Source organism: Bradyrhizobium sp. TM239, from assembly GCF_036247985.1.
In the GTDB taxonomy this organism is placed as follows: domain Bacteria; phylum Pseudomonadota; class Alphaproteobacteria; order Rhizobiales; family Xanthobacteraceae; genus Bradyrhizobium; species Bradyrhizobium ottawaense.
This window is the reverse complement of the sequence record NZ_BTIR01000029.1, coordinates 1-90639: the sequence shown is the minus strand read 5'-3', so window position 1 is coordinate 90639 and position 90639 is coordinate 1. Positions and strand designations below refer to the sequence as shown.

The 90639-nt window shown below is 65.1% G+C and carries 96 protein-coding genes, 1 tRNA gene and 4 pseudogenes; 50 read left to right on the top strand and 51 right to left on the bottom strand.

Annotation, left to right across the window (positions count from 1 at the left end; translation table 11 throughout):
• Window positions 1-181: 181 nt before the first annotated feature.
• A complete protein-coding gene (locus AABA84_RS34180) occupies window positions 182-1042 on the bottom strand; it encodes a cell envelope integrity EipB family protein (RefSeq protein WP_338307773.1) in 861 nt (286 codons plus the stop codon).
• Window positions 1043-1291: 249 nt separating this feature from the next.
• Between AABA84_RS34180 and AABA84_RS34175 the strand changes: the two genes are divergently transcribed.
• The 4 genes from AABA84_RS34175 (at window position 1292) to AABA84_RS34160 (ending at window position 4452) form a co-directional block, all read left to right on the top strand.
• Window positions 1292-1759 carry a RidA family protein gene (locus tag AABA84_RS34175; RefSeq protein ID WP_024341067.1) on the top strand — a complete coding sequence of 156 codons (468 nt, stop codon included), beginning with the start codon at window positions 1292-1294 and terminating at the stop codon, window positions 1757-1759.
• 5 nt (window positions 1760-1764) lie between these two features.
• Window positions 1765-2547: a glycerophosphodiester phosphodiesterase gene (locus AABA84_RS34170; protein WP_338314311.1), complete on the top strand. Its 783-nt coding sequence runs from the start codon at window positions 1765-1767 to the stop codon at window positions 2545-2547.
• Window positions 2548-2705: 158 nt separating this feature from the next.
• Window positions 2706-3962 carry a GNAT family N-acetyltransferase gene (locus tag AABA84_RS34165; RefSeq protein WP_338314310.1) on the top strand — a complete coding sequence of 419 codons (1257 nt, stop codon included), beginning with the start codon at window positions 2706-2708 and terminating at the stop codon, window positions 3960-3962.
• Between the two features lie 64 nt (window positions 3963-4026).
• Window positions 4027-4452 carry an HIT family protein gene (locus tag AABA84_RS34160; RefSeq protein ID WP_338307769.1) on the top strand — a complete coding sequence of 142 codons (426 nt, stop codon included), beginning with the start codon at window positions 4027-4029 and terminating at the stop codon, window positions 4450-4452.
• Between the two features lie 133 nt (window positions 4453-4585).
• Here the strand turns inward: AABA84_RS34160 and tsaA are convergent, their stop codons facing one another.
• The 4 genes from tsaA to AABA84_RS34140 form a co-directional block, all read right to left on the bottom strand.
• Window positions 4586-5077 (bottom strand): tRNA (N6-threonylcarbamoyladenosine(37)-N6)-methyltransferase TrmO, encoded by a 492-nt coding sequence (gene tsaA / locus AABA84_RS34155; RefSeq protein ID WP_338307767.1) that lies wholly within the window; start codon window positions 5075-5077, stop codon window positions 4586-4588.
• A 32-nt stretch (window positions 5078-5109) separates the two neighbouring features.
• On the bottom strand, window positions 5110-5460 hold the full coding sequence (locus tag AABA84_RS34150; RefSeq protein ID WP_028143964.1) for an AzlD domain-containing protein: 351 nt from the start codon (window positions 5458-5460) through the stop codon (window positions 5110-5112).
• Complete coding sequence (locus AABA84_RS34145; protein ID WP_212245150.1) at window positions 5457-6197, bottom strand: AzlC family ABC transporter permease; 741 nt, start codon at window positions 6195-6197, stop codon at window positions 5457-5459. Before AABA84_RS34145 ends, AABA84_RS34150 begins: the two co-directional genes overlap by 4 nt.
• Window positions 6198-6396: 199 nt before the next feature.
• Window positions 6397-7449, bottom strand: a complete 1053-nt coding sequence (locus AABA84_RS34140; protein WP_246550005.1) for a lytic transglycosylase domain-containing protein — start codon at window positions 7447-7449, stop codon at window positions 6397-6399.
• A 19-nt stretch (window positions 7450-7468) separates the two neighbouring features.
• Here AABA84_RS34140 and AABA84_RS34135 point away from each other — a divergent pair, with 19 nt between their 5' ends.
• A complete protein-coding gene (locus tag AABA84_RS34135) occupies window positions 7469-8533 on the top strand; it encodes a TRAP transporter substrate-binding protein (RefSeq protein WP_338314309.1) in 1065 nt (354 codons plus the stop codon).
• 62 nt (window positions 8534-8595) lie between these two features.
• Here the strand turns inward: AABA84_RS34135 and AABA84_RS34130 are convergent, their stop codons facing one another.
• The 6 genes from AABA84_RS34130 to AABA84_RS34105 all read right to left on the bottom strand — a co-directional run bounded on the left by AABA84_RS34130 (window position 8596) and on the right by AABA84_RS34105 (window position 13368).
• On the bottom strand, window positions 8596-8790 hold the full coding sequence (locus tag AABA84_RS34130) for a hypothetical protein (protein WP_338314308.1): 195 nt from the start codon (window positions 8788-8790) through the stop codon (window positions 8596-8598).
• 42 nt (window positions 8791-8832) lie between these two features.
• Window positions 8833-9075 carry a hypothetical protein gene (locus AABA84_RS34125; RefSeq protein ID WP_212245159.1) on the bottom strand — a complete coding sequence of 81 codons (243 nt, stop codon included), beginning with the start codon at window positions 9073-9075 and terminating at the stop codon, window positions 8833-8835.
• Between the two features lie 59 nt (window positions 9076-9134).
• A complete protein-coding gene (locus tag AABA84_RS34120) occupies window positions 9135-10433 on the bottom strand; it encodes a glycoside hydrolase family 130 protein (protein WP_212245161.1) in 1299 nt (432 codons plus the stop codon).
• A gap of 34 nt (window positions 10434-10467) precedes the next feature.
• The gene (locus AABA84_RS34115) at window positions 10468-12753 is read right to left on the bottom strand and encodes a glycosyltransferase family 4 protein (protein WP_338314307.1); all 2286 of its coding nucleotides are present in this window, start codon (window positions 12751-12753) and stop codon (window positions 10468-10470) included.
• Window positions 12754-12868: 115 nt separating this feature from the next.
• Window positions 12869-13117 (bottom strand): type VI secretion system-associated protein TagO, encoded by a 249-nt coding sequence (locus AABA84_RS34110; protein ID WP_212245165.1) that lies wholly within the window; start codon window positions 13115-13117, stop codon window positions 12869-12871.
• 56 nt (window positions 13118-13173) lie between these two features.
• The gene (locus AABA84_RS34105) at window positions 13174-13368 is read right to left on the bottom strand and encodes a hypothetical protein (protein WP_097658906.1); all 195 of its coding nucleotides are present in this window, start codon (window positions 13366-13368) and stop codon (window positions 13174-13176) included.
• A gap of 302 nt (window positions 13369-13670) precedes the next feature.
• Here AABA84_RS34105 and AABA84_RS34100 point away from each other — a divergent pair, with 302 nt between their 5' ends.
• Window positions 13671-14309 (top strand): HAD family hydrolase, encoded by a 639-nt coding sequence (locus AABA84_RS34100; RefSeq protein WP_338314313.1) that lies wholly within the window; start codon window positions 13671-13673, stop codon window positions 14307-14309.
• On the opposite strand, the gene AABA84_RS34095 is transcribed toward AABA84_RS34100, so the two are convergent.
• Both AABA84_RS34095 and AABA84_RS34090 read right to left on the bottom strand, forming a co-directional pair.
• Window positions 14306-15349, bottom strand: coding sequence for a phenylacetaldoxime dehydratase family protein (locus AABA84_RS34095; RefSeq protein WP_338314306.1), 1044 nt, complete (start codon window positions 15347-15349; stop codon window positions 14306-14308). The two genes, AABA84_RS34100 and AABA84_RS34095, sit on opposite strands and share 4 nt — an antisense overlap.
• Before the next feature lie 25 nt (window positions 15350-15374).
• Window positions 15375-16391 carry a carbon-nitrogen hydrolase family protein gene (locus AABA84_RS34090; protein WP_338314305.1) on the bottom strand — a complete coding sequence of 339 codons (1017 nt, stop codon included), beginning with the start codon at window positions 16389-16391 and terminating at the stop codon, window positions 15375-15377.
• Between the two features lie 196 nt (window positions 16392-16587).
• Between AABA84_RS34090 and AABA84_RS34085 the strand changes: the two genes are divergently transcribed.
• The 6 genes from AABA84_RS34085 (at window position 16588) to AABA84_RS34060 (ending at window position 21391) form a co-directional block, all read left to right on the top strand.
• Window positions 16588-17544, top strand: a complete 957-nt coding sequence (locus AABA84_RS34085) for an AraC-like ligand-binding domain-containing protein (protein ID WP_338314304.1) — start codon at window positions 16588-16590, stop codon at window positions 17542-17544.
• A gap of 128 nt (window positions 17545-17672) precedes the next feature.
• Window positions 17673-17873: a hypothetical protein gene (locus tag AABA84_RS34080; protein WP_338307753.1), complete on the top strand. Its 201-nt coding sequence runs from the start codon at window positions 17673-17675 to the stop codon at window positions 17871-17873.
• 115 nt (window positions 17874-17988) lie between these two features.
• Window positions 17989-19014, top strand: coding sequence for an aldo/keto reductase (locus tag AABA84_RS34075; RefSeq protein ID WP_338314303.1), 1026 nt, complete (start codon window positions 17989-17991; stop codon window positions 19012-19014).
• Window positions 19015-19082: 68 nt separating this feature from the next.
• Window positions 19083-19244: a hypothetical protein gene (locus tag AABA84_RS34070; RefSeq protein WP_338314302.1), complete on the top strand. Its 162-nt coding sequence runs from the start codon at window positions 19083-19085 to the stop codon at window positions 19242-19244.
• A 141-nt stretch (window positions 19245-19385) separates the two neighbouring features.
• The gene (locus AABA84_RS34065) at window positions 19386-20807 is read left to right on the top strand and encodes an MFS transporter (protein WP_338314301.1); all 1422 of its coding nucleotides are present in this window, start codon (window positions 19386-19388) and stop codon (window positions 20805-20807) included.
• Window positions 20808-20935: 128 nt separating this feature from the next.
• Window positions 20936-21391, top strand: coding sequence for a PEGA domain-containing protein (locus tag AABA84_RS34060; protein WP_212245186.1), 456 nt, complete (start codon window positions 20936-20938; stop codon window positions 21389-21391).
• A 71-nt stretch (window positions 21392-21462) separates the two neighbouring features.
• Here the strand turns inward: AABA84_RS34060 and clpA are convergent, their stop codons facing one another.
• A complete protein-coding gene (gene clpA, locus AABA84_RS34055) occupies window positions 21463-23871 on the bottom strand; it encodes an ATP-dependent Clp protease ATP-binding subunit ClpA (RefSeq protein ID WP_338307748.1) in 2409 nt (802 codons plus the stop codon).
• A 287-nt stretch (window positions 23872-24158) separates the two neighbouring features.
• Window positions 24159-24491 (bottom strand): ATP-dependent Clp protease adapter ClpS, encoded by a 333-nt coding sequence (gene clpS / locus AABA84_RS34050; RefSeq protein ID WP_026202494.1) that lies wholly within the window; start codon window positions 24489-24491, stop codon window positions 24159-24161.
• Between the two features lie 483 nt (window positions 24492-24974).
• Between clpS and AABA84_RS34045 the strand changes: the two genes are divergently transcribed.
• Window positions 24975-26327, top strand: a complete 1353-nt coding sequence (locus AABA84_RS34045; RefSeq protein ID WP_338314300.1) for a TadE/TadG family type IV pilus assembly protein — start codon at window positions 24975-24977, stop codon at window positions 26325-26327.
• Window positions 26328-26401: 74 nt separating this feature from the next.
• Here the strand turns inward: AABA84_RS34045 and AABA84_RS34040 are convergent, their stop codons facing one another.
• Window positions 26402-26740, bottom strand: coding sequence for a phasin family protein (locus tag AABA84_RS34040; RefSeq protein WP_097658894.1), 339 nt, complete (start codon window positions 26738-26740; stop codon window positions 26402-26404).
• 388 nt (window positions 26741-27128) lie between these two features.
• Here AABA84_RS34040 and AABA84_RS34035 point away from each other — a divergent pair, with 388 nt between their 5' ends.
• Window positions 27129-28979 (top strand): serine hydrolase, encoded by a 1851-nt coding sequence (locus tag AABA84_RS34035; RefSeq protein WP_338314299.1) that lies wholly within the window; start codon window positions 27129-27131, stop codon window positions 28977-28979.
• Between the two features lie 240 nt (window positions 28980-29219).
• Here AABA84_RS34035 and AABA84_RS34030 read toward each other — a convergent pair whose 3' ends face one another.
• The gene (locus AABA84_RS34030; RefSeq protein WP_212245199.1) at window positions 29220-29948 is read right to left on the bottom strand and encodes a DnaJ domain-containing protein; all 729 of its coding nucleotides are present in this window, start codon (window positions 29946-29948) and stop codon (window positions 29220-29222) included.
• Window positions 29949-30128: 180 nt separating this feature from the next.
• On the opposite strand from AABA84_RS34030, the gene tehA reads away from it, so the two are divergent.
• On the top strand, window positions 30129-31124 hold the full coding sequence (gene tehA / locus AABA84_RS34025) for a dicarboxylate transporter/tellurite-resistance protein TehA (RefSeq protein ID WP_338314298.1): 996 nt from the start codon (window positions 30129-30131) through the stop codon (window positions 31122-31124).
• A gap of 4 nt (window positions 31125-31128) precedes the next feature.
• On the opposite strand, the gene AABA84_RS34020 is transcribed toward tehA, so the two are convergent.
• The 3 genes from AABA84_RS34020 to AABA84_RS34010 all read right to left on the bottom strand — a co-directional run bounded on the left by AABA84_RS34020 (window position 31129) and on the right by AABA84_RS34010 (window position 34140).
• Window positions 31129-31878: a VWA domain-containing protein gene (locus AABA84_RS34020; protein WP_212245203.1), complete on the bottom strand. Its 750-nt coding sequence runs from the start codon at window positions 31876-31878 to the stop codon at window positions 31129-31131.
• 136 nt (window positions 31879-32014) lie between these two features.
• The gene (locus AABA84_RS34015; protein ID WP_212245205.1) at window positions 32015-32875 is read right to left on the bottom strand and encodes an alpha/beta fold hydrolase; all 861 of its coding nucleotides are present in this window, start codon (window positions 32873-32875) and stop codon (window positions 32015-32017) included.
• Window positions 32876-33216: 341 nt separating this feature from the next.
• Entirely contained in the window at window positions 33217-34140 is a 924-nt protein-coding gene (locus AABA84_RS34010) for a division plane positioning ATPase MipZ (RefSeq protein ID WP_338314297.1), read from the bottom strand.
• Between the two features lie 283 nt (window positions 34141-34423).
• Here AABA84_RS34010 and panC point away from each other — a divergent pair, with 283 nt between their 5' ends.
• Window positions 34424-35275, top strand: a complete 852-nt coding sequence (gene panC, locus AABA84_RS34005) for a pantoate--beta-alanine ligase (protein WP_212245209.1) — start codon at window positions 34424-34426, stop codon at window positions 35273-35275.
• Here the strand turns inward: panC and AABA84_RS34000 are convergent.
• The 4 genes from AABA84_RS34000 to AABA84_RS33985 form a co-directional block, all read right to left on the bottom strand.
• Window positions 35272-35712: a DUF1489 family protein gene (locus AABA84_RS34000; RefSeq protein WP_212245211.1), complete on the bottom strand. Its 441-nt coding sequence runs from the start codon at window positions 35710-35712 to the stop codon at window positions 35272-35274. The genes panC and AABA84_RS34000 overlap by 4 nt on opposite strands.
• Before the next feature lie 42 nt (window positions 35713-35754).
• Window positions 35755-36747, bottom strand: a complete 993-nt coding sequence (locus tag AABA84_RS33995; RefSeq protein ID WP_212245213.1) for a hypothetical protein — start codon at window positions 36745-36747, stop codon at window positions 35755-35757.
• Window positions 36748-36906: 159 nt separating this feature from the next.
• Window positions 36907-37110 carry a hypothetical protein gene (locus AABA84_RS33990; RefSeq protein WP_018321158.1) on the bottom strand — a complete coding sequence of 68 codons (204 nt, stop codon included), beginning with the start codon at window positions 37108-37110 and terminating at the stop codon, window positions 36907-36909.
• A 306-nt stretch (window positions 37111-37416) separates the two neighbouring features.
• A complete protein-coding gene (locus AABA84_RS33985) occupies window positions 37417-38079 on the bottom strand; it encodes a glutathione S-transferase family protein (RefSeq protein WP_212245215.1) in 663 nt (220 codons plus the stop codon).
• Between the two features lie 146 nt (window positions 38080-38225).
• Here AABA84_RS33985 and AABA84_RS33980 point away from each other — a divergent pair, with 146 nt between their 5' ends.
• Complete coding sequence (locus AABA84_RS33980; protein ID WP_212245217.1) at window positions 38226-38942, top strand: DUF599 domain-containing protein; 717 nt, start codon at window positions 38226-38228, stop codon at window positions 38940-38942.
• 948 nt (window positions 38943-39890) lie between these two features.
• Here AABA84_RS33980 and AABA84_RS33975 read toward each other — a convergent pair.
• The 4 genes from AABA84_RS33975 to mgtE all read right to left on the bottom strand — a co-directional run bounded on the left by AABA84_RS33975 (window position 39891) and on the right by mgtE (window position 43886).
• Window positions 39891-40874 (bottom strand): hypothetical protein, encoded by a 984-nt coding sequence (locus tag AABA84_RS33975; protein WP_212253652.1) that lies wholly within the window; start codon window positions 40872-40874, stop codon window positions 39891-39893.
• Window positions 40875-40923: 49 nt separating this feature from the next.
• Window positions 40924-41742 (bottom strand): aldo/keto reductase, encoded by an 819-nt coding sequence (locus tag AABA84_RS33970; RefSeq protein ID WP_212253654.1) that lies wholly within the window; start codon window positions 41740-41742, stop codon window positions 40924-40926.
• Window positions 41743-41908: 166 nt separating this feature from the next.
• Window positions 41909-42226 carry a helix-turn-helix domain-containing protein gene (locus AABA84_RS33965; RefSeq protein ID WP_212253723.1) on the bottom strand — a complete coding sequence of 106 codons (318 nt, stop codon included), beginning with the start codon at window positions 42224-42226 and terminating at the stop codon, window positions 41909-41911.
• A gap of 238 nt (window positions 42227-42464) precedes the next feature.
• The gene (gene mgtE / locus AABA84_RS33960; protein ID WP_212253657.1) at window positions 42465-43886 is read right to left on the bottom strand and encodes a magnesium transporter; all 1422 of its coding nucleotides are present in this window, start codon (window positions 43884-43886) and stop codon (window positions 42465-42467) included.
• A gap of 115 nt (window positions 43887-44001) precedes the next feature.
• Between mgtE and AABA84_RS33955 the strand changes: the two genes are divergently transcribed.
• Both AABA84_RS33955 and AABA84_RS33950 read left to right on the top strand, forming a co-directional pair.
• Window positions 44002-44775, top strand: a complete 774-nt coding sequence (locus tag AABA84_RS33955; RefSeq protein ID WP_212253659.1) for a polysaccharide deacetylase family protein — start codon at window positions 44002-44004, stop codon at window positions 44773-44775.
• 190 nt (window positions 44776-44965) lie between these two features.
• Window positions 44966-46243 carry a polysaccharide deacetylase family protein gene (locus tag AABA84_RS33950; RefSeq protein WP_212253661.1) on the top strand — a complete coding sequence of 426 codons (1278 nt, stop codon included), beginning with the start codon at window positions 44966-44968 and terminating at the stop codon, window positions 46241-46243.
• 7 nt (window positions 46244-46250) lie between these two features.
• Here the strand turns inward: AABA84_RS33950 and AABA84_RS33945 are convergent, their stop codons facing one another.
• The gene (locus AABA84_RS33945; RefSeq protein WP_018320591.1) at window positions 46251-46625 is read right to left on the bottom strand and encodes a hypothetical protein; all 375 of its coding nucleotides are present in this window, start codon (window positions 46623-46625) and stop codon (window positions 46251-46253) included.
• A gap of 274 nt (window positions 46626-46899) precedes the next feature.
• On the opposite strand from AABA84_RS33945, the gene AABA84_RS33940 reads away from it, so the two are divergent.
• The gene (locus AABA84_RS33940; RefSeq protein WP_063194972.1) at window positions 46900-47157 is read left to right on the top strand and encodes a hypothetical protein; all 258 of its coding nucleotides are present in this window, start codon (window positions 46900-46902) and stop codon (window positions 47155-47157) included.
• Between the two features lie 49 nt (window positions 47158-47206).
• Here the strand turns inward: AABA84_RS33940 and AABA84_RS33935 are convergent, their stop codons facing one another.
• Both AABA84_RS33935 and AABA84_RS33930 read right to left on the bottom strand, forming a co-directional pair.
• Entirely contained in the window at window positions 47207-48421 is a 1215-nt protein-coding gene (locus tag AABA84_RS33935) for an ABC transporter substrate-binding protein (protein ID WP_338314296.1), read from the bottom strand.
• 170 nt (window positions 48422-48591) lie between these two features.
• On the bottom strand, window positions 48592-49278 hold the full coding sequence (locus AABA84_RS33930) for a DJ-1/PfpI family protein (RefSeq protein ID WP_338314295.1): 687 nt from the start codon (window positions 49276-49278) through the stop codon (window positions 48592-48594).
• A 91-nt stretch (window positions 49279-49369) separates the two neighbouring features.
• Between AABA84_RS33930 and AABA84_RS33925 the strand changes: the two genes are divergently transcribed.
• Window positions 49370-50308 carry a GlxA family transcriptional regulator gene (locus AABA84_RS33925; protein ID WP_338309681.1) on the top strand — a complete coding sequence of 313 codons (939 nt, stop codon included), beginning with the start codon at window positions 49370-49372 and terminating at the stop codon, window positions 50306-50308.
• A gap of 81 nt (window positions 50309-50389) precedes the next feature.
• Here AABA84_RS33925 and AABA84_RS33920 read toward each other — a convergent pair.
• The 4 genes and pseudogenes from AABA84_RS33920 to AABA84_RS33905 all read right to left on the bottom strand — a co-directional run bounded on the left by AABA84_RS33920 (window position 50390) and on the right by AABA84_RS33905 (window position 52632).
• Window positions 50390-51290, bottom strand: a pseudogene (locus tag AABA84_RS33920) (NAD(P)/FAD-dependent oxidoreductase).
• Window positions 51287-52129: a flavodoxin family protein gene (locus tag AABA84_RS33915; protein ID WP_338314294.1), complete on the bottom strand. Its 843-nt coding sequence runs from the start codon at window positions 52127-52129 to the stop codon at window positions 51287-51289. Before AABA84_RS33915 ends, AABA84_RS33920 begins: the two are co-directional and overlap by 4 nt.
• 93 nt (window positions 52130-52222) lie before the next feature.
• The gene (locus AABA84_RS33910; protein ID WP_338314293.1) at window positions 52223-52423 is read right to left on the bottom strand and encodes a hypothetical protein; all 201 of its coding nucleotides are present in this window, start codon (window positions 52421-52423) and stop codon (window positions 52223-52225) included.
• Window positions 52424-52425: 2 nt separating this feature from the next.
• Window positions 52426-52632, bottom strand: coding sequence for a hypothetical protein (locus AABA84_RS33905; RefSeq protein WP_212253675.1), 207 nt, complete (start codon window positions 52630-52632; stop codon window positions 52426-52428).
• Window positions 52633-52726: 94 nt separating this feature from the next.
• On the opposite strand from AABA84_RS33905, the gene AABA84_RS33900 reads away from it, so the two are divergent.
• Entirely contained in the window at window positions 52727-53212 is a 486-nt protein-coding gene (locus AABA84_RS33900) for a hypothetical protein (RefSeq protein ID WP_338314292.1), read from the top strand.
• Window positions 53213-53643: 431 nt separating this feature from the next.
• The gene (locus tag AABA84_RS33895; protein WP_338314291.1) at window positions 53644-53847 is read left to right on the top strand and encodes a hypothetical protein; all 204 of its coding nucleotides are present in this window, start codon (window positions 53644-53646) and stop codon (window positions 53845-53847) included.
• Here the strand turns inward: AABA84_RS33895 and AABA84_RS33890 are convergent.
• Both AABA84_RS33890 and AABA84_RS33885 read right to left on the bottom strand, forming a co-directional pair.
• Window positions 53840-54586, bottom strand: coding sequence for a Crp/Fnr family transcriptional regulator (locus AABA84_RS33890; protein WP_212253688.1), 747 nt, complete (start codon window positions 54584-54586; stop codon window positions 53840-53842). The genes AABA84_RS33895 and AABA84_RS33890 overlap by 8 nt on opposite strands.
• Window positions 54586-55803: pseudogene (locus AABA84_RS33885) on the bottom strand (sensor histidine kinase); the annotation flags it as partial. The pseudogene AABA84_RS33885 and the gene AABA84_RS33890, both read right to left, overlap by 1 nt.
• Before the next feature lie 162 nt (window positions 55804-55965).
• Here AABA84_RS33885 and AABA84_RS33880 point away from each other — a divergent pair.
• A pseudogene (locus AABA84_RS33880) lies at window positions 55966-56355 on the top strand (response regulator); the annotation flags it as partial.
• Between the two features lie 407 nt (window positions 56356-56762).
• On the opposite strand, the pseudogene AABA84_RS33875 reads toward AABA84_RS33880, so the two are convergent.
• Window positions 56763-57544, bottom strand: a pseudogene (locus tag AABA84_RS33875) (SDR family NAD(P)-dependent oxidoreductase).
• 173 nt (window positions 57545-57717) lie between these two features.
• Here AABA84_RS33875 and AABA84_RS33870 point away from each other — a divergent pair.
• The 4 genes from AABA84_RS33870 to AABA84_RS33855 all read left to right on the top strand — a co-directional run bounded on the left by AABA84_RS33870 (window position 57718) and on the right by AABA84_RS33855 (window position 60952).
• Window positions 57718-58893, top strand: coding sequence for a zinc-dependent alcohol dehydrogenase (locus tag AABA84_RS33870; RefSeq protein ID WP_338314290.1), 1176 nt, complete (start codon window positions 57718-57720; stop codon window positions 58891-58893).
• 11 nt (window positions 58894-58904) lie between these two features.
• Window positions 58905-59438, top strand: coding sequence for a hypothetical protein (locus tag AABA84_RS33865; protein WP_338309687.1), 534 nt, complete (start codon window positions 58905-58907; stop codon window positions 59436-59438).
• 219 nt (window positions 59439-59657) lie between these two features.
• Window positions 59658-59783, top strand: coding sequence for a hypothetical protein (locus AABA84_RS33860; RefSeq protein ID WP_338309688.1), 126 nt, complete (start codon window positions 59658-59660; stop codon window positions 59781-59783).
• Window positions 59780-60952, top strand: a complete 1173-nt coding sequence (locus AABA84_RS33855; protein ID WP_338314289.1) for a DUF305 domain-containing protein — start codon at window positions 59780-59782, stop codon at window positions 60950-60952. Before AABA84_RS33860 ends, AABA84_RS33855 begins: the two co-directional genes overlap by 4 nt.
• Window positions 60953-60961: 9 nt before the next feature.
• Here the strand turns inward: AABA84_RS33855 and AABA84_RS33850 are convergent, their stop codons facing one another.
• The 4 genes from AABA84_RS33850 to AABA84_RS33835 all read right to left on the bottom strand — a co-directional run bounded on the left by AABA84_RS33850 (window position 60962) and on the right by AABA84_RS33835 (window position 64265).
• Window positions 60962-61570, bottom strand: coding sequence for a cysteine hydrolase family protein (locus tag AABA84_RS33850; protein WP_212253698.1), 609 nt, complete (start codon window positions 61568-61570; stop codon window positions 60962-60964).
• 109 nt (window positions 61571-61679) lie between these two features.
• Complete coding sequence (locus AABA84_RS33845) at window positions 61680-62486, bottom strand: N-acyl homoserine lactonase family protein (RefSeq protein ID WP_212253700.1); 807 nt, start codon at window positions 62484-62486, stop codon at window positions 61680-61682.
• An 8-nt stretch (window positions 62487-62494) separates the two neighbouring features.
• On the bottom strand, window positions 62495-62884 hold the full coding sequence (locus tag AABA84_RS33840) for a carboxymuconolactone decarboxylase family protein (RefSeq protein ID WP_212253701.1): 390 nt from the start codon (window positions 62882-62884) through the stop codon (window positions 62495-62497).
• A gap of 43 nt (window positions 62885-62927) precedes the next feature.
• Window positions 62928-64265, bottom strand: coding sequence for an MmgE/PrpD family protein (locus AABA84_RS33835; RefSeq protein WP_338314288.1), 1338 nt, complete (start codon window positions 64263-64265; stop codon window positions 62928-62930).
• Between the two features lie 188 nt (window positions 64266-64453).
• Between AABA84_RS33835 and AABA84_RS33830 the strand changes: the two genes are divergently transcribed.
• The 19 genes from AABA84_RS33830 (at window position 64454) to AABA84_RS33740 (ending at window position 81410) form a co-directional block, all read left to right on the top strand.
• Window positions 64454-65413: an NAD(P)-dependent oxidoreductase gene (locus tag AABA84_RS33830; RefSeq protein ID WP_283814299.1), complete on the top strand. Its 960-nt coding sequence runs from the start codon at window positions 64454-64456 to the stop codon at window positions 65411-65413.
• Between the two features lie 32 nt (window positions 65414-65445).
• Window positions 65446-66840 carry an MmgE/PrpD family protein gene (locus AABA84_RS33825; protein WP_338314287.1) on the top strand — a complete coding sequence of 465 codons (1395 nt, stop codon included), beginning with the start codon at window positions 65446-65448 and terminating at the stop codon, window positions 66838-66840.
• An 80-nt stretch (window positions 66841-66920) separates the two neighbouring features.
• Window positions 66921-67856 (top strand): branched-chain amino acid ABC transporter permease, encoded by a 936-nt coding sequence (locus AABA84_RS33820; RefSeq protein ID WP_338309695.1) that lies wholly within the window; start codon window positions 66921-66923, stop codon window positions 67854-67856.
• A 2-nt stretch (window positions 67857-67858) separates the two neighbouring features.
• Complete coding sequence (locus AABA84_RS33815) at window positions 67859-69631, top strand: branched-chain amino acid ABC transporter ATP-binding protein/permease (RefSeq protein WP_338314286.1); 1773 nt, start codon at window positions 67859-67861, stop codon at window positions 69629-69631.
• Window positions 69618-70325 carry an ABC transporter ATP-binding protein gene (locus AABA84_RS33810; RefSeq protein WP_338314285.1) on the top strand — a complete coding sequence of 236 codons (708 nt, stop codon included), beginning with the start codon at window positions 69618-69620 and terminating at the stop codon, window positions 70323-70325. The genes AABA84_RS33815 and AABA84_RS33810 overlap by 14 nt, the downstream gene beginning before the upstream one ends.
• A 34-nt stretch (window positions 70326-70359) precedes the next feature.
• A complete protein-coding gene (locus AABA84_RS33805) occupies window positions 70360-71595 on the top strand; it encodes an ABC transporter substrate-binding protein (RefSeq protein ID WP_338314284.1) in 1236 nt (411 codons plus the stop codon).
• Between the two features lie 33 nt (window positions 71596-71628).
• Window positions 71629-72867, top strand: coding sequence for an ABC transporter substrate-binding protein (locus tag AABA84_RS33800; protein WP_338314283.1), 1239 nt, complete (start codon window positions 71629-71631; stop codon window positions 72865-72867).
• 41 nt (window positions 72868-72908) lie between these two features.
• On the top strand, window positions 72909-73289 hold the full coding sequence (locus tag AABA84_RS33795; protein WP_028137140.1) for a carboxymuconolactone decarboxylase family protein: 381 nt from the start codon (window positions 72909-72911) through the stop codon (window positions 73287-73289).
• A gap of 15 nt (window positions 73290-73304) precedes the next feature.
• On the top strand, window positions 73305-74075 hold the full coding sequence (locus AABA84_RS33790) for an SDR family oxidoreductase (RefSeq protein ID WP_338314312.1): 771 nt from the start codon (window positions 73305-73307) through the stop codon (window positions 74073-74075).
• 22 nt (window positions 74076-74097) lie between these two features.
• Complete coding sequence (locus tag AABA84_RS33785) at window positions 74098-74838, top strand: SDR family oxidoreductase (RefSeq protein ID WP_212253709.1); 741 nt, start codon at window positions 74098-74100, stop codon at window positions 74836-74838.
• Window positions 74839-74861: 23 nt separating this feature from the next.
• On the top strand, window positions 74862-75578 hold the full coding sequence (locus tag AABA84_RS33780) for a GntR family transcriptional regulator (protein ID WP_212253710.1): 717 nt from the start codon (window positions 74862-74864) through the stop codon (window positions 75576-75578).
• Between the two features lie 24 nt (window positions 75579-75602).
• Complete coding sequence (locus tag AABA84_RS33775) at window positions 75603-76577, top strand: tripartite tricarboxylate transporter substrate-binding protein (protein ID WP_212253711.1); 975 nt, start codon at window positions 75603-75605, stop codon at window positions 76575-76577.
• A 231-nt stretch (window positions 76578-76808) separates the two neighbouring features.
• Window positions 76809-77438 (top strand): DUF1326 domain-containing protein, encoded by a 630-nt coding sequence (locus tag AABA84_RS33770; protein WP_338314282.1) that lies wholly within the window; start codon window positions 76809-76811, stop codon window positions 77436-77438.
• Window positions 77439-77488: 50 nt separating this feature from the next.
• On the top strand, window positions 77489-78310 hold the full coding sequence (locus AABA84_RS33765; RefSeq protein ID WP_338314281.1) for a DUF2182 domain-containing protein: 822 nt from the start codon (window positions 77489-77491) through the stop codon (window positions 78308-78310).
• 258 nt (window positions 78311-78568) lie between these two features.
• Window positions 78569-79783 carry a zinc metallochaperone GTPase ZigA gene (zigA, locus tag AABA84_RS33760; protein ID WP_338314280.1) on the top strand — a complete coding sequence of 405 codons (1215 nt, stop codon included), beginning with the start codon at window positions 78569-78571 and terminating at the stop codon, window positions 79781-79783.
• On the top strand, window positions 79780-79965 hold the full coding sequence (locus tag AABA84_RS33755; protein ID WP_212253725.1) for a hypothetical protein: 186 nt from the start codon (window positions 79780-79782) through the stop codon (window positions 79963-79965). The genes zigA and AABA84_RS33755 overlap by 4 nt, the downstream gene beginning before the upstream one ends.
• A 202-nt stretch (window positions 79966-80167) precedes the next feature.
• The gene (locus AABA84_RS33750; protein WP_338309702.1) at window positions 80168-80482 is read left to right on the top strand and encodes a type II toxin-antitoxin system RelE/ParE family toxin; all 315 of its coding nucleotides are present in this window, start codon (window positions 80168-80170) and stop codon (window positions 80480-80482) included.
• A 2-nt stretch (window positions 80483-80484) separates the two neighbouring features.
• Window positions 80485-80754: a helix-turn-helix domain-containing protein gene (locus tag AABA84_RS33745; RefSeq protein WP_338309708.1), complete on the top strand. Its 270-nt coding sequence runs from the start codon at window positions 80485-80487 to the stop codon at window positions 80752-80754.
• A 29-nt stretch (window positions 80755-80783) separates the two neighbouring features.
• On the top strand, window positions 80784-81410 hold the full coding sequence (locus AABA84_RS33740) for a hypothetical protein (RefSeq protein WP_338309703.1): 627 nt from the start codon (window positions 80784-80786) through the stop codon (window positions 81408-81410).
• Window positions 81411-81497: 87 nt separating this feature from the next.
• Here the strand turns inward: AABA84_RS33740 and AABA84_RS33735 are convergent.
• A tRNA-Leu gene (locus tag AABA84_RS33735) sits at window positions 81498-81582 on the bottom strand.
• Between the two features lie 199 nt (window positions 81583-81781).
• The gene (locus tag AABA84_RS33730) at window positions 81782-82024 is read right to left on the bottom strand and encodes a FliM/FliN family flagellar motor switch protein (RefSeq protein WP_011088012.1); all 243 of its coding nucleotides are present in this window, start codon (window positions 82022-82024) and stop codon (window positions 81782-81784) included.
• Window positions 82025-82119: 95 nt separating this feature from the next.
• On the opposite strand from AABA84_RS33730, the gene lipB reads away from it, so the two are divergent.
• Entirely contained in the window at window positions 82120-82857 is a 738-nt protein-coding gene (lipB, locus tag AABA84_RS33725) for a lipoyl(octanoyl) transferase LipB (protein WP_212253714.1), read from the top strand.
• Here the strand turns inward: lipB and AABA84_RS33720 are convergent.
• Window positions 82854-83285: a tautomerase family protein gene (locus AABA84_RS33720; protein ID WP_212253715.1), complete on the bottom strand. Its 432-nt coding sequence runs from the start codon at window positions 83283-83285 to the stop codon at window positions 82854-82856. The genes lipB and AABA84_RS33720 overlap by 4 nt on opposite strands.
• A gap of 113 nt (window positions 83286-83398) precedes the next feature.
• Here AABA84_RS33720 and AABA84_RS33715 point away from each other — a divergent pair, with 113 nt between their 5' ends.
• The gene (locus AABA84_RS33715) at window positions 83399-84253 is read left to right on the top strand and encodes a LysR family transcriptional regulator (RefSeq protein WP_212253716.1); all 855 of its coding nucleotides are present in this window, start codon (window positions 83399-83401) and stop codon (window positions 84251-84253) included.
• Between the two features lie 4 nt (window positions 84254-84257).
• Here AABA84_RS33715 and AABA84_RS33710 read toward each other — a convergent pair whose 3' ends face one another.
• Genes AABA84_RS33710 through AABA84_RS33700 form a run of 3 tightly spaced genes read right to left on the bottom strand, consistent with a single transcriptional unit; the run spans window position 84258 to window position 86930 of the window.
• Window positions 84258-85694 carry a TIGR01777 family oxidoreductase gene (locus tag AABA84_RS33710; RefSeq protein WP_212253717.1) on the bottom strand — a complete coding sequence of 479 codons (1437 nt, stop codon included), beginning with the start codon at window positions 85692-85694 and terminating at the stop codon, window positions 84258-84260.
• On the bottom strand, window positions 85691-86356 hold the full coding sequence (locus AABA84_RS33705) for a DUF4166 domain-containing protein (RefSeq protein ID WP_212253718.1): 666 nt from the start codon (window positions 86354-86356) through the stop codon (window positions 85691-85693). The genes AABA84_RS33710 and AABA84_RS33705 overlap by 4 nt, the downstream gene beginning before the upstream one ends.
• 16 nt (window positions 86357-86372) lie before the next feature.
• Window positions 86373-86930: a GbsR/MarR family transcriptional regulator gene (locus tag AABA84_RS33700; protein WP_212253719.1), complete on the bottom strand. Its 558-nt coding sequence runs from the start codon at window positions 86928-86930 to the stop codon at window positions 86373-86375.
• A gap of 143 nt (window positions 86931-87073) precedes the next feature.
• Here AABA84_RS33700 and AABA84_RS33695 point away from each other — a divergent pair, with 143 nt between their 5' ends.
• Window positions 87074-88594, top strand: coding sequence for a PAS domain-containing sensor histidine kinase (locus tag AABA84_RS33695; RefSeq protein WP_212253720.1), 1521 nt, complete (start codon window positions 87074-87076; stop codon window positions 88592-88594).
• A gap of 174 nt (window positions 88595-88768) precedes the next feature.
• On the opposite strand, the gene AABA84_RS33690 is transcribed toward AABA84_RS33695, so the two are convergent.
• From AABA84_RS33690 to AABA84_RS33680, 3 genes are all read right to left on the bottom strand, one after another.
• The gene (locus AABA84_RS33690; RefSeq protein ID WP_212253721.1) at window positions 88769-89068 is read right to left on the bottom strand and encodes an acylphosphatase; all 300 of its coding nucleotides are present in this window, start codon (window positions 89066-89068) and stop codon (window positions 88769-88771) included.
• Window positions 89065-89931: an isocitrate lyase/PEP mutase family protein gene (locus AABA84_RS33685; RefSeq protein ID WP_212253722.1), complete on the bottom strand. Its 867-nt coding sequence runs from the start codon at window positions 89929-89931 to the stop codon at window positions 89065-89067. Before AABA84_RS33685 ends, AABA84_RS33690 begins: the two co-directional genes overlap by 4 nt.
• A gap of 148 nt (window positions 89932-90079) precedes the next feature.
• Window positions 90080-90639 (bottom strand): biotin/lipoyl-containing protein (locus AABA84_RS33680; RefSeq protein WP_338314279.1); only part of this gene is annotated, 560 nt, incomplete at its 5' end.

Genomic DNA, 90639 nt, shown 5'->3' with positions numbered 1-90639 from the left:
GATTCACAGCCTCTGAGGTGTGAGCTGCGCGGCGCGAAGCTCCGCGTGGCGAGCCTCGAAGGATGCACGGCCCCGCTGCCGCAGCCGGGCCGTCGCCCTTCGAGGGCCGCTGAAGAAGCGGCCACCTCAGGGTGACGGTGATGGCGTGGAGTGTGCTGTAACCCGGAAAGAGCTTAGCCCCTCAATTACAGGGCTTGCTGTCCTTGACGTCGAACTTACCCATCGCGCCGGAAATGACGAAGTCGTTGTAGTCGAGCACGAGCTGGCGCGAGACGCCGTTTTCGTAGAGCTCGAACGCCATCGCATAGACCGGCGTCTGCTCGCCCTCTTTCTGCTGGGCCTCGCGGTCGAAATAGCTGACCGTGACCGGCCAGCGCTTGAGCGATTTCATGTGCTCGTCGGAGGTCGACGGATCCGGCGCGGCGGCGCGGTCGGCGGGGATCGGCTGGCCGATCACGGTCAGCGTGTTGTAGACCTTCTGGCCGTCGTCGGAGCCGTCATAGACGGAGAGCTCGAGCAGCGGCTTGCCGTCCTTGGCGGCGGCGATGATGCGCTGGATCTGCTCGGTCGGGAATACGATCTTGCCGTCGAGCGTGAAGCTCTTGGGCGACGGCAGCTTCAGCTTGACGTTGATGTGGTCGCCGTCGCGCTCGGCCGAGCCGTCGACGCGGCCGGCATCGGCCTCGTTCATGCGGGTCTCGATCTTGAAGCGGTAGCTTTTGCCCGCGGCGTCTTCCCAGGAGTTGGAGCGGAGGTCGCTGAGCGTGACCTTGCCCTCGCCGCTGTCGAGCTCGGACACCTGGCGGAATTCGGAGGTGTAGCCCTCGCACGAGCTTCCGGTGAAGTTGTAGAGGATGCGCCCGCGTGCGCTATTCACCGAATTGGAGCGCGATTTCACCAGGCTCAGGTCGTAAAGCGCCTGGTGCGCGAGGAACGGACCATTGGCGGCCTGCGCGGCGTCGCCAAGGCCTAAACCGGCAGGTCCGAAACTGGCCGCCGCGAGCGCCATTACACCGAGCGAAGTCCGGAAAAGGTGCACCATGTCTGTTCCTTGGGGACGCGTCCTTGGGATGCGCAGATTCGGCATTTTAATGACCGTTCCATTGCGTCGCAACTGAGGCCGTTTCACGTAAAGTTGCGGCCCTGCCGTTGAACCAGCGGCCTCGCCTCGGCCAAAGGCAGCCTCCTGCGGGTTGCTTGCATGTGGCGGCACGATGGGCGAAACAGGGCGCGGCCGGCCTTTCTGCGGATGCGCCGGAGCGAATGGAATTCCTGGACAACGAGGTCGAACATGGCGGGCACGGTCGAGCAAAAGCTGGCGGAACAGGGCATCAAGCTGCACGAGGCCCCCACCCCCGTGGCCAATTACGTCCCGTTCGTCCGCACCGGCAATCTGCTGTTCGTTTCGGGCCAGGTCTGCTTCGATCCGACCGGCAAGCTGATCGCCAAGGGCAAGCTGGGCGCCGGCGTCTCGATCGAAGACGGCGCGGCGGCGGCCCGCGGCTGCGCGGTCAATCTGCTGGCCCAGGTCAAGGCGGCGCTCGGCGACCTCGACAAGGTGGTGCGCGTGGTGCGCCTCGGCGGCTTCATCAACTCGGCGCCCGACTTCCTCGACGGGCCGAAGGTGCTCAACGGCGCATCCGACTTGATGGTCGCCGCCTTCGGTGACAAGGGCCGCCACGCCCGCACCACCGTCGGCGTCGCCTCGCTGCCGGCGGACGCGGCGGTCGAGGTCGAAGGCGTGTTCGAGGTCGCCTGACGCGAATGCGCGCTCCTGATTGGCTGACAGCCCGGCCGGTCGCCCATCGCGGCCTGCATGACATTTCCCGCGGCGTTGTCGAGAACATGCCGGGCGCGGTGCAGGCTGCGATCGCTGGCCATTTCTCGATCGAGGTCGACATCCAGCTCTCGTCCGATGGCGAGGCCATGGTGCATCACGACCATGTGCTGGGCCGCCTCACCGAGGCGACCGGCGAGGTCGTGTCGAAGACCGCCGCGGAGCTGAAGGCCGTCAAATTCAAGGCCACGGACGAGCGGATGATGTCGCTGTCCGACCTCTGCTCCTTGGTCGCCGGCCGCGTGCCCCTGGTGATCGAGGTGAAGAGCCATTTTGGCGGCGATCGCAAGCTGGTGAAGCGGATGGCCGAGGTGCTGGCGTCCTACGACGGCCCCGCCGTCGGCATGTCGTTCGATCCCGACCAGGTGCTGGCGCTGCGCGAGCTGTTGCCCTCCCGTCCGCGCGGCATCGTCGCGCAGCGGACCTATGAGGACGACTATTGGGCGAAGCTGACCCAGCCGCAGCGCGACAGCATGCTGTACCTGCGCCACGGCTTCCAGACCCAGCCCCACTTCGTCGCCTTCAGGGTCGACGACCTCCCGGCCCCCGCCCCCTGGATCGCCCGCAACGTCTTCGGCTGCGCCCTGCTCGGCTGGACCGTCCGCACCCCGGAGCAGCGGGCGCGGGTGGGGCAATATGCCGACCAGATGATCTTCGAGGGGTTTGTGCCGCAGGGCACGCTCGTGTCCTGGACAAGCTGCAACGCATAGCGTTGCTGCGCAGAGCCGCCCATCTGTCCGCGAGCGCGCTGCCACATGGGCCCCGGCTCAGCAGCGCACCACTGCGTGCTGCGCTGCGTCCGGGGCACGAGAGCCGTGCTCCCCCACCCTCTTGAAGTCGCTGCTGCAATGCACGATCTTGGGCAACGATGGCATCATCCGAAATCACGCTCGAGGCCGTACCTTCGATTGGCGAGGTATCACCGGAGGATTGGGACGCCTGCGCCAATCCCGGCAAGGCCCTTAACGAAAAGGCATGCAACGGGCTTGGCGCGGGAACCTCATCCGGACTTCCAGGCGATTCCCTCGGCCTCTCAAAACCTGCCTATAACCCATTCGTCTCGCACGCCTTTCTGTCTGCCGTCGAGAAATCGGGTTCGGCGACCATTCGCACCGGCTGGGGCCCGCGGCATCTCGTGGCCAAGGTCGACGGCCGTGTCGCTGGCGTCGTGCCCTGCTATCTGAAATCACACAGCCAAGGCGAGTACGTCTTCGACCGCGGCTGGGCGGACGCCTATGAGCGCGCGGGTGGGCGCTACTATCCGAAGCTCCAGGTCTCGGTTCCCTTCACACCGGCGACGGGGCCGCGCCTGCTGGTCCGCGACGGCGTCGATCGCGAGCGCATCATGGATGCGCTGGCGAGCGGGTTGGTGGCGCTGTGCGGCGTCAGCAAGGCCTCCTCCGTCCACGTCACCTTCGCGCGCGAGGAAGAATGGAAGCTGCTCGCCGAGCACGGCTTCCTGCAGCGCACCGACCAGCAGTTCCACTGGCACAATGAGGGCTTTGCGAGCTTCGACGACTTCCTCAGCACCCTGAACTCGCGCCACCGCAAATCGATCAAGCGCGAGCGGCGCGATGCGCTCCCGGCCGGAATCACCATTCATTGGCTGACGGGAAAAGACATCACCGAGGACGCCTGGGACGCCTTCTTCGCATTCTACATGGAGACCGGCTCGCGCAAATGGGGCCGTCCCTATCTGACGCGAGAGTTCTTCTCGCTGATCGGCGAGACCATGAGCGACGACGTGCTGCTCGTGATGGTCCGCCGCAACAATCGCTGGATCGCGGGCGCGATCAACTTCATCGGCTCGGACACGCTGTTCGGCCGCAACTGGGGCGCGGTCGAGCATCATCCGTTCCTGCATTTCGAGGTCTGCTATTACCAGGCGATCGACTTCGCGATCAAACGCGGCCTCACCCATGTCGAGGCCGGCGCGCAAGGCGAGCACAAGATCGCGCGCGGCTACCTGCCGCGCACCACCCATTCCGCCCACTTCATCGCCGATCCCGGGCTACGCCGCGCCATCGACGATTACCTCAAGCGCGAGCGCGCCTATGTCGCCGAGGCCGGACGCGAGCTCGCCGAGCTCGGCCCGTTCCGCAAAGGGATAGACGAGGCGCCTTGACGCCTCGCCGCGGCTGGTGACAGTAAGCGCAAAATTCTAAGCGCGGATTTCTCGGGGAGCCGTCATGACCGTCTACGACACCAACAACATCTTCGCAAAGATCCTGCGCGGCGAGCTACCCTGCAGCAAGGTCTACGAGGACGAGCACGTCTTCGCCTTCCTCGACATCATGCCGCGCGTCCCCGGCCACACGCTGGTGATCCCGAAGGCCCCTGCCCGCAACATCCTCGACATCAAGCCCGACGATTACGCCCATGTCGCCCGCGGCGCGCACAAGATCGCCGCAGCCGCGATGCAGGCCTTCAAGGCCGACGGCATCACCATCCAGCAGTTCAACGAGCCCGCCGGCGGACAAGTGGTGTTTCACCTGCACATGCACGTGATGCCGCGCCACGACGGCGTGGCGATGCTGCCACCCGCGAGCCGCAAGGAAGACGCCAAGGTGCTGGAAGAGCACGCTGCGAAGCTGATCGCGGCGCTGAAGGGTTGATCGTCATCCCGGGGCGCGCCCCCTTGGCGCGAGCTATGGTGCGCAATTGCGCACCTGAGAATCCATTTCCCCACCGACTCTGACGCCTGATGGATTCCGGGCTCGACGCTTCGCGTCGCCCCGGAATGACAGACTACTCCGTCTCGAAATCGCCCTTCTGCGGCGCCGCCAGCGGCGTGAACTCGCAGCGATCCGGTTTAATGTCGATCAGCGGCGTGTTGTCGAGGCAGTCGAGCCCGCGCACCAGGATCGCATTGCCCTCGATGCCGACCAGCTTCACGATCGACGTGCCGATCGGATTTGGCCGCACCGGCGAGCGCAACGAAAAGGTGCCGCGGGTCTTCTCGTTGTTCTTCGGGCTTTGCAGGATGATGTCGCGGCGCGACTGGTCGAGCCAGTAGAGCACTTCGAGATTGCTGTAGAAATCGACGCCCTTGATGGCCGGCACGAACGGCTCGAAGATCTCGAGGCGGCAGATCGGGCCGTCCTGACGTCCCTGCCGCGGCGTCTCCAGCCGCGACGTCCAGGGCGTGCGGATGCGGCCGATGAAAACGAGACCGGCATCCTGTGTCGGTGGCAGCTCGATGGCGACCTCGCCCTCGCGGAGCTCCTGTTCGCGAACCATATTTCCTGTTCCTTGGCTGTTCGCCGGCGGTTTTAGCCCAACCACCACTTGCCGGCCAGCATGAAGACCTCGCCGGTCACGACGCCCGCAAAGATCGAGCGGCGGGTCAGCAGGAACACGACGAGGCCGGCGGCCACCGCGCCATAACGCAAGGTATCAGGCACGCTCGCCAGCGCACCCGGCGGCTCGACCACGATCTGGGCGATGACGCCGGCGAGGATGGCGGTGGCGACCGCCCTCACCCAGACCAGCAGCTCGGAGCCTTCGTCGATGCCGCCGCCGAACCACAGGCCCAGCATGCGCCAGATCTGGTTGGGAACGACGCCGGCGACGAACAGCACCGCCAGCGCGTGCCAGTCGCCGATCGCTTGCGCAAAACTCACGCGCGCACCTCCCGCCACCAATGCACACCATAGGCGATCGTGCCGGCCACCACCCCACTGACCAGGATATCGACACCGGAGTTCATCTTCGCGGCCAGCGGATACAGCAAGATGCCCAGCACGAGCGCGACGACATCGGCGACCTCGCGGCTGTTGCGCGCGGTCGAGAACAGGAACGACAGCGGCGTCAGCAGCAGGATCGCCGCTCCAAGCGTCTGCGTCAGATTGGCGGCGAGGAAATAGCCGACCGTGTTGGCGACGAGGCACACCGAGACGAGACCAACGCCGAGCCCGTGAACGAAGGCGATGCGCCGTTCACGCGGCACCTGCGGCAGGAAGCGGTGGCACTCGACCCACAATGTCACAGCGGTCAAATGCGCGGCGAAGATCAGCTCGCGCCGCTTGGTCGTCGGCGTGCGCATCAAGGGCAGCACCGAGACCACCATCGGGAACAGCCTGATGGCGCTGACGGTGACCGCGATCGCCGACTGGATGACGGTCGCGCCCGAGCCGAGCGTGGTGATCAGGATGATCTGCGCCGGCCCCGCCCAGACGAACAGCGTCGAGCAAAGCGCCCAGAGCAGGCTGAAATGCGTGTCATGGGCCAGCGCGCCGATGCCGAGATAGGTCACGAACAGCACGATGGTGAGGATCGTCTGCGTGATCGAGCGCAGGCCCCAGCCGAAGGCAAGCCACGGGCTATTCCATTGCGGTGAATCGAGCGGAGGGAGCGCCACGGGAGTTTTGGCCGGGTTGCGGAATCGTGCCCGCATAACGGGCAATGCGGCGCCTTGCGTCAAGGAAGCGCGCGGCGATGCTGGCATGCGTGACACACCCAGCGCCGTCATTCCGGGGCGCGCCAAGCGCGAGCCCGGAATCCATCGGGCCGCAGAGACAGCCTCGCGATGGATTCCGGGTTCGCCCCGGAATGACAGCCTACCCCGCGACACCCCTGTTCTTCAGCACGAAGCAGGCCCCGCCCGCCTTGCGGATGCGATTGCACAGATCATCCGCCTCGCTGCGTGTGTCGGCGCCGATGCGCACCTGGTAGAACGCGCGCGTGCCGCGGCTGCGCATCACGGAGGACAGCAGGCTCGGATCGCGGTCGCCGATCGCGGCGCCGAGCCGCGTGACAGCGCGGGAGTACATCGCCAGTGCCCTGTTGCGGTCGAAACCGGCGGCGAGCTGCACGCCCCAGGCCTTTGCCGCCGCAAGCTCCACGTGCTGCTCGAGCTCGGCGACGAACGCATTCGGCGCGCGCTTGAGCAGCGCCATCAGATCGCGGCAGCTGGTCGGCGGCGAGCTCGGCGGGCCCTTGCCGGTCGCGCCTGCCTTGGCCCAGGCATCGACGCTCGTGCCGGTGATGGCGAAGACGTAGTTGCGGGTCTGCTCCGGCATGCCGCCGGTGCCGGCGAGCCATTCCTGCACGCGCCGCGGCCCGGCATTGTAGGCGGCGGCCGCGAGGCCGAGATTGCCGAACTGGTTGCGCAGCTCGTTGAGGAATTCCGCCGACTTCGGCAATGCCTGCACCGGATTGAACGGATTGAGCAGCCCGCGCTCGCTGGCGGTGCCCGGCATGAATTGCGCGATCCCCTGTGCGTGCTCGCCGCTGCGTGTCGTGGGACCTACCGCATCGGCCTGGAAGCGGCTTTCCTGCCAGATCACCCGGGCGAAGAATTCCAGCGGCAGATTGGCATCGCGCGCGGCGGCCTCGATGATCAGGCAGATCGACTCCCGCGTGTCGCTCTCGCGCGCGTCCGGGGATTTCTCCTGGGGCTTCTCCGGCGGCTTCGCGGGCTCCTCGACGCTCGGCGCCGCGGTGTCAGGCTTTGCGGGCGGATCATCCGCCGCCGGTGCCGGCGTCGCCGAGACGAGCAGTGCGGCGATCACGGGCAATGCAATCCGCCTCAACCATAGGCAGGCACCGCTGTGGCGCGCCCCGGTGCGGCATGCAACAAGGTGATCTGCCCGGTTGTGGCATCCTGCCATGGTTCGATGAGTTGCCAATATGCTGCCTGACCTGTCTCTCCCAATGCGTGACCCCGCCAAACGGATCCGCGTCATCTCCGCGCTTGTCGCGCTCGTGCTGGGCCTCGCGCCAGCCGCCGCGGAGGAGAACCCGCGCGTCACCTCTCAAGCCGCGTCTCAAGTCACTTCTCAAGTCACTTGGCAGATGACCACGGAATATCCCGAGAATAACATCTCCGGGATCGGCCTCACCACCCTCGCCGGTCGCGTGGCCGAGCGCACAAACGGTTTCGTGACTGTGACGAGCGCATTCGACAACAGCCTCAAGATCAATTCGGGCGAGATGCCGCGCGCTGCGCTCGACGGCCGGATCGCCGGCGGCGATGCCTTCGCAGGTGCGCTCTCCGGCATCGACCCGGTGCTCGGATTGTCCACCCTGCCCTTCCTCATGCAGTCGGCCGAGCTCGCCCGCGCCACCAATCTGCGAGCGCGCCCGCTCTATGAGAAGGCGCTGGCGGCGCGCGGCCTCAAGCTGCTTTATCTGACGATCTGGCCCGCCACGGGCCTGTGGTCGGAACGTGCGCTCGAAGGCGCGGACGATTTGCCGAAACTGAATTTGCGGGCCTATGATGCCAATTCCAGCGAGGTCATGCGCGCGGCCGGCGCCAATGCGCAGTTCCTGCCGATGGACGCCGCGCTCGCCGGACTGAAGGAGCATCGGCTGAACGCGTTCCTCACCTCCGGCGACGGCGGCGCGGGGCGCAAGCTCTGGGACTTCCTGCCGCACTTCACCGCCATCAACTATGCGATGCCGGTCTCGATCGCCTTCGTCCGCAGCGAGGTCTTTGCCGCGCTGCCAGAGCCGATGCAGCGCGAGGTGCTGGCGGCGGCCGCCGAGACCGAGCAAAGCCAGTTCGCGCTTTTGGCCCATCGCACCACCGAAAATTATGCGCGCATGCGGGGTAACGGCGTCGCCATCGCCGAGCCGGCGCCCGCCTCTCTTGTCGCGGCGCTCCGGAAAGCGGCGACGCCCGCGATCACCACCTGGGAGGGACAGGCCGGCGCGGATGCCGCCGCGATCGTCGCATGGGCGAGACAGCAATGAAATGAACGGCGGCGGTCCTGCAATCGAATCTCTGCAAGGCCCGCCTTTCGCTCGTGTCGGCCTTATGCCGAGATGGGATTCTCTGCCCTGATCGCGCGGTCCAGGGCATCGATCAACGTTTGCAGCTCGACGAATTTGTTCCGCGCTCGCTCGGCCTTGTCGCGATCAAAGGGAGCGGCCAGCACCTTCGCATGCGTGTCTCTGTCCTCGATCATGCGATCGCGGGCCTTCTTCAATGTCTCAAGTCGCTCGTTCATCTGCGCTCCTCTGCGAATATCTGCTCGACCGCGATCAGGGCCTCAGTCGAAGCCAGTAGGAAGCTCGCCCTTTCGGAAGAACACCGTCGGCTCATCGTCATAATCTCCCATCTCAGGATCGCCGCTGGACGAGAACGCGACCACGCCGAGCTTGCTCAAGGCCAGTCTCTCCGCCGTCCGCAGCGCACCGCTTTCCGACTTGCACACGATGGGAGAGTCGGCCTTCAGATTTCCACCCTTGCCGGCGTTGAACGCCTGCACGACGTACGTTGTTTCGCGGACCATGACGGCTCCCCTGACCTGTTAACAAACGGAATTGACGTCAACGACAGTGAAAGCCGCGCTCAGCGGCGCATCGCCTCGATGAGCGCCGAAATCCTCATCGTTGCAAAACTGGAGAAGGTGTCCGACACGGCATATGGCAGGATGATCTGGTCATTGTGCCTCATCGCGCCGCAGGTATAGACGACGTTGGGGACGTATCCTTCGCGCTCGGACGGTTCAGGCCGCAACAGCGGCTCGGCCGAACGTGCCAGCACCCTGGACGGGTCGCGCTTGTCGAGCAGCGCCGCTCCGATCGAGTATTTCCGGACCGGGCCGACACCGTGCGTCAGCAGCAGCCAACCTTCATCAAGTTCGATGGGAGCCCCACAATTGCCGATCTGGACGAACTCCCAGGGAAACTGCGGTTTCAGGAGGACCCGGCCGCTCTCCCATGTGTAGAGGTCGTCCGAATAGACCAGATACAGGTTCTCATTGTCCTGTCGCGCGATCATGGCATAGCTGCCGCCGATCTTGCGGGGGAACAGCGCCATGCCCTTGTTGTGTGCGGCGGCCCCTCGCAAAGGTGTCATTCGAAACGACATGAAATCGCTGGTCTCGATCAACTCGGACCGGATCGCCCGTCCGCTATAGGCCGTATAGGTCGCATAGTAGGTCTCTCGACCGCCGTCGCTGAATTTGACAAAGCGCGCATCCTCGATGCCGTTAGATTGGGAATCGGTCACGGGAAAGATGACGCGTTCGCTGAGGTCCTCCTCCGGCCCGAACATCAATTCCACACGATCGCCGTCCGGCTGGGATGCGCGATGGCTGATGCGGGGAACCGAGGCAAGGCGCGCCGTCGGATCGACGGCCAGGCTTCCGTCAGCCGCAATCGTTCCGGTTCGAAACGTCAGCGACGACACATGGCCCTCCCCGATGGCCCGGAGACTGATGATGAAGCGCGCGCCTCCTTTCGGTGCTGCCGATTGATCGGGGTGCGGGACGATGCTGGGGTTAAACAAGGCAGAGGCTTCGAACGAATACTCATTGAGAAAATAGGCGCCGACCAGCTGACGCTGCGTCTTCGAGAAGAGGCCATGCGTCGCGAAAGCATCCTCCATTTCATCCGCGCGGGTCTCGAACCGCTCCAGGAGGTTACGATGTCGCCCCTGGAAATTGTCCAGGACGTCCGCGAGCTGATCCGCAACCGCTTCCGGACTGAGCGCAAGAACCCGGTCGACGATATGATTTGCCCGTATCTTGTCGGTCGGGTTCAGGTCGCGGGGTTCGGTCGCCGGCTTGAACGGCCGCACGATAACTCGCGCTGGATCGGGGCGCAGATAAAGCCCCTGCCGATTCAGGAAAGAAACTTGTGACACGGTATCCTCGCCTCGCTGAATGAGAGGATCAGGTTCAGGCGCTCACCGCGCGTAACGCCTTAGGCCTTGTCAGGCTCGGATTGACGCGCGCAAGCTGGCGCATCTCCGCAAGCCCGAGGAGATAGCAAACAACCGACTCGCCCCCGCGGTTTTCGTTGGCGCGATCGGGGTGCAAGCCGTCCCGGCAACTGCCCGTGAGCGGATCGACCAGCGCCACTGAGAGATCGTTGCTGCCGAGGAACCAGGCGAAGGCCCGCGTTGCCCTGGCCTTCCATTCCGCATCGCCGTCGGCACGCCACGCGGCGAGGCAGGCAGCGATCGTTGCCGTTGCCTCCACGGGCTGCTGATCGAAGGCACGGGGATGTTGCCGCCGCTCGCCGAATCCGGCGGTGCCGACCGGGCGGAAATGCCCTGCCGCGGTCGTCTGTTGCGTCATGAGCCAGCGCAGAGACCTCAACCCGGCGTCGAGATATTGAGGCGCCTGCGTCGCCATGCCTGTGAGTATCAGCGCTTGCGGCAGTCGCGCGTTGTCGTAGGCCAGCCCTTCCTCGAACCACACCCAGTCCGGCGTCTCGACCGACGCCAGACAAGCCATCAACCGGTCGGCAAGGGACTGCCGAACTTCCCTGGCATGGAGATCGTCCGGAGTAACCGCGCAATAGGCGTCCAGGCCCAGCGACATGAACGCCCACGCGCGGGGGGAACGAAAGCTCGCCGCGATCGACAATGCCTCGGCGAACAAGGCAGCGGCCCACAGGCGCCGGGCCGGGCTCGCGTCTCGGCGTGCAGCCTCGCCCAAAGCCCATAACGTCCGCCCGTGACTGTCCTCGGACCCTCTGTCTTCGAGCCAGGTTCGATTGAAGCCCATGAAGTTGCGAAATTGCCTGGTGTCAGGGTTCCAGGCGTGCTGCACGAATGCTGCAAACCGGCTCGTCAAGACCTCCGACAGCGGCTGTTCGCCTGGGCCATTGAGGACGCAGGCCAGCAGCAGTGCTCGGGCATTGTCGTCGACGCAATAACCGTGCGCGCGATCCGGCACCGAATGGACCGCGTGCTGGAACAGGCCGACATCATCGCACATCGACAGGAAATGGCCGATCTGCATGTCGGGCGGCGCGGGGCTGCGAGGCTCCGGCGTGGTCGTATCGGAGCGCGCGAAAACCTTCAACCGATGACCTTGCCGCGCATTCTCGAAGACGGACACGTAGCGCTCGGCCACCCGCTCCCAAATCATCATCCGGCTCGCCGCATAGGCGCGCCGGGACATCGCGTGCCGGCGAGCGTCGTCGGTCAGCAAGTCTGCGATCTCGTTGCCAATCGCCGCGGCGTCGCTGAAAGGCACCAGGACGCCGCACCCGTCGGCAAGCAGCTCGCGGGCATGCCAGTAAGGCGTCGAGACGACCGGCTTCCCCAGTCCGAAGCTGTAGGCCAGGGTTCCCGACGTCATCTGAGCCTCGTTGAGATAGGGCGTGACATAGACGTCGCACATCGAGATGAATTCGAGCAGCGTCGCCAGATCGGCGAACCGGTCGACGAACACCACGTGGTCGTCAATTCCGAGTTCGCCCACCCGAGCCATCAGGCTCTCACGATAGGCTTCGCCCTGGTTTCGGACCAGGTTCGGATGCGTTGCGCCGAGCACGACGTACACCGCATTCTCGCAGCGCTTCAGGATCGACGGCATGGCGTCGATCATGATTTCGATGCCCTTGTTCGGTGACAACAGGCCGAATGTCAGGATGACCGATTTCTGCTCAAATCCAAGCTTGGCTTTCGCTGCATCGGGCTCGACGAAGGCGACATCGGGGATGCCGTGGGCGATGACCTCGATCTTGTCGTCGGGCACAAGGTAGACCTCGCGCAGCAGTTCGCGGCCCTTGTTGGCCATTACCACGACCTTCGACGACGCCGCGACGATGCGCTCCACGACCGTCCGTTGCGCAGATGTCGGATCGGCCAGCACGGTATGGAACGTCGTCACCACCGGCATGGCAAGGCGAGACAACAACACGAGGATATGGGCCCCGGCTTCACCACCGAAAATCCCGAACTCGTGCTGCAGACACACGGCGTCGAACCGGCCAGCATTGAGGAAATCCGCGGCCCGCATGTAGTCTTCGATATCGTCATCCTTGATCTGGAACGCGACCGCTGGGGGATAATCATAGGCTTGACCGCGATCGGTCATTGCCACGACGCAAGTCTCGAGATCCTGGCGTGAAATCGATATCGCGTTCTTCAGGTCGGTCGTATAGGTCGCAATTCCGCACCGGCGAGGCAGCGAGTTGCCGATGACGGCGATACGGCGGAGTGGCGTCATGTCGGCACCTCGATGATTTCGCTTGATGTCGGAGCTTGCACGGGGCGGGCAGCCGCGCCGGCGTATTCTGTCGTCCGTCAACCCTCTGCCCGCCCGCTGTGCTTGATTGCAGACATCAACAGCCGCGGCAGATGTTCTTCAGCTTCGCCGCAGTTCGCGCCTCTTCCGCGACGAACGGGTCCTTGTAGGCAGCCCGCGTTGCTTCTCTTTCGGCGGCAGTGGTTTGCTTCGCTTTCGGCGGAAACGCAGCATCGTAGCAGGCGAGCCGTCCGCTCGTGCTCTCGATCGCACGGCAGTCCGGCTCCCTGGCGGCAGCACTTTGCGCGAATGTGCCAAGTGCCAGGGCGACAATAAGCATTTTCATGAAGTCATCTTTCCTCGCGAAGAATCCGGGCGCGCCATTTGGCGCCCCCGCGCTCCTCATGCCTCGAACTGGTCGAACTCGTCAGACAGCAGAATCCGGCCTTGCGGCGTGCATATCCGCACGTCGATATAGCCTTCCTGCAATAGCTCTCTCGCCTTCTTCAACGCTGCGGCGGTCGTGGCGCGCGCCAAGCTGACGTAGCCGCTCTGATCGCGTCCGCTCACCAGATATTGGAGCGGCGTCCTATCCATTCAGAAAAGCCGCAGCAGCCACCAGGAACAACGGAAACAGCGGGACGACCACCGGCGGCACGATCAAATCGGCCGGTCGAAATCGAGGCATACACGCCCCTCCTCGTTCGGCGGGAGCGCTAGTGACCCTCAGTCACCGATGGATGCCATGGAAAGGGCGGTGATCGGATGACACTACGCTCACGCGCCGCCAATAGCGAGCTTTAAAACGGTACGTGGAATCGACCGGGCGGCGTTGCCTTGGCCTTCGGCCTCGTTTAGGTCAAGCAATCGGCGGCAATATCAACATGGGCACGGCCAGCATGGCGGCAATCTTCTTTGATCTCGACGGCACACTCACCAACCCCAAGCCGGGGATCACGCGCTCGATTCAGTACGCGCTGGAGCGGCTGGACGTCGCGGTGCCGAGCGAGGACGAGCTGACCTGGTGCATCGGCCCGCCGCTGCATGCCAGCCTGAAGAAGCTCACTGGAACCGACGAACTCGCCGACCGCGCACTGCTGCTCTATCGCGAGCGCTTCAGCGATATCGGCCTGTTCGAGAACGAGGCCTATGCCGGCATCGTGGACACGCTGACGACGCTCGCCGCGAGCAGCCAGCGCATGTTCGTCGCCACCAGCAAGCCCGCGGTCTACGCCACCCGCATCGTCGATCATTTCGGCCTAAAACCCTATTTCGAGCGGGTGTTCGGCTCCGAGCTCGACGGCACCCGCGTCGACAAGCGCGATCTGCTGCGCTACGCGCTCGACGAGGCCAAAATTGATGCCAGCAGCGCGATCATGATCGGCGACCGCAGCCACGATGTGGTCGGCGCCCGCACCAACGGCATGACCGCGATCGGCGTGCTCTATGGCTATGGCAGCGAGACCGAGCTCAGGGACGCCGGCGCACATCACATCTGTGCCGCGCATCCCGAGCTGCTCGGCCATTGCGTCGTCTAGGCGCTGACGACCTCCACCGCCGCCAGCATGCCGGTTCTGGGATGGCAGTTCAGATATTCGAAGAACTGCTCGTCCGCGGCCGCCACCGTGACCTCGTGATAGAGCCGCAGCTTGGCTGACGGCCCGAGCGTCGACAGATATTTCATCGCCGCTCCGAAGATCCTGACGTGGGTCGGATGCGACTCCGCCCAGCGTTCGAGCGCCGCCAGGCTCTTCCACCAGCTCTGGCCGTAGGACTTTTCGCTCACCCTGCCGTCGGCCTGGAGCACCTGCATGTAGCGGTTGGCATAGCAGCCGATCGCAAGACCATCGTCGCGCAGGAAATCCATGCCTTCTCGCAGCACCGGCTCGACGTCGTCGAGATAGAGCTTTCGCTCGGACGCCTCGGTATCGCTCCAATCCTGGCCGGACCTGATCAGGCAGAGATTGTCGTGCGCCGTCACGCGTAGCCGCGCGCCGTCGCGGATCAATTCCGGGGCGCCGCCGGGCGCCATCGCGTCGGTTTGCGACAGCGGAATGCGGTCGCGCATGCCTCCCCAATAAGCGTGCTCCTGCACCTCGCCGCTCATGCCGCCGGCGATCGAGGCGACGCCCTCAGTCCGGTCGGGCGAGGAGAACAGCGTCTCATGCCGCGCTACAATGGGACGCAGCACTTCGATGAAGGTGCCGATGCCCTCGCGCTGCCGTCCGGTCCAGGCCTCGCGCGCCGGTTCGAACCAGGCATCGAAGCGTGCGATGTCGTCCCAATAGCCCACCGAGACGATGGTCTCGTATCCGGCTTGATCGACATAGTGCGCGCGATCCCAATGCGACGGCCCGCCCTCCGCAGCGAAATGCCGCGCGATGTCGGCGAGCACCTCCGTCGCGACCACCGGCGCCGTGCCGCGATATTGCACGCCGAAATAGGCCATCACGACGCGGCTCACGCCGGGCCTGTAGCGCGCCACAAAGGACGGATATGGCGGCTGGTAATCATCCGGCACGCGCTTGTGGCGCGTGCGCGGGGTTTCGAGATGTAGAGGAATTGCAGATTCCGTCATTGGACCCTCCCCTCGATCTTGGTGATCAGCTCGCTGCCGCGCCAATGTCCGTGGGCTCGACGGCATCCACCGGCAACGCGAACTGCTCGACGCGTTGGTACCGCTTCTTGTTGAGCAGCAGCCGCGTCACGTCGGGCCGCGAATAATGCCCGGCCGGATCTGCGGCGTTCTTGGCGACGCCGATGGCGCCGAGATCGATCTCGGCGATCAATAGCCCTTCCTGGTCCGGTGCCAGCTTGTCGCCGATCTGGCTGCCGTCGGGACCGTAGATCGCGGCAAAGCCGCCGCCGGCATGCAGCAGCGCGTGCTTGTCCGGCCGGTCGCAGAGTTCATCGATCATCGCTTGCGAGACCGTTGCGCAGGGCGCGAGCACGAAGCAGGAGCCTTCCACCGCATAGACGCGCGAGGCGGCGTTGTTGACCTCGGCGCCAAGCGCCGGCGCGAAGGGATCGTAGAGCGAGAAGCTCGGCCAGGCCGCGACGTGCACCTGCTCGTTCTGGGCGTACATCGCATATTTCGACAGCGGTTGAAGATGCTCCCAGCAGCACAGCGCGCCGAGACGGCCGATGTCGGGCCGCGCGTGGACGGCGAGATCGCTGCCGTCGCCCTCGCCATAGACGGTGCGCTCGGCATGGGTCGGCCGCAGCTTGCGACGCTTTGCGATGGTCTCGCCGTCGGGCCCGATCAGCCACTGCGCCAGATAGAGGCTGCCGCCGTCGCGTTCGGACAGGCCGATCACGGCGGTGAGCTTGGCCTTGCGTACGGCGTCGCGTAGACGCTCGGCCTGCGGGCTGTCATAGGACAGCGAATTGTCGAAATAGCGCTGCACGAAGCCGCGCCCGATCGCCCAGGCCGGGGAATCCATCCAGATATGCCAGGGGTAACCGGGGATGAAGGCCTCCGGAAAGGCGATCAGCTTGGCGCCCTTTTCCGCGGCCTCCCTGATCAGCGCGATCGACTTGTCGATGGAGGCGTCGAGGTCGAGCCAGGCCGGCGCGGCCTGCACCACCGCCACCTTGTATTTCGGATGTTCGATGCCCATTGCCGCCTCCATTGCCGGTTGATCGGAAGCCATCTCCGATGCAGTCTATTTGCCCAAGCGGGGCGGCCAGGCGCTCGACCGCGGCGGAACAAAAACTCGACTGGGGGGCTCGCCGGCCGGTACGGGATTTGCCTCCAGTGAGGCTGGATCTGCGCCAACATGCGGTTTTGCGGGATGTGAAAGGGAGGCTGTCCCAATGACAATCCAGTTCACGACGGACGGCAGCCCCGGCTATCGGCGGCTGGCGCTCTGGCAGGACATCGTCTGCGACGTCTTCGTCGGGCTCGACTGCAAGTCCGATCTCGGCAGCGCCTTTCGCGGCTCGGTCACGCAAATCCCGCTTGGCAAGGCCGTGTGCTCCGAGGTCTGCTCCGACCGCCAGCATGTGTTCCGCACGCCCTCCCGCATTGCGCGCTCGGACCAGGATTTCGTCCTGGTGGCGCTCGGCCATCGCGGCAACGGCGGCGTGCTGCAGGACGGCCGCGAGACCGTGGTTCATCCGGGCGAGTTCGCGCTCTACGACACCACGCGCCCCTATGAGCTGAAGTTCAACGACGCCTTCACGCAGACCATCTTCAAGGTGCCGCGCGAGATGTTGCAGCGCCGGCTCGGCGGCACGGAGACGCTGACCGCGATGTCGTTCGGCACTGAGGCACCGCTCGAGCGGCTCGCCTACGATTTCATCTTCCGGCTTTGCCAGAGCGCCGACCGCCTCGGCCCTGGCAACGCCGCCGTTCTGTCGGAACAGGCCGTCGACCTGCTCGCCCTGGCGCTGAGCGAGCGGCTCGGCGAGACGTCGCTGCCATCCTCGACCCACCGCTCCGCGCTGATCTACCGGCTCAAGGCGCATGTGCGCGCGCACCTCGCCGACCCCGACCTTTCATTGTCGGAGACTGCGGCTGCGCTCGGCATCTCGCCGCGCTACGTGAACGACCTTCTCGCCGACGAGGAGACCTCGTTCCAACGTTACGTCCTCGCCGAACGCCTTGCGCAGTGCCGTCGCGACCTCGCCTCGCCCGTGCTCGTCCAACGCCACATCAGCGAGATCGCCTTTGCCTGGGGTTTTAACGACCTCTCGCATTTCGGCCGCGTCTTCCGCGAGCACTTCGGGATGTCGCCGCGCGATTTCAGGCAGAGCCAACTGCGGCACTGAGCAGCCATCTGCGCAAGCCTTCGTCCTGGACGAAGGCAACGCTCGCCAATTCCAGATTGTCTTGCGTTGCGGCGTGGATCAGGCTGCCACGCATGAGGACTGAGACGACGATAAGCGGAAGCGAGCTGTTGCTGAGCGTCATCGCGATCCGTCTCGCCGTGCTGGTCGTGGTGGGATGGGGTTTGACTCTGCTGCCGCAGCAGACGCGCAATCGTCAGATCGGCTGCGCTCCCCCATCCCAGGCAAGCGACGAGGCTAAACTTTTGGCGAAGATCGTCCGCCCACGCATCGTTGATGCCGCGTTCGACGACATGCTTCGGCACGACTAGGCCGTTCCCAAGCAAGGCCGGTATGTGAGCGCGTGATAGGACAAGGCACCCGCTTGCGCTAACCTCGATGCCAAGGCCGCAACGATCAATCAGCGGCTGGTCGAGGAGCATATCGATGGAATACCGACGCTTGGGCCGATCAGGCCTCATGGTGCCCGCCTTGAGCCTTGGCACCGGCACTTTCGGCGGCGTCGGCCGCCTTGCCGCGTGGGGCACGACGGATGCGACCGAGGCACGGCGCCTGCTGGACATCTGCCTCGAGGCCGGCGTGTCGATGTTCGACACCGCGGACGTCTATTCGCTCGGCGAGTCCGAACGCGTTCTCGGCGAAGCCATCAAGGGCCGCCGCGACAAGGTGCTGGTCTCGACCAAGGCCACGTTTCGCTTCGGCGACGGCCCCAACGACATCGGCTCGTCACGGCAGCATCTGCTCGCAGCCATCGACGGTTCACTGAGCCGGCTCGGCACCGACTACATCGACCTGTTCCAGCTCCACGGCTTCGACGCCTTCACCCCGCCCGAGGAGGTGCTCGCAACCCTCGATACGCTCGTGCGCGCCGGCAAGATCCGCTATGTCGGCGTTTCCAATTTTTCCGGCTGGCACCTGATGAAGTCGCTCGCCGTCGCCGACAAGCACGGTTTTCCGCGCTACGTCGCCAACCAGACCTATTATTCGCTGATCGGGCGCGACTACGAATGGGAGTTGATGCCGCTCGGCCTCGACCAGGGGCTCGGTGCCGTGGTCTGGTCGCCGCTCGGATGGGGACGCCTCACCGGCAAGCTTCGCCGAGGTCAGCCGAAGCCCGAGGTGAGCCGCCTGCCCAAGACCGCCGAGTTCGGCCCGCCCGTGCCGGACGAGCACCTCTATCGTGTCGTCGATGCCATCGACGACGTCGCGAAGGAAACCGGCAAGAGCGTCTCGCAGATCGCGCTCAATTGGCTGCTGCAGCGTCCGACAGTGTCGACGCTGATCATCGGTGCGCGCAACGAGGCGCAGCTGCGCGAAAATCTCGGCGCCGTTGGCTGGTCGCTGACCAAGGACCAGGTCGCAAAGCTCGACGCGGCGAGCAAGGTGACGCTGCCCTATCCCTACTGGCACCAGCGCACGACCTTCACCGACCGGAACCCGCCGGCGGTGTAGGCCTCGTTGAGCTGCATCAAGCCCGCTCGCGCCGGCCGTGGCACCCTGCGGCCGTCCCGAGGCTGCCGATGCGCCGATTTGCCATGAAGGCTCTGTTCACGGTCCTCAATCTCACCCGCACCGAGCGGACGCGGATCGACCGGGACCGCGCCGTCCTGATCGTCTCGACGGCGGTGACGCTCGGCCTCCTGGCGCTCTACGTGTTCGGGAAATCGACAGCACGCTGGTAGCGCGGCCGCTCCGGTCCATGCCGACCGCACCGGCGGCCCGCCCGCGGCACAGGAACCGTCCGTGTCCTGCCGGGTTGCGATCCATCCTGCAATTTCCTAATCCGGAGATGAAACACGGCTCGAATCAAACGCGCCTCCACCATGTCGTCCGCCCCCATCGAGCATGCCGACGGCCTGCCGCAGCCGCAGCGCAACCAGGCGGTGCTGACGATTGCGCTCGGCATCATCATGGCGGTGGTCGACAGCGCCATCGCCAATGTGGCACTGCCGACGATCGCGGCCGACCTCGACGCCAGCCCGGCCTTCTCGATCTGGATCGTCAACGGCTACCAGCTCGCGATCACGATCTCGCTGCTGCCGCTGGCTTCGCTCGGCGAGATCGTCGGCTATCGCCGCGTCTATCTGGTCGGGCTGGTGCTGTTCACGCTGGCATCCGCCTTCTGCGCGCTGGCGCATACGCTGCCGCTGCTCACGATCGCGCGCATCATCCAGGGCTTTGGCGCGGCCGGCATCATGAGCGTCAACGCAGCGCTGGTGCGCTTCACCTACCCGCGCAGCCAGCTCGGCCGCGGCATCGGGCTCAACGCGCTCGTCGTCGCCTTCTCCGCAGCGGTCGGCCCGACGCTCGCCGCAGGTATCCTCGCGGTCGGAAGCTGGCCCTGGCTGTTCGCCATCAACGTGCCGCTCGGCGCGGTGACGCTGGTGCTGGGCCTGCGCAGCCTGCCGCACACAAAGCCCGCCAGCCATTCGTTCGACTGGCAGAGCGCGGGGCTTTCGGCGATCACCTTCGGCGTCGGGATCGCGGCCGTCGACAGCGTCGGTCATGGCGAGGCCGCCGTCACCTGCCTCGTGCAGTTCGCCGTCGCCATCGTCGCAGGCGCGCTGCTGATCTGGCGCGAAACCCACATGGCCTCGCCCCTCTTGCCGGTCGACCTGTTGCGCATCCCCGTGTTCGCGCTGTCGATCGCGACCTCGATCGCCTCGTTCTGCGGGCAGATGCTCGCCTTCGTCGCGATCCCGTTCTACCTCCAGAGCCGCTTCGGCTATTCGGCGGTGCATATGGGCCTCCTGATCACGCCATGGCCGATCGCGGTGGCGTTCGCAGCGCCGCTGGCCGGCCGCCTGGTCGAGCGTTATCCGGCCGGCCTGCTCGGCGGCATCGGCCTCACGCTGTTCGCCTGCGGCCTCGCCGCGCTCGCTGTCCTGCCGGCGGCGCCTGCGACGTTCGACGTGATCTGGCGCATGGCGCTGGCGGGCGCCGGGTTCGGTCTGTTCCAGACTCCCAACAACCGCACCATGATCGCAGCCGCCCCGCGCGAGCGCGCCGGCGGCGCCAGCGGCATGCTGGGCACGGCGCGCCTGCTCGGCCAGACCACCGGCGCCGCGCTGGTGGCGTTGTTGCTCGGACGGTATCCGGTTGAGGGGACCAGGCTGGCGCTGCTCGCAGGCGTCGGATTTGCACTCTGCGGCGCGGTGCTGAGCATGCTGCGGCTGTCTCCGGCCGGCGCGCGCGGCGCCGAGCATGTCCGCGTGCAGGACGATCAGCGCCTGCGGGGCGACTGACAGAGCCCACCTTCCGGTACCTGCCATTCCCGTGCACAACCCCTGCGTGGCTTAACTATCCGGACCAATGACCTATTGCCCTCGCGCTCCGGTTGCGCTTCATTGGGGCGGGGAATAAGGGGCATTTCATGCGTTTAGTGGGAATTATGGCGCTCAGCGTCATGCTGGGCGGCTGCGCGTCTGTGACGCGCGGCACGACCGAAAACATCAGCATCTCTTCGACACCGTCAGGCGTGGAAGCCGTGGTCAGCGGACTGGAAGTCCCGACCACCTGCACGACGCCCTGCTCCGTGGTCGTCAAGCGGAATGCCGACATTTCGATCACCTTCCAGAAGGAAGGCTATGAGCCGCAAATCGTGCCGCTCAGCCGGGATATCCCGACATCAGGAGCCGCCGGCTTCGCCGGCAATCTCCTGCTCGGCGGTGTCGTCGGCATGGGTGTCGATGCCGCGACCGGGGCAGCAACCGATCACAAACCCAATCCGGTCATCGTGACGATGCAGCCGTCGGGCCGCGCACGGCCGGCGGCGCCGAAGAAGCCACGACCGCCTGCGGCCACGCCCGCGCCTGAAGCAGGGACGTAGGGGTTCACGTACAGCCTCGAAAACAAAAAGGCCGGCTTTTCAGCCGGCCTTTTCAATTCATGGCGTGCGGATCAAGCCTTGACCAGCGGGCCCTTGGAGGTCGGCCCCTTCGAGCCGCCGGGTCCACCCGGCTTGGACTTGCCCGGCGGGCGCTTGCGGGTGCCGGGCAGCTTCTCCTGCTTCGGCGTGACCGGCCCCTCGACGAATTCGAAGCCGATCTTGTCCTTGGTCTCGTCGGTCTCGTCCTTGACGAGCACGACGCGAACATGGCCGCCGCCCTTGAGCTTGCCGAACAGCACCTCGTCGGCCAGCGGCTTCTTGATGTGCTCCTGGATCACGCGGGCCATGGGCCGCGCGCCCATCTGCTCGTCGTAACCATGCCGAACCAGCCAGGCCTTGGCCGGCTCGGACAGCTCGATGGTGACGTCGCGGTCGCCGAGCTGCGCTTCGAGCTGAAGCACGAACTTCTCGACCACGGTGCCGATCACCTCGACGCTGAGATGACCGAACGAGACGATGGCATCGAGGCGGTTGCGGAATTCCGGCGCGAACTGCCGGTTGATCGCCTCGTGGTCGTCGCCTTCCCGCTTGGAGCGCGTGAAGCCGAACGCCTGCTTGGCCAGATCGGAAGCACCCGCGTTCGTGGTCATGATCAGGATCACGTTGCGGAAATTGACCTGCTTGCCGTTGTGGTCGGTGAGCCGGCCGTGATCCATGATCTGGAGCAGCACGTTGTAGAGGTCGGGATGCGCCTTCTCGATTTCGTCGAGCAGCACCACGCAATGCGGATGCTGGTCGACGCCGTCGGTGAGCAGGCCGCCCTGGTCGAAGCCGACATAGCCGGGAGGCGCGCCGATCAGGCGCGACACGGTGTGCCGCTCCATGTACTCGGACATGTCGAAGCGCAACAGCTCGACGCCGAGGCTTGCCGCGAGCTGCTTTGCGACCTCGGTCTTGCCGACGCCGGTCGGGCCCGAGAACAGGTAGCAGCCGATCGGCTTCTCCGGCTCACGCAAGCCGGCGCGCGCCAGCTTGATCGATGCCGCGAGCGACTCGATCGCCTTGTCCTGGCCGAACACGGTGCGCTTCAGCGTCTGCTCGAGATGCTTGAGCACCTCGGCATCGTCCTTCGACACGCTCTTCGGCGGAATCCGCGCCATCGAGGCGATCGTGGTCTCGATCTCCTTGATGCCGATGGTCTTCTTGCGCTTGTTCTCGGCGACCAGCATTTGCGCCGCGCCCGACTCGTCGATCACGTCGATCGCCTTGTCCGGCAGCTTGCGGTCGTGGATGTAGCGCGAGGAGAGCTGCACCGCAGCCTCGATCGCCTCGTTGGTGTACTTCAGCCGGTGGTAGTCCTCGAAATACGGCTTGAGGCCCTTGAGGATCGCGATCGCGTCCTCGACCGTCGGCTCGTTGATGTCGATCTTCTGGAAGCGCCGCACCAGCGCGCGGTCCTTCTCGAAATGCTGGCGGTATTCCTTGTAGGTGGTCGAGCCCATGCAGCGGATGGTGCCCGAGGCCAGCGCCGGCTTGAGCAGGTTCGAGGCGTCCATCGCCCCGCCCGACGTCGCGCCCGCACCGATCACGGTGTGGATCTCGTCGATGAACAGGATGGCGTTGGGATGCGCCTCGAGCTCCTTCAGCACCTGCTTCAGGCGCTCTTCGAAGTCGCCGCGATAGCGCGTGCCCGCGAGCAGCGTGCCCATGTCGAGCGAGAACACCGTGGCAGCCGCCAGAACCTCCGGCACCTCGCTGTCGACGATGCGCTTGGCGAGGCCCTCCGCAATCGCGGTCTTGCCGACGCCGGCTTCACCGACGAACAGCGGGTTGTTCTTCTGCCGGCGGCACAGCACCTGGATCGCACGGTTGATTTCGGAATTGCGTCCGATCACCGGATCGATCTTGCCGTCGCGCGCCTTCTTGTTGAGGTTGACGCAATAGGTCTCGAGCGCCTCGCCCTTCTTCTTGGCGTCCTCGGCGCCCTTGGTCTCGGTCTCCTCGTCGACGCCGCGCACCGGCCGCGCCTCGGAGACGCCAGGCCGCTTGGCGATGCCGTGGCTGATGTAGTTGACCGCGTCATAGCGCGTCATGTCCTGCTCCTGCAGGAAATACGCGGCATGGCTCTCGCGCTCGGCGAAGATCGCGATCAGCACGTTGGCGCCGGTCACCTCTTCACGACCGGAGGATTGCACGTGGATCACGGCGCGCTGGATCACCCGCTGGAAGCCGGCGGTCGGCTTGGCGTCGTCGGCGCCATCGGTGACCAGATTCTCGAACTCGGTCTCTAGATAATTAACCAGGCTCGTGCGGAGCTTGTCGAGATCGACACTACAGGCGCGCATAACGGCGGCTGCATCGGAGTCGTCGATCAGGGAGAGCAACAGATGCTCGAGCGTCGCGTATTGGTGATGACGCTCGTTTGCGATCGCCAGTGCACGATGCAGGGATTGTTCAAGGCTTTGGGAAAAAGTCGGCATTCGCGTCCTCTATGGCCCCCACCATCATGATCGTCATCGCCCGGTCAGGCAACAACAACCTTTGTCACATATAGTTATACAAGATCGCGGCGAAAGACCGGTTCCGCGACTCTGGCAGGCACCACACCTGCGGTACTTTTCGATGCAAAACCCGTTCCGATCCTGGGCAGAACTACCCATTTGGGCAGGATTGACACCGGTGCCGATGTTCGCCGGACCATGCAGCAAGATGTGCTGCCATCACACACCACGCGAACAGAATCACTCTAAGGAACGCGAACGGGTGATTACTTCTTTTCCATCACGCATTGCAGCGGATGCTGGTGCTTGCGGGCGAAATCCATCACCTGCGTCACCTTGGTCTCGGCGATCTCGTAGGTGAACACGCCACACTCCCCGATGCCATGATGATGGACGTGCAGCATGATCTTGGTCGCGGCCTCGATGTCCTTGTTGAAGAACTTCTCCAGCACGTGGACCACGAACTCCATCGGCGTGTAGTCGTCGTTCAGGATCAGCACGCGGTAGAGGTTCGGCCGTTTGGTCTTGGGCTTGACCTTGGTGATGACCGAAGTGTTCGGACCCGAGGGGTTGCCCGAACGGTTCTCGTCATTGCTCATGCGAGGAGCGTAGGCAGCGGCTGGCGCGGACAGGTCGAGTCTGGAAGTCAATTGCGGCATGGCTCAGGCGTTCAAATTCCCCATGGAAGCGAATGGCGGTCACCGCGCGACCCCGCCCTTCGGAGCCTGGCGCAGGCGCGCCGCCTTGTTGGATCGCCGCTCCCGACAATCCGGTCCAAGCCGGATCGTTCGCCAGCAATATGGGCCTGCCCCCGGCTCGCCGCAAGCGTGCAGAGGTCCGGCCGACGCGGCCACAGCAGTCCCGATTCCCGGTCCGGGCGATCAGGAGCAAGGTTAAACAATCCGGACCGATTTGACAAAAATTTCGCCTCCGCGCGTTTAGAACGTGTTGACCAGGAACCCCGGCTGTTAACCCGGCTGCGACGGTTTCACGCGGGTAGCTCCGGTTTTCTACGGTCCAGTTTACCCGCCGTTCAATGGCGTGGCGCGAAATCGGGCAAAACACCGATTTCGGGGATTGTCATGTCTCGCCTGCCCCTCGTCAGCCGCCTTGGTCGGCAATTCGCCCGCTTTGCAGCGGCCGAGCAAGGCAATATCGCAGTGATCTTCGCCATCGCTCTGGTCCCGGTGCTGAGCTTCGTCGGTGCCGCGATCGATTATAGCCGCGCCGCCCAGGCCCGCTCCTCCATGCAGTCGGCCCTCGACTCCACCGCGCTGATGCTCTCCAGGGACCTGTCGTCCGGCACGATCACGACGTCGCAGATCAGCAGCAAGGCGCAAACCTATTTCAACGCCCTGTTCACCAACACCACGACCCTGCCATCGGTCACCGTTGGGGCCACCTATAACGCGAGCACCAACATTGGCTCGACAATCCAGCTCACCGGAACCGGCACCTACACGACCAGCTTCATGAAGATCGCCGGCTTCCCGACGCTCGGCATCGACACCACCTCGACCAGCGCCTGGGGCATGACGCGCATGCGCGTGGCCCTGGTGCTCGACAACACCGGGTCGATGGCCAACGACGGCAAGATGGCGGCGATGCAGACGGCCGCGAAGAACCTGGTCGATCAGCTCAGCACGCTCGCCAAGAATACCGGCGACGTCTACATCTCGATCGTCCCCTTCGCGAAGGACGTCAATGTCGGCGCCAGCAACTACAACAAGTACTGGGTCGACTTCAGCGATTGGGATGCCGCGAACGGCAGCTGGAGCTGCACCTCGGGCAACAACTGGAACTGCAATAATTGGAAATGGACGTCGGCCAACCATGACACCTGGACCGGTTGCGTGACCGACCGCGACCAGGACTACGACACCAAGAACACGACGCCGACCAGCGGCAATGTGGGGACGCTTTTCCCGGCCGAGCAGTACTCCTACTGCAACACGGGCAGCTCGTCCTATCTGCAGCCGATCATGCCGCTGAGCTACGACTGGAGCTCGCTCAAGGGCCGGATCGACGCCATGAAGCCCACCGGCAACACCAACCAGGGCATCGGCCTGGCCTGGGGTTGGATGACGCTATCGACCGGCGATCCCATGAACGCGCCGGCGAAGGACACCAACTACACCTACAAGGACGCGATCGTGCTTCTTTCCGACGGTCTCAACACGCAGAACCGCTGGTACAGCGACGCCTCGCAGATCGACGCAAGGCAGAAGAAGCTCTGCGACAACGCCAAGGCCCAGCCCCACAACATCACGGTCTACACGGTGCAGGTGAACACCGGCAGCGATCCGACCTCGAGCGTGCTGCAATATTGCGCCAGCAGCGCCGACAAGTTCTATCTGGTCACGTCGGCCAGCCAGACCGTTTCGGTGTTCAAGGACATCGGCACCTCGCTGTCGAAGCTGCGCGTGGCGCGCTGACGGACCGACCGCGTGCAAACAAAAAGCCCGGCTGAACCAGCCGGGCTTTTCGATTCCAGGACGTCCTGAAAACGTTACTGAGCAGCCGGGGTGAACTTCGACACGATGGTCTCGACCGGCTTGAACGCCTGCTTGGCGAGGTCGCTGTAGAGGCCGGCGATCTTCTGCGATTCCGCAACGAAGGTCTCGTAGGCGGAACGGGCGAAATCGGTCTGCGCTTCCATGGCCTTGTCCAGCGACTTCACGCCGGAAAGCTTCTCGACGAAGGACTTGGTGTCTTCGAACGACTTCTTCGTATAGTCGCCATAGGCGCTGGCGATCGCCTGGAGGCCGTGCTGCACCGAGGTCGCGGAGGCGACGTACTGCTCGAAGTGCTCTTTCCCGTAATTCTGGAAGTCTTCAACCTTGAACATTTCGGAATCCTTTTCCCTGGCTCGCGTCGGGAAGCCCCGGCTCCCTGACTCTGCCCACAATTAGTGCAACGCACAAAAAAGTCAAGAATATTGTGCGACGCACAAAATTGGACTCAAGTTGCGGAGATTCCCGGGGTTTCCCGCAAGGGTTCTTTAAGCATTTGGAAACCGCGGACCCCTACCCTGATTCCCTGGACGTGTTCAGCTTCCGCAGACGGTCAAAAGCCGTTTGAGAACATCACCTTAGCCAGAATAGCGGTTCAGGCCCAACGTCCCCCGCGGCGAACACCAGCGGAGGGACAGCCTGAACAGGTAATGATCCCGGGTCCATTGGGCACAATTTCGCCTCACGAGCCGGTGATCAGTTGAGAAACGGGGACGGGGTTCCATGCTTCGTAAAAACTTGTCTTCCTCGCGCTTGGCGCGGGTTGGCGTTTTCGGGCTTCTTACGGTCACCACCGCGGTCATCTTCACCACCGATGCCGCCGAGGCGCGGCGTCATCGCCGCCATTACGCGCACCACCGGGTGCAGCGCGATGTGTCCGAGAGCTCCAGCCCGAAATTCGCGTCGATCATCGTCGACGGCAATTCCGGCTCAGTGCTCCAGGCGACCAGCCCCGACGGGATCCGCCACCCCGCCTCGCTCACCAAGATCATGACGCTTTACCTGCTGTTCGAGCGTCTCGAGTCCGGGAAGATGAAGCTCGACACCGAGATGCCGGTGTCCCAGCACGCCGCCGATCAGGATCCGACCAAGCTGAATTTGCGCGCCGGCCAGACCATCCGCGTCGAGGACGCGATCAAGGGTCTCGTCACCCGCTCCGCCAACGACGCCGCGGTGGTGATCGCGGAAGCGATCGGCGGCGACGAGGACGACTTCGCCCAGATGATGACGCGCAAGGCGCGCTCGCTCGGCATGTCCAAGACGGTGTATCGCAACGCCAACGGCCTTCCCAACGACGAGCAGGTCACGACCGCGCGCGACCAGGCCACGCTCGGCCGGGCCATCCAGGAGCGCTTCCCGCGTTACTATCGCTATTTCGCGACCTCGACCTTCAACTGGCGCGGACAGTCGATCCGGAACCACAATCACCTGCTCGGCAATGTCGAGGGCGTGGACGGCATCAAGACCGGCTACACCCGCGCCTCCGGCTTCAATCTCGTGACCTCGATGCGCCGCGGCAACCGTCATCTGATCGGTGTCGTGCTCGGCGGCCGCAGCGGCGGCTCGCGCGATGCCATCATGCGCAATCTGCTCGCGGAGAACCTCGAGAAGGGTGCGACCACCCACACCGTCGCCGCTGTCACGGAGCGTGGCGGCGCTGACGCCAGCACCGAGATCGCCGACGCTTCGCCTGCCCCGGCCCGCCCCGCTCCGCAGGTCCAGGCCGCTTCTGCCCCTGCCCCCGAAGCAGCGCCGTCGCGTCTCGCCGCACGCCTGTCGACGCTCGCGGCTGCGACTGCCGCGGTGCCGCCGGCTCCGCCCAGATCCGAAGCCAAGCCTGAAGTTCGGCCGACGGAATCCAAGATCGAGCCGGCGCCGCTCACCAATGGCGTGATCTCGAGCCAGCCGCTCTCCATCATCCCCGGCTCGTCCGAGCCGATGAAGCCGGTCCGGGTCAAGACGGTTCAGGTCAAGGCCGGCGCCGTGAAGGTCGCCTCCGCCGCCCCCGCTCAGGTCCCGGCACAGGTCGCACCGCCGGTCACCAACGCCATTTCGTCCCGTTCCGACGTCGCGGAAACCTCCGGCGCCGTCGTCGCCCGGGCCGATCTCATCAACAAGCCCGAGGTCGTCAGCCAGCCGGAAGCGCCGAAGGCCGAGATCGCCCGCGCAGAGCTGCCACGGCAGCCGGCAGGCTTCGGCACCGGCAACGGCATCCTCGGGGTGCTGCCGGCCGCAACGGCCGCGGCGCCCGCCCCGGCCGCTCCGAAGCTCGCCTCCGCCGAGCCGATGCCGATCCAGATGAGCGCCACCACCAAGCCGGTGGTCACCCACAGCGGCTGGATCGTCCAGGTCGGCGCGCTCGAGAGCGAGAACGAAGCCCAGCAGCGCATCGATGCCGCGCGCAGCTCGGCCCGCGGCCTGCTCAGCAAGGCCGATCCGTTCACCGAGGTCGTCGCCAAGGACAATCGCAAGCTCTATCGCGCCCGCTTCGCCGGGCTCGAGCGCGACCAGGCCGAAGCCGTTTGCCGCGCCCTGAAGCGCGCCGACATCTCCTGCATCACCGTCCGCAACTGATCTCTGTCACCGTTCCGGAGGAAATGCCCGCGCCGCGCGCGGGCATTTTCGTTTTGGGGACGCGGTGACGACCCAGAGCGGTTCGTGAGAACGCTGTTCCGCGACAACTTCTCGTCAAGGATTTACGGTTAAAACTTTACTCAAGAGATCAACCACGCCGACAATGGCGGGTGTCAGGGCGACGGCAGACAGAGCAAGCGGAGCTCACGCGGTACGGGCGTTTGTAGCGTGGTGCCGGAGTTAGCCGTTATGCGTACGAAGCAAAGTATCCTTGGCCTCGTTTACACGGGCAGCGAGATAGTTCGACCCCCCCTGGTCGGGATGGAGTTTCTTCATCAGGGTCTTGTGGGCCCGGCTGATGTCGTCACGCCCCGCCCCCGGCTGCAAGCCAAGGATCTGATAGGCCTCCTCCGCCGTCATTTTGCCGCTCGCCGCCGTGCGACGCTGCCCCCCTGCCGCATCGCTCTGCGCGTTCTGACGCCAGGCGGGAAACCGGCGGTCCAGATAGCTTTCAAGTAAGGCCACGCTCTCAGCGTCGAATGTCGGGACCATTGCCAGCAGGCTGGCAAGATCAAACTCGCCAAGATCGCGCCCGGCGTGAGGCCCGGCGACGATCTGCCCGCCGAGCTGGCCAGAGCCGTGGTCGAGCCGCATATCCAGGAATTGCGAGCGCACGCGTGAGGACTGCCCCGACGCGGGCGCAGCACCACCGCCGCCGAACAGCCCCCCGATATTGCCGAAGCCGGCATTTGCCAGCGGTGTCCAGCCCAGCAGCCCGGCGCCGAAAATCCCGAGCGGGATCGCCACCACCAGTTCGCCCCGTAAGCCCGTGAAGGCTGCGACCGCCAGCGCCACCACGCCGCCACCGAACCTGATGGCCCGCGCCAGCACCGCCGGGTTGGCAGCGCGGAACATCTGGAGCAGCAGATAAAGCGTGATAATTGCGACAGCGCCGGCGATCAGGGTCATGACCCGAATATAGACGCCCTCTTGTCAAAAAGCATGGCGTCCCTTCCGGCCATCCACGATTGGAGGGTGACACGCGAAATACGTTTGCCGATAAGCGCCTGACGGATCATTCCGATACGCGCCGCGGTAACGATAGCCGCCTCGGTGGCGCAGGAGTGTTGGTAGGGTTTGGGGGGGACCATGAGCAACGGATTCAAGCCGCCGATCGTGCCGGCGGCGTTCTTTGGCATCGTGCTCGGCCTTGTCGGCCTCGGCAACGCCTGGCGCGCCGCGCATCAGGTCTGGCACTTGCCGGCGGTCGTGGGCGAGGTTCTGCTCGCGCTCGCTGCCATCGTCTGGGCGGTCCTGATCGTCCTGTTCGCGCTGCGCTGGATCTTTGCGCATGCGGACTCGCTCGCCGAAGCCCATCACCCCGTGCAATGCTGCTTCATCGGCCTCGCCGGCGTCTCGACCATGCTGATCGCGCTCGCCGCGGAGCCCTACTCGCACCTCGCCGCAATGATCCTGTTCGGCCTTGGCGCTGCGTTCACGCTCGGCTTCGCGCTGTGGCGGACCGGACTGCTGTGGCGCGGCAATCGCGACCACACCGCCACGACGCCGGTGCTGTATCTGCCGACCGTTGCCGGCGGCTTCGTCACGGCTGCTGCGTCTTCGGTGCTCGGCTACCCCGATTGGGGACAGCTCGCCTTCGGCGTCGCGTTCTTCTCCTGGCTCGCAATCGAATCCGTGCTGCTGCACCGGCTCTACACCGTCGCGACGCTTCCGGTGGCGTTGCGGCCGACGCTCGGCATCCAGCTGGCGCCGCCCGCGGTCGGTGCGCTCGCTTATCTCGCGATCAATGGCGGCGTGCCCGACATGGTCGCGCACATGCTCGTCGGCTACGCCCTGATGATGGCGCTGCTATTGCTTCGCCTGCTGCCGTGGATCATGGAGCAGCCGTTCTCGGTGTCTTATTGGAGCTTCACGTTCGGCGCCACCGCGCTGGCGATCGCGCCGATCCGCATGGTCGGACATGGCAACACCGGTCCGATTGCACTCCTCGCACCGTGGCTGTTCGGCGCCGCCAACATCGTAGTTGGATTGATCGCACTCGGCACGCTGCGTCTGATCCTGCAAGGCCGCCTGCTGCCGCCGACGGTTGCAGCAGCGTCCCCGATACAGGCCGCGTCAGCCTGATCCGCTACTTCATCTGGCCGATCAGACTGGCCGCTCCGCTCGCGGTCTTCGCCAGTTTCAACAAGGCCTCGCGACCGCCGGCGGCATAGGCCGCAGCTGCCCGCAGCAGCTCGCGCAACTGCGCCGCCGCACCCGGATCGAAGCGGCACCAGGCGCCACCGGTCAGGCGTGCGATCTCGCGAAAGGCCTGCTCGGCGACGGCGTCATGACCTTCCTGAAACACGAAAACGGGCACGTTGAGCATGCCGAGCTCGCCGGCCTTGGCGCAGAGCTCGTCGACCTTCTCCTCCATGGCATCGCCGACGAAGACGACGGCACGCACGCCCGATGCGACCGCTTCGCGCCGCGCCTCGGTCAGGACCTTGCCGATCTGGGTATCGCCGCCGCGGCAATCGATCTTGCTCATCAGCGCCGCAAGCCTGGTGCTGTCGGAGATCCACCCCGTGGCGCGGCACTCGTTGAAGCCGCGATAATAGACCAGCCGGATGTCGAGACTGCCCAGCGCCGCGGTCTCGCGAAACATGTCGGCCTGCAGCGCGCAGGCCATGTCCCAGGTCGGCTGCCGGCTCATCGTCGCATCCAGCGCGAAGATCAGCCGCCCCTTCGCGCCCGGCGCATGCGGTGACAGCGCCTGCGCCTTGGCGACGAAGGCGGCGATGTCTTCCGCAGTCGACGTTGCGGCCTGCGGCACCGCGCGGCCTGCTTGCGCCGAGACGGCATCGCCGCTGCGCGGTTTGATGGGTTCGCCCGACATGCCTTGACCCTGCGTGGGCGGCTAATGTGGTTAGCGCAAGCCGCCCGGTCAATGTGCAAAGCCCCCGCCGGCAGAGGCCGGCGGGGGCTTTGCAGATCGCGACTGACGACGAGGGTGTCGTCAGAGAGAGAAGACGTCAGCTCTTGGCAGGTCCCATCAAAGCGACCGGACCGGGCTCGAGGATCTTGGGCGGCGAGGATTGCGTGTCGACCGGCGCGATCTCGCTGTCGGTCGCGCTCAGGAATTTATCGAGCATGCCCTGGATCGAGTTCTTGGCGACATCCGGACCGGTGTCGCGCATGTCGTTGTGCTGGAATTCGGTCTTCACGACCTGGATGCCCGCCTTCTCGCATTCCTCGTCGGTCGGGATCACGCCCGCATCGGCCTTGAACTGCGGATCGGTGGACCGGAACGACAGGATCTTGAACTTGCCGGCGGTGACGAAGGGCACGCGCAGATTGTCGAGCGTGACGACCTTCTTGACCTCATCCGGATACTGCTTGGCGAAATACATCGTGATGTCGCCGCCCATGGAATGGCCGACCATGGTCACCTTGTCGTAGTCGGCGTTGGGCTGAGCCTTCCTCATTTCCTGCATGGCGAGATGGATGTTGGCGACTCCGCGCAGGATCTGCGGCAGCCGGCCGACATAGAGCTCGCCGGGCTTGGTCACCATGGGAGGATCGGTCGGCAAGTCATGCTGCGGGCTCAGGACCATATAGCCGCGCGCAGCGAAGATGTTGGCGAGGAAGCCGTACTCGGTGTTCTTGACGGTGTTGCCGTGATTGATCACTGCGACCGGCAGCGTGATCATGCCGGCGTTGGCCTGCATTTCCTTGTCACGACGCACCGCGATGTCGACGGGCACCGGGCGATTGTCGCGCGAGGCATCGTAGAAGGTAATGGTCTCGTGCTTGATCGCCCACTTGCTCGCCGTGAAATAGGCGATGCCGCAGAGAGCACTGACCGAAACCAGAACGGCAATTCCACGCTTCATTTTCGTCCTCAGCCTCAGGCTCTTGCGGCCTGAATCCCTGTTGAAAATCGTGTTCTTCCGGGGCTCTTTGGCCCCTTGTCGCCTATTCGCTAATATATGTCACAGGCGCGTGACAGGAAGGCCAAATATTGTGAACCGGCAGCCCTTTCATTGTGCGCCGCACACGTTTTGTGGGCATCCCGTTCTCGCCAAGCTACGTCAGGGTGTACTTCACCATCGGACGCAACCGATCTCGATTGGGTTCAATTTCACGGTCAACGTAGGATGAAAACGGCCGAAGGCGCCCGGCGTTCCCGTCGGAACTCGCCGCTTAGGTCGATCGGAAGTAGCGATATACCGCCTCAGGCGCCGAGGATGTCGTGAACCTCGAGCGGCTTGTCGACCTGGTTGAACCACTCGGCCCGGTTGGCGGCGCGGCGGCGGCCGCGCTCGTCCAGCGGCAGCTTGAGCTGGCGGAGCAGGCTCGTCACCTCCTCCCGTGCGGTGAGATGGCCGAGATTGGGCCGCATGCCGAGCGTGGCCTCGTCGATCTCGTCGAGGGCGGTCAGGCCGCGCGGGAAAAATTCGCGATAGACGACGCGTTCGGCGAAGCCGTCGACGTAGCGGAAGCCGAGCCGCAGCGACAGATCCTTCAACCCCTCGGCGACCAGCTGCTTGTTGCGCGAGCTGAGCATCGACAGGCGGTTGCGCACGACGATCCAGTCGGTGGTCGAGCCGTCGAGCTGGCGGCGCTTGCGCCTGACGTCGCGCACCATCTCGGCGTAATGGCTCTCGCCCGTCACCGCGTAGTTGGCGGGATCGACGGTGCCGAGCACGTCGAAATCGAGGAAGCTGTCGTTGATCGGCGTGACCAGCGTGTCGGCCATCGAGTGGGCGAGCCGCATCAGGTAACTGTCGGTGCCCGGCGTATCGATCACGATGAAGTCGAAGCTTCTTTCGACCGCCGAGACCGCCTCCATGAACTGCTGGAACTCGGAATTCTCGTTCTCGGCGATCTGCATGGTCTCGCCGAGCTTGATGCAGCGATGCACCGGCAGTTCGAGGTCGAGCTTGGTGCGGCGCGCCCAGGCGGCGCGGTTGCCGATGTAGCGGGTGAAGCTCTGCTGACGGCAGTCGAGGTCGATGGTGGCGACGCGCTGGCCGGCCTTCAGGAGCGCAACCGCGATGTGCAGGGCGGTGGTCGACTTGCCCGAGCCGCCCTTCTCGTTGCCGAGCACGACCACATGCGCCGAGCCGGATTGGCCTTGGCTAGCCTGCACAAGCATGGCGATCCTCAACACCCCTAATGAATATCTTCGAGTTGACCGCGTCTGCGGTCAAGTGAAATGCGTGACAGGTAATGCAAATCGCAGGCGCCCTGCTTCATCATGAATCGCGGCGCCGTCTTTCGTCTGTGATCCAACCCACAATGTCGCGACATCGTGCACGACCTTGCGCGGGATGCTGTGCCGCATCCGGATGCATGGCGTCCACGATCGCTGCTTGTTAAGGTTAGTCGCCCCTGGCGCCAAGTCATGCCGCGCCGATTCCCAACCCTGTCGAGTCCTGATGTCAGCAAGCCCCTTGATCGCCCGCACGGTCCCAACCTTGCGCCGCGCCGTCGACAATCTCCGCAAGCGAAAGGCCACGATCGCGCTGGTCCCGACCATGGGGGCCCTCCATGACGGGCATGTGTCTCTCGTCCGCCTCGCCAAGCGGCGCGCCAGCCGTGTCGTGGTCTCGATCTTCGTCAACCCGACCCAGTTCGCCCCGACTGAGGATTTCGGCGCCTATCCGCGTACCTGGAAGGCCGACATCGCCAAGCTCGCGGCCGAGGATGTCGATATCGTCTGGCACCCCGGCGTCGAGGCCATGTACCCGGATGGCTTTGCCACCCGCATCGTGCCGGAGGGACCGGCGCTCACCGGCCTCGAGGACCGCTTCCGCCCGCATTTCTTCGGCGGCGTCGCCACCGTGGTCGGCAAGCTGTTCACGCAGTGCCGGCCGGACTTCGCGATCTTCGGCGAAAAGGATTTTCAGCAGTTGCGGGTGGTGACGCAGATGGCGCGCGACCTCGACCTCGGCGTGAAGGTCGTCGGCTCCCGCACCGTGCGCGAGCGCGACGGGCTCGCGATGTCCTCGCGCAACGTCTATCTGTCGCCCGAGGAGCGGCAGACCGCATCCATTCTCTACCGTGCCATGAAGGACAGCGCCGGCCGCATCCGTGCCGGCGAAGCCATCGCGTCGGCCATGAGGCGTGGCGCCGCGATGATCGAGGCGGCCGGCTTTGCGCTCGACTATTTCGAGGCGCGCCATGCCGAGACGCTGGCGCCCCTCACCTCGCGCCAGGACGGCCCGTTGCGGATCCTGGTCGCGGCCAAGCTCGGCACGACCCGGCTGATCGACAATATCGCGGTTTAGAGCAGCCCGAGATCGCGCAATTCGCGCCGCATCGGCTCCGGCATCGCCGCGATCGAGCCGGCGGCGGACTTGCCGAGATCGGCCGGCACGGAATCGTCGGCGAGATAGCGCCAGCCCTGGAACGGGCGCATCGGCCGCGGCGACACCGAGACCACCTTCGGCTGCATCACGATCCGGCAGCGCCCGATGCCGTCCTTGTCGCGGAACGGCTCGATGCCGATGATCTTTTCCCGCGCGGCGATCTCGCCCTTGATCACCCAATAGAGCGACCCGCCGGCGAGGATCTCGGTATCGCGCTTGGGGACCATGCGGGTGATGTGGATGTGATGTTGCGGCAGACCCTTCTTCTTGGCGGTCTGCATCCGTTCGGCGATCCACTCCTTCAATTCCTTGACGGAGTCGCAACCGACGGCGAGCTTGATCAGATGTAGCGGCATGCCCAAGCATTAGCCGGGCAGCACCGCATTTGGAATGCCGATCTACTCGTTATCCGCAGCCGCGGGCGCGGCCGCCGAGGCAGGCGGCGGAGCGAGCGGAACCGGTGCTGCGGGCGCACGCGCAGCCTTCGGCGCCGGCGGCTTCTTCGCAGCCGGTGCGGCTGGAGCCGCCGCCTGCGCCGACGTCGCGGCGGGCGCGCGCGGTGCCGGCGCTGCGTTCGCGGCCGCGGGCGCCGCCTGGCGCGTTGTCGCCGTGGGCTCCGGGTTCATGATGCTCACCGGCGGCGTCGACGAGGCGCTCGGGAACTCGGCGCTGGTCGGCTTGCCCGTCGGCATCGCGGGCGGCAGCCCGGCAAGCGCGGCCGTGGCCGGCATCGCCGACGCCGTTGCAGGCGCGTTCCAGGTTGGGGCATAGCGCGCGACCAGCATGTCGTAGAGATGGGCGTCCATGTTGGCGGCAACCCGCTGCTGGTCGGTCAGCGAGCGGAACGCGGCGCAGTCGAACTGCGTGCAACCGTCGCGCACGACCAGCACCTGCGCCACGAGGCCGTAGCGATCGTGCTCCAGCGCCTTGCGCAGCACCTTCGTGTCCGTCGTCAGGCTCTTCTCGGCGGTCGCGGCATCACCGAGCGCGGTCAGCCGGTCGATTCGGGCCGCAGTGTAGGAGACGGCGGCAGCCGCGGCATCCGGCGAGCCGAACAGCGCCTTCTCGCAGCCAATGGCGACCGCATCGCCGGCGAGGTCGTCGAGACAGGACAGCGCCGGCAGGCTCGCGATGACCGCATTTTGCGCGCGCGCTTGGGTCGGGGCGTCCTGCCCCGCCGGTTCGTAGACGCGCACGGTGGCCGCTCCGGCGATCGCGATGGACAGCAGCGTGATCACCGTCAGTGCGCCGTTGGCGACCGACCTATCGGCGCGCAGCAGCGTGATCACCAGGATCAATCCGAAGAATCCGGCAGCCGCCAGCGTCATCCACATCGGAAAGGCCGGCGAGCGCCAGATTTGGTCGAGCGAAGTGGCCCATGCCCAGTTCATGCGCGACGTCCCCTCACGCGAGCAGAGAGCGAATGGTCAAGCGAGCACCGCGAGTCGGCAACTGCCCCGGGGGCCCACCTTGCGAAGGTGAAGCGGGCCTTTTGACGGCGGCAGGACACAATTCCGCAGAGGGCGCGAATGCGCGGGGAGCGTCGGTCTTCAGGACAGCGCGAGCTGGCTTTCCTTGGCGACGCGTTCGAAGGCTTCGGTCGAGCTCTTGATCCGGTACTGGCAGTCGTCGCCGTCCGTCGGCAGCAGCCGGATGACCTCGTACGAGCCGCTGGCAGCAGGGCGCGCGACGTTGCTGGCCGTGAACAATACGCGCGTTCCAATCGGGAATTTGTGCTTCAACACCCTCTCCATCACTCAAACAACGCCTGCCTCGCCCATGGTCCCACTGCGACGGCCGGCCAGAAACCCAGGCGCTGTATAGCATGCGGCCGGCCGTTTTGGCCAGCGCCATGCCAGCATGGCAAACCCACAAATCTTACAGTCTTTTCATAATGATAAGGATGGAACCCGCGGGCCGATGATACCGTCGGGGCGGCATGTTCAGGCGGCATGTCGCAGGCCCGGTCGCAGGCCGGTCGCAGCCCGGGTGGCCCCTGGCCCCAGGTCGTGAGGGCCGCCGGCCGGCACGCCGCCGGCGGCCTCGGTGGGACCGACCGGTCAGGCGTCCTCGAACTTCTCGATGACAAGGGTTTCAGCCAGCCCGTCGCGGGTCCATTCCTGGAACGCCGGCAGCGCCATCATCGTCTCCATGTAGGCCTTGGTGTCCGGCGCAACGGCGATCGCATAGGTGCGCAGGCGGTGCACCACCGGCGCGTACATCGCGTCGGCCGCGCCGAAGCGACCGAACAGGAACGGACCCTTGGCACCGTAGCGCGTGCGACATTCGCGCCAGATCTCCTCGATGCGCGCGACGTTGGCCTTGGCGTCGGCCGACAGCGCCAAGGGCCGGATCGGCCGGTGCAGGTTCATGCCGCATTCGTTGCGCAGGGGCACGAAGCCGGAATGCATCTCGGCGCACACCGATCGGGCATGCGCGCGCGCGGCCACGTCGTCGGGCCACAGCTTCACTTCCGGATAGCGCTCGGCGACGTATTCGATGATGGCGAGCGAATCCCACACCGTGACGTCGCCGTCGACCAGCACCGGCACCTTGCCGGCACGGCTGAAGGACAGGATCTGCTCCTTGTCCGCGGGATTGTCGGTGTAGAGCGGGATCAGCGTCTCCACGAACGGGATGTCGCTCGCGCGAAGCGCGAGCCAGGGCCGCATCGACCATGACGAGTAGTTCTTGTTACCGATCGCGAGTTTCAGCGCAGCCATGTCATCAGTCCTTCTCGAGACGTCCTAGAGCGAGCCGCTTTTAACGCCATCGCCTGCCGCCAATCAATCGTTGCTGCGCCCCGTCATGCGTGGCAATCGTTGCGGTCCTCGCCAAGAGACCGACAGGAGACGGACATGAGACGGACATGAGCAGGCATTGGGTCGACATCACCGCGGTCGGCTTCTTCATCATCGAATGGACGGTCTATGCGCTGACGCTGGAGCATTCGGCCTATGGCCGCGACAGCCTGTCGGCGCGCATGAACCGCTATCGCGAGGTCTGGGTGCGCCGGCTGCTCGACCGCGAGACGCGCATGGTGGACATGCAGATCATGGCCTCGCTGCAGAACGGCACCGCCTTCTTCGCCTCGACCAGCCTGATCGCGCTCGGCGGCGCGCTGGCGCTGCTGCACGCCACCAACGATGCGATTACGATTCTGAGCAAGCTGCCGATCGACCTCAGCACGTCGCCGGCGATGTGGGAGCTGAAATGCGTCGGCCTCGTGCTGATCTGCGTCTATGCCTTCTTCAAATTCGCCTGGGCCTATCGCCTGTTCAACTATGTCGCGATCCTGTTCGGCGGCATGCCGCCGGCCGACCGGCGCGACACGCCGGAGGCCGAAGCCCATGTCATCCGCACCTCGCGCCTGTTCGAATCCGCCGGCCGCCATTTCAACCGCGGCCAGCGCGCCTTCTTCTTCGCGCTCGGCTATCTCGGCTGGTTCGTCAGCCCCTGGCTGCTGTTCGTGACCACGGCCGCCGTGGTGGTCGTGACCTGGCGCCGGCAATTCGCATCGAGCGCGTGGGCAGCGATGGCGCCTGAGGTGGAGGATGTCGATGAGGGAATGAAGCGCGGTCATTGAGGCAAGCTCGTGTCCCGGACAAGCTGCAACGCGCGAGCGTTGCGGCGCAGAGCCGGGACCCAGAGGCGGCACGGCACGATGCGGATGGATGGGCCCCGGCTCTGCAGCGCACCACTTCGTGCTGCGCCGCGTCCGGGGCACGAGAGCGGTGAGTGGCGCGCACGCTCTCCACCGTCATTACAATGCGCCAGTGCGCATCCCAGCGGCAGTGCCGTAGGGTGGGAAAAGGCGCATAACGCCGTGCCCACGATCTCTCTCCATAGGCAACAAGGCGTGGGCACGCTTCCGCTTTGCCCACCCTACGAGATCGAGTTTGTGGCACGCAGCTCAGCTCGCAGACACGCCTTCGCATTCTCGCAGCGCGTTTCGCCCGAGCTTTGCTTCATCTCGTACCCTCATTAGCCAAGAGGGCGCAGGGAAGGCCGGGTGCCGGCTCGCACCCGCGGTCCGCTGCGCGAAATGCACACGCAGAAAGAACCGCACAGCAGCATACAGGTGGTGCCGAACACTCGGCCTTCCCTGCGCGATGGTCGGACGGCTTATGCCGTGATCTCCCGGGAGCCGAACTTTCCCTCTGGCCTCCCTCGCCCCGCGAATTGGATGATGCAGTCTGCCCGGTTGGGCTCGCTCGCACCTTCGCAAGACTTGACCGTAGCAACGACGGCCAGGACCACACGGTTTTGCCGTACGCGTTCAGCGTCGCTCGTCCGCACGCGGTTTCGGGCTCACAGGGACTACCCGCCCTGCCCGCTACCATCTCGCACACGACGCTGCCGCGTCCACCGCAAGCCCGGCTCGCGAAACGTGACGACGCGCGATCGCCCCTCAAGGTCAAGCCAGGATGAGCGATACATACGCCGAAACCGAATTTCGGTAAAGTGGAATATTTTTGCGCGCATGGATTGACAGAGGGCGACACAGGCACGGTCCCGTAGCCCGGATGGAGCGCTAGCCCCCGAAATCCCGCGGGCTGAACGGCAGGTCCATGATCTTCCATTCCCCGTACAGGTTTGCCGGCAGCATCTTGTAAGGTTGACAGTTCTGGAGCGCGCTCATTGCGGACTTCACGAGCGCCACGCCTTTCGCGGACGGCGGAGCCTCGATCAGGATCGGCTCGCGCGCCAGCGTGCCGTCGGTCGCGAACACCGTGCGCAGCTTGATGTGAACAGCGTCGCTGGGGCTCAGTCCGGCCGGCAATTTCGCACAGCTGCGCAAATGGCGGCGAAGCTCGGCGATGACTCCCTGCGGCAGCTTGGCTGCGATTGAATCCTTGGCATCGCCGCCATCGTCCTTGGGGGCATCTTTCGGCAGTTCCGGCGGCAATTCCGGCGGCAGGCCCAGCATGACGCCGTATTTGACGGTGACATCAGGCTGCGCGGCTTGATAGGCCGGCGGCGGCGCGGCCTCCGGTTGCTGCATCGCTTGCGGCGGCGGCTGCATCGATGGCTGCGGCATCGCCTGGGGCGGCGGTTGTTGCTGTGGTTGCGGCGGCGGCTGTTGCGACGGCTGTGGCTGTTGAGGCTGCGGTTGTTGAGGCTGCGGCTGCACGTTGGCCTCACGCTGCTTCGGCGCCGGCGAAGATTGCGGCTGCTTCTGCTGCGGTTCAGATGGCGTCGGCTGCGGCGACGGCGCTGCGGCCTGCTGCTTGGACGCGGGCTTGCCCGCCGCTTCGGATTTGTCGGTGAAATCGAGCTTCGGCAGCTTCAGATCGGGCGTCGGCTCCGGCGGCTTCTCCTTGGCCGCCTCCTTGGTCTCCTGCTCCCTGATCTCCTCCTTCACCTGCTCCGGCGTGACGATGTCGACGGTCACGGTCTCGGGCGGCGTAGCGTGGAATGGATGGACCTCGCTGATCACGATGATCAGCGCCACCAGCGTCAGATGCGCGATTGCTGACGCCGCAATGTCCGTCCGTATGATCTTCCGCAGTTCCATCGACCGATCTTGGGTTGCCGTCGCGGTCCTAGCATACCCCAGCCCCCTCTCAATCCCATTTCGGGGCGAAGCCGAAGTCGGTCAGGCGCCCCTTCGGACTGGCGAGTGCGGCGATCCGGCTCATCTCGTCCTCCGACAGCTCGAAATCGAAGATCTCGATGTTCTCGGACAGGCGTTCGATGCGCGAGGTGCGCGGGATCGCAGCGACATTCTGTTGCACCAGCCAGCGCAGGCAGACCTGCGCCGGCGACTTGCGGTGGGCGCGTCCGATCTCGGCCAGCGTCTGGTCGGACTTGATGCGTCCCTTGGCGATCGGGCTGTAGGCGACGAGCGCAAGGCCATGCTGGTCGCAGGCCGCCCTCACCTTCGCCTGGTCGAGATAAGGGTGGTATTCGACCTGGTTGCAGACCAGCGGCTCCGGCGAGAGTGCGACCGCCTGCTCGATCAGCGCCACCGTGAAATTGGAGACGCCGATGTGGCGGGTCAGGCCCATCGTCTTCGCATGCGACAGCGCGCCCAGCGTTTCCGCCAGCGGCACGTGCGAATTGGGCCAGTGAAGCAGCAACAGATCGACGCTAGGAAGCCGCAACCGGGCCAGGCTCTCCTTCACCGAGCGCTCGAGATCGTGGGGCGCGAAATGGTTGGTCCAGACCTTGGTGGTGAGGAAGATGTCGTCGCGGCGCACGCCGGAGGCGCGCAAGCCGTCGCCGACCTCGCGTTCATTGTCGTAGACCTGCGCGGTGTCGATGTGGCGATAGCCGAGCCGCAGCGCCTGCTCGACCACGCGCGCGGCAGGTCTTCCGCTCAGCTCCCAGGTCCCGAGCCCGATCGCCGGGATCCGTGCGCCATTGGCCTCGACGAACAGCATGAGGACTCCTCTTCCGTTGCGGCAGCCCCTGACGTCATCAGGTGTCATTATGGACCCGGCTCATGACGCTGCCAACGGAAGGCGGCGGCAGTCCAGCGGGATATTTGGCGCAATGCTAACAGGAGGTTCGCGTCAGGGCCCGGCAGCCCTCGACGTCAGGCCTTGGTCAGGCTTTGGCGAGCGCCTGGAACACCGTATCCGGGGCGTGCGCGATCACCGCGAGCAGCGCGCGGGCCGGGCCGCGCGGAGCACGCTTGCCCTGCTCCCAGTTGCGGATGGTCTCGACGGGAACGCCGAGCTTGGCGGCGAACTCCATCTGGGTCAGGCAGGCGCGGCGGCGCAAATCGCGCACCGCGAGCGGGTTGGCGTCGGCCGGCGCGGCGGTGGTCGTGGGCTCGACCGGAGACGGCTGGACCGGAAATTCCTGTCCATCCCGCAACTCAACGACCCGTCCGTCCGCCTTCAGCCGCAACCGCATGTCCAGTCCCCCAAGCGCGGACGATGATGCGGCAGGTCACTTAAGTTCGGATTAAAGATGACGGTCTCGTGCCCCGGACGCTGCGCAGCACGAAGTGATGCGCTGCTGAGCCGGGGCCCATCTCGCCGCGGAGAATGCCACCTTCTGGGTCCCGGTTCTGCGCAGCAACGCGAAGGGCGTTGCAGCGCGCCCGGGACACAGAGTGAGGGCAAGAGCTCCTCGCAATGACGAGGAGAAACCGCCCCTACCGCAACCCGAACCAGAGCGTCGCAATCCCGAGGAAGGAGAAGAACCCGACCACATCCGTCACGGTGGTGACGAACGTGCCCGACGCCACCGCCGGGTCGGCCCTGACGCGTTCGAGCGCCATCGGGATCAGGATGCCGCCGAGCGCACCGGCGATGAGGTTGCAGATCATCGCAAGCCCGATGACGATGCCGAGGCCCGGGATCTTGAACCAGGCCACCGCCGCAATCCCCGTGATCACGGCAAAGGCGAGCCCGTTGACGAGGCCGACCATGCCTTCGCGCATCACCACGCGCCAGGCGTTGGAAGAGCCGAGCTCGCGCGTTGCCAGCGCGCGCACCGCGACCGTCATGGTCTGGGTCGCGGCATTGCCGCCCTGGCTCGCCACGATCGGCGCCAGCACGGCGAGCGCAACCATCTTCTCCAGCTGCCCCTCGAACAGGCCGAGCACGGAGGACGCCAGGAAGGCGGTCGCGAGATTGACCAGCAGCCAGTTGAACCGCGCGCGCGCAATGGTGAACACAGTGTCGGACAATTCTTCGTCGCTGGTGACGCCGCCGAGCGCCTTGAGGTCCTCCTCCGCCTCCTCCTCGATGACGTCGACGACGTCGTCGACGGTGATGACGCCGACGAGGCGGTCCTGGGTGTCGAGCACGGGAGCTGCGACCAGATTGTACTTGCCGAACATGCGCGCGACTTCCTCCTGGTCCTCCAGGACGGAGACGCGGCGGCGGTCCTCGTCGGTGAGCTCGGCGAGCGGCACCGGCCGTCGCGCGCGCAGCAGCACGTCGAGCGGCACCGCGCCCTGCCAGTGCTGGTCCTTGTCGACGACGTAGATCTCGTAGAAGCGGTCGGGCAGATCCGGCGTCTCGCGCATGTAGTCGATCGCCTGACCCACGGTGAAATCCTGGGGCACCGCGATGAACTCGGTCTGCATCCGGCGGCCAGCGGAATTCTCGGGATACAGCAGGCTGCGTTCGAGCGCGACACGCTCCTTGAGAGGCAGCTTTTCGAGGATTTCCTCCTGCTCGGCCTGGTCGAGGGCTTCCAGCAGCTCGACCGCGTCGTCGGATTCGAGCTCGCGGACGCCCTCGGCGACCGTCTCCGGCGGCAGCTCGTCGAGAATCTCCTCGCGGACGGCCTCGTCGACCTCGTTCAGCGCGGAGAAGTCGAAGTCGCGCCCGGTCAGCTCGACCAGACGGACGCGGTCGTCGGGCTCCAGAGCGCCGATGAGATCGCCGAGATCGGCCTCGTGCAACTCGGCGACGCAGGCGCGCAGCGAGGCGCTGTCGCCGGCCTCGATCGCATGAGCGATCTCCTCGACGAATTCGTGCCTGATATCGCCGTCTTCATTGCGCATCGGCACGTGGTCGAGTACCGAATCCGCGGCGGATCGGGCAACGTCCATATGTTCATCCATGGCGCGCCTCGCCGTTTGACAGGTTGGAACGAATGGTCTGGGCTGACGGTCAGGCAATACCCACAAGGCAACTCCGAGCGCAATGACAAAGATGCTTCGACTGAGGTGGACCTCGATGTCATCAGGCACGGCCCTCGCGGCCTTGATCGGCATCGCTTCGGCCGTGGCCGCCGAGTGTCCGCGCAAGGACGCGCTCGGCACCTCGCGGGTTCTGAGCGTCGACGCGAAGACCACGCCGCGCGTCGGCTTGAAGAGCTTTCCGCAGACGCTGCCGCTCGCCGATCACGAGGTCGTGCTGACCTTCGACGACGGGCCGAACCCGCCGACGACGTCGAAGGTGCTGGCGGCGCTGGCGCAGGAATGCGTGCGCGCGACCTTCTTCCTGATCGGCCTGCACGCCAGCCAGCATCCCGACGTGGTCAAGCGCATCGCCCGCGAGGGCCACACCATCGGCCACCACACCTTTTCGCACCCGTTCATGGCGCGTATCCCGTTCGACAAGGCCAAGGGCGAGATCGACCGCGGCATCGCCGCCGACGAGATGGCGCTGCACGGCACCTCGACGACGACCCCTTCGACGCCGTTCTTCCGTTTCCCCTATTTCGAGGCCACGCAAGCCGAGCTCGATTTGCTGCAATCGCGCGGCATCGTCGTGTTCGGGGCCGATCTGTGGGCGAGCGACTGGAACGAGATGACGCCGGAGCAGGAACTGAAGCTGGTCACGGAGCGGCTCGCAGCCAGCGGCAAGGGCATCATCCTCTTCCACGACCCCAAGGCGCGCACCGCCGCGATCATGCCGGCCTTCCTGCGGTATCTGAGGGAGAACGGCTATCGGGTGGTCCACGTCGTGCCGGCTGGCGCGCCGCAGAAGAACGCCGATGCGCGCTGATGCCGGAATGTCACGCCGGCGCAAAATGGGGTGATTTGAGCCCTATTAACACTCTGTTCATGCTACCCCATGCAAATGGATGGGGACTTTGTGACGGGACAGGCTCTTGAAGGCCTCTTGGCCCCTGAACCGTTTCCTGATGTCTCCGACCTACTATGGCGGCAATCGCACATGAGGGCAGACCGGGTTCATGATCGGAAGTAGCGTTGTCTTGCGGACGCGATCGTGGATCGTCCTGTGCCTCGGCGGATTCCTTGGATGTTCGACCATCGGATCGCCGGCGGCGCTTGCGGCCGACTGTCCGGGCCATCCGGACGCGCTCGGGACGTCCCGCACCCTCGTGGTCGATCCGCACGAGCATCCGCTGATCGGCACCATGCAGTACCGCGAGACGCTGCCGCTCAGGGATCATGAGGTCGTCCTGACCTTCGACGACGGTCCGCTGCCGAAATATTCCAACCAGGTCCTCAAGATGCTCGACGACGAGTGCATCAAGGCGACCTTCTTCATCATCGGCAGCCAGGCCAAGGCCAACCCGGAAGGCGTGCGCAAGCTGGTGGCGGCGGGCCACACCGTCGGCACCCACAGCATGAACCATCCGCTGACCTTCGACCGGATGCCGATCGAGAAGGCCGAGGCCGAGATCAACGGCGGCATCGAGTGGACCTCGGCCGCGATGACCGATCCGTCCAAGCTGGCGCCGTTCTTCCGCATTCCCGGCCTGATGCGCGCCGAAGGCGTCGAGCATCATCTGATCTCGCGCGGCATCCAGGTCTGGAGCGCCGACTTCCCGGCCGACGACTGGCGCCATGTGTCCTCCGACCGCGTCTATCAGCTCGCGATCCAGCGGCTCGAGGCCAAGGGCAAGGGTATTTTGCTGCTGCACGACATCCAGGCGCGGACGGTCGCGGCGCTGCCAAAAATCATCCGCGACCTCAAGGCGCGCGGCTATCGCATCGTGCATGTGGTGCCGGCGACCGCCGAGCGGCCGGCGACGCCGACCACGCCGGTGGAATGGCTGCTGCATCCGCCGACCGAGACCGTGCCGATCGCGCGCTGGCCTTCCGTTCCGCGCTTCGTGTTCACGCAGACCAGGACGCTTCCGGCGCCCTCGCTCGCCGACCTCAATGCGCAGAGCGAGCATCAGCCGCTGCTGCCGCGCCGGACCAAGGGTCAGATGGACGTCGCATCCGCCCTGCCCGTGCCCAGCCGCGCCCTGTTTGCGATTCCGGAAGGTTCGGTCGAGGTGCTGCTGTCGACGACATTGTCGCGGCGCGCCGCGACGCGGCTGGCCATGGCGGCCGAGACGCCGCATGCGGCCAAAGGCAAGGCCGCAAAGGGCAAGACGGCCAAGTCCCAGGCTCGGCACACCGCGCATGCGGCTCCGGCCGCACCGAAGCCTGCCGCGCAGGCCAAGAGCGCCACGCCGCGCTCGACCCGCATCGCCAGCCTGAAGAAGCGCGCTTAATCCCTACCTATTGCCGCATGATGGCGGCGACGCAGAGCAGCACGATCAGCGCGAGGAAGAACAGGTCCATATAGGACTTGAGCTCGCCGTCGCGGCGCAGCCGGGCCACGTCGGCGACCACCTGCTTGCGCGCATTCGTTCCCCCGGAGCCGTCATTGATCGGGCCCTGAAGGCGCCTCGTCTCGGCTTCCAGCTTCTCGATCTTCTGGAAGAAGTAGAACGCGCGCAGCGTCGAGACCGCACGCATCGCGGCATAGATCAGCACCAGGATCGCCAGGATCGCCCGGTTCGGATACTTCTCCATGAAATTCAGGCTGAAATAGACCACCGCCATGAACGCGAAGTTGGTGATGAAGCGGTAGACGAAGCTGAGAAAAACCATGCTGGCTCGAGCCTTGAGGGGTGCGCAGCCGGATCGTGCTGCGAATTCGGGATCGGGACCCAGACCGGGAGCTGGGTTGTGACGGCCCGTCTACGCCAACTTTGTTTCAACAAAGATACTGCAAGTCGCCGCCTTTTAGCCACACGCCGCCATAATGCAAGCCGCACGATGGTCGTCGGCTCTGCCCTGACGCAGCGCGCCAGCTACGGCTTCAATGGCGGTTTGGCGGAAGTCGCGTTAGACTATGCGCTGCCGCCACATCTGGGGTCTGCCGATGCCGAAGAAGGGAATCACCGGCCACGACGACTGGGTTCTGACCGAGGCCCTCGCGACCGCCCTGGTCGCGCTGGAGCAGCTCGAACCGAAGCACCAGCCGAACGCGCATATGGACGACATCCGCAAGATGCTGGCGAACGGCAAGGAGCCGGCGGCGGTGAGCCTGCACCTCGCCCAGGCCAAGTGCCGCCTGTTTCCCGACCTCGACCCGCTGGAGATCTACCGGGAATACGGCATCGGCGAGGAATATGGCTGAAGCGGCCGGCCGCCCGCCCCTCTTTTGCGCGAAGTCTTGACGTGAAACGCTAGTTTCGTGACGTCTTGAGCAACGGGCAATCACTGTCGCTCAGCGGCAGAAAGGCGTCCTCGGCAGGAATCTTCTCGACGACGTTGTAATAGTCCCACGGCGTCTTCACGTCCGAGGGCTTCTTGACCTCGACGAGATAGAAATCGTGCACCAGCTTGTTGTCGGCGCGCAGCCGCGCGCCGCGCGCGTAAAAATCGTCGACCGGCATCGCGCGCATCTGCTCCAGCACGGCGTTGGTCTCGTCCGTTCCCGCCGCAGAAGCGGCCTTCAAATATTGCGACACGGCGGAGTAGACGGCGGCCTGCGGCGCGGTCGGCATGGCGTTGTGAAGCTTGTAGAACCTTTGGGCGAACGCGCGCGTTTCTTCGTTGAGCGCCCAATACCAGGCGGTGACGGTCGTCAACCCCTTGGCCGTTTCGGCCCCCATGGCGTGCACATCGGTCAGGAACATCAGCTCGGCGACGGCCTTCTGCGGCCCCGCATTCATTCCGAACTCGTTCCATTGCTTCATCGAGGTCACGAGCTGCTCGCCGGCATTGGCGAACGCAACCACCTTGGCTTTGGAAGCCTGAGCCTGCAGCAGGAAGGAGCCGTAATCGGCATTTCCCAGCGGATGAAACACCGCGCCGAGCGACTTGGCGCCCGCAGCCGCCAGCACGCGCTGGGACACCTCGACCATATTGCGTCCGAACGCGTAGTCCGACGCGATGAAGAACCAGCTGTCATAGCCTTGCGACACCAGCCTTCGGACCGATCCGGCGACCAGATTGTAATTGTCGTGCAGCCACATCAGGCCGGTGCGCGAACATTGCTTGCCGCCGATCTCGGTGGTGCCGACCGCCGAATAGATCACGATCCTGTTCTTGTCGCGCGCGATCGACTGGATGGCGAGCGCGACCGCGGAGTTTCCGACGTCGGCCACCATGTCCACGCCATCCACGTCGAACCATTTGCGGACGATCTGGGCGCCGATATCCGGCTTGTTCTGATGGTCGGCGACGACGATCTCAGCCTTTAGCCCCGGCGTTGCACGTTGAAAATCGTCCACGGCCATCCGCGCGGCGACGACGGAGCCGGGCCCGGCCAGGTCCGACAACGGTCCGGCCTGGTCATTGATGATGCCGATCCTGACCACGCCACCGGAGAAATCGGCGGCCACGCTCCGTTCGGCGAGCACTGCCGGACCCAGCGCCAGGATGAGGCCGAAGGTCAAGCGGCAAAGCCGGCTGCGCGACGATAGCAATTCTCCAACACGACAAGGCGCCATTGCCCCCTCCGCTTCAGCATCCCGACGGCATGTCGGCGATGATCGATCGATGTCCCCTCGCCGACCGCGCACCGAGCACCGATCCACGCGGCACACGGCCGGTCGAAGCTGCCGCGCTATCCCTGCCGCTCGACGGCCTTCCTGACGAACTCCAGCCGCCGCGCCTGTGCCGGTGCAACCCGTTCCTTCATGGCAGCGACGATCGCCGCCGGCGCCGTGTCCGGCGAGCCGGCCGCAAAGGGCGGTGCGGGATTGTACTCCATGCGCAGCTGGATCATCTCGGCCGCTGCACGGCCTCGCAACATCGACACCAGGGTGAGCGCGAAGTCGATGCCGGCGGTGATGCCGCCGCCCGTCATGCGATTGCGGTCGACGCAGACCCTCTCCAGCGACAGCTCGGCTCCGAAGTACGGCAATGCATCCCTCGCGGTCCAGTGCGTGGCCGCGCGATATCCCTTCAACAGACCGGCGGCGCCGAGCACGAGCGAGCCGGTGCAGACCGAGGTCACGTATGTCGCGCCGCTCTCCTGCTTTCGCAGAAAGGCGAGAACGTCCTCGTCCAGCATCAGCTCGTCGGTGCCGTAGCCGCCGGGAACGCAGATCACGTCGAGCTGCGGGCAATCGGCGAAGGTGACGGTCGGCGTCAGCGCGATCACGGAATCGCTCGGCACCGGCTCGATGCGTTTCCAGACCAGATGCACCGTCACGTCGGGCAGGCTGGAGAAGACCTGGGCGGGACCGGTGAGATCGAGCTGGGTGACGCGCGGAAAAACCAGAAGACCGATCTGCAACGGGCCCGACATGTCCAACCTCGACAACGCGCTTGACGGTTGCAGCCTGCCATGTTGGCCTTGCGGTCGAAATGGCTTAATTCCCTCAATTCTGGACACGCCCATGATCGGCTTCCTGATCTTTCCCGAATTCCAGTTGCTGGACGCGGCCGGTCCGATCTCGGTGTTCGAGATTGCCAGGCGTCACACGCCGGATGCGCCGCGCGTGATCACGGTCGCAACGAAGGCGGGTGCCGTGCGCAGCTCGTCGGGCATCGAGATGCTGGCGCGCCATCTGCGATCGGCAAGCTCGGTCACGACGCTGTTCGTGGCCGGTGGCGAGGGCGTGGAAGCCGCCGCGCGCTGCAAGACGACGATCGCTTTCATTCAGCGCCTGGCGAGCCGCGGCGTGCGCATCGCCAGCGTTTGCAACGGCGCCTATCTTCTCGCGCAGGCGGGACTGCTGGACGGCCGCTGCGCCACCACGCACTGGTCCTGCACCCGCGATTTCATCGGACGCTATCCGAAGGTGAGGCTCGAACCGGACCAGATCTTCATCCGCGACGATCGGGTGTGGACGTCGGCCGGCATCACGGCCGGGATTGATCTCGCGCTCGCCATGATCGCGCAGGACCATGGCGAGGAGGTCTCGCAAGCGACGGCGCGACAGCTGGTGCTCTATCATCGCCGCAGCGGCGGACAATCGCAGTTCTCGAGCTTGCTCGAGCTCAAGACGCCGAACGGCCGCTTCGGCAGCCTTCTTTCATGGGTGCGCGAGAATCTGGATGCGCATCTCACGGTCGAGGCGCTGGCCGAACGCGCCGGATTGAGCGCACGGCATTTCGTCCGCTCCTTCACCGCCGAGACCGGATCCACGCCGACCAAGGCGGTCGAGCGCTTGCGGGTCGAGGTGGCACGCGAGCGGGTGCAGTCCTCCGGAGAGGCCATCGAGCGCGTCGCCCAATCGACCGGCTTTCGCGACCCCGAGCGGATGCGCAGGGCCTTCATCCGCGCATTCGGTCAGCCGCCGCAGTCGCTGCGACGCGCGGCGCGAAGCGCGTGAGAAGCGGCCTTCAGGCCGGCATCGCGCGTCGATGTCGCGCGTCCCGCTCAACCAAGGCGAAGCCGCGCCCTTCGTTCCCGGTCACGCCAGGCGCCGCGGCAGGCTGTGGTGAATCGTGCAGGCGGCAAGCGCGGCGTGGCCGAATGCGACCGAGATCTGATGCAGGTCGGTGACGACGTCGCCGATGCCGTAAAGGCCGTCAACCGAGGTGCGCTGATGGTCGTCGACCTTCAGATAGCCCTCCCCGGTATGCTGGGCGCCCAGCGAGACCGCGAGCTGCGAACGCACCTCGGCCCCCATCGCCGGGTAGACCGTATCGAATTGCATCGTCCGGCCATCGGCGAAGACGGCCTCGAGGCCCCCCACCCTCCGCCGCAAGCGCAGGTCGGGCGCGAACACGATGTCGACGCCGGCCTCTTCCAGCTCCGCTGTCGCGCTCTCCTCGTCATCCTGTCCGGTTGCGAGCAGCGTCACCTCGCGCGAGTAGCCGCGCAAGGAAAAGCGCCTTGCCAGCGGCCCGGCCAAGCGGGCCGACGACGCCGATGCGGCGACCGATTGCCTCGAAGGCGTCGCAGACGGGACAATAGCGCAGCAGCCCGTCCGCGACCGCGGCGCGCCATTGCTCGAACGGCGGATGGCTGTCGACGATGCCGCTGGCGAGGATGACGGTGGTGGCCTCAAGCGCGCCGCCGTTCCAGATCACCTGAAAGCCGTTGCCGCGCCGCTGCAAGGCGGTGACCTCGGCCTCCACGCGCGCGACGGCGAGCTCGCCCAACTGCGCCGACATGCGCGCGATCAAGTCAGAACCTGATAGCCCGTGGACGAAGCCGGGAACATTGTGGCTGCGGGGGATCAGCGCGGCACGGCTGGCGCCAGTGTCCACGACGCAGACGCTGCGGCGGAAGCGTGCCAGATAGATCGCGGCCATCAGCCCGGCGGGGCCGCCGCCGACGACCAGGCAATCAAACCGCGCGCCGGTCATTTGGGATTCGGGTCCTGCAACCCGGTACCGGGCTCCTGAAGGCACCCGCTCCTAGCCAGCCGGACTGCGTTGCCGAGCGCGCGCGCCGCGTTCAGCTCCATCGCCTTGGCCGCGTCGGCCTTCTTGCCATGAGTCGAGGTTGGATCGGGATTGCCGCCGTCGGCGCAGACCATGCGGTCCATCATCGCCTTGAGCCCGGAAGGCACGTGGTACCAATTCACCGGGGTCACGATCAGGATGCCGTGGGCCGCGACCCACAGCGGGTAGATCTCGTTCATCCAGTCGCCGGTCTGCCCCAGCGAATAGTTCGGATAGCAGCTGCACGGCCAGTGGCAGAGCGGCATCGCGGTCGAGACGCAGGATTTGCAGGGATGAATGGTCTTGCCGAATTCCGAAGCCAGGCGAAAGAGATCGAGGATGTCCACGGCAAATCCCATCTCGACGAAGACCGGTTCAGCCAGCTCGACCAGACGCCAGGTCTTGGACATCTCGCCGGGACAGGTGTGCTCGCTGCGGGCCGAGCCGTTGATGACGAGAATGCGCGGCGTCTCCTGCGCGTCGTCATGCCGACGCTGCGCTGCCAGGATATTCGCGCGCGCATCGAGCCAGTCGACGGCAATGTCGTAGTCGGGATCGGAGAAACCTGCGCCCGCCTTCCGCGTCAACGGTGCCTTGCGCGAATGGCTATAGGCGTCCCAGGCGGCACCGACGACGGCATCGAGCTCGCGCTGCAGCGGGGCAAAGGCGGGATCGATGAACTGACGCTTGTAGCGGCGCTCGAACTCCTCGCGCGACAGCTTGACGGGCGGCATTCCTTTGCGAACGTCGGCTTCCGTCATGCTGGCTCCCGATGAAGTCGGTATCGCCCGACCAACCCGGGGCACAGCGTGCGGTTCCCATTGCTCCGTCGCGACGGCTCAGTTCCGACGGCCCTACTGGCGCACGACCCTGGCCGGCGACTCGAATTGTGCGATCCGCTGGTCCAGCCGCCACAGCTCGATGCGGTGGACCAGCACGAGCGAAGCGGCCTCGCTCTTGGCCTCCTCGTCATTGTCGCAGACGAGATTGATGCATCCGAACACATGCCCGTCCGGATCGATCTGGAACGCGCGGTAATGCTTGATACTCCGCATGATCATCCTCCGCGCCTTGGGTAGACCGGCGCACTCAACCAGTCCGTCAGGTTCGCGGTCACTTCGTTTTGCTCGGCGCGCTGCAGCAGCATCTCGCGCTCACTGCCAGGCGGCAGGCTGCGCGCGCGCTCGCGGGCGTTTTCGGCAAATGCGGCCAATCGCTCCTGGAGCGATCGGGTCTGTTTGTTGCGGTTGCGTTTGGCGGTCATTGGACTTCACGGCTATTCGGTTGGACGGAAATCGGCCCCGGCCGGGATGGGGCGCCGGGGCCCAGGTTCTCTTGTCGCTCGAGTGGCTTGCCGGTTGGGGGCGGCCCGGCCGGGCAATGTTCTTAGCTTCGGCCGCGACGGCGGGTTCCGGCATTTCAAAAAGTTAACGCTGCGCGATTTTGCGCGAGGACGGCCGCACGGCATCGTCACTCGTTCTCGCGTGCCGTTCGTCACGACAATCGACTGCGCCGGAACCGAATTGCGGATTCGCCTGTTCATGAAGGACTTGAAGGAGGATCATCATGGCAAAAACAGCAGGGAAGCGGCCGGGCTCACCGATCGGCCGCAAGGGACCGCGCAAGCCGCGTATAAGCGCCGCGCGCGCCAGCCCTGGACGCCCTCGGATGTGAGCAAGCTGAAGCAGCTCGCGAAGGGAAACACGCCGACCGGCGTGATGAGCCTCAAGCTTCAGCGGCCGGTCGCGGCCATTCGCAGCAAGGCCCATCGTGAAGGGATTTCGCTGAGGCCGGTCAACCGCTCGCCCTACAACCGGCGAACCAAAGCCGCGAAACGTCGTTGACGGAAGGCACCGCCGGGTGACAACCGGACACAACGGGGACGATGGACGTGGCGCTCATTTTTCCGGTTTCTGCCCACGACACCAGCGCATCGGTACGCGCCGACATCTAACCCGTTCCCGGCGGTGCAGCAGCCGCTTCGCTTCGGCGGTCAGACGTATCACCAGCGGATCCGTTTGCTTCACTCGACGCCGCGTCAACGGGCGTTCTCCCTGATCACTGGGTCGGAGCGCTCCGTAGCGTGCTCACCGATTGAGGTCATCGCGCGTAGGCGAGGCTCCCACAACGTTCCAGAAGCGGACGGCTGCGTGCCGGGGCCAGAAGCAGGAAGGGGATCTGCAAGACAAGCCCGCTTGCGTAACATGGGTTAAATTAGTCGGTGGCCAAATCTGCTAATTTAGGAACGTGGTAGGACCGCCTGGGATTGGTGCAAATGGACAACTATCGCCGGCTGCAGAAAACCTGCGAGAGCCAGGCCGCTCTCAGCTCCTCACCCGCAACGCGAACTGCGCTGCTGGAAATGGCGGAGGAGTATCGCAAGCGCGCCGAATCCAACGCGTTTCAGGGGCCCGAGCCAGCCAATCCCGGGCGCACCGAAAGCCTCGGCCAAACCAGCCGTCCCACTCTGATCAAGTGAGTCGATAGAGTTGCAGATAGTTCGGCGCGAACAGCGCCGCTGCCTTGAGCGCGTCGAGATCGTTGACGGTCAGAGTCCGATCGCGCAGCACGATCAAGCCCGACGCACGCAGCTCCTGCACGGTCCGGTTAAGGTGCACCACCGACAGCCCGGTAGCGTCGGCAAGGTCCATCTGCGTGACCGGCATGACGCAGGAATTGCCGTCGACCATCCCGACGGGACGAAGCCGCTCGAATATCTCGCAAAACAGATGCGCCACCCGCTCCAGGGCCGTGCGGCGACCAAGGTTGATGGCCCATTCGCGCTGGATGGCGTTGTTGACGAGGGTCTCGCTCCAGAACGCTTCGGCGAGCGAGCGATCGCCCATCGTCAGACTCTCGAAACGCGCGCGCTTGATCTCGGCGTAGACCACTGGCGTCATTGTCGCGATGGAATGGTCCATCGCGGGGAGCAAGAACGCGTGCGCGTCGCAGCTCTCGCCCGGAAAGATGAAATTGACGATCTGGCGCCGGCCGTCCTCGAGCGTCTTGTAGCGGCAGAGCCAGCCCGATAGCACCACCCGGACGCTATCGACGGGATCGCCCTCCGAAATCAGGTCTTCACTCGCCCCGGCGCGCTCGAGACCTTCGAGCAACGCATATTCGAGCGACGCACGGGCCTCCGTCGACAACGGCCGCAGCACGTTCAGCCGGCGAATGACCAGCTCCACAAGGCTGCGATCGGAGGTCGACAAGGGCATCAATCAGCCACCGCCGGTGTGTGGAACGTGCGCTTGCTCCGCGGAATGGCGATCGTGCATTGCAGCCCCGCGGGGTCGAATGCCAGGGTGGTCTGCCCCTTGAATTCGAACGCGAGCGTGCGCTCCAGAAGCTCCGTGCCAAAACCCTTTCGAAGCGGCGGCTTGACCTGAGGCCCTCCGCACTCCCGCCATTTGAACACCAGCTCCGCGGGCTGGGCGCCTTCATCGAGGCGCCAGGAGATTTCAACATGTCCGCTCGGCTGGCTCAAGGCGCCATATTTCAGCGCGTTCGTCGCTAGCTCGTGGATCGCGAGCGCGAACGTTTCGGCGACCTTGGGCTGGAAGCGCACCTTGGGACCTGAGACCCGCATCTGCTCGCCCTCGCGGGCATTATAGGCGAGAAGCTCCTCGACCACGAGATATTCCAGGTCGACACCGCCCTCCGGATCGCGTGTCACCAGCGCCTGGGTGCGGGCAAATGCGTTGAGCCGTCCGTCGAGATGGGAAGCATATTCCTCGACAGTGGTGGCGGATTCGGCCGAACGGCGGGCGATGGAGCGCACCACGCCAAGCGTATTACGGACGCGGTGCTGCAGCTCGGCCAGCAGCAGGCGCTGCCGCTCCTCGGCGCGGGTGATCGCCGGAACGTCGATGAAAGTGATGACGACGCCGGCGATGACATCGTCGATGCTGCGATAAGGCAGGATGCGCACGATGTAGCGCGTGCTGCTGTCCGACGCGCTCAGCTCGCGCTCGGCGCTCGCAAGCGTACGCAGCACGCGGCGGATGTCGTCGTAGAGATCCTCGATCGGGATGCGCGCCTTGATGTGAGCGATGGGCCGGCCCGTGTCGGTCTCGACGAGATGCAGGATCTGGGTAATCGCCGGCGTGAAGTTCATCACGCGAAGATCATGGTCGAGAAAGACGGTCGCGATGCGCGTGCTCTCCAGGAAATTCCTGAGATCGCGGGTGGCGCGCGTCAACTCCTCGACACGGTGCGTCAGCTCGCCGTTCACGGTGGTCAGCTCCTCGTTGACCGACTGCAACTCCTCAGGCGAGGTTCCGAGCTCCTCGTGGGCCAAATGTAACTCCTCGTTGAGAGACTGGTCTTCCTCGTGGACGGTTTCAGCTGCGCAGAGCTTCTCGCGAATGTAGCCTGGTAGTTCGTCTGGGGCGTGCAGTTCGCTCCCGGGACGCTCGACATGCCCGGCGTGCACCGGCTCCTACCAATAGCAGAAATCGATATTCTCCCAACGGATCAAAGGCAAATGACGAAGGAGTCGCGTTCGCCCTTGGAACCCGCCTTGGCCTCCCTCGTTGGTAGCACGCCGGCCCCGACCCTTGGTTTCCCATCGGTTGGCAGGCTCGCGGGAGGGATCATGTCCGTATTACCCTCGTCGTCTCGTCAACGCGCGCCGCTGACGGGACGCCGCATCCTCGTCGTCGAGGACGAATATTTTCTTGCCGATGACATCGGCAAGGCGCTGCGCGCGCTCGGCGCGGAGATCGCCGGTCCGGTCGGCCATATCGAGGATGCAATCGAGATGCTGCACGACGGCGGCGTTCTGGATGCCGCGGTGCTCGACGTGAACATCCGTGCAAAGCCGATCTTTCCGGTCGCCCGGGAGCTCAGGGCACGCCAGGTGCCCTTCGTGTTTACCACGGGCTACGACAGGATCAGCATCGAGCCGGAATTCCAGGACGTGCCGATCTGGGAGAAGCCGATCGACGTCGTGGCCATGGTGCAGAATTTGGCGAGCCTCCTCGACGGTCAACCGGCATGGCCGCAGCAATCATCGCCTGAACCGGCTGCGCCGAGCGAGCCCGCAACCAAGCGCGGATCAGAGCAGATGCGCGAAGGCGAGCCAGACGGTCACTGCCAGGCACAAGACGACGGCGGCGTAAGGTAGCGCGACGCGCAAGACGGCAAGCCTTTCCGCGTCAGCTCATCATCATCATCCAGGCGACGGCCACCGTCATCACGAGAAAACCCGTGATCGCAGTCGCGACAAAGGCCCGTTCGATGCGGTCCATCGCCATCGCAGCCCCCTTTCCAGCCCACGCAATGTGACCGCTTCGGGGCCGCCGCGCATTAGGCTATGTGAATCGGCTTTCCTGCTTTTGCCGGTCCGCCCGTTCAGCCGCGCAGCGCCGCAGAAATTGCGACGACCTCGCTCTACGACTTCGCCGTGCCCGGCTCGGCCATCTTGCGATGCTGCCTGGCCAGCATCTCGTTCGGCGTGACGTTGGCGACCTTGGTCTGGATCTTGTTCTTCAGTCCCGTGACGACATCGGACTCGCCGCGCAGCATCGCGTCGAAACCGGCCTTGGCGACGTCGTAGGCGCCGTCCTTCTCCTCGGTGCCGACCTTGGTGTCCATCATCCCGGCGCGGCGGAAGAACTCGGTCTCGGTGGCGCCCGGCATCAGGCAGGTGACGGTGACCCCGCTGTCGCGCAGCTCCTCGCGCAGCGCGAAGGAGAATGAGTCCAGGAACGCCTTGCTGGCGTTATAGGCCGCCTGGAAACTGCCGGGCGTGAAGCCGGCGATGGAGCCCGTGATCAGGATTCGCCCCGACTTGCGCCGCAGCATCTCGTTGCCGGCGCGATGGATCAGATAGAGCGTGCCGGTGATGTTGGTGTCGACCAGATGCTTGATCCTGGCAAAGTCCTGATCGAGGAACGCCTTGCCGAGGCCGACGCCGGCATTGGCCAGCAGCGCATCGATCGCCGGTCGCCGACCGCGGCGCAGAGCCTGTCGACGCCATCGGTGGTGGCGAGATCGGCTTCAACGGCCTCCACGCTGACGCCGAGCCTGCGCAGATCGACCGCCACCCGCTCGATCATCGGCTCGTCAGCCGCGATGACGAGGTTGAAACCTGCCTGGGCGCAGCACCTTGCGAGTTCCAGGCCGATACCGGTGGAAGCGCCGGTGACGATTGCGAGTTGATTGGCGGGCATGAGCGTATCCTCGCTTGACGTTGATCACGCCCAATCACTGCCTTGCGCTCTCGTTCCTATCCGCGTCGCGATTTGCGCCAGCCGGTGCTGTGCGAGGAATTTGCGCGCGGCGTAGCAACCATCGTTCACCCCTCGACTTAGATGCCAAACTGGTTCAGTCGGGAGAATGGAAGATGAAGGCGCTGGTTTGGCACGGCAAGGAGGACATCAGGTGCGACACCGTCACCGACCCGGAGATCCAGGACCCGCGCGATGCCATCATCAAGGTCACCAGCTGCGCGATCTGCGGCTCCGACCTGCATCTCTTCCACAATTTCATTCCGGGCATGCTGCCCGGTGACATCATGGGCCACGAGACCATGGGCGAAGTGGTCGAGGTCGGCTCCGGCGTCGAAGGCAAGCTGAAGAAGGGCGATCGCATCGTCGTGCCCTTCACGATCATCTGCGGCGAATGCGACCAGTGCAAGCGCGGCAATTTTTCCGTGTGCGAGACCACCAATCGCAAGCGCCATCTGGCCGACAAGGTGTTCGGACACGCGACGGCGGGCCTGTTCGGCTACACGCATCTGACCGGCGGCTATCCCGGCGGCCAGGCCGAATATCTCCGCGTGCCCTTTGCCGATGCCACCCACATCAAGGTGCCGTCCGGCATTCCCGACGAGCAGCTGCTGTTCCTCAGCGACATCTTCCCGACCGGATGGCAGGCCGCCGTGCAATGCGACATCGAGCCGACCGACACGGTCGCGATCTGGGGCTGCGGTCCCGTGGGGCAGATGGCGATCCGCAGCGCCATCCTGCTCGGCGCCAACCAGGTGATTGCGATCGACTGCCTGCCCGAGCGGCTCAGCATGGCGGAAGCCGGCGGCGCCACCACCATCAACTTCGAAACCGAAAGCGTGGTGGAGCGGCTGAACGAGCTCACCGACGGCAGGGGACCGGAAAAGTGCATCGACTGCGTCGGCATGGAATCACATGTGATGGCCTCCCTGCCCGACACGCTGCTCGACCGCGCCAAGCAGATGGTGATGGCGGAGAATGATAGGCCGCATGTGCTGCGCGAAATGATCTATGTCTGCCGCCCCGGCGGCATCATCTCGGTGCCGGGCGTGTACAGCGGCCTGTCCGACATGCTCCCGATGGGGGCCTTCATGAACAAGGGCCTGACGATGCGGACCGGCCAGACCCACGTCAACCGCTGGACCGACGATCTGCTCCGGCGCATCGAGGAGGGTGAGATCGATCCCTCCTTCGTCATCACCCACACCGTCCCGCTCGAACGAGGACCGGAGATGTACCAGGTGTTTCGCGACAAGCGCGACTCCTGCGTCAAGGTCGTGCTGAGGCCCTGAAGGAGCAAGCCATGTTTCATTTCTCCAACATCGTCCGCACCAAGGGCGACCCGACGATTATCGAGGGCGGACCGAGCCTGAAGCGGCCGGAAGATCAGCTCGCCCGCGCGCTCGGCTGGTTCAGCATCGGTCTTGGCGTCGTCGAATTCTTCGCGCCGAGACGCGTCACGGAAACGCTGGGCATGGAAGGCAATGAGACGCTGGTCCGCGCCTTCGGCGTGCGCGAGATCCTGGCCGGGATCATGTCGCTGTCGGTCGACAAGAACGCCGGCCTGTGGGCCCGCGTCGGCGGCGACGGTCTCGATGCCGCCGCGCTGTTGTCGGGGTTGACGGCCGACAATCCCAGGAAGGGCAATATCGCGCTGGCGCTCTTGATGGTCGGCGGCATCGCCATGCTCGACTACCGGGCCGCGCAGGACACCAAGCCGAGGCGCCCGCCGCGCGACGCACGGCGCAAGCTGTATCCGAACCGCAGCGGCTTCCCCAAGGGCATCGAGAGCGCCCGAACCGCGGCCAGGCAGATCGCAGCGCCCGCCAAAGCATGACCAAGGCATGACGCGATCCGCGCTGAGGGCCGCGAGGAACCATCCGCGCGCCAGAGCGTCTGATCAACGCCTCCGACGTCCCCCTGCCGGAGGCAGACTGCACGAAACCGCGACCCCGGCGTTCACCGCCCCTTCAGGCGCCGGGGTCAGCGGCGTGAGTCTGGAGGCAGGTCGCTTTGGAGAAAACCGCCTTGGAGACAAGCCGCTTGGAGACAAGCCATGGGCAAGACGAAGGGACTCCGGGATCTGCACGATGACGGCAAGGCCGAGGCCAAGCGCGGCCATCACGAACAGGACAAGCCGAGCGAGCTCAACCCGCTGAAGAAGCTCAAGCGGCTGACGTGAACGCAGAGCCGCGACCAGCACTTGCCAATGCAGCGCGCGCTGACGACGGCCTGTCGCGGGGCACGGGGGGACGACGACGTTCGCGCTGGATTGCCGCCGCCGCGCTCGGCCTGATCAGCAGCACCTTCTCGACCATCGTCAGCCAGCTCTTCGCCGCCCGCATCGGCCGCGATGCCGCAGTCGACTGGATGACGGTTGCCGCCATTCCTGCGCGCGACTGGGCGATCTCCGCGGAGCCGTCATGGAGCGCGATCCTGACCGGGATCGCCTTTCATCAATGGGCGGATTTTTCCTGGGCGCTGGTGTTCTTCGGCGTGCTCGGACGCTGGACCGCCGACTTGCGGCCGGCGACCATCCTGCTACTCGCGCTGCCCTGGGCCGCGTTCTCGTCAGCCACGGAATGGTTCGTGCTGGTGCCGCTGTTTCCGTTCCGGCAGCCGCTGTTCACGCTGCAGCAGCCCTATTGGATCGGCCTGCTCGTTCATGGCACCTCGGCCCTGATGTATCCTCTGTTCGCCCGGTTGCGCTGGAGGCGCGGCGCTGCAGCCGAGCGCGACATCCGCTTCACCAACGCCTGGATCACCGGTGCGCTGGTCGTGATGGCGCTGCTCGGCGCGATCGCGCTGTTCGGCAGCCACGGCTACGAGCCGCCGTGGATGGGCCGCGACAGGGATGCGGACCAGACCTACATCCGTCACATGACAGCGCATCATGCCCAGGGCATCGAGCTGGCCCGGATCGCCGCGGAGCGCGCCCAGGACCCGCATCTGCGCATGCTCGCGATGCTGATGGTCGCGAGCCAGGCCGGCGAGATCAGGATTTTCGAGAACTGGTGGCTGAGCTGGTTCGACACGGAGATGCCCGACTGCAGCACGGAAGAGCGTGCCGCCATGCCGGGCTTCTTGACGCAGGCCGAGATGCGACAGGTCAAGGCCGCGCCGGCGGACCGGTTCGATGCAGTGTTCGTCGAGACCATGAGCAAGCATCACATGGGCGCGGTCAGGATGGCCGACCGGATGTGGCACAGTGGCGGAGACCCGCGCCTGCGCGTCATGGCGCATGCCATTCGCCACGCCCAGCAGGGCGAGATCGCGCTGATGCACGATGCGAGCGGCATTCCGGCCGTCGCCACGGCCGTCCGCAACATGCTCGGCGACAACGTCAATTGAGCTGATCCCCTACTCCCGCCAGAACTCGGCCAATTCTTCCGTTGTCACCAGGTCGACCTGACCGTGAAAGCGGGTGCGGTACATCGTCATGAGCGCGTCGTGCCCGACGTCGGACGAGCTGCACAAGGCGTCCTCGACGATGACGACCCTGAAGCCGAGATCGACCGCGCTCAGGACCGTCGAGAGCACGCAGACGTCCGTCTCAGCGCCCGAGATCACGACCGTGCCGACGTTCCTGTCGATCAGCCGGCCCGCGAGGACGGGATTGCTGAACGCGGAATAGGCCGGCTTGTCGATCACGGTCGCCGGCGGAACGAACTTGCCGAGCGCGGGCACGAGCTCGAGCGCGGATGGCGGCAGATGCTTGCGCGTTGCCTGGCTCCAACGATGAAAATAGCTCTGCCACTGGCCGGGACGATCTTCCGGATCCTGCGGCGTGATAAAGCGCGTGAAGATGGTTCTGGCCTGGTGGCGCGAAACGATCGAGACGATCGCCGGCAGGACCCGTTCCATCCACGGCGTCGCCCACAGACCGCCGGGGGCGAAGATGTTCTGCATGTCGATGCAGAGGTGAACGGCCTCCCTGATGTCGGCCACTTCCGACGTGCTGTCCCTCATCGTCCTCCACCATCAAGCGCATTCGGCGATCAATTGCGAATGCGAAGGCGAAGGCTTTGGTTCCGAACCGCCGCGATGCAGAGGCAGACTTGGAACCCGCGAGGCGCGTTTACGCCGGCGTTGCGGCCGGCGCCACGTCGAGGCGAACCGCAATCCCATTCAGCTCCGGGCTTGGCGCCGGGTAGAGCTTCATGACGAGCGGATCATGGCCGGGGACGATGTGGTCCGCATCAGGTGCCGCGGCGCGCAGCTTGTCGAAGCCCACCAGCATGTCGCCGACATGAAACGCCGTCGTGAACGGACGCTCGCTGGTCATGTTCTCGTAGAAATGACTGACGTCGGAGGCGAGCACGACGGGGCCGCGGCGTGTGTTGACGCGGACGAACTGAAGGCCGGCGGAGTGGCCGCCGGCCGCGTGCACCGTCAGGCCGGGCGCAATCTCGGCGTCGCCGTCGTAGAACAGCACCCGGCGCGCGTAGTTCAGCCGCACGATCCCGCAGATGTCCTCGACCTCGAAGGAATGCGACAGCCGCGGATATTGCATGTAGCGGCCGGTGGCATAGGCGAGCTCGCGTTCCTGCAGATGAAACCGCGCGTTCGGAAATCGGTCGAAATTGCCGGCATGGTCGTAGTGCAGATGCGTGAGGATCACATCCTTGACGCTGCCGACGTCGACATCGAACGCCGCAAGCGTCTCTACCGGGCAGCGCAGGAAATTCCGCCTGCGCTGCCTGGCCACTTCCGCGTTGAAGCCGGTGTCGATGACGAAGGTGCGCCCGCCTCCCCGTGCCAGCCACATGAAGTAGTCCATTGGCATCGGCCCGTCATGCGGGTCGCCGCCGATGAAGTGCTCGCTCCGCTGCGCATCCCGTGTCGCGTAGCGGATGGCGAAGAGCTCGTAGTCCGGGTCAGCCATTGATTAGCTCAGGAGCCTGCCGCGTCGACCTCGTTGAACGCCTCGCGCGCATTGCGGAAAGCGTCGATGCCGGCGGGAACGCCGCAATAGACCGCGACCTGGAGCAAGATCTCCCTGATCTCCTCCTTGGTCAGCCCGTTCTTCAGGGCGCCCTTGACGTGCAGCTTCAGCTCGTGCGGCCGGTTCAGCGCGCCGAGCATCGCCAGATTGACGATCGAGCGCGTGCGCCGGTCGACTCCGGGCCGCGTCCACAGGGCACCCCAGCAGAATTCGGTCGACCATTCGGCCATGGTGCGCGTGAACTCGTCGGCTCCGGCAATCGACTTGTTGACGTAGTCCTCGCCGAGCACCTCTTTGCGAACTTTGAGGCCCTTTTCGAACAGTTCGGTCTTGCTCATGATCGTCCCTTTCAGGTCTTGAGAGTTGCTGGTTGGTGGTTGTTCAGCGCGAGGCCATTGGTGGCCGTAGCGATTGCAGGAGATTGCCGACGTCATCCGCCGCATCGAGCCGCCAAACGGCGTCGATGACGCGGTCCGCATCCCAATCGCTTCGACCTGTGCGTATGCCGTCGCGCAACTTCGCTTCGATGTCGCTGTCTGACAGCGGCGCAGCCTGGCTGCCGCGCGGCGACGTGACGGTTTCCGTGAGCACATCGCCGGAGGCCAGACGCAAGCTGACGCGCGCGGCGCCGTCGGGCATCTCGCGGTCGAGCTCCGCCTTCACCTTCTGCCGCAGCTGCGCGATGTCGGGCCGAACGACGGTCTCCTGCTCGAACTCGGTCACGCCGGCCGCGCCGAGCAAGAGACCGCACGCCGCGCAATGATGAATGCTGACGCGCGCATCGCGCTCGTTATTGACCGGGCGATCGCCGCGGGCGAGCAGCAGCGCCGAGCCCTGCACGATCACCTGCTCGATCTGGTCGATGCGCTCGGCGATCCGCCCGCGTAACACGAGACAAGCATCGATCACCGCGTGAAAGACGATTCCGGCGGGATACGGCTTGTAGGTATTCTTCGCGATCTCCCAGGTCTTGCCGAGACCGTCGAGCAGGCGAGCGATATCGGGCTCGTCGCCCATGGTACGCGCCCAGCCGAGCGGGCCCTCGATGGCCCGCGGCGCCGCCTCATAGCCCTGCTGCGCCAGCAGCGCGGCGAACAACCCGTTCCGCGCAGCGTTGCCGACGCTGACATTCTTGGCGGCACTGGGCAGGTTCTCGACATTGCCCGCCGACTGGCTGGCCGCGAGCCCGATCGCGTTTGCGACCCCCTCCGCGGGCAGTCCTAGTAGTTTCGCGCAAGCCGCCGCCGCGCCAAAAATCCCGCAGGTCGAAGTGATGTGCCAGCCGCGCGCATAGTGGCGCGGCGAAACCGCATTGCCGATGCGGCACTCCACATCGACGCCGAGAATGAACGCCGTCAGCACCTCACGGCCCGTCATCCTGTGCGTCTCCGCGAGCGCCAGCACGGGCGCGGCAACCGGCGCGGCCGGATGAATGATCGTCTCGGGATGGGTGTCGTCGAAGTCGAGCAGATTGGCCGAGATGGCATTGAGAAATGACGCGCATAGCGCATCCATTGGCCGCGAATGGCCGATAACCGTCGATGTCGCGGCACCGCTGAACGGCGACAACGTCCGCATCGCGGCGGTGACCACCGGATCGCGTGCGGAGCCGAGCGCCGTCGCGAAGAAATTGAGGATCGATCGCCGCGCCTCAAGGCTCTGCGCCTCCACGTCCGCCCATGACGCGGACACTACGAAGTCGGCGAGCGTCTTGCTCACACTCGGGATTGAATCTTGCGGCACGCGGAGCGTCTTCCTCGTTTTGTTCGAACCTTATGCCGATCCGCGGCAAACTGTCGACCCCAAAATGTTATGCTTGACAGCTTGTCTGACAATCATAACAATCCCGCCCGTTGGCGCGGGGTCCCCGCTGCCACGACGACGGCGGCCGAGACGGCCGGCCGGCGATGACGATTGACCAACGAGATCAAGAAGGCGCGCCCGTCACGGGATCGCGCGACAGGGAGCAGACGATGGCGGGAGAGATTCTCGGCGTAATCGGCACGGGCCGCATGGGCGGTCCCATGGCGGGACGATTGATGGACGCGGGCTATTCGCTCGTCGTCTACGACACGCAGGCCGAGGCAACTCAGCCGCTGGTCAAGCGCGGCGCGCTCCTCGCCAGCTCGCCGGCCGATGTCGCCTCACGTTCCGACATCGTGCTTGCGAGCCTGCCGACCCCCGACATCGTCAAGGCCGTTGCGCTCGGCCAGGACGGCATCAGCAGCGGCGACCGTGCCAAGATCGTCATCGATCTCTCGACGTCTGGTCCCGGCGCAGCGAAGCTCGTCGCGGAAGGCCTGAAGGCCAAGGGGATGACGCTGGTCGATGCGCCCGTGAGCGGCGGCATCAAGGGCGCCGTCAACGGCACGCTGGCGGTGATGGTGTCCTGCCCGCAGGCGACCTACGAGACCGTGCAACCGATCCTGAAGAATTTCGGCAAGCTGTTCTACACCGGCGACAAGCCCGGCGTGGCGCAGACCGCCAAGCTCGCCAACAACCTGATGGCAGCAGCCGCACTCGTCATTACGTCGGAAGCCGTCGCGATGGGCGTCAAGGGCGGTGTCAATGCCAAGGTGCTGATCGACATCATCAACGCCAGCAGCGGCCGCAACAGCGCCTCCGAGGACAAATTCCCGCGCGCGGTGCTGCCCGGCACCTTCGATTTCGGCTTCGCCACCGGCCTCTCCTACAAGGACGTCCGTCTTTGCGTGGACGAGGCCGAGGCCATGGGCGTGCCGATGGTCTGCGGCGCGGTGGTGCGGCAGATGCTCGCGATCACCAACGCCAAGTACGGCGCTTCATCCGACTTCACCTCGATCGCCAAGGTGCTCGAGGAGTGGGCCGGGGTCGAGATGCGCGGCTGATCGCGCCAGCCTTTCAGGGAGAGCGACCCGCGATGACGATCGACCCGACCGTATCAGGCAAGGTCCCGCTCGCGCGCCAGATGGCGCGGAGCGTGCTTGCGCTGGATATTGGTGATTTCGGGCCGGAAATCGTCGCCAAGGCAAAGCTCTGCCTGCTCGACTTCCTGTCCTGCGCCTTCGAGGCGGGCCATCATCCCTGGAGCCGCCAGGCCGTTGCGATTGCGCGGGCCGGCGGCAGCGCGACGATCATCGGGACCTCGCAACTCTCCTCGCCGGCCGATGCAGCCTTCGCCAATGCCGTCATGGGGCACGGCCTCGTGCGGGAAGACATGCATGCGGCCAGCATCGCGCACCACGGCGTCGTGATCTGGCCGGCCCTGCTCGCGCTGTCGGAACAGACGCCGCTGCGCGGGGACAGGCTGCTCGCGGCCGCCATCATCGGCTACGAGACCGGCGCGCGGATCGGCCGCGCGCTGCTGACCTCGGACCTCGCACGCCTCTATCGCCCGACGGGCCTCGTGGCCCCTCTGGGCGCCGCGCTCGCGGGAAGTTTCGCGCTCGGCCTCTCCGAGGACCAGGCGACCAGCGCGATCGCGATCGCGGCCAATACCTCCAGCGGACTCAACGAGTGGCCGCATGCCGGCGGCTCCGACATGTATTTCCATCCGGGCTTTGCAGCCGGCAATGCGATCAGGGCAATTGGCCTTGCCGCGGCCGGCGCCTTCGGCTCGGAAACGATTCTCGAAGGCGAAGCCGGCCTGTTCGCCGCCTATCGCCGCCAGGCCGCGCCCGACAGCATCGCGCTCTTCCCCAATGGCGAGTGCGAGATCATGGCCGTCTACAACAAGCCGGTGCCGGCCTGCAATTTCGCGCAGACAGCGGCACAGGCCGCGCTTCGTGTCTCGCACGAGCTCGCCAGCGTCGACGAGATCGAGCGCGTCGTCATCCGCGCGCCCGACGCCGCGGTTCGCTATCCCGGCTGCGATTCCATCGGGCCCTACCGCAACGCGCTCCAGGCCAAGATGAGCATTCCCTTCAGCGTCGCGGCGACGCTGGCGCGGGGCGAGATCGAGGAAGAGAACTACGCCGAGCTCGATGATGCCGACATCATCCGCCTGGTCGCGATCACTGAGCTCAAGGCAGACGCAGGCTTCACCGCCGGCTTCCCGGGCAAGCAGGGCGCGGAGGTGACCGTGCAGCTGCGCGACGGCCGGGCCATCCGGCACGCACTGCCCGACGTCATCGCCGCAACGCCTGCGGATATTCGCGCACGCTTTCGCAGTTCGGCAGCCGCAGCCCTCGGTGAGGATCGCGCGCGCCGGCTCGAGCAACTCATCGACGATTGCGAGCAGCTCGACAATGCCGGCGACCTCGCCGCACAGTGCCGTCTGAACGCAACGGAACGGGCTTTACGATCGGCATCATAAGAAATGCCGGAGAGTATTGGGGGAAACATGGTCGATCTGGAGACCAGCTTGGAATTGTCAGCGGCGCGGAGGCGGAGCTGATGGAAGGGTTCTTTCAAGCGCTCGCCGCGGGGCTTCTGATCGGCGCCGTCTACGGCCTGATGTGCGTCGGGCTCGGCCTGATCTTCGGCGTCATGCGCGTCATCAACTTCGCCCATGGCGATTTCATGATGCTCGGCATGTACACTGCCTTCTATCTCTTCACCGCCGCCGGCGTGCAGACGCTGTTTGGCAATACGGTCGGGCCGTTCGTCGCCATCCTCTTGGCCGGGCCCGTGCTTGCCGTGTTCGGCTATTTCGTGCACCGGACGCTGATCTCGCACGTCTCAGGCACGCGCACCGCGTCGCTCGAAGGCGAAGGCCATTACGCCCAGCTCATCCTCACGCTCGGCATCGCGCTCATCCTGCAGAACGGCGGCCTCATCGTGTTCGGCTCGGTGCTGGCCTCGATCCGCACGCCGCTGTCGAGCTCGGCCTGGGAGCTCGGGCCCTTCTTCGACATGAGCATCTTCCTCAACAAGGCCCGCAGCATCGATATGATCGTCTCGCTGGCGATCATGATCCTGCTCTCGCTGCTGATCACGCGGACCCGGATCGGCAAGTCGCTCCGCGCCGCCGCGGACAATCCGACCGCTGCGACCTATATGGGCATCGACGTCGACCGCGCGCATCGCACCGCCTTCGCGCTCGGCTGCGGCATCACCGCGATTGCTGGCGGCCTGCTCGCGACCAACTATCCGTTCCATCCCTTCGTCGGCCTCGAATACGTCATCGTGATGTATGCCGGCGTCGTGCTCGGCGGCATGGGCAGCATCATCGGCGCCTTCTGGGGCGGCATGACGATCGGCCTCGTGCAGCAGATGTCGACGCTGATTCTGCCGACACAGTTGCAGAACGCGGCGATCTTCGCCGTCTTCCTCCTCATCATCTTCTTCCGTCCGCAGGGCTTCTTCGGGCGCATGGTCGAGAGGACGTGACCATGCTCCGGATGCGATCACTGCTGCCTCCCCTGCTCTTCACGCTCGCCTATGCCGGGATTTCGCTCGGCGTCACCAACTCCTACTACCAGCTGATCCTGACGTTGGTGCCGGTGTGGGCGGTGTTCGGCCTGTCGTGGAATCTGCTCAGCGGCTACACCGGCCTGATCTCGTTCGGCCACGCCGCGTTCTTCGGGATCGGTGCCTACGCGACCGCGCTCGGGCAGATCTATTTCGACATCTCGCCCTGGCTGCTGATTCCGGTCGCCGCCATGCTCGGCGGCATCGCCGGCCTCCTGATCGGCTTTCCGACCTTCCGGCTGCAGGGCCACTATTTCGCGCTGGCGATGCTCGCCTATCCGCTCGCCATTCTCTACGTGTTCGAGTGGCTCGGCTTCCAGGAGGTGACGCTTCCGATCAAGCGCGAGGCGCCGATCGCCTACATGCAGTTCGCCGATCCCCACCTCTACACGCTGCTGGGGCTGGCGCTCATGCTCGCCACCATCGTTCTGACTCAGGTGATCGAGCGATCGCGCTTCGGCATGGCGCTGCTCGCGATCAAGCAGAACGAGGCTGCGGCTGAAGCGGCCGGGATCAACACGCTGGCCTGGAAGCTGCGCGCGATCACGCTGAGCGGGGCGATCGCCGCGGCGATCGGCGGGTTCTACGCGCAGGTGCTGCTGGTCGTGACCCCGGCATCGGTGTTCGGCATGCTGGTGTCCGCGCAGGCGCTGACGGTTGCGATGTTCGGCGGCGTCGGAACGGTCTGGGGCCCGGTGATCGGCTCGGTGATCCTGATCCCCCTCGCCGAGATCCTGCACGCCGAAGCCGGCGCGCGCATCCCCGGCATTCAGGGCGTCATCTTCGGCATTGCCATCGTCTGCGTCATCCTGCTTGCGCCGGAAGGCCTGTTCTGGAAGCTGCGCGATCTTCTGCGCAATCGCACCGCATCCAAGGCGACGGTCGGTGATACCCCGGAAGCGGCGACTGCCAACGTGACAGCCCTGAAGCCCACCTCCCGGCAGCGCGCCGCCACCGGCGAGGTCGTGCTCGAGGTGAGAAACCTCTCGCGCTCCTTCGGCGGCCTCAAGGCCGTGCAGGATGTCAGCTTCAAGCTGCACAAGAACGAGATCCTCGGCATCATCGGGCCCAACGGCGCCGGCAAGACCACGCTGTTCAATCTCCTCAACGGCTTCCTGAAGCCGAGCCAGGGCGAGGTTCTGATCGACGGCCGCAACATGTCGGGACAGCGGCCGCACGTGATCTGCGAGGCCGGTATCGGCCGCACCTTCCAGGTGATGCGGCCGTTCCTGCGCATGTCGATCCTCGACAATGTCGTGGTCGGCGCCTATGTGCGCGCCCGCTCCGACGCGGAGGCCCGCAAGCTGGCGGCCGACGCGGTCGCCCGCGTCGGGCTCTCCGCCGAGGCCGATCGTGTCGCCGGCGAGCTCTCGACCAAGGAGCTGCGGCTGATGGAGCTCGCCCGCGCCATCGCCGGTCAGCCGCGCATCCTGCTGCTCGACGAGACGCTCGCGGGCCTCGGCCACGGCGAGGCGGACGAGGTCGTGGCCGTGATCCAGCAGCTCGCGCGCGACGGCATCACCATCGCCATCATCGAGCACACCATGCAGGCGATGGTACGCCTCGTCGATCGTTTCCTCGTGCTCGACCACGGCGCCGTCATCACCGAAGGCCTGCCGGAAGTGGTGACGCGCGACAACCGCGTGATCGAGGCCTATCTCGGCAAAAAGTGGGTGGGCCATGCTGCGCATTGAGGGATTGAGCGCGGGCTATTCGGCCAAGCCCGTCCTGAACGGGGTGTCGATCGATGTCGGCGCCGGCCAGTTCGTCGCCATCGTCGGACCCAACGGCGCCGGCAAGACCACGCTGTTCAAGACGATCTCCGGCATCGTGAAGCCGAGCGGCGGCGCGATCACGTTCGACGGCGTCGACCTGCTCGCGGTGCCGCCGCCGCAGCGCGCCCATCTCGGCATCGCCCACGTCCCGGAGGGACGCCAGGTCTTCCCGTCCCTGACCGTGATGGAGAATCTGGAAATGGGCGCGATGACCGAAAGCGGCCGGCGGGACTGGCAGGCCAACATCGAGCGCATCTTCGAATGGCTGCCGGTGCTGAAGGAGCGCCGCGATCAGTTCGCCGGCACGATGTCCGGCGGCCAGCAGCAGATGCTCGCGATCGGCCGCGGCCTCGCCTCCTCGCCGAAGCTTCTGATGCTGGACGAGCCCTCGATGGGGCTCGCGCCTTCGACCGCGGACTTCATCTTCGAGCGCCTGATCGAGATCCGGCGCCAGTCCAGGCTGACCATGCTGCTGGTCGAGCAGCGCGTCGCGGAGGCGCTGGAATCCGCCGATCACGGCTATGTCCTCGAAGCCGGACATGTCGTGCTCGAAGGCAACAACGCCACGCTGCGCGCCGACGACCGCGTGCGGAAGGCCTATCTCGGCATGTGACCAACACAAAAACAAAGACCAGGGGAGAAACAAAATGAACAAGACTTCAAAAGGACTGAGTCGCCGCACCGTGCTCTCCGGCGCCGCCGCCGTCGGCCTCGCCGGCGTTGCGCGCGCGCAGGCTCCTGGCGAGATCAAGGTCGGACTGATCGTGCCGCTGTCGGGCATCTACACCCGCCCCGGCCAGGTGATGAAGATGGGCGCCGAGATGGGCATCGAGCACATCAACGCGCAAGGCGGCATCAAGGCGCTCGGCGGCGCCAAGTTGAAGCTGGTCGTGATCGACTGCGGCGACACCACCGAGAAGGCCAAGAACGCGGCGCAGCGCATGGTGGCGCAGGAGCCCGATCTGGTCGCCGCCACCGGCTCCTACCTCTCCTCCTTCACGCTCGCAGTCACCGAGGTGACCGAGCGCGCCGAGCTGCCGGTGCTGACGCTGTCCTATTCGGACCTTTTGACCGACCGCGGCTTCAAATACATCTTCCAGACCGCCGCGACCGCGAGCCGCCAGTCCGAGCTCGGCCTGCCGACGCTGATGAAGCTCGCCGAGAATGCCTCGGGCAAGAAGCCGAAGACCGTGGCGATGCTGATGGACAACACCGCAACGTCGGTGGCCACCGCCAAGGCACTGAAGGAAAAGCTGTTCGCGCAGGATGGCCTTCAGCTCGTGGTCGAGGAAGTCTGGACCCCGCCGCTGTCGGATGCCACGCCGTTGATCCAGAAGGTCCGCTCCGCCAAACCCGATCTGCTGCTGTTCATGCCGAACGCAGTGTCGGACGCCAAGCTGGGCCTGGAGAAGATCAGCGAGTTCGGCCTCGGCCAGGGCAAGATCCCGACGGTGTCCTTCAGCATCACCATCGCCGAGCCCGACATGCTGCAGAGCGTGAGCCCGGAGACCGTGCAAGGCATCATGACCATCGTCGCCAACTGGGGCTCGAAGGGCCACGAGGCGCTGATCGCCGAGCTCAAGGCCAAATACAAGGAGCCCTGGATGACGCAGAACGTCATCTCGACCTATGGCGACATGTGGCTGATGAAGGAAGCGCTGGAGAAGGCCGGCAAGGCCGACCGCAATGCGGTCGCGCAGGCCTTCCGCACCATGGATGCCGGCCCATCGAAATATTACCCGGGCGGCCAGCTCAAATTCGACGAGAAGGGCCGCCGCGTCGGCGCCGGCGTCGTCATCGTGCAATGGCAATCGGGCGTGCCTGTCACCGTTTATCCGCCCGAGCTCGCGCAGGCGCAGCCGTTCTGGCCGAAGAAATCCTAGCCGTCGCGCAAATCCTGGGGAGGAGAGACTGTCATGACTGCCAAGAGCAAGATCACGATATCGCGGCGAACGCTGCTGGCCGGCGCCTCCGGCACGCTGATCGCATCCCGGACTGCTTGGGCGCAGCAGCCGTCGGAGGTGAAGGTCGGCCTGCTGGTGCCGATCTCGGGGCTCTATGCCCGTCCGGGAACCGTGATGCGCGAAGGCGCCGAGATGGCGATCGACCACATCAACGCGCAAGGCGGCATCAAGGCGCTCGGCGGCGCCAAGCTGAAGCTCGTGGTGCTCGATTCCGGCGACACCACCGAGAAGGCCAAGAACGCCGCGCAGCGCATGGTGGCGCAGGAGACCGATCTGGTTGCGGCCAGCGGCGCCTATCTGTCCTCGTTCACCCTCGCGGTGACCGAGGTGACCGAGCGCGCCAACCTGCCGATGCTCACCCTCTCCTACTCCGACCTCATCACCGAGCGCGGGTTCAAGTACGTGTTCCAGACCGCGGCCACCGCGGGGTCGCAGGCACGGCAGGCGTTACCCCAGCTCATCAAGCTGGCGGAGACGGCCTCAGGCAAGCGGCCGAAGACGGTCGCGATCCTCACCGACAACACGGGCGCCTCGATCGCCTCGGCCAAGGCGATGCGCGAGGGCCTGCTGGCGGAGAACCAGTTGCAGCTGATCGTCGACGAGACCTTCACCCCGCCGCTGGCGGATGCGACGTCGCTGGTGCAGAAGATCCGGTCGGCCAAGCCCGATCTGCTGTTCTTCCTGCCGACGGTGATCTCGGATGCAAAACTGCTGCTCGAGAAGATGAACGAGTTCGGCCTCGGCCAGGGCAAGATCCCGACGATCTCGTTCGGCATCGCGATCGCCGAGCCGGACATGCTGCAGACCGTCAGCCCCGAACTGCTGCAGGGCGTCTTGACCTGCGTCGCCAGCTGGGGCGCCAAGGGCCATGAGGCTCTCATCGCCGAATTGAAGACCCGCTACAAGGAGCCGTGGATGACGCAGAATGCGATCTCCACCTATGGCGACATGTGGGTGATCAAGGACGCGCTGGAGAAGGCCGGCAAGGCCGATCGCGTCGCCGTCGGCGAAGCGCTGCGCACCATGGATGGCGGCCCCTCCAAATATTATCCGCTGGGCGAGATCAAGTTCGACGAGAAAGGCCGCCGCGTCGGCGCCGGCATGACCATCGTGCAGTGGCAGGCCGGCGTGCCGGTGACGGTGTTCCCGCCCGAACTCGCGCTGGCAAAACCGTTCTGGCCCAAAAGCTGATCTGAGTGCTGACGACGCCCAACCAAGAAACGGAGACCACAATGGACAAGGCGACCTACGACCGCGGCCTCGAAATCCGCAAGAGCGTGCTCGGCAACGAGTTCGTCGACAAGGCGATCGCCTCCGCCGACGAGTTCAACCGCCCGATGCAGGACCTGACCACGGAATATTGCTGGGGTTACGTCTGGGGCCGCGAGGGCCTCACCCGCAAGACGCGCAGCTTCCTCAATCTGGCAATGCTCTGCGCACTCAACCGTCCGCACGAGCTGAAGACCCATGTCCGCGGCGCGCTCGCCAATGGCGCGACCAAGGAGGAAATCCGCGAGGTCTTCATGCAGGTCGCAATCTATTGCGGCGTGCCGGCGGGCGTGGACGCGTTCCGGAACGCGAAGGAAGTCTTCGCCGAGCTCGACAAGAAGTAGCGGAGCGTGGCTGCGATGAAGGGCAAATGGGCACTCGTGACCGGCGCGACCGCGGGCCTCGGCCTTGGCATCGCGGAAGGGCTTGCCGGCGCGGGCGCCAATATCGTCCTTCACGATCTCGTCCCGCCGAAGCAGGCCGCGGATGACCTGCGCGCCCGCTTCAACGTCGAGGTCGTCGCTGCCGGCGTCGATCTGTCCCGGCGCGAGGCGATCGAGGCCATGATGGCCGACCTGCTCGACCGCTGCGGCGCGATCGATATCCTCGTCAACAATGCCGTCGTCAGGCATTTCTCCGCGATCGAGCAGTTTCCGCCCGAGCGCTGGGACGACGCGCTGGCGGTCAATTTGTCGGCGCCGTTCCACCTCATCCGCCTGGCGCTGCCGGCGATGAAGCGGCGCGGCTGGGGCCGGATCATCAACATGGGCTCGATCTATTCGACCCGCGCGGTCGAGGACCGCATCGACTACGTCACCACCAAGACGGCGATTTCAGGCATGACCCGCGCGGTGGCCATCGAGACGGCGCGCAGCGGCATCACCTGCAACACGCTCTGCCCCGGCACGCTGCCGACGCCCGCCATCCTGAACAAGATCGCGACGATGGCGTCGAGCAGCAATCGTCCGGTCGAGGACGTGACGCGCGACTATCTCGGCGAGCGCCAGCCGACGCAGCGCTTCATCGAAATGGATGCCGTCGCCGCCATGGTCGTCTTCCTCTGCGGTCCGGCCGCAAACGATATCACCGGCGCCAGCCTGCCGATCGACGGCGGCTGGTCGGTGGCATGAGAACTGGAATGGGAGTGCTGCGATGACTGAACAATCGGGCCAGACCGTCGTGCTGACGGGTGCCGCCGGCGGCATGGGACGGGCCATCACCAAGGCGCTGCTGGACAGCGGCCGCCGCGTCGTGCTGGTCGACCGCGACGCCAAGGCGCTTGAAGAGCTGGCGGCGACGGCGGGCGATGCGGTGTTTCCGATCCAGCTCGACGTCAGCGACGCAACGGCCGTCGATCGCCTGCCGGATGCCATTCCCGATCATTTCAAGCCGGTCGACGTTCTCATCAACAATGCCGGCCACGACATCGGCGGCCGGACGCGCTTCGACATCGGTTCTGCGGACGACTGGTCCAACATCATCCAGACCAACCTGATCGGCCTGATGCGCGTCACGCGTGCGATCCTCCCCGGCATGGTCCAGCGCAACGCCGGCCATATCGTCAACATCAGCTCCATCAACGCGGTCCGGATCGTGCCCGACATGGCCGCCTACAGCACCAGCAAGGCAGGCGTGCACATGTTCACCGAGACCCTCCGTGGCGAGCTGGCGGAAACCGCGATCCGGGTGACCGAGCTGCAACCCGGCCTGACCCGGACCAACATCATCCTGACCCGGTACCGCGGCGATACGCAGAAGGAAAAGGACTATTTCGACCAGTTCAGGATGGCGCTCGATCCGGCCGATATCGCCCGCTCGATCGTCTTCGCGCTCGACCAGCCCGCCCACGTTCAAATTGCCGAAATGATGATTCTGCCTGTAAATCGATATTGAATCATTCCAACCAAGGCCCGGACATGGAAAGACGTAGCGAATTGCAGTCGACACTCCGCATCGAGGACGTCCCGACCGTCCGGGCGATGGTGGCGCAGAAGCTGCGTGAGGCGATCATGTCGGGAACGCTGAAGCCGGGCCAGCGCCTGGTCGAGCGCGAGCTCTGCGAGATGATGGGCGTCAGCCGCCCCTCGATCCGCGAAGCGCTGCGTGCGCTCGAGGCCGACGGGCTGGTCAATATGGTCCCGCACCGCGGCCCCGTGGTGTCCACGATCAGCCTCGAAGAGGCCCGGCAGCTCTACGCCGCACGCGCGGTGCTCGAAGGATTCGCCGGCCGCGAATGCGCCAGGCTTCACGACCCCGAAGTGGCACGCCGGATCGGCGACGCCCTGACACGGCTGAAGGCGGCCGCGGCCAAGCAAGACCTCGTCGGATGCCTCGAAGCCAAGACCGATTTCTACGCGGCGCTGATCGGCGGCTGCCGCAATGCGTTTATCCAGCGCATGCTCAAGCCGCTGCACGATCGCATCCAGCTGCTGCGGATCACGTCGATGTCGCAACCGAAGCGGATCAACAAGAGCCTTCGCGAAGTCACCGCGATCTGGCGTGCGATCCAGAACGGCGATGCAGATCTCGCCGAGCGTTGCTGCGTCGACCACATCAACGCGGCCGCGGTGGCTGCGCTCGACATGATCGAAAAATCGTCGGCGGCCAAGGAGGCGGCGCCTTCCGACGACTAGAACAATGCCGCCAGGGAGTGTTCGATGAAGTTTCTCGTACGATCGCTGATCCTGTTTCTCCTGCTTCATCCCTGCGGCGCAGCGCTCGCAGACGACTTTCCCAATCGCCCGGTCACGATGATCGTGCCGTTCTCCGCCGGCGGTCCCGGCGACGTCATCGCTCGCATCCTCGGCAGCGCCATGAGCGCGACGCTGAAACAGTCCATCGTCATCGAGAATGTCGTCGGTGCCGGCGGCACGCTCGGCACCAACCGCGTCGCCAAGGCGGCCGCGGATGGCTACACGCTGCTCCTGATGCATGTCGGCCAGGCCACCGCGCCTGCCCTCTACGCCAAGCTGCCGTTCGACCCGGTCGGCGATTTCGCCCCGATCGGGCTCGTCACCGACGTCCCGATGATCCTGGTGGCGCGGCCGAATTTTCCAGCCAAGGATCTCGGCGAGCTGGTCGCACACATCCGCAACGCCGGTGACAAGGTCACTTTCGGCAACGTCGGTCTCGGCTCGGCCTCACAGCTCTGCGGCCTGATGTTCATGAGCGCCACGGATACCAAGCTCACCCCGATCTACTACAAGGGCGGCGGACCGGCGCTGAACGACGTCATCGCCGGCCATATCGACGTCTATTGCGATCCCGCGACGGGGCCGACGCCCTATATCCAGTCGAAGACGATCAAGGGCTACGCCATCACCAGCAAGACGCGTGTCGCGACGCTGCCTGATGTGCCGACCTCGACCGAAGCCGGCGTTCCCGAGTTCAATGTCACGACCTGGTACGGCCTCTACGCGCCGCGCGGCACGCCCAAGCCCGTCGTCGACCATCTCGTCGGCGCACTGCAGACGGCGCTGAAGGACCCGGCCTTGATCAGCCGCTTTGCCGAACTCAGCATGGCGCCAGTCGAGGCCGAGCGCGCGACCCCGGAAGCGCTCGAGACGTTCCTGAAAGCCGAGATCGGCAAATGGGGACGGATCATCAAAGCGGCCGGAATCGAGCCGCAGTAGGCCCGACCCTCCGGAACACGTCCAGAAAATATCCGTGATTTCAAAGCGGAAATTGGCTTTTGCTCCGCTCGGATGGCGATCGCGTGGAGAGTTCAGCTGCAGTTCCAGCTGATCGCACTTTTCCGTCAATCGGCAGAGCCCCATTGCGGGGCTCCGCCGCGCGGCGTAGCTTTCAACCCTACGTAGCTCATTCGAAAGCATCTATCGGGTTCGGCCAAGCGGGAGCGAGCAATGGCGGATGTCCCATGGCACCTTTCCGGTGACTATTTCGAAAATTGCAGTTGCAGCATCGTGTGTCCCTGCCTGGTATCGGCGGCGCCCCCATTGACCGCGCGACCGACCGAGGGCTTCTGCAACGTACCGCTGATCTTCCACATCGAGAGCGGCCGCTACGGTGACATCGAGCTGGATGGACTTAATGTGCTCGTCGTCCTCCACGCACCTGGGGTCATGGCAGACGGAGATTGGTCAATCGCCGCCTATATCGATCAGCGCGCCAGCGATGAGCAGACCGAGGCCCTGGCTGCGATCTTCACCGGCGGTGCCGGCGGTCCGATGGCTGCGTTCACGCCGCTGATCAGCAAGAACCTGGGGGTGCGCAAGGTCCCGATCACGTTCCGGATCGACGGCAAGACGCGGTCCGCAGAAATCCCCGGCATCCTGCACATGTCCGTCGATCCGTTGCCGACCATGCATCCGAGCGGGGAGATGTGGGTGAACATCGGTCATCCGGTCAGCCCCGATGCCATGGTGATGGCGGTCGGCGCCTCCGGCAACACCTTCAGCGATCATGGCATGCGCTGGGATAATTCCGGCAGGAACGGCCTCTATGCGCCGATCCGCTGGTCGAACCAGGCGTGATGTAAACTCCCGAAACCGGCCTGCGTCAGGCCCGGCAATTTCGATCGCCAATGACGGACAGCCCACTGGAAACCGTGCTGCGGCGCGATCGCTGGATCGTCGGCGGCGCGATCGGCCTCATTGTCGCGCTGGCATGGAGCTATGTGCTCTGGCTCGCCAACGACATGGACATGGGCGGCATGGACATGACCGGATTCCGCATGATCCCGGCCGGGATCGGAATCATGCTGCCGACGAGCGAGCCGTGGCGAACGTTTGAGTTCGCCTACGTGCTCCTGATGTGGGCGGTGATGATGGTCGGAATGATGGCCCCCTCGGCCGCGCCCATGATCCTGATGTACGCCCGCGTAGGCCGACAGGGCAAAGCGCAGGGCAAGCCGTTCGCTGCGACCGGCTGGTTTGCCGCCGGTTATCTCCTTGCCTGGTGCGGCTTTTCGCTGGCAGCCACCCTTCTCCAATGGGCGGTCGAGCGAGCAGCCCTGCTGGATTCCCGGATGGCGCTCGCAAGCAATCTGCTCGGCGCCATCGTGCTGATCGCGGCGGGTGTCTATCAATGGACACCGCTCAAGGACGTCTGTCTCGCCCAATGCCAATCGCCGTTTCTGTTCCTGATGCGCCATGGCGGTTTTCGCGGCGACCTGCGCGGCTGCCTGCTGCTGGGACTTCGGCATGGAGGCTATTGTGTCGGCTGCTGCTGGGTTTTGATGGCGCTGTTGTTCGTCGGCGGCGTGATGAACGTGCTCTGGATTGCGCTTCTGGCGCTGCTTGTCCTGCTGGAGAAAGTTACGCCGGCCGGACGTTGGATCGCGCGCGCTGCCGGCATCGCATGTGTGGCCGCGGGCGCCTGGCTGCTGGTGCACTTGCCGCAGTGATGCAACCTGCTTGACGTTCAGTTCGATTTCTACGCTGGGCTGCGTCGCCCGTTCTTCCGGCGCACCGCTGTCCGGCATTTTGCCTGCCCCGATCGCTCCCACAGGGCAAAGAACAATCACTTGAACGTTCGCAACTTCAGTTGAACCGCAAAACGGCTTGACGACGACGCCGACAACGAATGTAATGTTATAACATTACATATCCGGTCCCAATGCCCCCTCGTCACTCTATCCCCTTGAAAAGACTGTTCGATCTCCATGCAAAAACTCCCCGTCACCGTCTTGTCCGGCTTCCTCGGGGCTGGAAAGACCACTTTGCTGAATCACGTCCTGAACAACCGGCACGGCCTGAAAGTGGCGGTGATCGTCAACGACATGAGCGAGGTGAACATCGATGCGGATCTGGTCCGTGGTGGCGATGCGAACCTGTCCAGGACTAATGAGAAGCTCGTCGAGATGACCAACGGGTGCATCTGTTGCACGCTGCGCGACGACCTGCTGAAGGAGGTGCGCGCCCTCGCCGAAGACAACCGCTTCGATTACCTGCTGATCGAATCCACCGGCATCTCCGAGCCGCTGCCGGTTGCAGCGACCTTCGATTTCCGTTCCGAGGACGGCGAAAGCCTCTCCGACGTGGCACGCCTCGACACCATGGTCACCGTGGTCGACGCGGTGAATCTGCTGAGGGATTATTCATCGACGGATTTCCTGGAGCAGCGCGGCGAAGCGCTGGCGAACGACAAGCGCACGCTGGTCGATCTGCTCGTCGAGCAGATCGAATTTGCCGACGTGATCGTGCTCAACAAGGTCGATGACGCCTCGCCGGCACAACGCGAAGCAGCGCGAAAGATCATCCGGGCGCTCAATCCGGAAGCGGAGCTGATCGAAGCCAACCACAGCCGGGTCGCCTTCGATCGCATTCTCGACACCGGCCGGTTCGACTTCGAAAAGGCGCAAGCGCATCCGCTCTGGTTCAGGGAACTCTACGGCTTTGCCGATCACGTGCCGGAGACGGAGGAATACGGCGTGACCAGCTTCGTCTATCGGGCGCGTCGGCCGTTCGATCCCGAAAAATTCGACAAGTTCGTGCGAGAGCCCTGGCCCGGTGTCATTCGCGCCAAAGGACATTTCTGGCTGGCGACGCGGCCGCAATGGCTGGGCGAGATCAGCCAGGCCGGCGCGATCACGCGCACCGAGGCCCTTGGATTCTGGTGGGCCAGCGTGCCTGCGGAACGCTGGCCGGACGACCCGTTTTGGCGCAAGCGGTTGCGTGCGAACTGGAACGACATCTATGGCGATCGCCGCCAGGAAATCGTGTTCATCGGCGCGGGCATGGACGAGAGCGCGCTCCGCGCACGCCTGGATGCCTGCCTTGTCCCGGGTAAGCCGGCCATGAACGTCACGGAATGGGCGAAGCTCGCAGACCCGTTTCCAGTCTGGCGGCGCGCGAACGAAGTTTTGGAACGCGAATGACGAACGTCGTCCGCTTCGCCTCGAAATCCGAACTCGAGCGGCAGCGCCTCATCCGCGAGGCGCGTGCGATCTACGACAGCATCTTCCCGCCGGATGCCCCTGCCGGCGGCTGCGTACGTGATCCGTCAGATCAACGGGCGGCGCACGAGGCGGCCGCCGAAATCCAGCCCAAACAACAATGAGAGATGAACTTGGTGCGCTCGGAGGGCGATCGCATTTGCTGAGACTTCAAGGGCTTGTTCGAACGCACCATCCAATAAGGATGCTTGTCACGCCTAAAAGTGCCTTTCCGCGAGCACCCACCGTACCACCGGCGGCATTCAAGATCAGTGTCTGACGCCAAACCGCATTGACCGGCTATGCCAGAATTGGCATAGTCAGATAATGAAGGAAGTGAGATGGCACGGCAGCAGCCGGTCTGATGTCGAAGCCTTTCCGAACGACGTGCGACGCGAAGCTGGATATCAATTGTTTCAGGTTCAGATCGGCGAAAACCCTTCTGACTGGAAACCAATGCCGTCGGTCGGCCCCGGCGTTCGCGAGATCAGGATACGTCAGGCCTCAGGCGCTTACCGGGTCATCTACCTGACCACGATCGGCGACGTAGTTCACGTGCTGCATGCATTCCAGAAGAAAACACAGGCAACGGCTAAGCGGGACATCGACCTCGCCAAAGCAAGACTTAGACAGATCAGGTGACGATGATGGCAAGATCAGTATTCTACGACCTCTTCTCCGCGGAAGAAGCTGCAGAGCTCGAGATGCGTGCCAAATTGCTTTCCGGCATCAACAAATGGCTGAACAAGTCCGGATTGACGCAGACCGAGGCGGCGGCACAACTCGGCGTCACTCAGGCTCGGATATCGGAGATCAAGAACGGAAAGATCAACCGTTTCAGTCTGAGCATGCTGGTCCGGCTTGCGCAACGCGCTGGGCTGCGCCCCGGGATCAAGTTGCAGAAAGCGGCGTGACGGCCAAGTCCTGATGGGGCAGACGGGTCATGGACACCCTCGACGATTTTCTCAAGCAGAACTTTGAGGCCTTCCAACATCCCCGGTTCTGGTTCGCCAAAGCGCACGACCTCTTCAAATCTGCTGGAATGCTGGCGAGCGAGGAGCGAGCGCTGGTTCTACGCTACGAGACCGCCTTGATTGTAGCTTCCGAGAAACTGGACAACAGTGATGTCGAGCACGCGGAGATCGAGTGCGATGAGCCAAACGTTTTTCCAATTTTTCTCCTGTACGGCTACGCCTTGGAAAACGGTTTGAAGGCGATCATTGTCGATCGCGATCCCTCTCTAATTGGACGCGAGAAGATCGCTGCCCAGGTCAGCCAACATGACCTCGTCTCTCTCGCCGAACTCGCATCGCTTTCGACATCTGATGCAGAACGGGAATTTCTGCGATGGCTCACGCAGGTGGTCGTCTGGAAGGGCCGGTACAATGCACCACGCAAACCGGATGCTCTTGGCACCTTCTGGGCACTTGATCACCTAACTGGATCTACTTTTGACCAGTGCCTTGAGGTGATCGGTGGCATTTTTCGACGCATCACCGCCGTACTGCCAAGAGCCATCACCGAGCGCCGAGTCGGCTACGGTGCAGTCGTGCGGGTCTCAGAGGAGTAACTTGACCTCCGCTGTGAGGATGTCAGTCGCGGACAGGTCTTGATCTTCACAAAAGATAAGCAATGGCAATTGCTTATGCTGGATTTTTGGTGCGCTCGGAGGGACTCGAACCCCCACGATTTTACTCACTGCCACCTCAAGGCAGCGCGTCTACCAATTCCGCCACGAGCGCTTTGGGGATGCCGGCTTGAGGCCTGAAGGCCAGCCGGATCAACGGCGCCGATCTAACAAATCCATCAGAGGGGTACAAGCCTGCAAAGGCCCTGAATTCCACAGCTTTGCAGGAAAGTTCCTGGGCCTCCCCCGAATCGGCCCTTACCGCAGGTCCAGGCCGCTACCGGGTGCCCGGGCCCTATCGGGTCCCCGGGCCGCTACCGCGTGCCCGGCGTGCGCGGCAGCATCTGCTTGACCTCGACCGCGATCCGGTTGCGGTCGACCAGCACGACGCCGGAGGCAACCGGCAGATTATTGGCCAAAACCTTGACCTCATCGGCCTCGGTTGCGTCCAGCTCGATGATGGCGCCGCGGGAAAGACGTAATACTTGATGGATCGGCATGGTGGTCGTCCCGAGGACGACCATGAGATCCACGGTGACTTTATCGAGAGTGGGCACTGTCAGGACCGCCGCAACCAGGGACTAAGGACCAAGGACTTCGGACAAGGACTTGGCATTTGCGCCTGCAATGATCACCACGTTATGGTTAGCCAATGGTTAATTTGCCCCAAAACCCGCGCCAAGAGCTGGATTTGACGTCGTTTTCGGCGTCCCACGGCCAGCCCGTGGAGTGGCGAATCTCGGACGCGCCAGTGCCCTATCCGCAGGCGGTGGCCGAGATGGAAGCCCGGGTCGCCGCCATTGCGGCAGGCGAGGCCCCGGAGCTGGTGTGGCTGCTCGAACACCCCCCGCTCTACACCTCCGGCACCTCCGGCAAGGAAGCCGACCTGCGCGATCCCCGCTTCCCGATCTTCGCCACCGGGCGCGGCGGACAGCTCACCTATCACGGGCCGGGCCAGCGGGTGGCCTATGTCATGCTCGACCTCAAGCGCCGCCGGCCGGATGTCCGGGCCTATGTCGCGAGCCTGGAGGAGCTGATTCTGCGCACGCTCGCCGCCTTCAACGTCCGCGGCGAGCGGCGCGAGGACCGGGTCGGCGTCTGGGTCAGGCGGCCCGACAAGGGCGAAGGTTTCGAGGACAAGATCGCGGCGATCGGCGTGCGGCTGAAGCGCTGGGTCTCGTTCCACGGCATCGCCATCAATGTCGAGCCGGAGCTGTCGCATTTCGCCGGCATCGTGCCCTGCGGCGTCACTGACGCCCGCTATGGCGTCACCTCGCTGGTCGACCTCGGCCAGCTCGTGACCATGGCTGACGTCGACATCGCACTTCGGCAGGCGTTTGAGGGGCTGTTCGGGCCAACCAAGGCGTTGGTGCCGGAAGCGGCCGCCTAGGCCGCCTCCGCACGATCCAGCGACACGTCGAGCTTGCCGGCGATGTAGCGGCGCTCCTGGGTGAGGCCGCCAAAACCGTAGGCGTCGCCCTTGACCTCGTCGACATGCAGATAGGTCTCGGGATGCAGCGGCCCCAGGATCTCGGCCATGCGCTTGAACATGGCGGCAAGATAAGCGGCCTTCTCGTCCTTGGTGTTGGTGCCTTCGGTGACGTGGATGTCGATCCAGTAGCTGGCGAGCTTCTGCTCGGCGAGCGACCTGCCGCCGGCGAACCAGTCACCGGCCTCGACCGACTTCACGATGATGGCAGTCACCTTGGGATCCTTGTGCAGGATTTTTGCGGTGAGCTCGGACACGGCGTTCGCGATGTCGGCCTTCAGCGAGGGCGACTGGCGGGACGAGGTGTAGGACACGGTGATCAGGGGCATGATGGCTCTCCTCAAGATGCAGCGCGGGATTTGCGCGGCGTTGGTGAAAAGCTAGACCTCCCCTCGTCATTTTGGTATCTTATCTCTGTTGATACCAGTGATAACGATCCCTAATGACAACCACCCTCGACATCGCCACGATCAAGGCCTTCCTGCTGGTTGCCGACCTCCAGAGTTTTACGCGTGCTGCCGAGGCGCTGGGCACGACACAAGCCGCTGTCAGTCTCAAGCTGCAACGGCTGGAGGCGTTGCTGGCAAAACGCCTCGTCGAGCGCTCGCCACGCGCGGTCCGGCTCACTGCCGACGGCGCCAGCTTCCTCGATCGCGCCCGCGCGCTGATGGCGGCGCATGACCGCGCGCTATCGGGCGAGGCCCCGGCCGCGCAATCGCTCTCGCTCGGCATCTCCGATCACGCGGCAGGCCCCGAGCTGGTGCCGCTGCTGGAACGCCTGCACGCGATGTCGTCGAACCTCACCCTCGCCGTCACGATCGGCTTCTCGCGCGAGATGCAGGATGCCTACGACGCCGGCGAGCTGGACGCCGTGATCGTGCGCCAGGAAGGCAGCCGCCGCGGCGGCGAAAAACTGACCGAGGACGAATTCGGCTGGTTCGCGTCACGACGCTTCACCCTGCCGAAGGGCGAAGCACTGCCGCTCGCAACCCTCGCCCCGCCCTGCGGCGTCCGCGCCGTCGCCGTGCGCGCGCTCGACAAGGCCGGCCTCGCCTGGCGCGAGCGCTTTGTCGGCGGCGGCGTCACGGCGGTGGTCGCAGCTGCGCTCGCGGGACTTGCGATTGCGCCACTGGCGCGGCGGATCGCGCCTCCCGGGCTGGTCGATATTGGACCCGCGCACAGGCTGCCGAAACTCGGCAGCTCGAAGGTGATGCTACATTCGAAGGTCAGCGATCCCGCCAAGCTTGCGGCGCTACGCGCGGTGGCGGCGACGTTTCGGAGCGTCGCGGCCACCTGATGTCTCACAAAATCGCCTCGAACGCGCTGCGCAGCGTCTCGTGCCTGAACACAAAGCCGCGGCTCAGCGCCTTGTTGGGCAGCACGCGCTGACCGCCAAGCAGCAGCTCGTCGGCGAAGCCGCCGCCGATCCGGCGCAACAAGCCGCCGGGAATGCGGAAGATCGCTGGCCGATGCAGGCGGCGGCCAAGCTCCTCGGTGAATTTTGCATTGGTCACCGGGATCGGCGCGGTGGCATTGACGGGGCCCGACAGATCCGGCGTTGCCATCACATAGGCGATCAGGCGAATGAGATCGTCGCGCTCGATCCAGGACATCCACTGCCGCCCGGTGCCGATGGGACCACCGAGGCCGAACTCGAACGGCGTCAGCATGCGCGTGACGAAGCCGCCTTCTGTGCCGAGCACGAGGCCGATGCGCAAACAGACGACGCGCACGCCAAGCTCCTCCGCCGGCCGCGCCGCCTTCTCCCAGGCCGCGCAGAGCTCGTGGCTGAAACAGGCGTGCGACTTGGCCGACTCCGTCAGCACCTGGTCGGCCCACAATCCGTACCAGCCGATCGCGGAGCCGCTGACCAGCACCTCGGGCTTGCGATCGAGCCGCGCGATCAGTTTGACGATTTCGCCGGTCATGCCGATGCGGGAGCCAAGAATCTTCGCGCGCTTCGCCTCGGTCCACAAGCCGTTGCCGATCGGCTCGCCGGCGAGATTGACGATGGCGTCGATTGGCGTGTCCGCGGCGAGCTGATCGAGGCTGGTGATCAGCGTGACCGGCGGCGGCAGCATCTCCGCCTTCGCGGGATTGCGGATCAGCGCGATGACCTGATGCCCGGCGCCGCTGAGGCTCGCCGCGAGGCGGCTGCCGATGAAGCCGGTGGCACCGGTGATCAGCACCGTCTTGCGACCGGGGAGCTTTTCGACAAGTCCCTGCGCCGGCACGCTCTTCATTCGGCCGAGCCGGCGCATTGCGGCAAAATCCCTGAGGCCGCAGAGCGAGGCGCCAACCGCGCAGGCGGTCGCGGCGATGCTGAGCAGGCCCTGGTTCATGACGGTCACGCCAAAGGGCTGCATCGCCCAATCGGTCAGCACCGGCAGCAGCAGCACGAGAATGGCGCCGTAATTGATCGCGAGCAGTGTGTGATTGATGCGCTCGCTCGGCGGCAGTTTCCGGCTCAGATCCTCCTCGACGAAATCCATCAAGGTGATGACGATCTCGGCGACCAGCACCGCGACGATCAGCAGCGCCAGCAACCCATGAACCTCGAGCCAGCCGAGCACGAGGAACAGCAGCGCATAGAGCATGTTGCGGATACCGTGCAGCTTCAGCTCGAAGCGCTGCGACACCCGCCAGGCCAGACGCTCGGTGAATTCGTGGTGATAGAAGGTGTCGAACACGCCCATCACGATCTGGATGGCGATGAGCGTCCACAGCAGCGGCGTCATGATACGGCCTCCCTGAAGGTGGCGGACTGGTGGATCAGCGCGCCGTAACGTGGATGAATGACATCGAGGGTGAAGCGGAATGCGCCGTCGCCGAGGTCGCGGTGCGTCACCGTGAGATCGCCCGGCGTGAGCCAGCGCGGCAACGGGATCCACAGGCGTCCGAGCTGGAGCCCATAACCGGCGCTGCGGAAGGTCAGCGTCTGGTCCTCGACCGCGGTGCGGAGCGCCATCGAGACGCCGAAGCCGACATATTCCTCGAGCCCGGTCGGACCGGCAAAACGCTTGGCGGAATGGATCACATGCGGAAAGCCGCGCTTGCGCGCACAGATACGGGTCCAGGTCTGACCGCCGGTCGTGCCGTCCTCGGTCACGGTGACGATCATGGGAACACCGGTGTCGCGGCCGGTCGGCAGTGGCCCGCCGATCAGCTTTGCTGCCTGCGCGAACCACCAGCCGATCTCGCTGAAGGAGATCTCGTCGACCACGCCGACATAGACGACGCTGTCGCCGTCCGCGACGCGCTTGGAGAAACGCCGCCAGGTCGCGAGCGGCAGGCGGCCCCAATCCTCGTCCGACAGCAGCGCGCGGAAGCGGCGGTCGTCGAGCAGTTTGGTGTGAGCGGAGGTCGATGCGTTGGAGCCTGATAACCTTGCCGACGTCATCGCACCCTCCTCAGCGCTATTTGGCCTTGCCCAGCGGCAGCAGGCTGGCGATCTTCTCGCCAAGCCGCATCAAAGCGACCAGCCGCGGCCGCGGCACCTTCAGCATCTGCATGAACCAGTGATCGGCGAGCTCGGTGAAGGCGAGCATCTCCTTCAGCCGCTTGGCGGCGACCGGATGGATGGTCGGATCGCCGGCGGCATCGGACACGCAGGCCCTGAGCGCCGCGATCGCCGGATCGAGCTCCCGCTCCTTGCGCCGCGCCGCTATTCTGGCGGCGACCTCCCAGATGTCGGTCTCGGCCTCGTAATGGTCGCGGCGGTCACCGAGGATCGGCACGCGCCGGATCAGGGTCCAGGCGAGCAGCTCCTTGAGCGAGTTGGAAACGTTCGAGCGTGCCATGCCGAGCGTGTCGGCGATGTCCTCCGCCGTCATCGGCGCCTCGGCGAGATAGAGCAGCCCGTGGATCTGGCTGACCGAGCGATTGACGCCCCACTCGTCCCCCATGTCGCCCCAATGCAGGATGAAGCGCTCGACGGCGGATGGGAGTTTCTTCTTTCCGGTTATTTCTGTCATGACAGAAATATCTGACAACACCGTTCCCTTGTCAAGTCGGCTCGTCGCGTATACGGGTGCGCAATATCTGCCTAAAAATGTCCCAACTTCAGGGAACCATCCGCCTCTTGTGGCGTTTGCTCCCGTCGAGGCAGGGTCCCGGAATGATCGGAAAGTTCAGTCAACAGCGAGACTTGTTCGAGAGCGAGCGCAGTTTCCGGCTGTTGGTTGAGGGAGTTGCGGACTACGCGCTCTACATGCTCGACCCCAAGGGGATCATCACCAGCTGGAATATCGGCGGCGAGCGCATCAAGGGCTATTCGCCCGGGGAGATCCTCGGCCAGCATTTCTCCCGGTTCTACACCGAGACCGACCGCGCCAACGGCAAGCCGGCCCGCGCGCTCGGCATCGCGCGGGAAAAGGGCCGCTATGAGGAGGAAGGCTGGCGCGTCCGCAAGGACGGCACCTTCTTCTGGGCAAGCGTCGTGATCGACCCGATCTACGAGGACGGCGAGCTGGTTGGCTTCGCCAAGATCACGCGCGACATCACAGAACGCCGCAATACACAGCTCAAGCTCGAGGCGATGCAGAAGCAGCTCGCCGAGTCCCAGAAGTTCGATGCGCTGGGACAGCTCACCGGCGGGGTCGCCCACGACTTCAACAACCTCCTGATGATCATCAGCGGCAGCCTGCACATGCTGAAGCGGGGCGCCGACGACGCGGCCAAGCTTCAGCGCGCGATCTCGGCGATCGAGACCGCCACCAAGCGCGGCGCGGCGCTCACCAATCAGCTCCTCACCTTCGCGCGGCGACAGAGCGTCAATCCGCAGGCGATCGATTTCGCCGAACGCATCGCGGCAATCCGCGAGGTGCTCGATGCGGGCGTCGGCAGTTCCGTACGCCTGGCCTTCGACACCGGCCACGACGTCTGGCCGGTCAAGACCGATGCCTCCGAGCTCGAGACCGCGCTGCTCAACCTCGTCATCAATGCCCGCGACGCGATGCCCGACGGGGGCACGGTGACGATCGGCGCGCACAATGTCGTGCTGGACGAGCCGCCTCTCGCCGGCGACTTCGTCGCAATCGACGTCACCGATACCGGGCTCGGCATTCCCTCCGACGTTCTCGACAAGATCTTCGAGCCGTTCTTCACCACCAAGCCGATCGGAAAGGGCACCGGCCTCGGCCTTTCCCAGGTGCACGGCTTCGCCCATCAGGCCGGCGGCACGGTGAAGGTCGCGAGCGCGCTCGGCAAGGGCACGACGTTCACCATCCTGTTGCCGCGCGGAGAAGACACGCCATCGCGAGAGGCGGTTGGAGGACCATCCTTCCAAGGCAGCGGCACGGTGCTGCTGGTCGAGGACAATCCCGACGTTGCGCTCGTCAGCATCGGTCTTCTGGAGCAGCTGGGCTACCACGTCCGCCGGGTCGCCGACGCCGAAGCCGCCTTGCGCGAGATCGAGAATAACGGCGTCGACTTCGTGTTCTCGGACATCGTCATGCCCGGCAAGATGGACGGGCTCAGCCTCGCCCATCGCCTCCGTCAGATCCGTCCTGGCCTGCCGATCCTGCTCGCCACCGGCTACAGCGACGTCGCCGCCGGCGTGCGCGGCGATTTCCCGATCCTGCGCAAGCCGTATGAAATCCACGAGCTGAGCGAGGCGATTTCGAAGCTGCCGCGGTGAGGTTCTCGAGAGGTGAACACTTCGTAGGGCGGGCAAAGCGAAGCGTGCCCACCATCTCACGACGATCGCGAAAGTCGTTGTGGGCACGGCGTAAGAGCGCCTTTGCTCACCCTACGAGACCAACTTAGCTGCTCGGCATTTACCTTTCCCATGCGGCCGGCGCACAGACAGCACCTACACCGTCGGCAATACCGAAAACGCTTCCCCTGCCCTGCGCAGGTTCAGCTCATCGGCGCTGGCGGTCTCGCTCGTCACGCTGTCCACGCGCGAGGATGGCGGGCCATGGCGGCACAGCGCGACCATGTCGGCAACGTGCTTCGGGGCTCCCGCGAACAGCGCTTCGACGCAGCCGTCGCGGCGATTGCGGACCCAGCCTTCGAGGCCGCTCGCAGTTGCCTGGTACTCGACCCAGGCCCGGTAGCCGACGCCCTGGACGTGGCCGCGGATCATCACCTGGAGGATCGCCCGGCTCATTTCTTCAGCCCGAGAAAGTCGGCGCTGCGCGCCTTGACGTCGGCCTCGCGCGTGACGCGGTTGGTCAGGTCCGATGATGCCAGACCTCTCAGCGCCTTCGGCGCCGTGCCCTCGCGCAGCGCTTTCAACGTGTCGTGGACCGCCTGCGTCGCGGCGGCGATCGGCGCGTGGCCCTGAAGCGCGATACGCACGCGCTGGCTGGCGAGATAGTCGAGCGCGGTAAGCTCCTGCGGCGCTCCGCCGAGCACGATCGGCAGGCGCGTGGCGGACGCGACGGCCTCGAGCTCCGCGCGCGATGTGATGCCGGTGAAGAACAGCGCATCGACACCGGCAGCCTCATAAGCCTGCGCGCGGCGGATCGCGTCCTCGATCGAGGTGATCGAGGCCGCTCCCGTACGGCCCATGATGACCAGCGAAGGATCACTGCGGCCGTCAATCGCCGCTTTCATCTTGCCGACGCCCTCCTCGAGCGAGATCAGCTGCGTCCTCGCCTCGCCGAAGGCGGCCGGCAGCAGCGTGTCCTCGATGGTGAGGCCGGCGGCGCCGGCCGTCTCCAGCTCCTGCACCGTGCGGCGGACATTGAGCGCATTGCCATAGCCGTGATCGGCATCGACCAGTACCGGCAGGCTAGCTGCGCGCGACATCCGCCGCATCTGCTCGGCAAGCTCGGTGAGCGTGATCAGCGTGATATCGGGGTCGCCGAGCACCGCGAGCGAGGCGACAGAGCCGCCGAACATGCCAAGCGGAAAGCCGAGATCCTCGGCGATGCGGATCGAGATCGCGTCATAGACCGAGCCCGGATGGATGCAGGCCGAGCCCGACAGGATGAGGCGCAGTTTCTCGCGGCGGGAACGAAAGGCCATGGGCGCCTCACTCTTAATTCCTCATCCTGAGGAGCGCGCTCTTGCGCGCGTCTCGAAGGATGCAGGCCCGGCTGTGGCCTCGCCCTTCGAGACGCCGCGCAAGCGCGGCTCCCCAGGGTGAGGGTCGACTGTCGTGCTCCGGAGCGCTTTACGCAAACTCCAGGATCAGCGCGTCCACCGCCAGCGTCGCACCGGCGCTGGCGTGAACCTTCTTCACGGTGCCGTCCTGCTCGGCGCGCAGCACATTCTGCATCTTCATGGCTTCGACCACCGCGAGCGTCTCGCCGGCCTTGACCTCCTGCCCCTCGGTCACCGCGATCGAGACCACGAGGCCGGGCATCGGGCACAGCAGCTTCTTGCCGGTGTCGGAGGCCGTCGTCACCGGCATCAGCCGGGCCGAAGTCGCTTCCGCTTCGGTCCAGACATAGACCGGGACCTCGACGCCCTGGTGCGCGAGACGAATGCCGTTGGGAATCGGCCGCGCCTGCACCGCGACGAAGTGGCCGTCGATGGTACCTTGCCAGACCGGGTCGCCCGGCTTCCACGGCGAGGCCAGCAGATGTGCGTTGCCAGTCTTGCCTTCGGCATCGACGAAACGGATCGCGATCGCCTCGCCCTCGCGCGCGACCTCCAGCAATATCTCCTGGCGATCGAGCCAGACCGCGCGGCGGCGCTCGCGCTGCACGATGCGGCCGCCCATCTGCCCCG

Coding starts and splice junctions, on each gene's coding strand:
- AABA84_RS34180 (WP_338307773.1), bottom strand. CDS start 1,042: ATGGTGCACCTTTTCCGGACTTCGCTCGGTGTAATGGCGCTCGCGGCG.
- AABA84_RS34175 (WP_024341067.1), top strand. CDS start 1,292: ATGGCGGGCACGGTCGAGCAAAAGCTGGCGGAACAGGGCATCAAGCTG.
- AABA84_RS34170 (WP_338314311.1), top strand. CDS start 1,765: ATGCGCGCTCCTGATTGGCTGACAGCCCGGCCGGTCGCCCATCGCGGC.
- AABA84_RS34165 (WP_338314310.1), top strand. CDS start 2,706: ATGGCATCATCCGAAATCACGCTCGAGGCCGTACCTTCGATTGGCGAG.
- AABA84_RS34160 (WP_338307769.1), top strand. CDS start 4,027: ATGACCGTCTACGACACCAACAACATCTTCGCAAAGATCCTGCGCGGC.
- tsaA (WP_338307767.1), bottom strand. CDS start 5,077: ATGGTTCGCGAACAGGAGCTCCGCGAGGGCGAGGTCGCCATCGAGCTG.
- AABA84_RS34140 (WP_246550005.1), bottom strand. CDS start 7,449: ATGGCAGGATGCCACAACCGGGCAGATCACCTTGTTGCATGCCGCACC.
- AABA84_RS34135 (WP_338314309.1), top strand. CDS start 7,469: ATGCTGCCTGACCTGTCTCTCCCAATGCGTGACCCCGCCAAACGGATC.
- AABA84_RS34130 (WP_338314308.1), bottom strand. CDS start 8,790: ATGAACGAGCGACTTGAGACATTGAAGAAGGCCCGCGATCGCATGATC.
- AABA84_RS34125 (WP_212245159.1), bottom strand. CDS start 9,075: ATGGTCCGCGAAACAACGTACGTCGTGCAGGCGTTCAACGCCGGCAAG.
- AABA84_RS34115 (WP_338314307.1), bottom strand. CDS start 12,753: ATGACGCCACTCCGCCGTATCGCCGTCATCGGCAACTCGCTGCCTCGC.
- AABA84_RS34110 (WP_212245165.1), bottom strand. CDS start 13,117: ATGAAAATGCTTATTGTCGCCCTGGCACTTGGCACATTCGCGCAAAGT.
- AABA84_RS34105 (WP_097658906.1), bottom strand. CDS start 13,368: ATGGATAGGACGCCGCTCCAATATCTGGTGAGCGGACGCGATCAGAGC.
- AABA84_RS34100 (WP_338314313.1), top strand. CDS start 13,671: ATGGCGGCAATCTTCTTTGATCTCGACGGCACACTCACCAACCCCAAG.
- AABA84_RS34095 (WP_338314306.1), bottom strand. CDS start 15,349: ATGACGGAATCTGCAATTCCTCTACATCTCGAAACCCCGCGCACGCGC.
- AABA84_RS34090 (WP_338314305.1), bottom strand. CDS start 16,391: ATGGGCATCGAACATCCGAAATACAAGGTGGCGGTGGTGCAGGCCGCG.
- AABA84_RS34085 (WP_338314304.1), top strand. CDS start 16,588: ATGACAATCCAGTTCACGACGGACGGCAGCCCCGGCTATCGGCGGCTG.
- AABA84_RS34075 (WP_338314303.1), top strand. CDS start 17,989: ATGGAATACCGACGCTTGGGCCGATCAGGCCTCATGGTGCCCGCCTTG.
- AABA84_RS34070 (WP_338314302.1), top strand. CDS start 19,083: ATGCGCCGATTTGCCATGAAGGCTCTGTTCACGGTCCTCAATCTCACC.
- AABA84_RS34065 (WP_338314301.1), top strand. CDS start 19,386: ATGTCGTCCGCCCCCATCGAGCATGCCGACGGCCTGCCGCAGCCGCAG.
- AABA84_RS34060 (WP_212245186.1), top strand. CDS start 20,936: ATGCGTTTAGTGGGAATTATGGCGCTCAGCGTCATGCTGGGCGGCTGC.
- clpA (WP_338307748.1), bottom strand. CDS start 23,871: ATGCCGACTTTTTCCCAAAGCCTTGAACAATCCCTGCATCGTGCACTG.
- clpS (WP_026202494.1), bottom strand. CDS start 24,491: ATGAGCAATGACGAGAACCGTTCGGGCAACCCCTCGGGTCCGAACACT.
- AABA84_RS34045 (WP_338314300.1), top strand. CDS start 24,975: ATGTCTCGCCTGCCCCTCGTCAGCCGCCTTGGTCGGCAATTCGCCCGC.
- AABA84_RS34040 (WP_097658894.1), bottom strand. CDS start 26,740: ATGTTCAAGGTTGAAGACTTCCAGAATTACGGGAAAGAGCACTTCGAG.
- AABA84_RS34035 (WP_338314299.1), top strand. CDS start 27,129: ATGCTTCGTAAAAACTTGTCTTCCTCGCGCTTGGCGCGGGTTGGCGTT.
- AABA84_RS34030 (WP_212245199.1), bottom strand. CDS start 29,948: ATGACCCTGATCGCCGGCGCTGTCGCAATTATCACGCTTTATCTGCTG.
- tehA (WP_338314298.1), top strand. CDS start 30,129: ATGAGCAACGGATTCAAGCCGCCGATCGTGCCGGCGGCGTTCTTTGGC.
- AABA84_RS34020 (WP_212245203.1), bottom strand. CDS start 31,878: ATGTCGGGCGAACCCATCAAACCGCGCAGCGGCGATGCCGTCTCGGCG.
- AABA84_RS34015 (WP_212245205.1), bottom strand. CDS start 32,875: ATGAAGCGTGGAATTGCCGTTCTGGTTTCGGTCAGTGCTCTCTGCGGC.
- AABA84_RS34010 (WP_338314297.1), bottom strand. CDS start 34,140: ATGCTTGTGCAGGCTAGCCAAGGCCAATCCGGCTCGGCGCATGTGGTC.
- panC (WP_212245209.1), top strand. CDS start 34,424: ATGTCAGCAAGCCCCTTGATCGCCCGCACGGTCCCAACCTTGCGCCGC.
- AABA84_RS34000 (WP_212245211.1), bottom strand. CDS start 35,712: ATGCCGCTACATCTGATCAAGCTCGCCGTCGGTTGCGACTCCGTCAAG.
- AABA84_RS33995 (WP_212245213.1), bottom strand. CDS start 36,747: ATGAACTGGGCATGGGCCACTTCGCTCGACCAAATCTGGCGCTCGCCG.
- AABA84_RS33990 (WP_018321158.1), bottom strand. CDS start 37,110: ATGGAGAGGGTGTTGAAGCACAAATTCCCGATTGGAACGCGCGTATTG.
- AABA84_RS33985 (WP_212245215.1), bottom strand. CDS start 38,079: ATGGCTGCGCTGAAACTCGCGATCGGTAACAAGAACTACTCGTCATGG.
- AABA84_RS33980 (WP_212245217.1), top strand. CDS start 38,226: ATGAGCAGGCATTGGGTCGACATCACCGCGGTCGGCTTCTTCATCATC.
- AABA84_RS33975 (WP_212253652.1), bottom strand. CDS start 40,874: ATGGAACTGCGGAAGATCATACGGACGGACATTGCGGCGTCAGCAATC.
- AABA84_RS33970 (WP_212253654.1), bottom strand. CDS start 41,742: ATGCTGTTCGTCGAGGCCAATGGCGCACGGATCCCGGCGATCGGGCTC.
- mgtE (WP_212253657.1), bottom strand. CDS start 43,886: ATGGATGAACATATGGACGTTGCCCGATCCGCCGCGGATTCGGTACTC.
- AABA84_RS33955 (WP_212253659.1), top strand. CDS start 44,002: ATGTCATCAGGCACGGCCCTCGCGGCCTTGATCGGCATCGCTTCGGCC.
- AABA84_RS33950 (WP_212253661.1), top strand. CDS start 44,966: ATGATCGGAAGTAGCGTTGTCTTGCGGACGCGATCGTGGATCGTCCTG.
- AABA84_RS33945 (WP_018320591.1), bottom strand. CDS start 46,625: ATGGTTTTTCTCAGCTTCGTCTACCGCTTCATCACCAACTTCGCGTTC.
- AABA84_RS33940 (WP_063194972.1), top strand. CDS start 46,900: ATGCCGAAGAAGGGAATCACCGGCCACGACGACTGGGTTCTGACCGAG.
- AABA84_RS33930 (WP_338314295.1), bottom strand. CDS start 49,278: ATGTCGGGCCCGTTGCAGATCGGTCTTCTGGTTTTTCCGCGCGTCACC.
- AABA84_RS33925 (WP_338309681.1), top strand. CDS start 49,370: ATGATCGGCTTCCTGATCTTTCCCGAATTCCAGTTGCTGGACGCGGCC.
- AABA84_RS33915 (WP_338314294.1), bottom strand. CDS start 52,129: ATGACGGAAGCCGACGTTCGCAAAGGAATGCCGCCCGTCAAGCTGTCG.
- AABA84_RS33910 (WP_338314293.1), bottom strand. CDS start 52,423: ATGCGGAGTATCAAGCATTACCGCGCGTTCCAGATCGATCCGGACGGG.
- AABA84_RS33905 (WP_212253675.1), bottom strand. CDS start 52,632: ATGACCGCCAAACGCAACCGCAACAAACAGACCCGATCGCTCCAGGAG.
- AABA84_RS33895 (WP_338314291.1), top strand. CDS start 53,644: ATGGACAACTATCGCCGGCTGCAGAAAACCTGCGAGAGCCAGGCCGCT.
- AABA84_RS33890 (WP_212253688.1), bottom strand. CDS start 54,586: ATGCCCTTGTCGACCTCCGATCGCAGCCTTGTGGAGCTGGTCATTCGC.
- AABA84_RS33870 (WP_338314290.1), top strand. CDS start 57,718: ATGAAGGCGCTGGTTTGGCACGGCAAGGAGGACATCAGGTGCGACACC.
- AABA84_RS33865 (WP_338309687.1), top strand. CDS start 58,905: ATGTTTCATTTCTCCAACATCGTCCGCACCAAGGGCGACCCGACGATT.
- AABA84_RS33860 (WP_338309688.1), top strand. CDS start 59,658: ATGGGCAAGACGAAGGGACTCCGGGATCTGCACGATGACGGCAAGGCC.
- AABA84_RS33850 (WP_212253698.1), bottom strand. CDS start 61,570: ATGAGGGACAGCACGTCGGAAGTGGCCGACATCAGGGAGGCCGTTCAC.
- AABA84_RS33845 (WP_212253700.1), bottom strand. CDS start 62,486: ATGGCTGACCCGGACTACGAGCTCTTCGCCATCCGCTACGCGACACGG.
- AABA84_RS33840 (WP_212253701.1), bottom strand. CDS start 62,884: ATGAGCAAGACCGAACTGTTCGAAAAGGGCCTCAAAGTTCGCAAAGAG.
- AABA84_RS33830 (WP_283814299.1), top strand. CDS start 64,454: ATGACGATTGACCAACGAGATCAAGAAGGCGCGCCCGTCACGGGATCG.
- AABA84_RS33825 (WP_338314287.1), top strand. CDS start 65,446: ATGACGATCGACCCGACCGTATCAGGCAAGGTCCCGCTCGCGCGCCAG.
- AABA84_RS33820 (WP_338309695.1), top strand. CDS start 66,921: ATGGAAGGGTTCTTTCAAGCGCTCGCCGCGGGGCTTCTGATCGGCGCC.
- AABA84_RS33815 (WP_338314286.1), top strand. CDS start 67,859: ATGCTCCGGATGCGATCACTGCTGCCTCCCCTGCTCTTCACGCTCGCC.
- AABA84_RS33810 (WP_338314285.1), top strand. CDS start 69,618: ATGCTGCGCATTGAGGGATTGAGCGCGGGCTATTCGGCCAAGCCCGTC.
- AABA84_RS33805 (WP_338314284.1), top strand. CDS start 70,360: ATGAACAAGACTTCAAAAGGACTGAGTCGCCGCACCGTGCTCTCCGGC.
- AABA84_RS33800 (WP_338314283.1), top strand. CDS start 71,629: ATGACTGCCAAGAGCAAGATCACGATATCGCGGCGAACGCTGCTGGCC.
- AABA84_RS33795 (WP_028137140.1), top strand. CDS start 72,909: ATGGACAAGGCGACCTACGACCGCGGCCTCGAAATCCGCAAGAGCGTG.
- AABA84_RS33790 (WP_338314312.1), top strand. CDS start 73,305: ATGAAGGGCAAATGGGCACTCGTGACCGGCGCGACCGCGGGCCTCGGC.
- AABA84_RS33785 (WP_212253709.1), top strand. CDS start 74,098: ATGACTGAACAATCGGGCCAGACCGTCGTGCTGACGGGTGCCGCCGGC.
- AABA84_RS33780 (WP_212253710.1), top strand. CDS start 74,862: ATGGAAAGACGTAGCGAATTGCAGTCGACACTCCGCATCGAGGACGTC.
- AABA84_RS33775 (WP_212253711.1), top strand. CDS start 75,603: ATGAAGTTTCTCGTACGATCGCTGATCCTGTTTCTCCTGCTTCATCCC.
- AABA84_RS33770 (WP_338314282.1), top strand. CDS start 76,809: ATGGCGGATGTCCCATGGCACCTTTCCGGTGACTATTTCGAAAATTGC.
- AABA84_RS33765 (WP_338314281.1), top strand. CDS start 77,489: ATGACGGACAGCCCACTGGAAACCGTGCTGCGGCGCGATCGCTGGATC.
- zigA (WP_338314280.1), top strand. CDS start 78,569: ATGCAAAAACTCCCCGTCACCGTCTTGTCCGGCTTCCTCGGGGCTGGA.
- AABA84_RS33755 (WP_212253725.1), top strand. CDS start 79,780: ATGACGAACGTCGTCCGCTTCGCCTCGAAATCCGAACTCGAGCGGCAG.
- AABA84_RS33750 (WP_338309702.1), top strand. CDS start 80,168: ATGAAGGAAGTGAGATGGCACGGCAGCAGCCGGTCTGATGTCGAAGCC.
- AABA84_RS33745 (WP_338309708.1), top strand. CDS start 80,485: ATGATGGCAAGATCAGTATTCTACGACCTCTTCTCCGCGGAAGAAGCT.
- AABA84_RS33740 (WP_338309703.1), top strand. CDS start 80,784: ATGGACACCCTCGACGATTTTCTCAAGCAGAACTTTGAGGCCTTCCAA.
- lipB (WP_212253714.1), top strand. CDS start 82,120: ATGGTTAATTTGCCCCAAAACCCGCGCCAAGAGCTGGATTTGACGTCG.
- AABA84_RS33720 (WP_212253715.1), bottom strand. CDS start 83,285: ATGCCCCTGATCACCGTGTCCTACACCTCGTCCCGCCAGTCGCCCTCG.
- AABA84_RS33715 (WP_212253716.1), top strand. CDS start 83,399: ATGACAACCACCCTCGACATCGCCACGATCAAGGCCTTCCTGCTGGTT.
- AABA84_RS33710 (WP_212253717.1), bottom strand. CDS start 85,694: ATGACGCCGCTGCTGTGGACGCTCATCGCCATCCAGATCGTGATGGGC.
- AABA84_RS33705 (WP_212253718.1), bottom strand. CDS start 86,356: ATGACGTCGGCAAGGTTATCAGGCTCCAACGCATCGACCTCCGCTCAC.
- AABA84_RS33700 (WP_212253719.1), bottom strand. CDS start 86,930: ATGACAGAAATAACCGGAAAGAAGAAACTCCCATCCGCCGTCGAGCGC.
- AABA84_RS33695 (WP_212253720.1), top strand. CDS start 87,074: ATGATCGGAAAGTTCAGTCAACAGCGAGACTTGTTCGAGAGCGAGCGC.
- AABA84_RS33690 (WP_212253721.1), bottom strand. CDS start 89,068: ATGAGCCGGGCGATCCTCCAGGTGATGATCCGCGGCCACGTCCAGGGC.
- AABA84_RS33685 (WP_212253722.1), bottom strand. CDS start 89,931: ATGGCCTTTCGTTCCCGCCGCGAGAAACTGCGCCTCATCCTGTCGGGC.